At 48.8% G+C, this 115343-nt stretch carries 118 protein-coding genes, 1 tRNA gene, 4 CRISPR repeat arrays, 1 riboswitch and 1 other annotated feature (1 of these 125 running past the window's edge); of the genes, 100 read left to right on the plus strand and 19 right to left on the minus strand.

Features of this window, described 5'->3' with window-relative positions:
- Nucleotides 1–348 precede the first annotated feature (348 nt).
- The 6 genes from EDC32_RS04585 (at nt 349) to EDC32_RS04610 (ending at nt 5859) form a co-directional block, all read left to right on the plus strand.
- Nucleotides 349–684 carry a hypothetical protein gene (locus EDC32_RS04585; protein ID WP_132220164.1) on the plus strand — a complete coding sequence of 112 codons (336 nt, stop codon included), beginning with the start codon at nt 349–351 and terminating at the stop codon, nt 682–684.
- A gap of 224 nt (nt 685–908) precedes the next feature.
- A complete protein-coding gene (locus EDC32_RS16835) occupies nt 909–1022 on the plus strand; it encodes a hypothetical protein (RefSeq protein ID WP_425460165.1) in 114 nt (37 codons plus the stop codon).
- A 129-nt stretch (nt 1023–1151) separates the two neighbouring features.
- Nucleotides 1152–1518: direct repeats of the CRISPR family, unit length 31 nt.
- Between the two features lie 405 nt (nt 1519–1923).
- Complete coding sequence (locus EDC32_RS04595; RefSeq protein ID WP_132220165.1) at nt 1924–2445, plus strand: hypothetical protein; 522 nt, start codon at nt 1924–1926, stop codon at nt 2443–2445.
- Between the two features lie 689 nt (nt 2446–3134).
- On the plus strand, nt 3135–3470 hold the full coding sequence (locus tag EDC32_RS04600; protein ID WP_132220166.1) for a hypothetical protein: 336 nt from the start codon (nt 3135–3137) through the stop codon (nt 3468–3470).
- 51 nt (nt 3471–3521) lie between these two features.
- Nucleotides 3522–3875: a hypothetical protein gene (locus EDC32_RS04605; protein ID WP_132220167.1), complete on the plus strand. Its 354-nt coding sequence runs from the start codon at nt 3522–3524 to the stop codon at nt 3873–3875.
- Between the two features lie 521 nt (nt 3876–4396).
- Nucleotides 4397–4819: direct repeats of the CRISPR family, unit length 30 nt; unit sequence GTTTAGTTGTAACCATTATGGTATTGAAAT.
- Between the two features lie 518 nt (nt 4820–5337).
- Nucleotides 5338–5859: a hypothetical protein gene (locus EDC32_RS04610; protein WP_132220168.1), complete on the plus strand. Its 522-nt coding sequence runs from the start codon at nt 5338–5340 to the stop codon at nt 5857–5859.
- A gap of 219 nt (nt 5860–6078) precedes the next feature.
- Nucleotides 6079–6707: a CRISPR direct-repeat array (repeat unit 30 nt; unit sequence GTTTAGTTGTAACCATATTGGTATTGAAAT).
- A gap of 756 nt (nt 6708–7463) precedes the next feature.
- On the opposite strand, the gene EDC32_RS04615 is transcribed toward EDC32_RS04610, so the two are convergent.
- Nucleotides 7464–8648, minus strand: coding sequence for a C39 family peptidase (locus EDC32_RS04615; RefSeq protein ID WP_132220169.1), 1185 nt, complete (start codon nt 8646–8648; stop codon nt 7464–7466).
- A 619-nt stretch (nt 8649–9267) separates the two neighbouring features.
- Here EDC32_RS04615 and EDC32_RS04620 point away from each other — a divergent pair.
- The 15 genes from EDC32_RS04620 (at nt 9268) to EDC32_RS04685 (ending at nt 24850) form a co-directional block, all read left to right on the plus strand.
- A complete protein-coding gene (locus EDC32_RS04620; protein WP_281275209.1) occupies nt 9268–9708 on the plus strand; it encodes an endonuclease domain-containing protein in 441 nt (146 codons plus the stop codon).
- Nucleotides 9709–10519: 811 nt separating this feature from the next.
- Nucleotides 10520–10750 (plus strand): hypothetical protein, encoded by a 231-nt coding sequence (locus tag EDC32_RS04625; RefSeq protein WP_158283233.1) that lies wholly within the window; start codon nt 10520–10522, stop codon nt 10748–10750.
- 51 nt (nt 10751–10801) lie between these two features.
- A complete protein-coding gene (locus EDC32_RS04630) occupies nt 10802–11155 on the plus strand; it encodes a hypothetical protein (protein WP_132220172.1) in 354 nt (117 codons plus the stop codon).
- A 304-nt stretch (nt 11156–11459) separates the two neighbouring features.
- Nucleotides 11460–11981: a CNOT11 family protein gene (locus tag EDC32_RS04635; protein WP_132220173.1), complete on the plus strand. Its 522-nt coding sequence runs from the start codon at nt 11460–11462 to the stop codon at nt 11979–11981.
- Nucleotides 11982–12594: 613 nt separating this feature from the next.
- A CRISPR array of direct repeats spans nt 12595–13771; the repeat unit is 31 nt; unit sequence GTTTTAGTTGAATCCATAGTGGTATTGAAAG.
- A 133-nt stretch (nt 13772–13904) separates the two neighbouring features.
- Entirely contained in the window at nt 13905–14048 is a 144-nt protein-coding gene (locus EDC32_RS16255) for a hypothetical protein (protein WP_022738397.1), read from the plus strand.
- 91 nt (nt 14049–14139) lie between these two features.
- Nucleotides 14140–15633, plus strand: a complete 1494-nt coding sequence (locus tag EDC32_RS04640) for a recombinase family protein (RefSeq protein ID WP_132220174.1) — start codon at nt 14140–14142, stop codon at nt 15631–15633.
- A 25-nt stretch (nt 15634–15658) separates the two neighbouring features.
- Entirely contained in the window at nt 15659–16054 is a 396-nt protein-coding gene (locus EDC32_RS04645) for a spore germination protein GerW family protein (RefSeq protein ID WP_022738399.1), read from the plus strand.
- A gap of 198 nt (nt 16055–16252) precedes the next feature.
- The gene (locus tag EDC32_RS04650; RefSeq protein WP_132220175.1) at nt 16253–17404 is read left to right on the plus strand and encodes a D-alanyl-D-alanine carboxypeptidase family protein; all 1152 of its coding nucleotides are present in this window, start codon (nt 16253–16255) and stop codon (nt 17402–17404) included.
- Nucleotides 17401–18012, plus strand: a complete 612-nt coding sequence (locus tag EDC32_RS04655; protein WP_132220176.1) for a nucleoside recognition domain-containing protein — start codon at nt 17401–17403, stop codon at nt 18010–18012. Before EDC32_RS04650 ends, EDC32_RS04655 begins: the two co-directional genes overlap by 4 nt.
- Before the next feature lie 22 nt (nt 18013–18034).
- A complete protein-coding gene (locus EDC32_RS04660; protein WP_022738403.1) occupies nt 18035–18568 on the plus strand; it encodes a spore maturation protein in 534 nt (177 codons plus the stop codon).
- Between the two features lie 102 nt (nt 18569–18670).
- Nucleotides 18671–19384, plus strand: a complete 714-nt coding sequence (locus tag EDC32_RS04665; protein WP_132220963.1) for a pseudouridine synthase — start codon at nt 18671–18673, stop codon at nt 19382–19384.
- A gap of 121 nt (nt 19385–19505) precedes the next feature.
- Nucleotides 19506–21089 (plus strand): cytochrome c biogenesis protein ResB, encoded by a 1584-nt coding sequence (gene resB / locus EDC32_RS04670; protein ID WP_132220177.1) that lies wholly within the window; start codon nt 19506–19508, stop codon nt 21087–21089.
- A gap of 20 nt (nt 21090–21109) precedes the next feature.
- Nucleotides 21110–22309 (plus strand): c-type cytochrome biogenesis protein CcsB, encoded by a 1200-nt coding sequence (ccsB, locus tag EDC32_RS04675; RefSeq protein WP_132220178.1) that lies wholly within the window; start codon nt 21110–21112, stop codon nt 22307–22309.
- Between the two features lie 25 nt (nt 22310–22334).
- On the plus strand, nt 22335–23051 hold the full coding sequence (locus tag EDC32_RS04680) for a response regulator transcription factor (protein WP_022738409.1): 717 nt from the start codon (nt 22335–22337) through the stop codon (nt 23049–23051).
- Nucleotides 23048–24850, plus strand: coding sequence for an ATP-binding protein (locus EDC32_RS04685; RefSeq protein WP_132220179.1), 1803 nt, complete (start codon nt 23048–23050; stop codon nt 24848–24850). The genes EDC32_RS04680 and EDC32_RS04685 overlap by 4 nt, the downstream gene beginning before the upstream one ends.
- 85 nt (nt 24851–24935) lie before the next feature.
- Here EDC32_RS04685 and EDC32_RS04690 read toward each other — a convergent pair whose 3' ends face one another.
- The 3 genes from EDC32_RS04690 to EDC32_RS04700 all read right to left on the minus strand — a co-directional run bounded on the left by EDC32_RS04690 (nt 24936) and on the right by EDC32_RS04700 (nt 28450).
- Nucleotides 24936–25622 (minus strand): SDR family oxidoreductase, encoded by a 687-nt coding sequence (locus EDC32_RS04690; RefSeq protein WP_132220180.1) that lies wholly within the window; start codon nt 25620–25622, stop codon nt 24936–24938.
- Nucleotides 25623–25722: 100 nt separating this feature from the next.
- Nucleotides 25723–27303, minus strand: a complete 1581-nt coding sequence (gene serA / locus EDC32_RS04695; RefSeq protein ID WP_132220181.1) for a phosphoglycerate dehydrogenase — start codon at nt 27301–27303, stop codon at nt 25723–25725.
- Nucleotides 27296–28450, minus strand: a complete 1155-nt coding sequence (locus EDC32_RS04700) for a pyridoxal-phosphate-dependent aminotransferase family protein (RefSeq protein ID WP_132220182.1) — start codon at nt 28448–28450, stop codon at nt 27296–27298. Before EDC32_RS04700 ends, serA begins: the two co-directional genes overlap by 8 nt.
- 62 nt (nt 28451–28512) lie before the next feature.
- Nucleotides 28513–28759 (minus strand) — a binding site (T-box leader).
- Nucleotides 28760–28923: 164 nt separating this feature from the next.
- Between EDC32_RS04700 and EDC32_RS04710 the strand changes: the two genes are divergently transcribed.
- A complete protein-coding gene (locus EDC32_RS04710) occupies nt 28924–31065 on the plus strand; it encodes an ATP-dependent helicase (protein ID WP_246026881.1) in 2142 nt (713 codons plus the stop codon).
- A 49-nt stretch (nt 31066–31114) separates the two neighbouring features.
- Here EDC32_RS04710 and EDC32_RS04715 read toward each other — a convergent pair whose 3' ends face one another.
- Nucleotides 31115–31609 carry an inorganic diphosphatase gene (locus EDC32_RS04715; RefSeq protein ID WP_022738417.1) on the minus strand — a complete coding sequence of 165 codons (495 nt, stop codon included), beginning with the start codon at nt 31607–31609 and terminating at the stop codon, nt 31115–31117.
- A 124-nt stretch (nt 31610–31733) separates the two neighbouring features.
- Here EDC32_RS04715 and EDC32_RS04720 point away from each other — a divergent pair, with 124 nt between their 5' ends.
- The 3 genes from EDC32_RS04720 to EDC32_RS04730 all read left to right on the plus strand — a co-directional run bounded on the left by EDC32_RS04720 (nt 31734) and on the right by EDC32_RS04730 (nt 33485).
- Complete coding sequence (locus EDC32_RS04720) at nt 31734–32075, plus strand: rhodanese-like domain-containing protein (RefSeq protein ID WP_132220185.1); 342 nt, start codon at nt 31734–31736, stop codon at nt 32073–32075.
- A 192-nt stretch (nt 32076–32267) separates the two neighbouring features.
- Nucleotides 32268–32837: a C39 family peptidase gene (locus EDC32_RS04725; RefSeq protein WP_054096506.1), complete on the plus strand. Its 570-nt coding sequence runs from the start codon at nt 32268–32270 to the stop codon at nt 32835–32837.
- A 27-nt stretch (nt 32838–32864) separates the two neighbouring features.
- A complete protein-coding gene (locus EDC32_RS04730; protein WP_022738421.1) occupies nt 32865–33485 on the plus strand; it encodes a hypothetical protein in 621 nt (206 codons plus the stop codon).
- A 432-nt stretch (nt 33486–33917) separates the two neighbouring features.
- Here EDC32_RS04730 and EDC32_RS04735 read toward each other — a convergent pair whose 3' ends face one another.
- Entirely contained in the window at nt 33918–34127 is a 210-nt protein-coding gene (locus EDC32_RS04735; RefSeq protein WP_022738423.1) for a ferredoxin, read from the minus strand.
- 125 nt (nt 34128–34252) lie between these two features.
- Here EDC32_RS04735 and EDC32_RS04740 point away from each other — a divergent pair, with 125 nt between their 5' ends.
- Together EDC32_RS04740 and EDC32_RS04745 are read left to right on the plus strand one after the other, a co-directional pair.
- On the plus strand, nt 34253–34819 hold the full coding sequence (locus EDC32_RS04740) for a CPBP family intramembrane glutamic endopeptidase (protein WP_132220186.1): 567 nt from the start codon (nt 34253–34255) through the stop codon (nt 34817–34819).
- 173 nt (nt 34820–34992) lie between these two features.
- On the plus strand, nt 34993–35592 hold the full coding sequence (locus EDC32_RS04745; RefSeq protein ID WP_132220187.1) for a genetic competence negative regulator: 600 nt from the start codon (nt 34993–34995) through the stop codon (nt 35590–35592).
- A gap of 58 nt (nt 35593–35650) precedes the next feature.
- On the opposite strand, the gene EDC32_RS04750 is transcribed toward EDC32_RS04745, so the two are convergent.
- A complete protein-coding gene (locus EDC32_RS04750) occupies nt 35651–36367 on the minus strand; it encodes a PIG-L deacetylase family protein (protein ID WP_132220188.1) in 717 nt (238 codons plus the stop codon).
- Between the two features lie 132 nt (nt 36368–36499).
- On the opposite strand from EDC32_RS04750, the gene EDC32_RS04755 reads away from it, so the two are divergent.
- Together EDC32_RS04755 and EDC32_RS04760 are read left to right on the plus strand one after the other, a co-directional pair.
- Complete coding sequence (locus EDC32_RS04755; protein WP_022738428.1) at nt 36500–37783, plus strand: Glu/Leu/Phe/Val family dehydrogenase; 1284 nt, start codon at nt 36500–36502, stop codon at nt 37781–37783.
- 75 nt (nt 37784–37858) lie between these two features.
- Nucleotides 37859–38839: a YpdA family putative bacillithiol disulfide reductase gene (locus EDC32_RS04760; RefSeq protein ID WP_132220189.1), complete on the plus strand. Its 981-nt coding sequence runs from the start codon at nt 37859–37861 to the stop codon at nt 38837–38839.
- A gap of 41 nt (nt 38840–38880) precedes the next feature.
- Here the strand turns inward: EDC32_RS04760 and EDC32_RS04765 are convergent, their stop codons facing one another.
- The gene (locus EDC32_RS04765; protein WP_022738431.1) at nt 38881–40158 is read right to left on the minus strand and encodes an NCS2 family permease; all 1278 of its coding nucleotides are present in this window, start codon (nt 40156–40158) and stop codon (nt 38881–38883) included.
- Between the two features lie 62 nt (nt 40159–40220).
- Entirely contained in the window at nt 40221–41192 is a 972-nt protein-coding gene (locus tag EDC32_RS04770; protein WP_132220190.1) for an asparaginase, read from the minus strand.
- 408 nt (nt 41193–41600) lie between these two features.
- On the opposite strand from EDC32_RS04770, the gene ypeB reads away from it, so the two are divergent.
- The 10 genes from ypeB to EDC32_RS04820 all read left to right on the plus strand — a co-directional run bounded on the left by ypeB (nt 41601) and on the right by EDC32_RS04820 (nt 50679).
- Nucleotides 41601–42947, plus strand: coding sequence for a germination protein YpeB (ypeB, locus tag EDC32_RS04775; RefSeq protein ID WP_132220191.1), 1347 nt, complete (start codon nt 41601–41603; stop codon nt 42945–42947).
- Nucleotides 42948–43241: 294 nt separating this feature from the next.
- A complete protein-coding gene (cmk, locus tag EDC32_RS04780; RefSeq protein WP_022738435.1) occupies nt 43242–43910 on the plus strand; it encodes a (d)CMP kinase in 669 nt (222 codons plus the stop codon).
- A gap of 3 nt (nt 43911–43913) precedes the next feature.
- Entirely contained in the window at nt 43914–44504 is a 591-nt protein-coding gene (locus EDC32_RS04785; RefSeq protein ID WP_132220192.1) for a lysophospholipid acyltransferase family protein, read from the plus strand.
- A 113-nt stretch (nt 44505–44617) separates the two neighbouring features.
- Entirely contained in the window at nt 44618–45781 is a 1164-nt protein-coding gene (gene rpsA, locus EDC32_RS04790; protein ID WP_022738438.1) for a 30S ribosomal protein S1, read from the plus strand.
- A gap of 72 nt (nt 45782–45853) precedes the next feature.
- On the plus strand, nt 45854–46507 hold the full coding sequence (locus tag EDC32_RS04795; protein WP_132220193.1) for a hypothetical protein: 654 nt from the start codon (nt 45854–45856) through the stop codon (nt 46505–46507).
- Between the two features lie 6 nt (nt 46508–46513).
- Nucleotides 46514–47422 (plus strand): YIEGIA family protein, encoded by a 909-nt coding sequence (locus tag EDC32_RS04800; RefSeq protein ID WP_132220194.1) that lies wholly within the window; start codon nt 46514–46516, stop codon nt 47420–47422.
- Nucleotides 47419–47601 carry a capping complex subunit for YIEGIA gene (locus EDC32_RS04805; RefSeq protein WP_132220195.1) on the plus strand — a complete coding sequence of 61 codons (183 nt, stop codon included), beginning with the start codon at nt 47419–47421 and terminating at the stop codon, nt 47599–47601. The genes EDC32_RS04800 and EDC32_RS04805 overlap by 4 nt, the downstream gene beginning before the upstream one ends.
- Before the next feature lie 90 nt (nt 47602–47691).
- Nucleotides 47692–49005 carry a ribosome biogenesis GTPase Der gene (gene der / locus EDC32_RS04810; RefSeq protein WP_132220196.1) on the plus strand — a complete coding sequence of 438 codons (1314 nt, stop codon included), beginning with the start codon at nt 47692–47694 and terminating at the stop codon, nt 49003–49005.
- Between the two features lie 29 nt (nt 49006–49034).
- Entirely contained in the window at nt 49035–49631 is a 597-nt protein-coding gene (plsY, locus tag EDC32_RS04815) for a glycerol-3-phosphate 1-O-acyltransferase PlsY (protein WP_132220197.1), read from the plus strand.
- 22 nt (nt 49632–49653) lie between these two features.
- Entirely contained in the window at nt 49654–50679 is a 1026-nt protein-coding gene (locus tag EDC32_RS04820; protein WP_132220198.1) for an NAD(P)H-dependent glycerol-3-phosphate dehydrogenase, read from the plus strand.
- A 159-nt stretch (nt 50680–50838) separates the two neighbouring features.
- On the opposite strand, the gene EDC32_RS04825 is transcribed toward EDC32_RS04820, so the two are convergent.
- On the minus strand, nt 50839–51363 hold the full coding sequence (locus EDC32_RS04825) for a hypothetical protein (RefSeq protein WP_132220199.1): 525 nt from the start codon (nt 51361–51363) through the stop codon (nt 50839–50841).
- A 312-nt stretch (nt 51364–51675) separates the two neighbouring features.
- On the opposite strand from EDC32_RS04825, the gene EDC32_RS04830 reads away from it, so the two are divergent.
- The 35 genes from EDC32_RS04830 to EDC32_RS04990 all read left to right on the plus strand — a co-directional run bounded on the left by EDC32_RS04830 (nt 51676) and on the right by EDC32_RS04990 (nt 81525).
- Complete coding sequence (locus EDC32_RS04830) at nt 51676–52410, plus strand: hypothetical protein (protein WP_132220200.1); 735 nt, start codon at nt 51676–51678, stop codon at nt 52408–52410.
- Nucleotides 52411–52500: 90 nt separating this feature from the next.
- Entirely contained in the window at nt 52501–52665 is a 165-nt protein-coding gene (locus tag EDC32_RS16260) for a hypothetical protein (RefSeq protein ID WP_022738452.1), read from the plus strand.
- A 152-nt stretch (nt 52666–52817) separates the two neighbouring features.
- Nucleotides 52818–54296, plus strand: coding sequence for a stage IV sporulation protein A (gene spoIVA, locus EDC32_RS04835; RefSeq protein ID WP_132220201.1), 1479 nt, complete (start codon nt 52818–52820; stop codon nt 54294–54296).
- 173 nt (nt 54297–54469) lie between these two features.
- A complete protein-coding gene (locus EDC32_RS04840; RefSeq protein ID WP_022738455.1) occupies nt 54470–54745 on the plus strand; it encodes an HU family DNA-binding protein in 276 nt (91 codons plus the stop codon).
- Nucleotides 54746–54901: 156 nt separating this feature from the next.
- Nucleotides 54902–55465 (plus strand): GTP cyclohydrolase I FolE, encoded by a 564-nt coding sequence (gene folE / locus EDC32_RS04845; RefSeq protein WP_022738456.1) that lies wholly within the window; start codon nt 54902–54904, stop codon nt 55463–55465.
- Nucleotides 55466–55542: 77 nt separating this feature from the next.
- Nucleotides 55543–55619 (plus strand) — tRNA-Pro (locus EDC32_RS04850).
- A gap of 103 nt (nt 55620–55722) precedes the next feature.
- A complete protein-coding gene (gene mtrB, locus EDC32_RS04855; protein WP_022738457.1) occupies nt 55723–55938 on the plus strand; it encodes a trp RNA-binding attenuation protein MtrB in 216 nt (71 codons plus the stop codon).
- A 424-nt stretch (nt 55939–56362) separates the two neighbouring features.
- A complete protein-coding gene (locus EDC32_RS04860; protein WP_132220202.1) occupies nt 56363–57082 on the plus strand; it encodes a heptaprenyl diphosphate synthase component 1 in 720 nt (239 codons plus the stop codon).
- A gap of 34 nt (nt 57083–57116) precedes the next feature.
- Nucleotides 57117–57836: a demethylmenaquinone methyltransferase gene (locus EDC32_RS04865; protein ID WP_132220203.1), complete on the plus strand. Its 720-nt coding sequence runs from the start codon at nt 57117–57119 to the stop codon at nt 57834–57836.
- A 26-nt stretch (nt 57837–57862) separates the two neighbouring features.
- Nucleotides 57863–58732, plus strand: coding sequence for a UbiA-like polyprenyltransferase (locus EDC32_RS04870; RefSeq protein ID WP_132220204.1), 870 nt, complete (start codon nt 57863–57865; stop codon nt 58730–58732).
- Entirely contained in the window at nt 58729–59328 is a 600-nt protein-coding gene (locus EDC32_RS04875; RefSeq protein WP_132220205.1) for a UbiX family flavin prenyltransferase, read from the plus strand. The genes EDC32_RS04870 and EDC32_RS04875 overlap by 4 nt, the downstream gene beginning before the upstream one ends.
- Nucleotides 59325–60170, plus strand: a complete 846-nt coding sequence (locus EDC32_RS04880) for a menaquinone biosynthetic enzyme MqnA/MqnD family protein (RefSeq protein ID WP_132220206.1) — start codon at nt 59325–59327, stop codon at nt 60168–60170. Before EDC32_RS04875 ends, EDC32_RS04880 begins: the two co-directional genes overlap by 4 nt.
- Nucleotides 60171–60187: 17 nt before the next feature.
- Nucleotides 60188–61159, plus strand: a complete 972-nt coding sequence (locus tag EDC32_RS04885) for a polyprenyl synthetase family protein (RefSeq protein ID WP_132220207.1) — start codon at nt 60188–60190, stop codon at nt 61157–61159.
- A 99-nt stretch (nt 61160–61258) separates the two neighbouring features.
- Nucleotides 61259–61702, plus strand: coding sequence for a nucleoside-diphosphate kinase (ndk, locus tag EDC32_RS04890; RefSeq protein ID WP_132220208.1), 444 nt, complete (start codon nt 61259–61261; stop codon nt 61700–61702).
- 156 nt (nt 61703–61858) lie between these two features.
- On the plus strand, nt 61859–62035 hold the full coding sequence (locus EDC32_RS16265) for a hypothetical protein (protein WP_022738470.1): 177 nt from the start codon (nt 61859–61861) through the stop codon (nt 62033–62035).
- 212 nt (nt 62036–62247) lie between these two features.
- Entirely contained in the window at nt 62248–63408 is a 1161-nt protein-coding gene (gene aroC, locus EDC32_RS04895) for a chorismate synthase (RefSeq protein ID WP_132220209.1), read from the plus strand.
- Nucleotides 63408–64502, plus strand: a complete 1095-nt coding sequence (gene aroB, locus EDC32_RS04900; protein ID WP_132220210.1) for a 3-dehydroquinate synthase — start codon at nt 63408–63410, stop codon at nt 64500–64502. The genes aroC and aroB overlap by 1 nt, the downstream gene beginning before the upstream one ends.
- A 525-nt stretch (nt 64503–65027) precedes the next feature.
- A complete protein-coding gene (trpE, locus tag EDC32_RS04905; RefSeq protein ID WP_132220211.1) occupies nt 65028–66554 on the plus strand; it encodes an anthranilate synthase component I in 1527 nt (508 codons plus the stop codon).
- On the plus strand, nt 66551–67579 hold the full coding sequence (gene trpD, locus EDC32_RS04910) for an anthranilate phosphoribosyltransferase (RefSeq protein WP_132220212.1): 1029 nt from the start codon (nt 66551–66553) through the stop codon (nt 67577–67579). The genes trpE and trpD overlap by 4 nt, the downstream gene beginning before the upstream one ends.
- Entirely contained in the window at nt 67569–68351 is a 783-nt protein-coding gene (gene trpC, locus EDC32_RS04915) for an indole-3-glycerol phosphate synthase TrpC (RefSeq protein WP_132220213.1), read from the plus strand. The genes trpD and trpC overlap by 11 nt, the downstream gene beginning before the upstream one ends.
- A complete protein-coding gene (locus tag EDC32_RS04920) occupies nt 68348–69031 on the plus strand; it encodes a phosphoribosylanthranilate isomerase (RefSeq protein ID WP_132220214.1) in 684 nt (227 codons plus the stop codon). Before trpC ends, EDC32_RS04920 begins: the two co-directional genes overlap by 4 nt.
- The gene (gene trpB, locus EDC32_RS04925; protein WP_132220965.1) at nt 68982–70184 is read left to right on the plus strand and encodes a tryptophan synthase subunit beta; all 1203 of its coding nucleotides are present in this window, start codon (nt 68982–68984) and stop codon (nt 70182–70184) included. Before EDC32_RS04920 ends, trpB begins: the two co-directional genes overlap by 50 nt.
- A gap of 2 nt (nt 70185–70186) precedes the next feature.
- Complete coding sequence (gene trpA / locus EDC32_RS04930) at nt 70187–70984, plus strand: tryptophan synthase subunit alpha (RefSeq protein WP_132220215.1); 798 nt, start codon at nt 70187–70189, stop codon at nt 70982–70984.
- A 33-nt stretch (nt 70985–71017) separates the two neighbouring features.
- Nucleotides 71018–72112: a histidinol-phosphate transaminase gene (hisC, locus tag EDC32_RS04935; protein ID WP_132220216.1), complete on the plus strand. Its 1095-nt coding sequence runs from the start codon at nt 71018–71020 to the stop codon at nt 72110–72112.
- A gap of 6 nt (nt 72113–72118) precedes the next feature.
- Nucleotides 72119–73225 (plus strand): prephenate dehydrogenase, encoded by a 1107-nt coding sequence (locus EDC32_RS04940; RefSeq protein ID WP_132220217.1) that lies wholly within the window; start codon nt 72119–72121, stop codon nt 73223–73225.
- A 123-nt stretch (nt 73226–73348) separates the two neighbouring features.
- Nucleotides 73349–74626, plus strand: a complete 1278-nt coding sequence (gene aroA / locus EDC32_RS04945) for a 3-phosphoshikimate 1-carboxyvinyltransferase (RefSeq protein ID WP_132220218.1) — start codon at nt 73349–73351, stop codon at nt 74624–74626.
- Nucleotides 74627–74811: 185 nt separating this feature from the next.
- Nucleotides 74812–75309 carry a hypothetical protein gene (locus tag EDC32_RS04950; protein ID WP_132220219.1) on the plus strand — a complete coding sequence of 166 codons (498 nt, stop codon included), beginning with the start codon at nt 74812–74814 and terminating at the stop codon, nt 75307–75309.
- Between the two features lie 61 nt (nt 75310–75370).
- Nucleotides 75371–76492 carry a hypothetical protein gene (locus tag EDC32_RS04955; protein WP_132220220.1) on the plus strand — a complete coding sequence of 374 codons (1122 nt, stop codon included), beginning with the start codon at nt 75371–75373 and terminating at the stop codon, nt 76490–76492.
- Between the two features lie 123 nt (nt 76493–76615).
- Nucleotides 76616–77161 carry a ReoY family proteolytic degradation factor gene (locus EDC32_RS04960; protein WP_022738489.1) on the plus strand — a complete coding sequence of 182 codons (546 nt, stop codon included), beginning with the start codon at nt 76616–76618 and terminating at the stop codon, nt 77159–77161.
- A 64-nt stretch (nt 77162–77225) separates the two neighbouring features.
- A complete protein-coding gene (locus EDC32_RS04965) occupies nt 77226–77696 on the plus strand; it encodes a DUF2487 family protein (RefSeq protein ID WP_132220221.1) in 471 nt (156 codons plus the stop codon).
- A gap of 177 nt (nt 77697–77873) precedes the next feature.
- Complete coding sequence (locus EDC32_RS04970) at nt 77874–78371, plus strand: Rieske (2Fe-2S) protein (RefSeq protein ID WP_022738492.1); 498 nt, start codon at nt 77874–77876, stop codon at nt 78369–78371.
- Nucleotides 78372–78397: 26 nt separating this feature from the next.
- Nucleotides 78398–79069 carry a menaquinol-cytochrome c reductase cytochrome b subunit gene (gene qcrB, locus EDC32_RS04975; protein WP_022738493.1) on the plus strand — a complete coding sequence of 224 codons (672 nt, stop codon included), beginning with the start codon at nt 78398–78400 and terminating at the stop codon, nt 79067–79069.
- A gap of 25 nt (nt 79070–79094) precedes the next feature.
- Nucleotides 79095–79886, plus strand: a complete 792-nt coding sequence (locus EDC32_RS04980; RefSeq protein WP_022738495.1) for a menaquinol-cytochrome c reductase cytochrome b/c subunit — start codon at nt 79095–79097, stop codon at nt 79884–79886.
- A gap of 65 nt (nt 79887–79951) precedes the next feature.
- A complete protein-coding gene (locus EDC32_RS04985) occupies nt 79952–80602 on the plus strand; it encodes a DUF1405 domain-containing protein (protein ID WP_246026846.1) in 651 nt (216 codons plus the stop codon).
- A gap of 140 nt (nt 80603–80742) precedes the next feature.
- Complete coding sequence (locus EDC32_RS04990) at nt 80743–81525, plus strand: sporulation protein YpjB (protein ID WP_158283234.1); 783 nt, start codon at nt 80743–80745, stop codon at nt 81523–81525.
- Nucleotides 81526–81545: 20 nt separating this feature from the next.
- On the opposite strand, the gene EDC32_RS04995 is transcribed toward EDC32_RS04990, so the two are convergent.
- Nucleotides 81546–82403, minus strand: a complete 858-nt coding sequence (locus tag EDC32_RS04995; protein ID WP_054096528.1) for a YitT family protein — start codon at nt 82401–82403, stop codon at nt 81546–81548.
- A gap of 461 nt (nt 82404–82864) precedes the next feature.
- On the opposite strand from EDC32_RS04995, the gene EDC32_RS05000 reads away from it, so the two are divergent.
- The 11 genes from EDC32_RS05000 (at nt 82865) to EDC32_RS05050 (ending at nt 93079) form a co-directional block, all read left to right on the plus strand.
- Nucleotides 82865–83203 (plus strand): nucleotide pyrophosphohydrolase, encoded by a 339-nt coding sequence (locus tag EDC32_RS05000; protein WP_054096529.1) that lies wholly within the window; start codon nt 82865–82867, stop codon nt 83201–83203.
- A gap of 32 nt (nt 83204–83235) precedes the next feature.
- Nucleotides 83236–84039, plus strand: a complete 804-nt coding sequence (gene dapB / locus EDC32_RS05005; protein ID WP_132220223.1) for a 4-hydroxy-tetrahydrodipicolinate reductase — start codon at nt 83236–83238, stop codon at nt 84037–84039.
- Nucleotides 84040–84056: 17 nt separating this feature from the next.
- Nucleotides 84057–85049: a 1-aminocyclopropane-1-carboxylate deaminase/D-cysteine desulfhydrase gene (locus EDC32_RS05010; RefSeq protein ID WP_054096531.1), complete on the plus strand. Its 993-nt coding sequence runs from the start codon at nt 84057–84059 to the stop codon at nt 85047–85049.
- Between the two features lie 26 nt (nt 85050–85075).
- Nucleotides 85076–85480: a methylglyoxal synthase gene (locus tag EDC32_RS05015; protein ID WP_132220224.1), complete on the plus strand. Its 405-nt coding sequence runs from the start codon at nt 85076–85078 to the stop codon at nt 85478–85480.
- A gap of 22 nt (nt 85481–85502) precedes the next feature.
- A complete protein-coding gene (bshB1, locus tag EDC32_RS05020; RefSeq protein WP_132220225.1) occupies nt 85503–86204 on the plus strand; it encodes a bacillithiol biosynthesis deacetylase BshB1 in 702 nt (233 codons plus the stop codon).
- 25 nt (nt 86205–86229) lie between these two features.
- A complete protein-coding gene (gene bshA / locus EDC32_RS05025; RefSeq protein ID WP_054096534.1) occupies nt 86230–87348 on the plus strand; it encodes an N-acetyl-alpha-D-glucosaminyl L-malate synthase BshA in 1119 nt (372 codons plus the stop codon).
- A gap of 33 nt (nt 87349–87381) precedes the next feature.
- Nucleotides 87382–88608 carry a CCA tRNA nucleotidyltransferase gene (locus EDC32_RS05030; protein ID WP_132220226.1) on the plus strand — a complete coding sequence of 409 codons (1227 nt, stop codon included), beginning with the start codon at nt 87382–87384 and terminating at the stop codon, nt 88606–88608.
- Nucleotides 88609–88645: 37 nt separating this feature from the next.
- The gene (locus tag EDC32_RS05035) at nt 88646–89572 is read left to right on the plus strand and encodes a biotin--[acetyl-CoA-carboxylase] ligase (RefSeq protein ID WP_054096581.1); all 927 of its coding nucleotides are present in this window, start codon (nt 88646–88648) and stop codon (nt 89570–89572) included.
- 193 nt (nt 89573–89765) lie between these two features.
- Nucleotides 89766–90806, plus strand: a complete 1041-nt coding sequence (locus EDC32_RS05040) for a reverse transcriptase domain-containing protein (RefSeq protein WP_158283235.1) — start codon at nt 89766–89768, stop codon at nt 90804–90806.
- A gap of 680 nt (nt 90807–91486) precedes the next feature.
- Nucleotides 91487–91855, plus strand: a complete 369-nt coding sequence (locus EDC32_RS05045) for a YhjD family protein (protein WP_132220229.1) — start codon at nt 91487–91489, stop codon at nt 91853–91855.
- A gap of 150 nt (nt 91856–92005) precedes the next feature.
- The gene (locus EDC32_RS05050) at nt 92006–93079 is read left to right on the plus strand and encodes an ADP-ribosylglycohydrolase family protein (RefSeq protein WP_132220230.1); all 1074 of its coding nucleotides are present in this window, start codon (nt 92006–92008) and stop codon (nt 93077–93079) included.
- 147 nt (nt 93080–93226) lie between these two features.
- Here EDC32_RS05050 and EDC32_RS05055 read toward each other — a convergent pair whose 3' ends face one another.
- Nucleotides 93227–93670: a hypothetical protein gene (locus EDC32_RS05055; protein ID WP_022738517.1), complete on the minus strand. Its 444-nt coding sequence runs from the start codon at nt 93668–93670 to the stop codon at nt 93227–93229.
- A gap of 164 nt (nt 93671–93834) precedes the next feature.
- Nucleotides 93835–94002 carry a hypothetical protein gene (locus EDC32_RS16270; protein ID WP_158283237.1) on the minus strand — a complete coding sequence of 56 codons (168 nt, stop codon included), beginning with the start codon at nt 94000–94002 and terminating at the stop codon, nt 93835–93837.
- A gap of 367 nt (nt 94003–94369) precedes the next feature.
- On the opposite strand from EDC32_RS16270, the gene EDC32_RS05060 reads away from it, so the two are divergent.
- The 5 genes from EDC32_RS05060 (at nt 94370) to EDC32_RS05080 (ending at nt 99135) form a co-directional block, all read left to right on the plus strand.
- A complete protein-coding gene (locus EDC32_RS05060; RefSeq protein WP_132220231.1) occupies nt 94370–95203 on the plus strand; it encodes a hypothetical protein in 834 nt (277 codons plus the stop codon).
- Between the two features lie 337 nt (nt 95204–95540).
- A complete protein-coding gene (panB, locus tag EDC32_RS05065) occupies nt 95541–96407 on the plus strand; it encodes a 3-methyl-2-oxobutanoate hydroxymethyltransferase (protein WP_132220232.1) in 867 nt (288 codons plus the stop codon).
- A complete protein-coding gene (gene panC / locus EDC32_RS05070; RefSeq protein ID WP_132220233.1) occupies nt 96404–97279 on the plus strand; it encodes a pantoate--beta-alanine ligase in 876 nt (291 codons plus the stop codon). Before panB ends, panC begins: the two co-directional genes overlap by 4 nt.
- A complete protein-coding gene (gene panD, locus EDC32_RS05075; protein ID WP_022738146.1) occupies nt 97264–97650 on the plus strand; it encodes an aspartate 1-decarboxylase in 387 nt (128 codons plus the stop codon). Before panC ends, panD begins: the two co-directional genes overlap by 16 nt.
- Before the next feature lie 114 nt (nt 97651–97764).
- On the plus strand, nt 97765–99135 hold the full coding sequence (locus EDC32_RS05080; RefSeq protein ID WP_132220234.1) for a tetratricopeptide repeat protein: 1371 nt from the start codon (nt 97765–97767) through the stop codon (nt 99133–99135).
- Between the two features lie 37 nt (nt 99136–99172).
- On the opposite strand, the gene EDC32_RS05085 is transcribed toward EDC32_RS05080, so the two are convergent.
- The gene (locus EDC32_RS05085) at nt 99173–99526 is read right to left on the minus strand and encodes a hypothetical protein (protein ID WP_102992311.1); all 354 of its coding nucleotides are present in this window, start codon (nt 99524–99526) and stop codon (nt 99173–99175) included.
- 196 nt (nt 99527–99722) lie between these two features.
- On the opposite strand from EDC32_RS05085, the gene EDC32_RS05090 reads away from it, so the two are divergent.
- Nucleotides 99723–100244: an HXXEE domain-containing protein gene (locus tag EDC32_RS05090; protein WP_022738142.1), complete on the plus strand. Its 522-nt coding sequence runs from the start codon at nt 99723–99725 to the stop codon at nt 100242–100244.
- An 86-nt stretch (nt 100245–100330) separates the two neighbouring features.
- Here EDC32_RS05090 and EDC32_RS05095 read toward each other — a convergent pair whose 3' ends face one another.
- The 4 genes from EDC32_RS05095 to EDC32_RS05110 form a co-directional block, all read right to left on the minus strand.
- On the minus strand, nt 100331–101050 hold the full coding sequence (locus EDC32_RS05095; protein ID WP_132220235.1) for an ABC transporter ATP-binding protein: 720 nt from the start codon (nt 101048–101050) through the stop codon (nt 100331–100333).
- Complete coding sequence (locus EDC32_RS05100) at nt 101051–102154, minus strand: ABC transporter permease (RefSeq protein ID WP_106342423.1); 1104 nt, start codon at nt 102152–102154, stop codon at nt 101051–101053. It abuts the gene before it with no gap.
- 72 nt (nt 102155–102226) lie between these two features.
- On the minus strand, nt 102227–103609 hold the full coding sequence (locus EDC32_RS05105; RefSeq protein ID WP_132220236.1) for a sensor histidine kinase: 1383 nt from the start codon (nt 103607–103609) through the stop codon (nt 102227–102229).
- A complete protein-coding gene (locus EDC32_RS05110; RefSeq protein WP_211341903.1) occupies nt 103606–104289 on the minus strand; it encodes a response regulator transcription factor in 684 nt (227 codons plus the stop codon). Before EDC32_RS05110 ends, EDC32_RS05105 begins: the two co-directional genes overlap by 4 nt.
- 381 nt (nt 104290–104670) lie before the next feature.
- On the opposite strand from EDC32_RS05110, the gene EDC32_RS05115 reads away from it, so the two are divergent.
- Nucleotides 104671–105189 carry a PCYCGC motif-containing (lipo)protein gene (locus EDC32_RS05115; protein WP_106342421.1) on the plus strand — a complete coding sequence of 173 codons (519 nt, stop codon included), beginning with the start codon at nt 104671–104673 and terminating at the stop codon, nt 105187–105189.
- Nucleotides 105190–105280: 91 nt separating this feature from the next.
- On the opposite strand, the gene EDC32_RS05120 is transcribed toward EDC32_RS05115, so the two are convergent.
- Nucleotides 105281–106651 carry an MATE family efflux transporter gene (locus EDC32_RS05120; RefSeq protein WP_106342420.1) on the minus strand — a complete coding sequence of 457 codons (1371 nt, stop codon included), beginning with the start codon at nt 106649–106651 and terminating at the stop codon, nt 105281–105283.
- Nucleotides 106652–107376: 725 nt separating this feature from the next.
- On the opposite strand from EDC32_RS05120, the gene EDC32_RS05125 reads away from it, so the two are divergent.
- The 8 genes from EDC32_RS05125 to cobI form a co-directional block, all read left to right on the plus strand.
- Nucleotides 107377–107919, plus strand: coding sequence for a histidine phosphatase family protein (locus EDC32_RS05125; RefSeq protein WP_132220238.1), 543 nt, complete (start codon nt 107377–107379; stop codon nt 107917–107919).
- Nucleotides 107920–108133: 214 nt separating this feature from the next.
- Nucleotides 108134–108330, plus strand: a riboswitch (cobalamin riboswitch).
- A gap of 243 nt (nt 108331–108573) precedes the next feature.
- Entirely contained in the window at nt 108574–110145 is a 1572-nt protein-coding gene (gene cobJ, locus EDC32_RS05130) for a precorrin-3B C(17)-methyltransferase (RefSeq protein WP_132220239.1), read from the plus strand.
- Between the two features lie 82 nt (nt 110146–110227).
- Nucleotides 110228–111055: a sirohydrochlorin chelatase gene (locus EDC32_RS05135; RefSeq protein ID WP_132220240.1), complete on the plus strand. Its 828-nt coding sequence runs from the start codon at nt 110228–110230 to the stop codon at nt 111053–111055.
- Between the two features lie 13 nt (nt 111056–111068).
- Nucleotides 111069–111851, plus strand: coding sequence for a precorrin-6A reductase (cobK, locus tag EDC32_RS05140; protein WP_132220241.1), 783 nt, complete (start codon nt 111069–111071; stop codon nt 111849–111851).
- Entirely contained in the window at nt 111844–112494 is a 651-nt protein-coding gene (locus tag EDC32_RS05145) for a precorrin-8X methylmutase (protein WP_281275210.1), read from the plus strand. Before cobK ends, EDC32_RS05145 begins: the two co-directional genes overlap by 8 nt.
- Before the next feature lies 1 nt (nt 112495).
- Nucleotides 112496–113674, plus strand: coding sequence for a cobalt-precorrin-5B (C(1))-methyltransferase (locus tag EDC32_RS05150; protein WP_132220242.1), 1179 nt, complete (start codon nt 112496–112498; stop codon nt 113672–113674).
- Nucleotides 113595–114842, plus strand: a complete 1248-nt coding sequence (cbiE, locus tag EDC32_RS05155; protein ID WP_132220243.1) for a precorrin-6y C5,15-methyltransferase (decarboxylating) subunit CbiE — start codon at nt 113595–113597, stop codon at nt 114840–114842. Before EDC32_RS05150 ends, cbiE begins: the two co-directional genes overlap by 80 nt.
- Nucleotides 114835–115343 carry the 5' portion of a precorrin-2 C(20)-methyltransferase gene (cobI, locus tag EDC32_RS05160; RefSeq protein WP_132220244.1) on the plus strand. It continues 211 nt past the right edge of the window, so the window shows 509 of its 720 coding nt (coding positions 1–509); its start codon is at nt 114835–114837; its stop codon lies beyond the right edge, outside the window. The genes cbiE and cobI overlap by 8 nt, the downstream gene beginning before the upstream one ends.

Raw genomic sequence — 115343 nt, forward strand, 5'->3', positions numbered from 1 at the left:
GCGTTTAGTTGTAACCATAGTGGTATTGAAATAAAGGAGTGGAAAAATGGAATTCTAAGGAGCATGCGTTTAGTTGTAACCATAGTGGTATTGAAATTTAATCAGCTGTTTAAACGTTTCGGGTTGAGCTACGTTTAGTTGTAACCATTGTGGTATTGAAATGATCTAAGATTTGGTGCACCTCATCTACCAAAACCTGTTTTAGTTGAATCCATAGTGGTATCAAATGTGTATCATAAACGTTCATTTTTGTTACACGATTACACCATCTCATGTGATCATTTTTTACTATTTCCCACTTGACAATATTGTTATCATGAGATGATCACCGTCAAAGGAGAAAATATAATGACTAAAATCTATAAACAAATCCCATCCGCTGCACTCCAGTATCTTCAATACGCCATTCATGAGCACCGCGAGCAACTGATAACCCAATTCGACCGCTACATTAACACCTTTGAAGGTGAGTTGGAAATGATGCGCCAGACGCTTGTTAGTCAGTGGTCTAACCTTATGACAGTTTATGCATATTTCGCTCAGGAAGATCCGCTCGCAAGCTTTGCGCTCCGACAAGAAATCGACCAAGTAACTGAACTGCTTAAAAGTGATAACAAATTGCGTCCGCTGATTGAAAAAGAAGAAGCTCTTTTTGATGAGTTAAAGAAAATCGCCGCCCAATGAGTCGGTTTTTTTGCTCGTAGAAAAAGTGCCGTCCAGTAGCACCGGTGCCTTTTTAGGGATAGTGTGAAGATAAGGAATCGACGAAGCTTTAGTTGAATCCATAGTGGTATCGAAAGGATAACAAGGAATATCACAAGGAAAAATGGTGCTCATCCAATCAGCCAACTTAGAGTCCTGGGATAGCCAAAGGAGAACCTAACTCCAGTATCCCTGATCGTGATTGTATCGATTTTAAAGCGCAAAAGGAATCGCAAGCCTTTTTTGATCAGTTCGTGCCTAATAATCCCCATGGTTTAGATCGCGATGAAGGAGGAATAGTTTGTGAGAGTTTGCCGTAATTGGGTCTATCCTTTAGTGAGCTAAAAAGTCTGTGAACCTCCCAGGGTTTTCGCATCATTAACGGTTCACAGATTATTTTGGTTTTTGTTATAATGAAAATGCTTGAAATGCCTGATGTTCACAAACGGGGTTTAGTTGTAACCATGGTGGTATTGAAATGCAGTGGGGAAAAAGTCCGCTAAGCTCATTGAAGACAGGTTTAGTTGTAACCATGGTGGTATTGAAATAACTACTCCAACAGTGAGGAACAAGACAAAACATTGGTTTAGTTGTAACCATGGTGGTATTGAAATAGCCACCCCAGGAGTGAAAGGCTGTCAAGGGATTAGAGGTTTAGTTGTAACCATGGTGGTATTGAAATATCACTGGCCGGAAAACTCCTATATATCAAACCCGTGGTTTAGTTGTAACCATAATGGTATTGAAAGTTCAAGTTGGAACGAATCAGCCGTTTGAGTCACGGCGTTTAGTTGTAACCATAGTGGTATTTGAATGGTTGTATTAATGAGGAAATCGCATGCATAACATAGCAATGGTTTGCATTAGGATTTTGTATTGCACTGCGCTCGTTGGTACTACATGCGTTTCTAACTTACTTGGTGGTGATTGCCAGAATCAAATAGTAGGTAAGGATGAGCGGATGATTTAAATTGAATATTAAGAATATTTTGAATATAATTAGGTGTATAACCGCATCATTCTTGATAGTAGGGGGGATCATATGCCAAAATGCCTTGCATGTGGAGAAAAGGAAAACATCGAAGAAACACACTCCGGTAACTATGGTTGTAAGGAGTGCGGCGAGACGTTCGATAAAAACGGCAACCCCTATAAACATTAATGGTGGTACAATGGGATTACCTATAAGGGTAGTCCCTATTTTCAAAGGTGGGAAGAGTAATGGACAATAAAATGATGGTAGATCATGAGGCTTTTCTTAAAGGGATAAAACCAGCCTTGTATCGGGCCTACAATCAAGGTTTGGCGGAGTTGTTTCCAGTACTAAAAGAATATCCGCATCTTAAAGATCACACAGGTCGTTTTCTTTTTTTTCAATCAAAGGAGAAGAAACAGAAGTATGTTGACAACCTACGGCAAATTGATATAAATTCCCCTGAATACCATAAGATGCTCGGTCTGCTATTGGTCTATCCACCAAAAGCGGTTGATTTCTATGTTAGGAAGTGTACGGATCGTTCATTATCTGAGGTCAGCATTGGGCTGGGCTATTCTGGTGTTCGGTGTGTATGTGATGTTCGGGAGTTGATTGAGAATACCATATGGTTATGGGATACATACCAATTGGATGAAGAGCTGCGCTTGATGGTAGAAGGAGAATTTATTTATGTTTCGTATCGAAATATGGAAGAGTTAAAAAAAGTACAAGCTTCGATCCTTCAACGTATAGCGGTTTCTGTATAAATAATAGGGATCGGCTACTCGAGTTGAAGTCAACTAAAAGTATTTTTTTAAAGAAGTGAGGAGTAGATTGTATTGGAGGTCTACCATATCCTTTAGTGTGCTAAAAAGTCTGTGAACCTCCCGCGGTTTTTGCGTCATTAACGGTTCACAGATAATTTTGGTTTTTGATATAATGAAAGTGCTTGAAATTACTGATGTTCACATACGGGTTTTAGTTGAATCCATAGTGGTATTGAAATTCCCAATAGCCACCTATTGCCAAACTCTTATCTACACGTTTTAGTTGAATCCATAGTGGTATTGAAATCGAATGGTGGGACACCTTCTTTCAACATGGCGCGATTCGGTTTTAGTTGAATCCATAGTGGTATTGAAATATTGAATGGGCAAACGTAGCAGCGAGATCGTTTTGAGTTTTAGTTGAATCCATAGTGGTATTGAAATTTTATATTCAGCTCGAGGTTGAACCATAGTGGTATTAGAATGGGTGTATAACCCTAGGGAACAGTACTGTTTCAAACACCACAAGGTTTTTTTGGATTGGCGTGGGGGTTTCCTATGCCTTGGGAGAGATCAAAAAAATATTTCAGAAAAGTCTGATGCATTGCGGTTTAGGCTTTTATTACTTCTGAGGCGAGAGTATTCAAAACTGTATGAAAAACTGATATGATAGGCACGGAGGTGAGACTATGAGAATCAATATAACCTTTCAAGACCCATCACAGGCAAGAGAGAACGCATTTTGGTTGGCTATTTTGACATATGTGGAGCCGTTCGTCTTATGGTTTGGAATCATGAAGATGTACTCGATGCCCCCAACCGGCTTCGGCTCAGTCGCGTTGCTAACTACATTGCTGATTTTCCGTTTCATGTACACCGCCAGGACATTTACATATCCGCTGGTGTGGGGCGTATTTTTATATGCATTCACTGATGGTCAACTTCTGCCTTGGTGGATCGATGTGTTGGGGATCGCGCTGGTCGTGGGCGGCAGGTTCTGGATGCTATTTTTCCGAGGGAGATGAGCTTTATGTTATTGGAAATTGTTGCTATACTGAGAGAAAGGAGGCCGGACGATGGAAGAAATCCTAAAGCAGATCCTTGCCAAGCTGAATGACATGGAAGAAGAAAACCGATCGCTTCGCCAAGAGGTAGCCGAACGCTTCGACCGGATTGAGACGGAGCTGGAAGAGTTTAAAGCAGAAGTGGCGGAGCGTTTTGACCATGTTGATAAACGTTTTGATGGCGTGGAGAATGTAGTACGCATGTCGGCGGAGGACATTCTGGAAAATCAGGTGGAAGAAGTTGCACGGCACAATTTGCACGAAGATAAGATCCACTCGCTAGAGGCGACCACGTTTCGCATAGACAAAGCCGTGTTAGAGCTGAAACGCCGAGTAGACCGGATAGAGAAAGCGAACGAACAATAGAAGCCAGCCAATCGGATGTGATATGGCTGGCCATTTATTTAGCAGTTCAATAGGGGTAATTTCATGCGTCTACCGCTGGATATCTCTGTTTCAAACTCTACATACCTATCTTGCTTATGTGTCTTGAGATAACAATTGAGAATATCTGTAGAAAAAGGATTCTGGCCGGTGCGGAGTATGGGGCTGGAAGTGGAGTATTGTTTGATGTGGTTTAAAAAAGTTCCAGTTAAATGAGGGTGTATCTGAAGATCAGATACATTTACTAATTAGGGAGCAAATTGAAGACAAAGTAAGGTGTTTAGTTATAGAGTTGTTAAAGACTTACATTGTCAAGGCAATATCATCAATGAGCAGAGACAGATCTGGTAAGGGTGTACCTAACTTATCGTAGGTCTACAATATCCTTTAGTGTACTAAAAAGTCTGTGAACCTCCTAGGTTTTTTGCATCATTAACGGTTCACAGATTATTTTGGCTTTTGTTATAATGAAAATGCCTGAAATGACTGATGTTCACATACGGGTTTAGTTGTAACCATTATGGTATTGAAATGCACAAAATGCAAACCAAGCTGTTTCTAATGTAAATGTTTAGTTGTAACCATTATGGTATTGAAATCCGGTTTTCGTTAACCGCCAGTAGAGTTGCTAAAATAGTTTAGTTGTAACCATTATGGTATTGAAATTACCTCGGACTTACCCCTATATTCGCTCTAAAGTTTAGTTGTAACCATTATGGTATTGAAATCCACTTGTGTCTGCGCGTTTGGGAAGGCAATCTTAAGTTTAGTTGTAACCATCGTGGTATTGAAATGGTCATCGCCGGAACAATCATTGGCTTATCGTTTGGGTTTAGTTGTAACCATCTTGGTATTGAAATTACTCTTGATCATGAAAGGCGTCCTGGCATACCAGTGTTTAGTTGTAACCATAGTGGTATTGAAAGTTGTAAGCGCCCTTATCTGTCTTGTCCACTCCTTCACCGTTTTAGTTGAATCCATAGTTGATATTAGAATGGTTGTATGAATGAGAAAACCGTACAAAACATAACAACGGTTTGCATTAAGATTGTGTGTTGCCCAACACGACGATGACAAGTGCAATTGATACAAGTATTGCATTGCGGCGCTCGTTGGTACTACATGCGTTGCTGACTTACTTGGTGGTGATTGCCAGAATCAAATAATTGGTAAGGATGAGTGGATGATTTGAATCGAATATTAAGAATATTTAATATATAATTGGAAGCGTAACTAAATCATTTTTTGATAGTAGGGGGGATCATATGCCAAGATGTCCTGCATGTGGAGAAAAGGAAAACATCGAAGAAACACATTCTGGTAACTATGGTTGCAAGGAATGCGGCGAGACGTTTGATAAAAACGGCAACCCCTATAAACATTAATGGTGGTAAAATGGGATTACCTATAAAGGTAGTCCCAATTTTCAAAGGTGGGAAGAGCAATGGACAAAAAAATGATGGTAGATCATGAGGCTTTTCTTAAAGGGATAAAACCAGCTTTATATCGGGCCTACAATCAAGGCTTGGCGGAGTTGTTTCCAATACTAAAAGAATATCCGCATCTTAAAGATCACACGGGTCGTTTTCTTTTTTTTCAATCAAAGGAGAAGAAACAGGAGTATGTTGACAACCTACGGCAAATTGATTTAAATTCTCCTGAATATCACAAGATGCTAGGTCTGCTCCTGGGTTATCCACCAAAAGCGGTTGATTTTTATGTTAGGAAGTGTACGGATCGTTCATTATCTGAGGTCAGCATTGGGCTGGGCTATTCTGGTGTTCGGTGTGTATGTGATGTTCGGGAGTTGATTGAGAATACCATATGGTTGTGGGATACATACCAATTAGATGAAGAGCTGCGTTTGATGGTAGAAGGAGAATTCATTTATGTTTCGTATCGAAAAATGGAAGAGCTAAAAAAAGTACAAGCTTCGATCCTTCAACGCATTGCTGTTTCTGTATAAATAATTAGGACTTCGGAGAGTTTGTCTACTCGAGTTGAAGTCAATTAAAAGGATTTTTAGAAGAGAAGTAAGGGGTAATTGTATCAGAGGTCTACAATATCCTTTAGTGAGCTAAAAAGTCTGTGAACCTCCCGGGGTTTTTGCATTATGACCGGTTCACAGATTATTTTGGTTTTTGATATAATGAAAATGCTTGAAATGACTGATGTTCACATACGGGTTTAGTTGTAACCATATTGGTATTGAAATTCGTTTCACTGAATATGGATACTTACCACCAGGCACGGTTTAGTTGTAACCATATTGGTATTGAAATTAGCAAAATCAAATCGGTGGAAAGCGCAGCCCGGAAGTTTAGTTGTAACCATATTGGTATTGAAATATACAATTTTTTAAGCCTTAAACCCACGCCCGTTTCGGTTTAGTTGTAACCATATTGGTATTGAAATGGCTAACCAAGCGGAAGCGCCAGATGAACTGGGCGCTTGGTTTAGTTGTAACCATATTGGTATTGAAATCTTATCGCCGTCATACTGAACAGAAACAGTACCCGGGTTTAGTTGTAACCATATTGGTATTGAAATGAGGAGACAGGGGATTGGTTATAAGTATTATGAAGAAGGTTTAGTTGTAACCATATTGGTATTGAAATATACTTTTTCAAAACATGAGCACGGGTCTTCTCGAGGTTTAGTTGTAACCATATTGGTATTGAAATAAACGAAGCTGCTGGCCCATTTACCACCTTTGGGGGTTTAGTTGTAACCATATTGGTATTGAAAGGTTGTAGGTCTGTGATGTCCAATCAGCATATCTATGTTTAGTTGCAACCATACTGGTATTGAAAGATGGAGGTGGCACTTGAGTGTAAGCTGGATGACCTATATATCGTGTCAAAGAATAAAAAGCCGTCCGCATAGGATGGCTTTTAAATCGTTTTACAGGGGGCTAGAAGGCCCGTAGAGCGGCGGAAAATTGTTTCGAGTATCCTATTTCAATTTTAAGTTTTTATACGCCAAAAGTTTTCACAAGCAAGGGCCTTATATAACCGTCGAACAATCTTAACTTCCAACGAAAGAGGGATTGTTCGTGTACATCACATGGGAGCAACTTGGCGTTATCGTGGCACATCATTACCTTTTTCCGGATAAGCAAATACAGCTTTCAAGCTATACAGTTCTCGCTTGCGGTCTCGGTGCCTCTACGTCTCGGCTCATGCTCTGTTGATTTCATTTATTGCCACTATGTGTTTACATGGAAACAGGCATCCCGCTGCAACCGCTCTAGCATCCTCTCCACATCCGCAGCACGGAATGACCGCTGCCTGTCGTTGTGTCCAGCACTGTGACGGATTAAGTCTTTTGAAGATCCTTTCTAAACTTTGGTAGACCACTGGCGACCAATTTGATCAATTAGCCATGAATGGAGAAAGAGAAGTTACATAGTGAATTAAAACAGGAAATGGATGAATCCTTGCTGAAATAAAAGCAAGGTTTTTGTTTGTGTTTATACAATGATTTGTTTGTTTATAGAATTGTATTGCATTAGAGCAAAATGAATTTTATTAATTTAAAAAGGCCCGTTTATAGAACGAGCCTTTTGATTTACCAGTTATATTCAGAATAAACTAGCTCCATATCTTGATCATAATCAACCCATTTATATGAATCCCAACACCAACTTGAGGCTGTACTTCCTTGTTTTGAACACTCAGCGTCAGGGTCTCTTACGTAAAAATATGAACCACTCGTATTGTTATACCCATAACCAGCTAACCAGTGCCATTTAGCATCATCATTAAACCAATCACTATATCTCTCGTTGAACATGATAGCTACAGGTGCATTACCCTGAATGTAAGATTGGTAAGTACCGTAATATCCTTCTCCAGGAGATCTGGCCACCAACCAATTGCTGTTTACATGTCTTAAATGCTGTAATAGACCTGCTGCGAAATCATTACCAACTGTTCCATAATAAGATGAATACATTTCACCATATAGATGGTTGATAAGATCTACATCCCCTTGGGGATAATCTACACCAGCTTTGACATTATATCCTCTTGATTTATAATAATCTACAATCATAGCGGCAGTGGTTGGACCACAAGAGGAATTTGGATAGTTAATTCCACTTAATCGTTGTGAAATTGGATCAACATCCAAATATTTTTGATACTCTGCTTCTACTGTTACATCTTGTTTTGGTTCTACATCAGTTGAAAGCAATGAATTCCATAAGTCTTTACTGTCAGGATCTTTAGGGAGTGAACGTAATTCTTTATTTTTTATTACATTGTATTGTTTGCTGTTTTTTAAATTTTGGCTCTCTAATTCTGTTAACATAGTTTTTTTAGCAGTATCTATTTTCTCTTTTAAGTTTGTGCTGCTTTTTGCACCAACATAGTCTGAGGCACCCAAATAATATATTTTTTCTTGTTTAGACTTTAATTCATTTATTATTCTAACCGATTTGATATTGGTTCCATATTGCATAACGGGTCCTCGATCTTTGGTTGCTGAAACAACAAGATAACCTGCTATCTCATTATTAATTTTAACTAGCATATGGTAACCAAGTAAGCTATCATCAATATCATAGAGGTGAGAATCTATTGCAAATTCTGCATCTTCCCATATTCCGATCTTTTGAGAATATTTTTTGGCGGCTTTAAGAGCATCATTTTCATTGATCAATTCAACGTTTTCTGCATTAGCATTAGGTACAAAAACAGAAAAAATTAAAGCAACAACTAGAGAAAGGGAGAAAATTCTTTTTGGTTTCAATGATATAACCTCCTATTTTAATGAACTTTTTTATTATATTAAATTAAATGGATATAATCTATACTTATATAAATAAAATATAAAGGGGCATGGTATGAAACAGGTTATTATAAAAACAATTATCGGCATTGCTATTGTCGCTGTTTCTCTTACAATACTTGGTGTTGTAGCTTATTTGGCTTTTGGGTTAATTATTGCATTCTGGTAAAATTGAGCCTATCCCACCGCGTATACATATCCAAGCCGACCCGTGACCAGTTGCAACTCATGTTTGACCTTTGCTCGTATGAAAAAGAAGACCCCATTTTGGACGCAGATCATGAACTTTTTTCACAGCACAGTCGGGAACTTACAAAGCTGATTGAGCGAGAACACGATTTGACCGCGATCGATAAAGATATCCAAGCCTTGTCCAAGTAGCCTTGTTCTAAGACAAGGCTTTTTTGTCTGATATTTTTCATAAATCCAGATAAAATGAAAAGGGAAGGATACGAAAAGAGGGGGGATAAGCATCCCGCTGTTAAAGATACGGGTTATTCGGGTAAGAAATTTCGTTAAGGCGTGTATTCGATTTGTTCGGATTGTATTGAAGGAAAAGCGTTGGCCAGATTGGCAACTAGTGAAGGCCAGTGATCGTGACTTTTATCTTGAGAAGAGATTATATTTGGCTCTGACGAGTGCCGGATACCGTGTAAAAACCCATATCCTCTTTGGGGACTTGGAAGTGGATTTGTATATTCCAAAATACAAACTGGTGATTGAAGCGGATGGGAAGGCATATCACAGCACACCAGCACAAAAAGAGCGGGATCGTAAAAAGGAATATGTATTGAAGAAACATTACAAACTTAAGGTGAAACGATTTAATAGTGATCAAATTAAGAACTGGTTGAATTGGTGCGTGGGAAAGGTTCATGAAGTAACGGGTGGACCAAGAAAAAGTTTGTGGCAACAAGCGGGGGAGGTCATTAGTGGGCTTTATGGATTGTTTAAAGATATAGTTATTCGTAGACTATATCAGACGAGTACAATATACTTTAGTGTGGTAAGAAGTCTGTGAACCTCCCGGGGTTTTTGCATCATTAACGGTTCACAGATTATTTTGGTTTTTGATATAATGAAAATGCTTGAAATGACTGATGTTCACATACGGGGGGTTTAGTTGTAACCATATTGGTATTGAAATAGTTCATCTGTCTACATGACGTCGAGCAACTCAAAGAGTTTAGTTGTAACCATATTGGTATTGAAATATGAGCAAACAAGAACGGGAACAACATAGAAAAGCGTTTAGTTGTAACCATATTGGTATTGAAATTTCACAAAAAAACACCCCTTAAGGAGATGATGATGGTTTAGTTGTAACCATATTGGTATTGAAATGATATGGTGACAATCCAGAAAATGTCCCTAATAAGTTTAGTTGTAATCATAGTGGTATTGAAATGCATGTTGGCTCGCCCATACTCATGATAAAAACAAGGGTTTTAGTTGAATCCATAGTGGTATTAGAATGGGTGTATGACCCAAGGCAACAGTAACGTTTCAAACATCACAAGTTGTTGGGGTTGCCTATGCCTTGGGGGAGTTCCTCATTTTCTGGTACATCATTTTGATCCCGACCGTCTTATCCTTGGTCGGGCAAGCATTTGGGAAAAAATGGTTTCAGAAAAGTCTGAGATATTGCGGTATAGGCTTTTTACTCCTGGGGCGATAGTATTCGAAACTGTATGAAAAAATTGATATGATAGGCACGGAGGTGAGACTGTGAGAATCAATATAACTTTTCAGACCCATCACAGGCAAGAGAGAACGCATTTTGGCTGGCTATCCTTACATATGTGGAACCGTTCGTCTTATGGTTTGGCATTATGAAGATGTACTCGTTGTCTCCAACCGGCTTCGGCTCAGTCGCGTTGCTAACAACATTGCTGATTTTCCGTTTCATGTACACCGCCAGGGCATTTACATATCCGCTGGTGTGGGGCGTATTTTTATATGCGTTCACTGATGGTCAGCTCCTGCCTTGGTGGATCGATGTGTTGGGGATCGTGCTGGTCGTGGGCGGCAGGTTCTGGATGCTATTTTTCCGAGGGAGATGAGCTTTATGTTATTGGAAATTGTTGCTATACTGAGAGAAAGGTGGCTGGACGATGGAAGAAATCCTAAAGCAGATCCTTGCCAAGCTGAATGACATGGAAGAAGAAAATCGATCGTTTCGCCAAGAGGTAGCCGAACGCTTCGACCGGATCGAAACGGAGCTGGAAGAGTTTAAAGCAGAAGTGGCGGAGCGTTTTGACCAGGTTGATAAACGCTTTGATGGAGTGGAGAACGTGGTGCGTATGTCGACGGAGGACATTCTTGAAAATCAGGTGGAAGAAGTTGCGCGGCACAATTTGCACGAAGATAAGATCCACTCGCTAGAGGCGACCACGTTTCGCATAGACAAAGCCGTGTTAGAGCTGAAACGCCGAGTAGACCGGATAGAGAAAGCGAACGAACAATAGAAGCTGGCCAATCAGATGTGATGCGGCTGGCCTTTCATTTAGCAGTTCAATAGGGGGAATTTTATGCGTCTACCGCTATCTAAAGATCAGATACATTACTAATTAGAGAGAGCAAATTGAAGACAAGTAAGGGGGTTAGTTATAGAGTTTATTAAAGACCTACATAGTCAAGGCAATATCTTCAATGGGCAGAGATAGATCGGGTAAGGGGTCTACAATACCCTTTAGTGTACGTTTAGTTGTAACCATAATGGTATTGAAAGTTGATGTTTTCGGCTGGCCAAGGGAGATTGGTGAAATAGCAATGGACAAAAAAATGATGGTAGATCATGAGGCTTTTCTTAAAGGGATAAAACCAGCCTTATATCGGACCTACAATCAAGGCTTGGCGGAGTTGTTTCCAATACTAAAAGAATATCCACATCTTAAAGATCACACAGGTCGTTTTCTTTTTTTTCAATCAAAAGAGAAGAAACAGGAGTATGTTGACAACCTACGGCAAATTGATTTAAATTCCCCTGAATACCATAAGATGCTTGGTCTGTTATTGGGCTATCCACCAAAAGCGGTTGATTTCTATGTTAGGAAGTGTATGGATCGTTCATTATCTGAGTTCAGCATTGGGCTGGGTTATTCTGGTGTTCGGTGTGTATGTGATGTTCGGGAGTTGATTGAGAATACCATATGGTTGTGGGATACATACCAATTGGATGAAGAGTTGCGCTTGATGGTAGAAGGAGAATTCATTTATGTTTCGTATCGAAATATGGAAGAGCTAAAAAAAGTACAGGCTTCAATCCTTCAACGTATCGCGGTTACTGTATAAATAATTGGGACTTCGGAGGATTTGGCTACTGAGTTGAAGTCAACTAATAAGAAATCTAAAAAAGAAGTGCGGGGTAGATTGTATCGGAGGTCTACCATATCCTTTAGTAAAAAGTCTGTGAACCTCCCGGGGTTTTTTGCATCATTAACGGTTCACAGATTATATTGGTTTTTGATACAATGAAAATGCTTGAAATGACTGATGTTCACATACTGGTTTAGTTGTAACCAAAGTGGTATTGAAATCGCCCCCCATTGGTTTCCCCACGGGTAGCCCCTCGCGTTTAGTTGTAACCATAGTGGTATTGAAACAAGTCAATGGCATCGCCGTCTTTATATTCGGTTGAAGGTTTAGTTGTAACCATAGTGGTTGTTGAATTGTAATAGCGGGCGTTGAAAAGGAAATTGTACTGATAGACTACTTCGAGTCGAAGTCAATTATAAGGAATCTAAAAAGAAATGAGGGGGATAGATTTAATCAGAGGTCTAAACTATCCTTTAGCATGCTAAAAAGTCTGTGAACCTCCTGGGGTTTTCGCATCATTAACGGTTCACAGACAATTTTGTTTTTTGATATAATGAAAATGCTTGAAATGACTGATGTTCACATACGGGTTTTAGTTGAATCCATAGTGGTATTGAAAGGACAAATCCGGTTTTACTATTTAAACGGCCTTCGAGTTTTAGTTGAATCCATAGTGGTATTGAAAGTGTTGACTCGACGGAGAAGACGGCACTTGAAATCGGTTTTAGTTGAATCCATAGTGGTATTGAAAGAGTGGAACGCGTTGGGGAGTTATTGAAAAAGATCGCGTTTTAGTTGAATCCATAGTGGTATTGAAAGAAAGAGGCTTGGAATTATGTATTGTTCCAGCGTGACACGTTTTAGTTGAATCCATAGTGGTATTGAAAGTCGGGTACATGTAAAACTGCTCGAGTACGTCTTTCATGTTTTAGTTGAATCCATAGTGGTATTGAAAGCTGTCTGGACATTGACCAAAGGGTGATGCCGAGCCGTTTTAGTTGAATCCATAGTGGTATTGAAAGGGCATCAACATCATCGAAAATCATTTCCCGCTTCCGGTTTTAGTTGAATCCATAGTGGTATTGAAAGCTCGCCGCGTCATCATCTTCATCCGCGGCAATTCCCAGTTTTAGTTGAATCCATAGTGGTATTGAAAGGGGAGAAAAGAAAAAACGGGCGAATAGCAAGAAAACCGTTTTAGTTGAATCCATAGTGGTATTGAAAGGGATAAGGTAAAACGTTCTTTAATCCGCGAAGAAATCGTTTTAGTTGAATCCATAGTGGTATTGAAAGGGTATGTGGAGGAGAGTTCGGGTGTGTGGAAAACATGGTTTTAGTTGAATCCATAGTGGTATTGAAAGGTTGATCAAATTGAGGATCAACGGGATAAAATCGCCGAGTTTTAGTTGAATCCATAGTGGTATTGAAAGATCAAACAAAAGTCAAATCGAAGCGAAAAAGCCCTTGGTTTTAGTTGAATCCATAGTGGTATTGAAAGGATCCCATCTAAACTTAGCAATCACTTTTATTTTTTGTTTTAGTTGAATCCATAGTGGTATTGAAAGTTGACCGCCGTTATGGTCGAAGATTTATACAAGGAGTTTTAGTTGAATCCATAGTGGTATTGAAAGAATTCCGTTATCTCTTCAAACAGAGACGGAATATCCGTTTTAGTTGAATCCATACTGGTATTGAAATCCTACCATTTCAGCTAGCTTTGCGGTTTGGCCAAACGGTTTTAGTTGAATCCATAGTGACATTGTTGAAAATCGATGATCATTTAATATACTTTCAGGAGACCGATACATACATAAATAACCAAACGGCATAAATGTAACAAATGGATGTAAGTTCCCTCTCCTTTTTGGCAACAATGCACCCATAAGGGGTGGACAGTCAATGAGGGAACAACATCCAGAGCAGAAAGTGATCGAGCTGGAAGAGGTTATATTAGTCATAAATGGCAGTCCTACACCGGAAGCCTGTAAGGACTTTGTGAAGCTGGTCCAACAGATGAAAGTAGCTCAAAAGAACAGAAATTAAAAGGTTTCATCATACAATCGGGGTGCGCTTTGCATCCCGATTTTTTTGTTATATGATATGTACATAACAATGCACCGAGAGGAGTTCGCAAATGAGCCAAAGCATTTACGATGTGCACAATGTTGCTATTTATCTGCGTAAATCACGTGGCGATGAAGATGTGGACCTTGCTAAGCACAGGGATGAACTGGTGTCGATGTGCGAAAAGAATGGTTGGTCCTATGTTGAATACGCGGAGATCGGTACGGGGGATAGCATCGAAGCTCGACCCAAGATGCAAGAGCTGCTGCAAGATGTTGAGCTAGAGATGTATGATGCTGTGCTGGTTGTTCACTATGACCGGTTGGGCCGTGGTGACAAGGTAGACCAAGCGACGATCGAAAAAACGTTTGCGATTTCAGATACGCTGATTATCACGCCGCAGAAAGTCTACAATCTGAATGATGAGTCAGACATGATGCTGGCTGATTTCCAGGGGATGATTGCACGGCAGGAGTATAAATCAATTGCCAGACGGTTGCGCCAAGGGAAAGCGCGAGCCACCAAGATGGGGAATTGGTGCAATGGAAAACCGCCATTTCCATATATATATGATAGAGAATCGAAGAAGGCGGTTCCTGATCCCAAAAAGTTGGAGATTTATCGCATGATGGTAGATTGGGCGCTCAGCGGTTGGTCCTCCACGGATATTGCGTGGGAGTTGAACAAGCTGACGATCCCTTCTCCTCGTGGAGGATTATGGAGCCCGCAGGTTGTTCGTCGCTTACTGTTAGATGAGGTTCATTTGGGACATATTGTTGTGGGGAAAAAGAAGAAGATTGTCACGACGGGTGCGATCATTACCAAACCCAAGACGGAATGGGTGGTATACAAGAACTGTCATAAGCCCGTAAAGACGGAAATCGAACACAATAAGCTGCAATTTTTGTTTCAAAGGGAAAAAGTAACCCCGCACGCTAGCAGGGCAGGGAAACATGCTTTTTCGGGAATCATCAAGTGCGGTAAATGCGGACACACGTTGCAAATTCAGAAGAGATCAGACAGGCCGTATGATAACTTGAAATCCTGCACCTACCGAGATCATTTTGGAACGCGTTGCACCAATGTGGGCGGAAACATGTCGCAGATCGAGTCGGCTGTTCGCGCTGCGATTGAGCAGAAGAAAGAAGAGTTGGAAGAAGCGATTCGCAAAGGGATTGATCTTGAAGATCGGCGCGTGCTGTATGATTTGTTGGAAAAGAAATTGGCAGAGATCAAGAAGATTGAAAACCGCCTCAGCAATTTGACCGACATGAGAGCGGATGGGGAGATCAGCAAAGAGGAGTACGTGCTGAAGAAAGCGGAATATGAATCGCAATTGCGCCAATGTGAAGAGGATTACCGGGTGATTGAGAAGCAAATTGATCACACGGAACAAGCCAGAAATGAAGATATGTTGGCGACGGTGAAGGATGTCATTCATGTACTGGATCATGAAAAAGACGCCAAGGCATTAAACCGCGCATACAAATCGATTATTCACAACATTATCTGGGAGCGCGATCAAATCGACGAAAAGCCGAAGGTAACGATAAATTTTCTATAGGGGTCTAGTATGTAGAACGGCCATCGTGCCTTGCTGGCTTTTGGCTCGTTTGCAAATTACTTTTGGAACAATCATTATCCCAGTATCCAAAGTGGGTTTTGGATTTGCGGCAGGAGGAAGTGAGTTCAAGGGCGTTGCGGAAGAAGAGAAACGAAGCCGCTCGGGGGAGGAAGACAAGAAAAAAGATCAAGAAGGGAAAGGGAAAGAGCAAGAAGGCGGAAAGTTTCCTTTCGGCGGTGGAAGCGGTGGGGGAATTTCTATCACACCTGTCGGATTCATTGTTGTCGGCGACAAAGGCATCCGCTTGTTGAACATGGACGGAAACACGCATTTGATCGACCGGGTGTTGGACATGGCGCCGGGATTGGTTGAGCAGCTGAAAAATTGGGGCAAAAAGAAATCAAATGGAGGATGCGAATAGGACGAGGGTCTGCTTGACCGAGTTCTTAAAGATCCCGCTCCGGAGGGTGCTAGGCTTTGCGGGAGAAGGTTTTTCTAATGTCGATACGTGTTTATGGAAAACAACGATATGGCGGGAGTGCCGTGTCGTTGTTTTCACATATTCTTGTCCCCTTTGCATATATTGGTACAAACCCAGACGGAGCAATGGGGTGAATAAATGGTGAAGCTAAAACGATGGGGAGCGGTTCTGATCGTTGCGGTATGGGGATGGATGGTGGGAGTGCAACCGGTGGCGGCGCAGGAGACCATCGACATCGCTCCCAGTGCGCAAGCTGCGATCTGTGTCGATGTCACATCTGGCCGGGTTTTATTTGAAAAGAACGCCGACCGAGAAATGTTGATTGCCAGCCTCACGAAAATTATGACGGCGATCGTGGCGATTGAAAATGGAAAGTTGGATGAGTTGGTGACGGTTGGGCCGCGGGCGGTCGGAGTGGAGGGGTCGTCCATTTATCTCAAGTTGGGGGAAAAGATCCCATTGCGAACGTTGTTGTATGGATTAATGCTCCGCTCGGGCAATGACGCGGCAGTTGCCATTGCGGAACACGTGGGCGGTTCAATTGAAGGTTTTGTTTATATGATGAATGAAAAGGCTGAATATTTGGGGTTATCGCACACTCATTTTGTCAACCCCCATGGGCTGGATGCTGAAGGTCATTATTCGTCGGCGCGAGATTTGGCAGTATTGGCCTCATATGCCTTGCAGAATCCTGTCTTTCAAGAAATCGTGAAGACGGAAGTGAAAACTGTCCCATGGCCCGGAGAGAAATGGCATCGTAAATTTTATAACAAGAATAAAATGTTGCGCTTATACAAATGGGCTGATGGTGTAAAAACGGGATTCACCAAAAAAGCCCGCCGCACGTTGGTCTCCTCAGCCACAAAAGACGGGCACCAGTTGGTGACGGTAACGTTGAATGATGGTGATGACTGGCGCGATTCCATGAGCATGCTGGAATATGGTTTTCAGCACTATGATTTGGTGTCGATCTTGCGGAAAGGACAAGTCATTTCCAAAGAAGCACACCTGACGGCGGAGGATAAACGTTTTGATATTATCGCAGGAGCGTCGTTTTCCTATCCGCTGACAGATCAGGAAAAGGGGCAAGTGGTGGTTGAACCGGTCATCAGTTTTCCGCTCAAGATGGTGAAACATAACCATCAGCAGGTGGGAAGTGCCCGGATTTTCCTCAGGGAAGAGCAGATCGGCGCCATACCATTGGTGGTGAAGATGCATCCAGAACGATCCATTTTCCATGAAATGAAAGAATGGATCGGATTGATGGTATGGCAGGGGGCGGAGCGATGATCAACTGGATTTGGTTTTTTATGATCTTAAGCGGCGTGGTTGCCGCAGCGGCCCAAGGCCGGTTCGATCTGGTGACCAATGCGGCGTTGAACGGGGCGAAGGATGCGGTGGCTGTGTGTATCGGTCTGATCAGCATTCTTGTGTTTTGGCTAGGAATGATGCGGATTGCACAAGATGCGGGGTTGTTGGAGAAGTTGGCCCGGCTGATGAGGCCGGTCGCGCGGTTTCTATTTCCTACAGTGCCACCGGAACATCCGGCGATGGGTTACATCTTGTCCAATATGAGCGCCAATTTGTTTGGCTTGGGAAACGCCGCAACTCCGATGGGATTGAAAGCCATGGAGGAGTTGCAGAAGCTGAATCCCGATCCCAAGACGGCGACACCGGCCATGTGCACGTTGCTGGCGTTGAACACTTCCGGCTTGACGCTGATTCCGACAACGATTATTGGTATCCGGCTCAAGTACGGGTCGGTGGAGCCAACGGAGATCATTGGCCCGACGCTGCTTGCCACATTTATAGCCACATCGATGGCCGTGTTGCTGGATCGCTACTACCAGCACCGCACGTTTGACCGTTCAGGCTTGTTGAAGCCGCATTGGAAATGACAGGGGAAAGGGGGAGTGTTTGATGTTTGAAGCGGTTTCGCTCATATCCAAAATCATGTTGCCGGCCTTGCTGGTGTTCATCCCCCTGTACGCTTTGTTCCAACGCGTGCCAATCTATGAAAGCTTTATTGAAGGAGCCAAAGAAGGGTTTCCCACCGCCGTTTCCATTATTCCTCATCTTGTGGGAATGATGGTGGCAGTCGCCATCTTCCGGGATACCGGCGCAATGCAGTTTTATTTGCAGTTCCTCACTCCGGTATTATCATTTTTTCACATTCCCGAGGAAGTGGTGCCAATTGGCATTCTGCGCCCGATCTCGGGTACGGGTTCATTGGCCTTTGTCGAGAGCATCCTTCGCACGCACGGCCCTGACACTTTTTTGGGCAAATTGGCATCCACGATCCAAGGCAGCACCGACACGACACTATACGTTTTGACCGTGTATTTCGGGGCGGTCGGCATTCGTAACTCCCTGTATGCGCTGAAGGTTGGATTGTGGGCGGATTTGATCGGTTTTCTCGCATCATTGGGGATTTGTTCCATCCTATATTTATAATCTCGTCTATTGGCCTGGAACCAGGTCTTTTTTTTGTTCCGGTGCGCACACTTGTGTCCCCCAGCTGAAACGGTTAAGATGACATAGAGGTGAATCATAGTGATTGAACGTCTGCAAAAGGTGCTGGCTCATGCCGGTGTTGCGTCGAGGCGCCACTCCGAGGAGCTGATTAAAGCCGGAAAAGTGAAGGTGAACGGGAAAGTTGTCACCCAATTGGGAGTCAAAGTCGACCCGGCGCGGGACCGAATTGAAGTGAATGGGGCGTTGGTAAAACAGGAACAAAAACGAGTGTTTTTATTTTATAAACCATTGCGTGTCATCACGAGCATGTCCGATCCGCAAGGGCGGCGGGTGGTTGCGGATTATTTCCGCTCCGTACCCGAACGCGTCTATCCGGTGGGGCGGCTGGATTATGATACGGAAGGCCTGTTGTTGTTGACCAATGACGGGGAACTTGCCAACCGTTTGATTCATCCGCGATATGAAGTGGACAAGACATATGTGGCCACCGTGAAGGGTCGACCAAGCCCGGCCGATTTGGAAAAGTTGCGCAAAGGGGTGAAGCTGGAGGATGGTTGGACTGCCCCGGCTAAAGTCCGGATCTTGTCTCAAGACGATATCCAAACCAAATTGCAACTCACCATCAGGGAAGGGCGCAATCGCCAAGTGCGGAGAATGTGCGAAGCAGTTGGCCTTCCGATTACCCATTTGATCCGGACAAAGTTGGCGTTTCTTACGCTTCAGGGATTGAAGCGGGGGGAATACCGCGAGTTAACCCGCCAAGAACTGGATAGATTGCGGCAGTTACTCACATAAAAGGGTTTTCATATAATCTTCAAATTGCAGTACCGTGGTTAAAAAGACAGGCGTTATAATGTAAGTTGGAAGATTGTAGAGTTACAAAGCAAGGGGTTGAAAAACGGGGGGAGAGATAGCCTTGATTGAGAATTCAAAATGTGAATGCGGTCACAATAACCCCGTCGGCACCATATTATGCGAGAGTTGCGGGAAACCGCTTGATGAAGAAACCAAAGGGAAAGAGACCATTGTTCAGGAGATGCGATATGAAGGGAAAGCGCGGCGTTCGCAAACCTTTCAGTCCTCTCCTTTTGATATGGTATGGAACTTTTTCTCTTCGGTTAAAGTGGCCATCATTCTCATCATTATCACATTAATCGCGGCTGGCATCGGGACGATCTTCCCACAAGAGAAGTTTGTTCCATCGAGCGATCCCGCGGCTTATTATGAAAAGCAATACGGGTTGTGGGGCAAATGGTTCCACATCTTTGGCTTTTCCGATATGTACAATTCATGGTGGTTTTTCACGATGGTCTCCTTGATCGGGATTTCGCTGGTGGTATGTAGCCTTGACCGCGTGATCCCATTATACAAAGCTTTGAAAAACCAACAGGTAAGAAAAAGCGTCGATTTTTTGAAGCGGCAACGGATCACTGCCGAAACCGCTCTTACAGCGGAGGAAGCAGATGAGAAGTTGGCGAAGCTGGAGCAAGCGTTACAATCGAAGCGATACCAGGTTAAACGAGAAGGAAACGCTTTGCTTGCGGAAAAAGGGCGCATTAGCCGATGGGGGCCTTATATCAATCACATTGGCTTGATTATTTTCTTATTCGGTGTTTTGTTGCGTTATGTGCCTGGTTGGTACTTGGATGAAACGATGTGGGTGCGCGAAGGGGAAGTAAAAAAAGTCCCTGAATTGCCTTATTATGTTAAAAATGAGGGGTTTGACATCACCTTCTATGATCAAAAAAACGTGCCCAAGTCGAATCAGGATGCAGGGCCTATCGCCCAAAAATATGAAACTCGCGCCGTGCTGTACGAGAAAGAATGGGATACTGGCAAGCTGAAGCCGGTGGCCAAAGGTTCGATTCTCGTCAACCATCCGCTCGCCTATAAAGATCTCCGACTGGTGCAAGCCGACTTTCGCATCGGATTGTTGGATGCGCTCGACTTGAAGTTGGTGGACAAAGAAAGCGGGAAGGCGTTGGGAAAATTCACTGTAGATCTATATGATTTGAAGCCAAATCAAGTTTTTCGGGTGAAGGACAAAGAAGTGGTTTTGCTCGATTACTATCCGGACTTCGCGTTGGAGAATAACCGGCCGATAACCAAGTCTCCCGATCCGAACAAACCGGCGTTTGTCTTTGAAGTGAGAGAAAAAGGACAAGCTAAAGGGGAGCGTTCCTGGGTGATTTCCGGCCAAAACCTCGATGAGTTGACGAAAGAAAATAGGTATGCGATAGACTTGGCGGGCATGAAGATGGTCGATTCAACGGGTCTGATGGTTCGTGTTGACAAGAGCCTGAATGTGATTCTGTTTGGTGGGGTCATCTGCATGATCGGCTTGGTGATGGGCTTCTATTGGCATCATCGCCGAGTGTGGGCGCTTGTGGATGATGGGCGACTCTATATCGGTGCGCACACGAACAAAAACTGGTACAGTTTGGAGCGCGAACTCAAACTGATAGGTGAAATTGACGCACTCCAAGTGAAACGCAACTGAGCATGGGAGGATAGGAAACGATGGAACAGTTGATGGAAAATCTCCTTTTGTGTACCTTTTTCCTTTACCTGTTATCCACTGTCGCCTTTGTGATGGGGACCAACAAAGGATTGGAGAAAGAAAGCCGTAAGAGCCGTATGTGGGGAAACATCGGCATTGGGATGAGCATTGTCGGCGTGGTATTTCAATTCATGTTTATTATCACCCGGGTGTTGATCGGCGGGCACTGGCCGACGAGTAATATGTTTGAGTTTACGGCGTTTTTGTGCTTCACGATCGTCATCGCGTTTATCATTCTTTATTTTATGTACCGCTCGGCGGTATTGGGGGCTTTTGTGATGCCGCTTGCAGTGGTCTTGCTGGCGTATGCTTCGGTGTTCCCGCATGAGGTTCAGCCGCTGATTCCCGCGTTGCAGAGCAACTGGTTGCCGGTGCATGTATCGACTGCTGCGCTTGGCCAAGGGGCGTTCGGGGTTGGCTTTGTGGCCGGTCTGATCTATTTGGTGTTTCAGTTTGGTAGAGAGAAAGAAGGAAAAAATGCCAGATGGTTAGAAATTACTCTGGTGATCGTTTTGATGTTTGTGGGCTTTAGTGCGGTGAATATGGCATTTAAAACCATGAACTATGAAGCGAAATTTTCACATATCGTCGACGGGCAACCGGCCGTGCAGGAGTACTCCTTGCCGCCTTTGGTTGCGCCGCATGACAGTGAAGTGATCAGCATCGATCGTTTTGCGGGCTTGGGCCAACCGCTGATGGAAGCGCCGAGTTGGATGAAAGGGAAAGATGCTGCATCACAACTCAATTCTGTCTTGTGGGGTGTCATCAGCGGAGCGATTCTGTACGGGTTGATCCGGCTTATTTCCAAGAAGCCGCTTCGAGAAATTCTCCACCCCATGGTGAGCCGGGTAAATCCCGATCTGGTAGAGGAAATCAGCTATCGCGCTATTGCTATCGGCTTTCCGATCTTCACGCTGGGCGCACTGATTTTTGCCATGATTTGGGCGCATGAGGCTTGGGGCCGTTTTTGGGGATGGGATCCGAAAGAAGTGTGGGCGCTCATTACCTGGTTGTTCTACAGCGCTTATCTCCATCTCCGCCTGTCGCGCGGATGGCATGGCGCCAAGTCGGCTTGGCTGGCAGTTGGCGGTTTTGTCATAATCATGATTAACCTAATTGTGATTAATTTGGTCATCTCAGGTTTACATTCTTACGCATAAGTTTAACAGCCGGGGTGAAAGTGCAATGGAAAAACAATATCACATTCTTGTAGTTGATGATGAAGATCGTATCCGTCGTCTGCTCCGCATGTATCTGGAGCGGGAAGGTTATTTGATCGATGAGGCGGAAAACGGCGAAATCGCTTTGGAAATGGCGTTTTCTACAGATTATGATTTGATTTTGCTCGACTTGATGTTACCGGGGATGGATGGGTTGGATGTATGCGGGGAGATTCGCAAAAAGAAGGCAACCCCCATTATTATGCTGACAGCGAGAGGAGAAGAGGCCAATCGTGTGGAAGGATTTGAGGCAGGAACCGACGATTATGTGGTGAAGCCATTCAGCCCGCGCGAGTTGGTTCATCGGGTGAAGGCGGTGCTGAGACGGGCTTCGGCCACCGCTTTCCTCACTACGGATACGGAGACGCACAATGTACTCGTATTCCCCGAGCTGACCATCGACCACGATGCGCATGAGGTGAAAGCAGGGGGCAAAAAAATTCAACTTACGCCCAAAGAATACGAGCTGCTGTACTACTTGGCCAAATCCCCAGACAAAGTGTTCACACGGGAACAATTGCTCCGCGATGTGTGGCATTATGAATTTTTTGGGGATTTGAGAACGGTTGACACGCATGTGAAACGTTTGCGCGAGAAACTCAACCGTGCTTCCTCCAGAGCCGCTAAGATGATCACCACTGTTTGGGGAGTCGGTTATAAGTTAGAGGTGCCGAAAGAGTGATCTTAAGAAGTGTTGTCGGTAAATTATGGTTGACTATTATTATTCTCGTCACGTTGATCTTGGTGTTGTTGAGCCTGTTTTTGAGCGAACAAATCGAGAACAGCTATGTCGAAGGGCAAAGACAAAGTTTGGAGAAGTTGGCGACGCGTATTCAAACCCAATTGAAAGAGGCCGGCCCCAACCAGACCCAATATCTCAACAATGTGCTGATGGGGGCGTCCGAATTCGGTACATACTTGGTGGTGTTGGACGCGAGTGGCTCTGTTAGCCCCATTGGGGTTTCGCCGCACGTGCCCAACGTGCAGTGGCGGGAGATATTGACGGATGAAGAGTTAAAGAAGGTCTTAAAGGGTCAGTCAATTACCATGCGGGGGAAGGTGCGATTGCAAACCAACCCCCGTCCGGGAAATCCATTGTTAAAGAACGATATTTTGCTGGTGGCGGTGCCTTATATCAAGGATAAAAAGCCATCGGGCGCCATCGTGTTGTATCAAGTGCAGGATCAATTGAGCGAATCCGATATTAAACGGTGGATTTTCTACACGTTCCTGATCGGCATCGTCTTGACGACGATTTTCGCCTTCTTCTTGTCCTCGCGCATTTCGCAACCTTTGATCCAGATGAAGCGCGCGGTGGAGAAAATGGCCCGTGGGGAATTTTCGACACGGGTGCCGGTGCGCTACCACGAACGGGATGAAATCGCCGAGCTGGCTATGACTTTCAACCGCTTGGCCTCACAGCTGGAAGACACAATTCACCAGTTGTCGCAGGAGAAGGAGCAGTTGGCAAGCATTTTGCGAAGCATGTCCGATGGTGTGCTGACCATCAACAAGTTTGGCAAAATCATCATGACCAATCCCATCGGCGAAGGCTTTTTGTCGTTGTGGAGAGGAGAAGTGAAGAAAAATGCTCTGCCCCCTTCTTTACAAGCGCTCTTTAATAAGGTGATCGAGGATACGCAAGAACATACGGAGGACATCTCGGAACATGGGCGCACGTGGGTTGTCATGATGTCGCCACTGTATGCGGGCGATCAAGTGCGCGGAGTGGTGGCCGTGTTGCGGGATGTTACGGAAGAACGGCGCTTGGACAAGTTGCGCAAGGACTTCGTTGCCAATGTGTCGCATGAATTGAGAACGCCTTTGGCGATGTTGCAAGGCTACAGTGAAGCTTTGCTCGACGATATAGCGGAAACGCCGGAAGAGCGGAGAGAGATTGCACAAGTGATCAACGAGGAATCGCAACGGATGGGGCGCTTGGTGCGCGAACTGCTGGATTTGGCCCGCATGGAGGCGGGTCACATTCAAGTGGAGCCGGCCGAGAAGCCATTGGACAAATTCGTGCAACGGGTCATCCGCAAATTCCAAAATCTTGCGCGAGAACAAGAAGTCCGTTTGGAAGCGGATTTGGCCGACCATTTGCCGACGGTGTTTTGGGATGAAGACAAGATTGAGCAAGTGTTGACCAATCTGGTGGACAATGCGATCCGCCATACACCCACGGGCGGGTCTGTGACAGTTCATGTGTATCAGAAAGGAGAACGCATCTTTCTGGAAGTGGAAGACACAGGCTCGGGTATTCCCGAAGAGGATGTACCCTTCGTCTTTGAACGTTTTTATAAAGCGGACAAAGCACGAACCAGAGGAAAGTCCGGTGGAACAGGCTTGGGCCTGTCCATTGTGAAGCATCTGGTCACTGCCCACGGAGGCACCGTGTCGGTGAAGAGCCAACTGGGCGTAGGCACCGTCTTTATCGTAGAGTTGCCTGTACGTGTGGCTGATGAAGTGTTGTACGCATAAAAAGAAAAAGACCGTTACCCTAAGTGGGGTGACGGTCTTTTATTATTGCCCGCTACGCGTATTTTCCTGATTGGGTTGTAGCCTTTTACTTGGCGGGTACCAGCGGACGCATGATGATGGTATTGTAGATGACTCCCTTGGGTGCAGACACGATGGTCCAGACCGCTTCAGCGACTTGCTCCGCTTCCATCGCGTAGTCTTTTTGCCGACCGAATTCGGTCTTGATAGAGCCGGGGCACAAAGCGGAGACTTTCACATGGTGCGGTTTCAATTCTTGGGTCAACGCGTCGGTCAACGCCATCAATCCGAACTTGGATGCACAGTACCCGCCCCCGCGAGCAAAAGCTTCCGTCCCGGCTACACTGGAGATGTTGACGATATGTCCCTCCGTCGCCTTGAGGTGGGGAATCGCATATTTGCAAGTGAGGAAGGCTCCTTTGAGATTAACATTCATCATTTCATCCCATTGTGACTCGGTGAGTTCGTCAACGGGGGCGAAGTGGCCGAGGCCGGCATTGTTGATCAGCACATCCAACCGACCAAAACGTTGGATCGCGAATTGCACTAAGTCTTGCACTTGTTGACTGTTCGTGACGTCACAGGCAAATGGGTGAATCCGCTCAGGATGGGTTTCTGCCACTGCTTCCAGCTTGGCTTGGCTTCGGGCGCTGGCGATGACTGTCGCCCCGCCCAAGGCCAACCGTTTGGTGATGGCTTCTCCCAATCCTTTGCTGGCTCCGGTGACAATAGCAACTTTTCCGTTCAGTTCCATGGTTGGCAGTCCTCCTTGATGCCGTGACGGATCGCGTCCGGTCACGAATGAACAAACTATTGCTAGTTTATCCCATACACCAGTAGCGGACAAGAGAGGCTTACAGGTCGATTTCCATTACCGATTGGATCTCATCCATTTGTTTCAAAGCGTTCATCAAGTCGTGAGGGATCGCTTTGTCAATGCGGAGGATCATGATCGCCTGTCCTCCTGCTTGCTTTCGACCGACCTGCATGGTGGCGATGTTGATGTCCCGGCTGCCCAGCAATGTGCCAACTCGGCCGATGGCGCCCGGTTGATCCCGATGCTGGATGAACAGCAGATGCCCCTTGGGGGCAACATCCACCGGGAATTGGTCGATTTTGATGATGCGTGGCCCAAAACCGTTGAGCAAGGTGCCACTGACTTGATGCTGGTTTTTGTCCGTTTTGACTTCAATGTTTAGCCATTGAGTGAAGCCATGGCTGTGTCCCGATTTCTGTTCCAGCACATGTATGCCACGCTGTTTGGCCAAGTGGGGGGCGTTCACAAAGTTGATATCTGCTAGATGGTGTGAAAGGACTGCTTTCAGCATCATCCGCGTAAGGGGAGCCACGTCCCCTTCAGCCAGTTCCCCAGCGTACGTTATGGTGATTTCTTTGATCGCCTCGGTGGTCATTTGGCCCACGAAATGCCCCAGCTTTTCGACCAACTCATGGTAAGGAGCCAGTTTTTGTTGTAATTCCGCCGGGATGGAAGGGAGATTGACCGCATTTTTAAACGGCTCGCCACGCAGGATATGAAGCACTTCTTCGGACACATCCACCGCCACATTTTCCTGCGCTTCAATGGTGGAAGCACCCAAATGCGGCGTACATATCACCTGCGGCAAAGTAAACAACGGGTGATTGCCTGGCGGTTCAACTTCAAACACATCAAGAGCGGCCCCGGCGACTTTGCCGGAAACAATGGCGTCATAAAGAGCGGCTTCGTCGATGATGCCACCACGGGCGCAGTTGAGGATGCGGACGCCGTCTTTCATTTTGTCGAACACCTCATGGTTGATCATATGGCGTGTTTCTTTGGTAAGCGGGGTGTGCACGGTGATAAAATCACCAGCGGCAATTGCTTCGTTGAAAGATGCTTTTTGTACGCCAAATTTTTGCGCCCGCTCTTCAGTCAGATAAGGGTCGAAGGCGATTACGTTCATGCGAAACGCTTTGGCCCGCTTGGCCAATTCCGAACCGATTCGCCCAAAGCCGATGATGCTCAACGTTTTTTGGTTCAACTCCACTCCGACAAAAGCTTTTCGGTTCCATTCCCCGTTTATCACGGTACGGTGAGCCTGCGGAATGTTGCGAGCCAAGGAGATGAGCATGGCAAAAGTGTGTTCTGCGGTGGAGATCGTGTTGCCGTCGGGGGCGTTGACGACGATCACCCCTTTTCTAGTGGCTGCGGGGATATCAATGTTGTCAACACCAACGCCGGCGCGGGCGATCACTTTCAATCGGTTCCCTTGATTGATCACTTCTTCGGTCACTTTGGTCTGACTTCGTACCAATAGAGCATCAGCAGTGGCGATTTCTGACAACAATGCCTCGCCTGTCAAGCCGATTTTTCGCACCACTTCGACGTCTTCGGCCCGCAACAGTTTGTCAATGCCCTGATCGCTCAACGGGTCGGTAATCAATACTTTATACATGCAACATCACCTCTTGTGCTGCTTTGACGCCAGTTCCCAATTCTACAGGTACGCCCATTTTAAAACATGCCATCTCCAACACGCCCAAGACAGTAAGCACGTCTAGCTCATCGCAGTAACCCATGTGGCCGATTCTGGCAATTTGGCCTTTCAGATGTTGTTGGCCGCCAGCGATGGTGACGTTCATTTCGCTCATATGTTTGCGCAAGGACTCTGTATCCCATGCCGTTTGCCGTCCGTCGATGGCGGTGACCGTCGGGGAAGCGTCATCGTCGGAAGTGAGTAACGGCAATCCTAGTGCCCTAAGCCCCGCGCGGGTCATGCGCATTAAGCGTTGATGACGTGCAAAGACGTTTTCCCATCCTTCTTCTTCCAGCATGAGCAATGCTTCCTTCAAGCCGTACAACAGAGATACGGCCGGGGTGTATGGAGCGGAATGTTGTTCCATGCTTCGCTTGTACGCAGTGAGGTCGAGATAAAAACGGGGCTGTGTTTGCTGTTCAATGCGTTTCCACGCCCGCTCGCTCACTGCGACCATAGCGAGACCGGGTGGAAGCATTAACGCTTTTTGGGAACCGGTCACCATGATATCCACCTGCCAGTCATCCATGTGGCAGGGTACTGCGCCCAGACAGCTGACACCGTCGACGATGACCAACGCGTCAGAATGCTCGCGGACCACTTTGGCCAGGTCGGCAATAGGATTGAGCACGGCGGTGGAAGTTTCGCAATAAGTGAGGAATACTGCCTTGGCCCGGGGATGTTCTTGCACGAAGGCAGCCAACTGCTCAGGTGAACAAGAGGTTCCCCACGGGACATCCAATCGATGCAAGGCAATTCCGTATCGTTCCACTATTTTGGCGAAACGATCTCCGAAAGCCCCTGTCACCACAACAATCGCTTCATCCCCCGGTTGTACCGCATTGGTTACGGCTGCTTCCAAAGCGGAGGTGCCGCTTCCTGTCAAAATGAGCGGGGTATGGGTTGTGCCAAACAGAGTGCGCAACGATGTCGCACATTCCTGCAACAATCGAGAGGCCGCCTGTCCGCGGTGCCCGATCATCGGCTGGGACATCGCTTGTTGGATCCGAAGTGGGATCGGGGTTGGTCCGGGAATTCGTAAATGGGCTTTATCTTGCCAATTCATCTTGTATTTCCTCCTTCGTCTTATATAAAAAACCCCACGCCTACTCCACCCATTTGTTTGGGCAGAGGGACGTGGGGTACGTGGTGCCACCCTCATTCGCTGTCGGCTCGCGCTGACAGCCTTGGCGAGTCGATGGGCATGATCTGCCATATCGACTCTAGTGGATAACGGGTCAACCGTGCTGATCTACTTCTTAGCGGTTCAATCAGCCACTCGGGAGTGCTCCACATCAGGCAAACTGCCGATTCACAGCAACCATCGGCTCTCTGAGAGTTCACCATTGATGCTTGGCTCCTTCATCGTGTTGCTAATCTAAATTTGATACCTAATTTAGCATGTTGAATCAGTAGTGTCAACTGTGAAGAGTAAAAAAATTTTTTGCTGGGTTAAGCGTGTCGGCAGATTTGTGATAAGATATAACCTAATCGAAATGGGCGTGAACATCAAGGAAAGGAGGACGCGAGTTGCTGCAAGTGTCGGGAATGGAGATGTTGTTAAGTGGGTTGAATGACGACCAGCGGAAGGCGGTGACCGCGCCGATCGGCCCCACAGCCGTGTTTGCCGGTCCAGGTAGTGGGAAGACGACGGTGCTGACCCGGCGCGTGCTGTATTTGTTGGAACAGGGCATCCCGGCGAACCAGTTGATGTTGGTCACATTTACCCGGGCCGCCGCGCGGGAGATGCGGGAGCGATTGGAACAAGTGATGCCTACTCGCACCCGGGAGTTGGCTGTTGGCACTTTTCATTCGTTGTTTTTGCAGATGTTGCGCGAGAGCGGTTGCAACGTTCCTCCTCTTATGGGACAAGCCGAACAAACCGCTGTGATGCGGGACTTGTTAGCGGAGCGGGAATTACCGACCGATGAAGAGACGGTGTCCACTTATCTAAACCAAATCGGGCTGTGCAAAAACAACGGGATTTTGCCGGCACGGTTGCGAGTCGAGAAACAGAAGAATATTCTCTTCCGGGATTTGTATACGGCATATGAAAGCATGAAATCGGAACGCGGGATGTGGGATTATGATGACATTCTTTTGGCTGTGCATGCATGTTGTCGGCAATCGGAATGGCTCTCCTACTGGCAAACGAAGTTCCAACATATACTGGTGGACGAGTTTCAGGATATCAACCGGGTGCAGTACGAGATCTTGGTGAAATTGGCGGCGAAACACCGCCATTTGTTTGTGGTAGGGGACGACGATCAATCCATCTACGGATTCCGCGGAAGCGACCCAAAATATATGCTTGAACTAAACAAAGATTTCCCCGAGCTAACGCGGATCATTCTGTCTGTCAATTACCGTTCTACCGAAGAATTGATTCAAGCAAGTGAACAATTGATTCGCCACAACCGCCGCCGGCAGCGGAAACCGCGGGCGGGAACCGGGGTGAGGGGGCCAGATGTGAAGTGGATGGAGCCGCTTGATGAGGAAGAGGAGGCAGAACAGATCTTGACCCACCTGACTGATGGGATGGAAACAGCCATTCTCTACCGTACATCGACTCAGGCCCGCGCGGTAGTGGATGCCCTGGTGCGCAAAAGGATTCCCTTTATGGTCGCGTCGGGGGAGAGTTCGTTTTATCGGCGGTGGCAAGTTCAAGACGTGTTCGCCTACTTAAATTTGGCTTGGAATTCACAGGACTTGGACGCGCTGGTACGGATTATCAATAAGCCTAAACGCTATCTTTACAATGAGGATTGGATTGACGCTTGTTGGGCAAGGGCGAAAAAACATGGGGGATCATTGTTGGCGGCGTTGCCCGGCTTGGATGGATTGGAAGCTTACCAAGTCCGGTATTTGAGTGAGTTGCGGGATCAAGTACCGCGCTTGACGGAGATGAACGCGGAGGAGGCTGTGGCTTATATTCGCGAACGCATCGGTTATGACCGTTATCTGGAAGCGTTTGCTAAGGAAACGGGGAGTGATCAATCCAGCCTGTTTGAACCTTTGGATGAGTTGGCCTTGGCGGCTCGCCATTTCGCGAATGGACAAGAGCTCCTGGCCCATGCGCAAGAAGTTGAGCGGCAATTGCGCCATTCTGATGCGACCGCTCCTGTCAAACTGATGACCCTTCACCGTTCAAAAGGATTGGAATTTGACCGTGTCTATATCATCGGGTTACATGCGATGGTACTTCCACATCACCGAAGCCTACAGGTATCGGAACAACGGAAAGCGGCCGCGTGGGAAGAGGAGCGGCGCCTTTTGTATGTGGGGATGACTCGGGCTAAAACGGAATGCTGGCTTTCTGTCAGCCAAACCAGGCAAGGCAAAAGAGTGGCGCCATCCCCGTTTGCTAAGGAATTGGGGCATGGGGGAGAGCCCACGAGTGCCCCGCTTGAACGCAAGCGAGAGTTGGAGCGAACGGCTCGAGTGTTTACGTCTGCCCGCGCAACGAGCAAAGCCCAGCCCCAACTCCGCTTTGCAAGTGAAGAAGTGGCCCCGGGGATGTCAGTGAACCACATTCGCTTCGGTGTGGGCAGCATTGTGGAAGTGACACCGCTTGCCGGAGTGGCGCCGGGACGAAAAATTCTGGTACGCTTCCCAGGCCAAACGCAATCCCTCCACTATGAGCTGTCACGCCAATTAGGCCTGTTGTCCTGCCCGGAATGAACAAAAAACCCCTTGCTTCACGAAAACCGCAAAGCAAGGGGGTGGCTGATTATTTATTTTGTTGGTAACGGTCGAGGCATTGTTGGTAGAGTTCAGCGGCGAATGCAGCGTCTTTCCAGCCGATGATGTTGGTTTCTTTGTTTTCCAAGTCTTTGTAGACGCGGAAGAAGTGTTCGATTTCTTTCAGGACGTGCGGAGCCACATCATCCAAGCTGTTTACGCCATTGAAACGTGGGTCATCCACAGGCACGGCCAATACTTTTTCGTCTGGACCTTTGTCGTCGGACATGAGCAGCACGCCGATCACCCGGCTGGAGATTACGCAACCAGGGAAGGTTGGGAAGCTGGTCAGGACAAGGATGTCCAATGGATCTCCATCTTCAGCCAAGGTGTTTTCGAGGTAACCGTATTCGGTTGGATAATGCATGGGGGAGTAAAGCACCCGGTCAAGACGGAATACGCCTTTCTCTTTGTCAAATTCGTATTTGTTTTGGCTTCCAGTAGGGATCTCAATAAAAGCATCCACAATCAGTTGGTTAGACATGAGCTTTCCTCCTCTTTATGTACAATGAAGCTGTAAATCACTCAACCATCATTTTAGTCGGTTTTGAATAAAGAAGCAAATGAAAAGACACTGTGAAACAATAAATCAATAAAGGAGCGCAGTTATGAAAAACGATCAAAGCAAGTATCACATCTCACCTGGTGTGTTTGCACAGAAATACTTGAATGGAGAGTTGGGGGCGCACCACATTGAAGTGATCGACGTGCGCGAACCCGCAGAATGGGAAATGGTTCATTTGGAGCATTGCAAACTCATGCCACTTGGCTCGTTGCCGGAGCGGTTAACGGAGATCGATCCGAACAAAACAATTTACCTCTTGTGCGCTCATGGAGTTCGCAGTTTACACGCCGCCAATTTTTTATTGCAGCAAGGTTACGCGGATGTGGTAAATGTGGACGGCGGTTTAGCGGAAGTGTTGCTTTATTTGGAGCAGGAAGAAGAATAACAGCAGCATAGAACGGACATAATTCCTTCTGAAAATATAATAAATAAATTCTTATATAATAATAAGTTTTTAATAATGATTGACAATTCATGTTGCCTCTTCTTCTATTTCGCTTTTGAAGAAGGGGTTTTTATTTAAATAGCGAATTTAAATTTTTCAGTACGATCATCACCATAGAGAGGAAGTGCATCAGTGAATAAGATTCGACTTTTTGTGATGACAGCTCTTTTCGCTTTGCTGTCTGCGGTGAGCCTCCAGTTGACGGCACCGGATCAAGCAAAGGCGTACGGCGCTTATGTGCCCGAAATCAAGCAAGATTACAGCAACTGGTGTTGGGCGGCAAGCGGTGCCGCAGTTTCGCAATATAAAGGCAAGAATGTTTCGCAATACAATTTCGCTTATGCGGTCAAAGGTGGGTACTACAATAACCCGGCCACCAGCAGTGAGATTCAAAGAGGGTTGTCCACCTACGGCTTAAGATCCAGATGGACCAACTACTATGGCAATTGGTACTACCCCAACTATTCATTTATCCAATCGCAAATCAACAACGGCAGACCGATGATTCCCCTGATCTGGTGGACAAATGGAGCTACCATTGGACATTTTGTTGTTTTGGATGGCTACTTCACCTCAAATAATAACAACTATGTCGAATATATGGACCCCTGGTATGGAGACCATTACTACATGACTTATCAAGCCTTTAAGAGTAACAACAATTTTTATTGGCGAGAGCTTATTTATGACATTGGTTACTGATGACAACCATCGAGGAGGAGATTTCACATGCTTAAAAGCTTAAAAATCATCATTCCCGCAGTGGCCATCGTCGCCACCGTCGGCTTGGTCGGATTTATCGGCAACGGCTTCGCTTCAGACCAGCCTGAAAAGACAGCTTTTCAAGATTACTTAACAGCAGTTTCACAAAAATCCCCGAAACAGGGCAAATCATTAATGCCTCAAAATGTAACTCCTGTGGAAGGACTCCAACTCTCTTCTTTCTCCATTCCGATTTTCCGCACACCCGATGCCAACGTAATCAAATCATATAAAGGAACCAGCCTGATTGGCATGTTGCAACCAACCAAAGAGAAACTCTGGTTCATGATGAAAGGTGAGCAACCCGAAGGCTTAGTTGTCGCCGATGATGTCCAACCGATCAAAATGGGCGGGAAAAACCGCAGCAAAGATTTGATGAACATGTACAAAGTTGCGAAAAAAGCGGTGAAAAAAGAGAACCAAATCCGTTACTTTGAATTTGTAGGACAAGGCGTCTTCGTCGCTAAAACCAGCAAGGGTGAACAGGTTTATCTGAGCCAAGGCGCCGCGCAAATATTAAACCTGCCCGCTGGCAAGCAGCTTGCTTCCACCGATGTGATCACCAAGATGAAAGAGTTGCTAAAGTAAGCGTTGACGAGTCATAAAAACGGCTGAGAAGCCCGTAGTAAAACTGCAGTTTGGGTTTTAGGGCGAGTCTGATGCAAAATAGACAGCGCTCCAAGTGTACTTTAACAACCTTAGCTCGGTATTGTACCGGGCTAAGGTTCTTTTATGGAGATGTTGAAGGTCATAGATAGGATTGAGAGTGAATGGTGGGGAATGAATAACTGAGTTGACGAAGATAATGATAGTCATTATCATTATAAGGTGGGCATGTTTATAGGTCGCAATTGAGCGGCGTATGTGCGAAAAAGAACAAGCCACCTGGCATGAGGTGGCTCATCGTTGTTCTGGTATGTAAGCGATCTGGATTGACCGCTTGTTGACAGCACGTGGTGCGTGAGTGAAGCCAAACCGCTTGCTTACATGCACCGTGTGAACAACATGTTTTTTGACAAATTACTCTTCTACTTTAATGGAGTCGGTCGGGCATCCTTCTTGTGCATCGCGAACATCATCATGAAGTTCTTCTGGTACGTCTGCCGTTCCGGTGTTGTCATCGAGGATCACATATGCGATGCCATCCTCATCGTAATCGTAAACATCCGGAGCGGTTGCGCCACAAGCTCCACATGCGATACAAGTATCTTTATCTACCCATGTGCGCATAGTGAAAATCTCCTCCCGTGTATATATCCCAATAATGAGTTAAGTCCACTTCCACCCCTCATTGTAGACGGAATTGTGTCCGATTTCAAGGAGCAATCAGTAAATCAAGAAAAAGGAGGGGCGATATGAGCGACATCAACTGTGATCAGCGGAGCCAGCAGGAGCGATTAATCTTGATCAGTTTTTATTTTACGCAACTGCTGTTTATTTTATTGAGTGTTCCATATTTATGGTGGAAAAATCGACTTTATGTTGAATTGACACCGTTTGCCGAGCTTTACATGTGGCTGATGGGTGTCGGCGTCGGTGGATTCATCGTGGCCATGGAATTTGTGCTAATCCGTTTGTTGCCTGAACACCATTTTGATGACGGGGGATTAAACCAATTATTGTTTGCGCGTCGTCCTTGGTGGCATATCATGTTGATCGCCGTGATGGCTGCCATCGGGGAAGAGTTGTTGTTCCGCGGTTTGGTGCAGGGTTGGATCGGGGTATGGGGAACGGCCCTCTTATTTGCGCTTGTACACACCCGATACTTAAAAAAATGGGTATTGGTCGTCTTTGTCACCGGAGTCGGAACAGTCTTTGGGCTGATGGTCGAATGGACGGGTCATCTTGCCCCGGCAGTGATCGCTCATGCGGTTGTCGATTTCGTGATGGGATGTTACTTGCGGTATGAAGCGAAGGAATGAGGATGCGTCTTCAGGATTGGCAATGCCCAGAAAAAAATGCGATTACCCTATGCAAGGAAAGCCATTTTTGTGTATGATTGATATAAAGAAAAATAGGAGACTTGACCGCGTAACAGTGAGATTCAGTCCCTCATATTCTGAATGTGGGAGTCTCCGGCGAGGGAGGGTAGGCCATGCGTGTCGAGCGTTTAGACGGGGATAAGGTGCGCTTTTTCTTGACTCTCGACGATTTGGCTGATCGTGGGATTCAAAAAGAGGACATGTGGAGAGATATTCCGAAAGTACATGAACTCTTTAATGACATGATGGAACACGCATATCAGGAATTGGGTTTTGAAGTGGTTGGGCCAGTAGCTGTCGAAGTTTTCGCCCTTCCCGCACAAGGGATGGTGGTTGTGGTTACCCGTGGCCGGGCTCCGAAATCAGAAGTCGATGAGTTTGAACAAACGGAAGAAATGTACGAGTTAGAAGTGACGATGGAAGAGTCGGATGATATCATTTTCCGTTTTAACGACTTCGAAGACGTAGTCCAAGCGGCTGTGCGCATGAAAGCCCATGCTATGCAAGGAGGGCAGCTATTTGCCTATCAAAACCGCTATTATTTGCTGTTTGGTGGAGAAAAGCATTTGTCCAAGGGTCAGGTGGATACGTTGATTGCCATGTTGTCGGAGTATGGCGAAGTGTCCACGGTGACAGAGGCCATGCTGACCGAGTATGGTAAAGTTGTGTGTGAAAACGATGCGATCAACCAAATCAGTCAATATTTTGGATGAGATAAATAAACACACCCGTAATAACCGGGTGTGTTATTAATTTGTTGTATAAAAAATTTTATTTTTGTATAACTAGTTGATAATATTCATGTGAACGCAAGCGGCTGATATCGCCATCACGCACACCTGGAAAGACGCGATCTATTGAAAGATGTTGGGTTTGATGTTCGCGTAGCGCTTGGGCGATGTTAGCGCGGAACGGGGTGACATCTATTTTCATGGATACGTATTCATCTGGTGTCGCATGAATTTTTCCAGAATGCAAATGAGCGATTGATTCTGGTATGACGATATAGTAAAGTTTGGTAGGGAATGTAGTTTTCTTTACTGCTTCCAAGGCAGCCTGTTGGATAATCTGATGATCAAGGTGGCCAGAAATGCCAGACGGCGGGAAGGTGATAATGAGATCTGGGCGGATGCTTTCCATGATCTTAAACAAATCGTCAACGAGTTGTTGGAAAGGGAGTTGGCTCAATTGTCCGTCTCCATAATCCCGCAGGATGCACTCATCAATGCCAAGAACATCACAGGCCCGAGCCAGCTCTTGCGCACGGATATCACCTAACTCTTCTTGTGCGCAAAGCGGTGGTTGACCTGTTTTACCTGCTTCACCGCGAGTAGCGCAGTAGAGCGTTTGACGGACGCCATTTACATGGAAGCGGGCGATAGTGCCGCCGCAAGTAAATGTTTCGTCATCAGGATGGGCAAAACAATATAGAACTTGTTGGTACATTTTCGAGTCAAATCCTTTCATAGCAGTCAGGTTTTCTTGCATTATTATACCTTATTGGTGCGTCTGTTTTTAAATATACGAAAAAACAGAGACATTCTTTGGTTGTTTAGTGTATTATTGTATACTGAATACTGGTCTTTTTAGCAGTTAGTATTTAATTCTGAGGTGGTCAGGATGGAACAACAGTCTGTTGCTGCAGGTCGTCAAGAGGAACAGCGTGAAAATATGGATGTCTTGGTATCCACGCAAACTGTGATTCATCAAGCGTTGGATAAGCTGGGTTATCCAGAGGCTGTGTACGAATTGTTAAAGGAACCTATGCGTGTATTAACCGTCCGGATTCCCGTCCGCATGGATGACGGCACTGTGAAAGTGTTTACGGGATATCGCGCTCAACATAATGATGCCGTAGGTCCAACCAAGGGTGGAGTGCGCTTTCATCCAGATGTAACTGAATCAGAAGTGAAAGCGCTATCAATTTGGATGAGTTTGAAAGCGGGCATTGTCGACCTCCCTTACGGCGGAGGAAAAGGTGGTATCATCTGTGATCCGCGGAACATGTCTTTCCGTGAGCTGGAACGCTTGTCTCGCGGCTATGTGCGTGCGATCAGCCAAATTGTAGGGCCGACGAAAGACATTCCTGCTCCGGACGTGTTCACCAACTCGCAAATCATGGCGTGGATGATGGATGAATACAGCCGTATCCGCGAATTTGACTCTCCGGGATTCATCACTGGTAAACCATTGGTGTTGGGCGGTTCTCGCGGTCGTGAAACGGCTACGGCCAAAGGTGTCACCCTGATGATCCGCGAAGCAGCGAAAAAACGCGGCCTCAGCATTGAAGGTGCACGTGTCGTCATTCAAGGATTCGGTAATGCCGGTAGTTTCTTGGCGAAGTTCATGCATGATGCGGGAGCCAAAGTGATTGGTATTTCTGATGCTTACGGTGCCTTGCATGATCCGAATGGCTTGGACATTGACTACTTGCTTGATCGCAGAGATTCTTTTGGAACCGTCACCAAATTGTTTAAAGACACCATCACCAACCAAGAGTTGTTGGAACTCGATTGCGACATCCTTGTTCCGGCAGCGGTTGAAAATCAGATTACCGCTAAAAACGCTGATCGAATCAAAGCTGACATTGTTGTCGAAGCGGCTAATGGACCGACCACGTTGGAAGCGACCAAAATCCTTCATGAGCGTGACATCTTGTTGGTGCCGGACGTATTGGCCAGCGCTGGTGGCGTGACCGTTTCATATTTTGAGTGGGTGCAAAATAACCAAGGATATTACTGGTCTGACGAAGAAGTGGAACAAAAATTGGAAGACATTATGGTGCGTGCGTTTGAAAACGTATATAATACCGCTCAAACCCGCAAAGTGGACATGCGTCTTGCCGCGTATATGGTGGGTGTGAGAAAAATGGCGGAAGCATCACGTTTCCGCGGTTGGGTATAGTATAATAAGGAAGTGGTGAGGAGAACACCCTTGAGTGAAGGGGTGTTCTTCTTTTGCATCGTTGGAGGTGACAGTATGTTTGATGTAATTGTGGTGGGTGCGGGCCCTTGTGGGCTTTCAGCCGCGATTGAGTTGAAAAAAGTGGGCTTGAATCCATTGATCATTGAGAAAGGTTGTTTGGTGAATTCAATATATCATTATCCGCTGTCGATGACTTTTTTTAGCTCGGCCGACAATTTGGAAATCGGGGGTATCCCATTTACGACAGTCAATGAAAAACCGACCCGGCATGAAGCGCTGGCATACTTTCGGACCGTGGTCAAGAAGCATCACTTGGAACTGAACACATACGAAAAAGTGGTGGAGATCGAGCGGATAGAAAAAGGATTTCGCGTAATTACGTCCAAGCGGGATGGGCGTGGCATATATGAAGCGGAAAATGTCGTGTTGGCCACCGGGTATTATGACAATCCACATATGTTGAATATTCCAGGTGAAGATCTGCCTCATGTAAAGCATTATTTTCACGATGCCCATCCTTATGCGCGGGAACGGGTGGTGGTGATTGGCGGACGTAACTCAGCGATTGATGTGGCATTGGATTTACATCAAGTGGGAGCGCACGTTCATATGGTTTACCGCAAAAGCGCCTTTCACGACAGCGTCAAGGCGTGGGTGAGACCCTTGATCGAGGCGGCCATCGAAAAAGAACGCATCCATATGCATTGGGAAACGGAAGTGCGTGAAATCACTCCAGATGCGGTGGTGGTTGAAGAAAAAGGTGTACGGAAGGAAATCAAGGCGGATGCGGTGTTTGCGATGACCGGGTACAGGCCTAACCTGACTTTCGTGGAGAGATTGGGCGGACAAATCGATCAAGAGACGGGGGTACCGGTGCTGTCCGACGATATGGAAACGACGGTGCCCGGGTTGTACTTGGCCGGAGTGATTGCCACAGGGCATGATGCAACCAAGGTGTTTATCGAGAATGGACGTTACCATGGGCGTTCCATCGCGCGCCACATCCGAGACAAACGGAAGGTGGCCCGCATATAAGCGAAAAAGCGATTCCGAGAGCCGGAAATCGCTTTTTTTCTTTATCCGTGCAAGCCTAGTTGAATCATGAATAACAAGGCGATGATAAAAAATGAGATCGGCACTTCCCTCGTCCTTTTGGCCGCAATTTTTAAAATAGCGTAGGTGATGAAACCAAACGCGATGCCGGTGGGAATGCTGTAGGTGAACGGGATGAATGCAAAAGTGATGAAAGCCGGCAACCCCTCCGTAAAATCACCGAACGGAATCGCTTGCACCTCTTGCATCATCAATCCGCCAACCACAATCATGATGGCAGCCACCGCACTTTCTGGAATCCATTTCAGATAGGGAATGAGGATTAGCGAGAGCAAGAAAAGACCGCCCGCCGTAATGGTGGTCAAGCCCGTTCTCCCCCCTGATTGGGTGCCAGTTGCGCTTTCCAAGGCGCAGATGGTCGCGCTCGTTCCCAGTAGCCCAGCCATGATGTTGGATAGGGCACTGGCTTGAAAAGCGGCTGGAAACTTTTGTTTGTCAGTTAACAGTCCTTGCAACAATCCCATATTTTCAAACACGAGGATCATAGTTAGCGTGAATGTTGCCACCCAGAAAGTGAGTTTGCCCAACCCTGCCAAGGCGAAGTTGCCTAGCAAAGGAACATACTGTTCAAGTGATAGAGGAGCTGGTTCTCCCTGGGCGATTGAAGGGTCGGCGATTAACGCGACCACCGTCGCCAACACCAGTGTGATCAAAAACGCGCCTTGTACCTTGCGCACAAAGAGAATGATCAACAGTGCAAGGCTAAACAGCGTGATCCACACCTTGGGTTGATGGAGATTGCCGAAACTGACGAACGTTTGTTCATTGCTGATGATTAATCCACCTTTTTGTAATCCGATAAAGGTGATGAGCAAGCCGATGCCTACGGTCATCCCCTTTTTCAAGGCGGTTGGTACCGCTGAGCTCAACCAAGTGGCCAGCGGAGTAAAGGTGATGATGGTGAACAGCATGCCAGAGAGGGTTACCGCGGTTAGCGCCTCCTGCCAAGAGAGGCCCATCTCATGCACCATGGTAAATGTGAAAAACGCGTTCACCCCCATGCCCGGTACAATAATAATGGGGGCGTTGGCCCACAATCCCATCAGCAGGCAACTGAGGCATGAAGTGAAGATGGTTCCCAAAAGAGCTGCTTCAAATGGGATCCCCGTCTCGGAGATGATAGAGCTGTTGACGATGATGATGTAACTGATGGTGAAAAAGGTAGTTAAGCCGGCCAAAAATTCTGTGCGAATAGATGTGTTGTGTGATGCTAACCGAAAAATCGAATGTAATCCTTTCAATTTCCTTCCTTCTTTGCTAATGCTCCCTCGCCCACCCACGCTCTGATTGAGCGCACTATAAATCAATACTGAAAATAGCTTTGTAATTCGGTTGCGTCTTTTGTTTTTGACAAGGCGAGCATCAGTTTGATCCGCGCTTTTTGGCCATTGATGCCGTTGGAGAAGATCAAACCAAGCTCTTTTAGTTGTTTCCCGCCTCCTTCATATTCATACGTGTCCTGCACCGAGCCATTGAAGCAACGGGACACCAGCACGACGGGAATCTCGCTGGCCAGCGCGCGTTTTAGGCCAGGCAACATGGCGGGAGGCAAGTTTCCCTGACCCAGCGCTTCCAACACGATACCGTCAAATCCGCGCTCTACCGCCCATGCGATCAGGCTGTCATCCATGCCAGCCGCCACTTTGATCAAAGCGACTTGGTGTGAAGGCATTGCAAGAGGGAAGCGGGGCTCTTTTACCGAATCTCGGAAAAAGCGAATATCCTTTTTGGTTACCAAGCCGACCGGGCCCAACCCGGGTGATTGGAAGGTGGCCACATTGCTGGTGTGGGTTTTGGTGACATCCCGGGCAGTGTGAATTTCGTCATTGAAGACGACCATCACGCCACGTTCCAGCGATTGTTCGTGTGCGGCCACGCGAACGGAGTTGACCATATTCACAGGCCCATCTGCCCCCAGTTCATTGGAGCTACGCATGGCCCCGGTAACGATCACGGGCCTGTCAGTGTCGAGAACCAGATCCAAGAAATAAGCCGTTTCTTCCAACGTGTCGGTTCCATGCGTGATCACGATCCCCTTCGCACCTCGGTTCAGATGTTCTTTCACGCGTTCTGCAATCAGGAACATATCCGCCGGGGTGATGTGGGGGCTCGGCTTGTTGAAAAGATGATCCATTTCCACTTTTGCGTATTGGTTCAATAACGGCAGGGCGCTTTGTAAGGCTTGGGGATCCTGCGGTTTAACCCCTTGCGACTCCATGTTCTCGCTCATGGCGATCGTCCCACCAGTGGTAATGACAATCACTTTATTATTCATATATGGCAGACTGTCGGCATGATGACAATCCTTTTCCACCTTTCTATTTTAGGATGCCATTTTCTATCGTATGGAACCCATCATCCCATGTCAATAATAGGGAGAGAAGAGGGCGGTGATACATGATGAGCGAAAATGAAAAATATGTGGTGACCATCAATTGCAATCAATGCGGTGAACGTTTCATTCTAAAGGGACGAATGAAAAAAGGCAAGTTAGAAACGGGTTTTAAGCGTTGCCTGTGCAACAATAACGACGATTTTCAAATAGAAAGGGAAAGATTGTGAAAGCGGAAGTCTGAACGAGGGCTTCCGTTTTTTTGTGGCGCTTGCATATTTCGTTTGCACATCGTTCAGACTACCAAAAGAATCTTAGAAGAACGCATGACAACAAAGGAGACGTGATGTCATGTACAAACGAATGGCAGCAATCTTATTGCCGATTGTGGCTGTCGCCTTTATCGCCGCAGCCGCATGGGGTTATATGGAGCATCAAGACAAAAATTCCGTGTTGATTAAAGCGGAAAACCAATACCAACGTGCATTTCATGATTTGAATGACCGCATGGATCGATTGCAAGGAGAATTGGGGAAATCGATCGCTCTTAATTCGCGGCGTCAATTGAGCACGGCCATGACCAACGTGTGGCGTCTGGCGTATGCGGCACAAAGTGATATCGGTCAATTGCCATTGACGTTGATGCCGTTTGATTCAGCGGAAAAATTTTTGTCTCGCGTTGGAAATTTCGCCTATGAAGTAGGCATTCGGGATTTGGATAAGGAGCCGCTCAGCGACAAAGAATGGAAGACATTGAGTGATCTATACCAGCAAGCAAAACATATCCGTGATGATATGGCAGCGTTGCAGAGCAAAGTGATCAACCGGAACCTGCGCTGGATGGACGTGGAATTGGCGGTGGCTTCAGAAGATAAGAAGATGGATAATACCATCATCGACGGGTTTAAAAAAGTGAATCAAGTGGTGCAGGAATTTCCGGAAGTGGATTGGGGTCCGTCAGTCAACAATATGGAAATTCGCCAGCGGGAACGGGTGAAGCAGTTAAAAGGGAAACTGATCACGCCGGAGCAAGCCAAACAGCGAGTCGCTTATGCGTTTGGACGCGAATCCACCAAAGGGATGCATGTGACCCGAAACAAAAAAGGGGATTATCCTACTTACAGCGTCAGATATGAGGGACGCAATAAGACAGAAGTGTACACAGATCTGACGACCATTGACGGTCATATCGTATGGATGGTGTTTGACCGGCCTGTCACGAAAAAACGGTTGACCTTGGATCAAGCGTTAACCCGGGCAACTCGCTTCCTCAATCGGATTGGTTATAAAAACATGACTCCGATTTCTTATGACGAAGTATCCAACATCGCCTCGTTTAATTTTGTTCATAAAGAGGGTGACGTGTACATCTACCCCGAGTCACTGGCTGTAAAAGTGGCATTGGATAATGGAGAAGTCATGGGTTTGCAAGCAGATGAATATGTTTTCAATAAGATGGATTGGTCCAAACGCAAACCGAAATTAAGCGCAACCCAAGCGCGGAAGCAAGTAAATCCCCATCTGAAACTGACCAAAAACAATCTGGCTGTGATCTACGATCGCAACGGTCGCCAAGTTCTGTGCCATGAATTTTTGGGGACAATTAACGGAGAACAATACCGGTTGTTTATCAATGCCGATACAGGCGAAGAAGAATATGTCGATCGGATAGAGAAAGCAAATGGAAATCGAATTTAATATTTTAAATGGGCCGATATAATACAATCGGCTCATTTAATTGTTTTCATTGCATGTGTGACAAAATTATGTTATTCTTTAAACAGGATTTCTTTACTCTATGAACCATGGCACCAATTATGGGATCCTGATAGATTTGTCAAAAAGAAATACATAGTAGATAGGCTGTTGGGGTCGAAGATTTCGATAGGGATTTACTTGGCGTCGATTTAAATCGAATAAGTATCTCCAATCGAGCAGGCGCACCCTGCTCGGTTGTTTTTCATCCCGACTTAGGGAGGATTTGTTAGGTAGATGAAACAGTTGCAAGTAGCGATTGATGGACCGGCTGGAGCCGGCAAAAGTACGGTGGCTCGTCGGGTTGCAGGTCGCCTTGGGTTGTCTTATGTCGACACCGGGGCTATGTACCGAGCCATCGCTTGGAAAGCGCTCCAGGAGAATTTAAATGTGTTTGACGAAGAAGCGGTCACCCAGTTGGCGGAACAGCTTCACTTTTCCCTTCATCCTCAAGGAGTCATGGTTAACGGACAATTGCTGAAAGAAGAGATCCGAACCCAAGAAATTTCGAGCTTGGCGTCGGCCATCGCGAAAATGCCAGGGGTGCGCCGCATCCTTGTGAATAAGCAGCGGGATATTGCCGCACGTCAGAGCGTAGTGATGGATGGGCGGGATATTGGCACACATGTTTTGCCGGAAGCAGATGTGAAAGTGTTTTTAACCGCCACCATTGAAGAACGTGCCCTCCGACGGTACAAAGAGTTAAAAGCCAGAGGGGCGGACGTGGACTTGGACGGGCTGAGGGAAGAGATCCGGCGCCGCGATGAAAACGACCGCACGCGTAAGCATGCTCCGCTTAAACAGGCCAAAGATGCTGTGCTTATCGACACAACGCATCTCTCGATCGATGAAATTGTTGAAAGCATTATGCAACTTTGCCGTCACAAATTAGGCGGTGGGGAGTAAGATATGTTCTATACGAAGATCCGCAGTATCGCACAACACCTGTTGCGCATGTTGTTCCGGGTAAAAGTGATTGGAAAGGAGCATGTTCCGTCACAAGGGCCCGCCGTCATCTGCGCCAATCATATCAGTAATCTTGATCCGCCGGTGGTTGGCGGATTCATCGACACGCGCGAAATCCATTTCATGGCCAAAGAAGAGTTGTTCCGTATTCCGATCATCGGTAAAATCATTACAAAATTAAATGCTTTCCCGGTGAAGCGGGGCGGTGGCGACAGCGGAGCGGTTAAGCATGCGATCCGGCTACTTCGAAATGGACACGTGTTGGGGATTTTTCCTGAAGGAACCCGCTCCAAATCGGGTGAACTCGGAAAAGCCCACGTCGGAGCTGCGCTGATCGCCATAAAAGGCAAAGCGCCCATGATCCCTGTGGCGATCATTGGTCCATACCGTTTGTTTCGCCAGACCAAAGTGATCATCGGGGAGCCGATCGACACGGTAACGTTCTCGGAAGGCAAAGCTGGAACCGATGCTGCGAACGAACTCACTGAGTTGGTCATGTTGCGGATTAAACAAATGATTGATCATCATAGATAATTAGATCGTATGAAAAAGGTGAATTGCGCTCACCTTTTTCATCCAGATCTTTCCTTCATATAATTTGATTTAGATATTTTTATGACAGTGTGGAGAATGAGGAGGGCATGTTCATGGCAGAAGAGATGAAATCTGAATTGACTGAAGTTGCTACATTCCAAGTAGGAGATGTAGTGAAAGGGAAAGTTGTTAGCGTAGAACAAAATCAAGCGTTGGTGGACATTGGTTACAAATCGGAAGCAATCCTGCCAATTTCAGAATTATCTAGTTTGCATGTGGATAAAGTAGCTGACGTTTTGAATGTTGACGACGAGCTGGATGTGAAAGTAATCCGCATCAAGGAAGACGAAGATAAATTGATTGTTTCCAAAAAAGCCGTCGATGCTGAAAAGTCCTGGGAAGAGTTGCAACGCAAATTTGAAAGCGGCGAGGTAATCACAGCGACTGTAGCCGATATCGTCAAAGGCGGCTTGGTTGTTGATGTTGGTGTGCGTGGCTTCATTCCGGCTTCCCATGTTGAATTGCATTTCGTGGAAGATTTCAGCGACTACAAAGGCCGTGAGCTTTCATTGAAAGTAATTGAGCTGGACGCTGAGAAAAACAAATGCATCTTGTCCCACAAAGCGGTGTTGGAAGAAGAGCTGAACCGCAAAAAAGAAGCTGTGCTCGCTTCTTTGGAAGAAGGGCAAGTACTGGAAGGAACCGTTCAACGCCTGACCGATTTCGGCGCGTTTGTCGACATCGGCGGAGTGGATGGCTTGGTTCACGTATCCGAATTGGCTTGGCATCGCGTTGAACATCCGGCAGATATGTTAAAAGAAGGCGACAAGGTGAAGGTGAAAGTGCTCAAAGTAAATCGCGAACAAGAGCGCATCAGCTTGAGCATTAAAGAAACCGAGGAAGGCCCATGGGAAAAAGTGGCCAAAGAACTCTCTGCCGGCGATGTGGTTAAAGGTACTGTAAAACGCTTGGTTTCCTTCGGTGCTTTCGTAGAAGTGTTCCCAGGCGTAGAAGGGCTTGTTCACGTATCTCAAATTTCCCGTCGCCATGTGGCTACCCCAGCTGAAGTGTTGGAGGAAGGCCAAGAGGTACAAGTGAAAGTGCTTGAAATGGCTCCAGAACAAAAGCGCATCAGCTTGAGCATCAAAGATGTTGAGGTGGAAGAGGAGCGCAAAGAAGTAAAAGAAGTAATGGAGCAACAACAACAAGAACAACCGGCCAGCGGATTGAACGTAACGTTGGGTGACATGTATCCCGAGTTGCGCAATTTGAAATAATAACAATCAGCTTCCATCAGAACCAGCCAGATTTTGGCTGGTTCTTTTTTTGCTTAAAAAGGTGGTAGCAGAGTGACACTAAAAAAAACCCATGTGTCTGGAGGAAATCGGAAAATGGCTCCCGGCATTTTGGCACAATTGTGTTTGCTCATTTTGATTATCTTGTATTGGGCGGGATGGCTGGAAACGGATTGGCCCCGCAAATGGGCATACGGATTGGCCGTAACCGCTTGGTGGCTGACTTCTAGTCCGCCTCTTGCCATGAAGGAGGCGTGGTGGATTCACCCAGGGGCTGTTGTGTTGCTGATCGGACTGGCTATCACGCTTGGCCGGCTTTGCTTGTCCAGGGCAACGGTAACGATCAGTTTCGGGGTGTTTTCGGGAACAGCGCTTTTCTTGTGGCATGAATATGCCCGGGTCGCCACCGATTGGGCTGATCCTCTGTTCCGCTTATTCTGCGTTGCAGTGTTCGTGGGTATTGGCGGCTTGTTTTCCCGAAGTGTCAAAGAACATGTGGCTTGCCTCCTTTGTGGAAGTATGATGTTGCATGTGTGGATCGCGTCTTTTCACCGTGAGATGTTGATGCCGCTAATCTGGGGGTCAGGTGAATTTTTGGATACGGTATGGCTTTCGTTGCTTGTGATGTTGGGATGGCGCCGGTTAAGAGTGTTTGCCGCCAACATTCATGAGAAGTGGATGCGGATTCCTCTACGAAAGGAAGAGTGAAGTGAAATGAATTTATCTCTTTACACCTTGGCCGTGGTATGGGGGGTGGTGGCTGGTTTCGTAACAAGAATTCGGATGTTGGAGAGTGATTATCGCCAATATCCGACCTACCCGCATGGCCATGTGATCCATCTGGCCTTGGGTCTGATTGCTGCCGCCCTTGGCGCGGTGGCTGTTCCAGCTCTGATGCAAAAGGATTACACGGCGATCACATTTTTGACGGTAGCCGCGCAACAATTTCGTGATGTTCGCAACATGGAACGGCAAATGTTGACCAATTTGGATGAACTGGAATTGGTGCCCAGAGGAAAAAATTATATTGAAGGCATTGCCATGGTTTTTGAAGGAAGAAATTATATCGTCATCTTCGCTGCTTTTCTTACTTCGCTTAGTGTCGTCATTTTCCATTATTGGTGGGTTGGGGCGCTGGTCGGTTTGGCGATTCTTTTTTTGAGCGGGTTTCTTATGTCGGGTAAAGTGATTTATGACATCGCTGAAGTAGAGGTCGCACCGCTCCGGATTGAAGGGGCCAGCCTGTACGTGCAGGATATCTATTTGATGAATATTGGGTTGGAGGACAACCGTAAACGCATCTTGGAGAATGGGATCGGCATCCTGATCACACCGCGCCAGGCAAGCGGACGGGTCACGATTGGCAATGTGGGGCAAAGGCAGGCGATTTTGCATGATGTGTCCACCATTTTGGGCGTGTATCGTGACACGGGAGAGCCGGCGCTGACTCCGTTGGCCAAACGGGATTTGAAAGACGGGCGGCTGGGTATCCTCTTGTTGCCGCAAGAGAAAGACGTGGAACGAGCTGTTGAGATCGTTAAAAATGTACCTGTCTTAGAGAGTGCCATTCGCAAACCGAGCAAAATGCCCAAGGAATTGAGAAAAAGGTGGGAAAGCGCATGAGCAAAGGGAAAATATTGGCGGTCATCACCACGCAGCGCGACAAAGTGGCAGGAGGGGCTCCCATCTTTGCGGCTGACTCCTTGGAAGAGCTGGAGCAAAAAGCGTTTCTGCTAGAAAAAATTTTGGATGCGATGGTGCATGAGATTGACCAGGATACGAAGATTATCGTGAAACACTAAGATGCTGGTTGCTTAAAGAATCAATGTTCAGTTAAGATTAGGTATGTCTTATACTTATATATGGGAATATGCGAAAAGTGAGGATGTTGTATGAGCTTACCTGTAGTAGCGATAGTTGGACGACCGAATGTGGGAAAGTCGACGATTTTCAACCGCTTGGCGGGGGAACGCATCGCGATTGTGGAAGACCAGCCAGGCATTACCAGAGATCGGATTTATTCTCGCAGTGAATGGAATGGGCGTGAGTTTCACTTAATTGATACAGGCGGCATTGAGTTTGGAGACACCGATGAGATTATGGATCATATTCGCAATCAGGTGGAATTGGCCCTTGATGAAGCGGATGTGATTTTGTTTGTCGCCGATGCCCGCGATGGCGTCACTACCACAGATGAAGAGGTGGCTAGGTTTTTACACCGCACCAACAAACCAGTGATTCTGATGGTAAACAAGGTGGATGACATCAAATACACCGAGAATGTGTTTGAGTTTTACCAATTGGGTTTTGAGCATGTGATTCCGGTGTCTTCCTTGCATGGAACCGGAACAGGCGATATGCTGGATGCTGTAGTGGAACATTTTCCTGACAGGGAAGAAGAGGAGTATGAAGAAGACACCATCAAAGTGTCCCTTATCGGCCGCCCCAACGTTGGGAAATCTTCACTTGTCAATGCGTTGCTGGGAGAAGAGAGGGTCATTGTCAGCCCTGTTGCGGGAACCACGCGGGATGCTGTTGACACTCCGTTTGAATATGAAGGACAAAAATTTGTCCTCATCGATACGGCCGGGATTCGCAAACGGGGAAAAGTGTACGAATCGATTGAGAAATACAGTGTGATCCGTGCATTGCGCGCCATTGAGCGCTCGGATGTGTGCTTAATCGTGATCGACGGCGAACGGGGGATCGCGGAGCAGGATAAGAAAATTGCCGGTTATGCGCATGAGGCGGGAAGAGCTGCCATCTTCGTGGTGAACAAATGGGATGCGGTCGAAAAAGATGAAAAAACCATGGACCGCTTCAAGCGGCGGATTCGTGAAGAATTCCAGTTTATGCACTACGCGCCGATCCTGTTTGTTTCCGCTAAAACGAAACGCCGTATTCATACGGTGTTGCCTGAAGTGAATGAAGTGGCTGAACAACACGCAATGCGCGTGCCCACGTCGGTGCTCAACCAAGTGATTCAGGACGCCATGGTGACAACACCGCCTCCATCGGATCGGGGTCGCCGATTCCGGGTTCGCTATGTGACCCAGGCGACAGTGAAACCACCTACCTTCATCTTGTTTGTCAATGACCCGGAACTTTCGCATTTCAGCTACTTGCGCTATCTCGAAAACCAGTTGCGGCAAGCGTTTCCGTTTAAAGGGACGCCACTTAGAATCATGCTGCGAAAGAAAAGCTAAAGAAACTGAGAGACGGGGAGAGGGCAATAATGCTACAAACATGGGGGATACCGATTGTCATTTCTTACTTGTTGGGTTCTATAAGTTTTAGTTATTTGTTGACCAAATGGCTCAAGGGCGTTGATATTCGTGACTACGGTAGCGGCAATGCGGGAGCTACGAATACGTCGCGCGTGCTGGGGAAAGGGCCAGCCTTGATAGTCTTTTTGCTGGACGCGCTCAAAGGGATGGCCGCGGTCGGCTTTGGTTACTGGATGGCTGGCAACAGCCCGGATGTGAAATTGGTGATGATGGTGTGCGGGATTGCCGCCATCATTGGACATAACTGGCCAGTCTTTTTGGGATTCCGCGGTGGAAAAGGCATTGCCACGACGGTAGGAGTGACGTGCCTCATCGGCTTCACTGCAGCTGTCGTCGCCGGGGTCTGTGCTATCTTGTTTATCTTGTTTACACGGTATGTATCAGTCGGATCGCTGGTGTACACCTCCATCGTTCCCGTGATGATGTGGCTGTTGGATTATCCCACGGCTGTGGTGTGGTTGATGTTGATCGTGTCTGTGATGGCGCTGTGGAGACATAAACAAAATGTAATCAATCTGTTTAAGGGAAACGAACGCAAGATTTAGATTGATACAAGGGAGAAATCACATGAAAGGTAGAGTTGCTGTACTTGGAGCGGGGAGCTGGGGTACGGTTCTCGCTGCGGTGTTGGCCGACAACGGCCATGATGTGACATTGTGGGCGAGGCGTGAGGAGCAGGCGCAGGAAATCGATCAAGCGCACACCAACCGCAAATATTTGCCGGATGTGAAATTGCCAGAAAACTTGCGGGCCACCTCTTCGTTGTCCGAAGCGCTAAAGGGCAAAAAGGCGGTACTATTTGCGGTTCCTTCGCATTCCATGAGGGAGATTGCCCGTGAAGCGCGTCGTTGGATAGAGGCTGATGCGCTCGTCATCCATGCGGCCAAAGGATTTGAAATCGACTCGTTGAAACGGATGTCTGAAGTGCTGGCGGAGGAGTTGGGTGCAAGCCACGCGGAACGCATTACGGTGTTGTCCGGACCCAGCCACGCCGAAGAAGTGATTCGCCGTTGCCCCACGACTGTCGTCGTCGCCTCGCAGTCGGCACAAGCGGCCGAACAGGCGCAGATGCTGTTTATGAACTCGTATTTTCGAGTGTATACCAATCCTGATGTGATCGGGGTGGAAGTGGGGGGCGCCTTGAAAAATATCATCGCCCTGTCTGCGGGACTCGTTGACGGATTGGGCTTTGGTGACAACGCCAAAGCGGCTTTGCTGACTCGGGGATTGGCGGAGATCGCCCGGTTGGGTCACGCGATGGGCGCTGAGCCGATCACTTTTGTCGGACTGGCTGGCGTGGGCGACTTGGTGGTGACTTGCACCAGTAGCCACAGTCGTAACTGGCGAGCCGGCCACATGATCAGCCAAGGCAAAAGGTTGGATGAGGTGCTTGCTACCATGGGCATGGTCGTTGAAGGCGTCCGTACCACCAAAGCTGCGTACGTGCTCAAAGAACGGTACCAGGTGGAAATGCCGATCGCAGAGCAGTTGTATGCTGTGCTGTTCGCAGACAAAGACCCGGAACAAGCCGTAAAAGAGCTGATGGGACGGGGGCGCACGCAGGAGCTGGAAGAAATTATCGGCGGCTGGTAGCCATTTTGGGCGCTTTCCCTGTTGCAAGGTATTTGCTTGCTTCATACTCTGTAATAGCTTCAACCAATATCCATAAACTTGAGCACAAGAATCGGGGTCAGGGATGTGTGCAGGTGAAAGGGATTGGTCACGAAAGAGAGGGGTAATGCTGATTGAGCATTACCCCTCTCGTTTTTTGTAACTGGCTGCGGTCGGTTGTGACGGGCGAAAAAGGCTTGCGATAAAGCGTTGAATGAGCGGCGATTGCAATAAGCTCAAGATGTTGCCCAATTGGAAGGGGGGCTGTTGCCCTGGTGACCCGTGTGACGGATCATCGTCAAAGGGGAGATTGATCACCGGAATATCTTGGTCTAAGGTGGATGGGGGACGCTTCTCGCCAGGCAGTGCCGGAAATCCACCGCGTTGTTTGGCATGGGCCATCATTTTGGTGGCGATTTCAAACATTTGATAAGCATGATCCATCACGCTTTCTACCCGCTGGATGGATTGGCTCAAATCTTTGACGGTGGAGCGGAACTTCATAAATCCGCTCAAAATGCGGGCGATGCTTGCCGAACTCAGTTGGGGAAAGACAAGGGGAGGCATGGTTTCTTCAAGCGGTTTAACCAAGGTGTTGTTTGGTTTTGTCTGTTTCTTGGCAGTTTTTTTATGACTTTGCGGTTTCTTTTTCTTTTTGGCGCTCATAGGGAAATCCTCCATTTCAGGCTAGTGTCTATTTATCGTATGCAGGTGCCCGTCGGTGAAGCAGGGCACCTGCCCGACTGCTTGGTAGGCAGATGTGGATTTGCTATACTGTTATGATGAAGACAAGGGGTGGAAAAGAAATGGAATTGGGTGTGAGTTTATTTTTATTGGTTCTGATTAATTTATTGATGACGTTGGGCAGACAGCAAAAAAGAGTTTGGGTGAGATGGATTTTGTCGTCTGTCTCATTGATTTTATTGATTGTAGCTCTGCTGTTTATCCTGAGAATGTTCATGTGATGGAGGAATGGAAATGCGACGCTGCAGTGGCTTGGCAATCCTCTTGCTGTTTTGCACGCTGTTGACGGGGTGCCTGTATCCGCAAGAACGAAGACAAGAATGGGACAAGCTGGATCAGCATCTTGCACGCGTTCAGGCGGCGGTGGATACCTATTTGAAGCAGCAAAAAATGTTGCCGTATAAATACAGCCAAGACGATGTGAAATACTCGACGCATTACCAGGTGGACTTTATGCAGATACAAGGGTATTTGGGGGATATTCCACCGTCGGCGTTCGAGAAAGGCGGGTACTTTATTTATGTGATGACCAATGTGGATACCAAACCTTTGGTTCGCCTATTTGATCTGCGTACCCACGATGCCGTGGACAAAGTGCAATTGGTTGTTAATTCATTTAAAGCGAAAAAGGGGAAATATCCACGAGGTGAAGCCGTGAGCCCTGGTTTTTACAAGGTTGATTTGGAGCAGTTAAATCTGGATAGCGTGCAAGTGCCCAGTCCGTACACTCCGGACACAATGCTGGACTTGATCATGGATGAACAAGGGCGGGTCTATCTGGATTACCGTAGCGAAGTGATGAAAAAATGGCAACAAGCCAAAGAAAAGCCGTCAGCGGAGGAAGATCTGCGGGTATGGCTGGCACAGGACTCCTATTTTGTACCAGGATATTCACCAATGATGAAAATGAATAAAAATATGCCAGAATTAATTGTTCCAAGTGAAGGAACAGAGAAAAAATCGCCTTGAAGCCAGGGCGATTTTTTCTTTTCATGAATTTCTGACCTGTAGCCACATATTTATGGAATGACAAGTGTGTGGAAGGGGTGGAATCAAACCATGGCGAGTTTATGGTTTCATCTCATTGTCATACCAGGCATTTTCTTGTTGGGCCATCTTACAGGATCAGTCAAGGTGGCAGGCTTCCGGACGCGGACGGTGCTAGTGAAAGGCAAACCTTCTCCTGTGCGTGGGAAGGTGAAAAAAAGAACCGAAACGGGATAACTCCCTCGGCGGCTCTATTTTTTTAGGCAAAGATTCATATTGGGAAAAGGCATTCATATATTAGTAGTGTCAAAGGAAGGGTCCGGAGGGGGGATAGCCTTCGCACCGGCGACAGATCCAGAAAAGAGGGCGATTTTGAAGGAGGGACTTTCGTGGAGAAAGTAGATATCTTGAAAGATATTGCAGAACGGACAGGAGGAGACATCTACCTGGGTGTGGTCGGTGCGGTGCGCACCGGTAAATCGACATTTATCAAACGGTTCATGGAACAGGTAGTGATTCCCAACATTGAGAATGAAGCCGACCGTACGCGGGCAACAGATGAACTGCCTCACAGCGGCGCGGGGAAAACGATCACAACGATCGAACCCAAATTCGTGCCAAACCAAGCGGTCCAAATACACGTAGATGAGGGGTTGGACGTTAATATCCGGCTGGTTGATTGTGTCGGTTACGCGATTGATGGCGCCAAAGGCTATGAAGATGAAAACGGACCGCGCATGATTAGCACGCCTTGGTTTGAAGAGCCGATACCGTTTCAGGAAGCGGCAGAAGTGGGCACAAGAAAGGTGATCCAAGAACACTCCACCGTGGGGATCGTCATCACCACGGACGGCTCAATCACCGATATACCGCGCGAATCTTATCAAGAAGTGGAAGAGCGCGTGATCAATGAATTGAAAGAAGTGGGCAAACCGTTCATTTTGTTGTTGAACTCGACCCGTCCCTACGGCGAACAGGCGCAACAGCTGCGGGCAGAACTGGCGGAGAAATACGATATTCCTGTTTTGCCTGTCAGCGTGGCGACGATGAGCGAAGAAGACATCCTCAGCATCATGCGAGAAGTGTTGTATGAATTCCCGGTTCATGAAGTGAACGTCAACCTGCCCAGCTGGGTCATGGTGTTAGATGAAGAGCATTGGTTGCGGCGGGACTTCGAAAATTCCGTACGGGAGACGGTGAAAGATATCAAGCGCTTGCGTGATGTGGATCGGGTAGTCGGCCAATTTTACGATTACGAATTCATTGAAAAAGCAGCTTTATCCGGGATGGATATGGGGCAAGGGATCGCCGAAATCGATTTGTACGCGCCAGACGCTTTGTATGACCGGGTGTTGCAAGATGTGGTGGGCGTTGAAATCCGCGGCAAAGATCACTTGTTGGAATTGATGCAAGAATTCAGCATCGCCAAGCGAGAATACGACAAAGTGGCGGATGCAATTAAGATGGTGCGCACAACGGGCTATGGCGTGGCGCCGCCTGCTTTGGAAGAGATGACCCTGGATGAGCCGGAGTTGATCAAACAGGGGAGCCGGTTTGGCGTAAGGCTTAAGGCGACGGCACCGTCCATCCATATGATTCGCGTCAATGTGCATTCTGAGTTTGCGCCTATCATCGGCTCAGAAAGACAGAGCGAGGAGCTCTTAAACTACCTGATGCGCGATTTTGAACAAGATCCTAACAGCATTTGGGAAACAGATATTTTCGGCCGTTCACTCAACCAAGTCGTTCGGGAGAGCATCCAAGCTAAATTGGCGATGATGCCGGAGAACGCGCGGTATAAACTGCAAGAAACACTGGAACGGATCATCAACGAAGGATCGGGCGGATTGATCGCCATAATCTTGTAAATGTTCGACCATAAGCGCTGAAAAAGCGCTTTTTTTGTTTCCAAACAGAGAAATCGCAAAGATTCACTTGAACTTCCCATAAGTCTATATTAGTATAGGATTGTCCCGCGCAAAGAATCTTCTTTCGCGGATCGCTTAAAGCGATAGCTGTGGATGTTTTAGGAGGTGCGGTTATGAATAAGACCGAACTAATCAATAAAGTGGCAGAAGCTACTGAAATGACGAAAAAAGACGCTGCAAAATCTGTTGAAGCTGTATTTGAAGCGATCACTGAAGCTCTGCGCACAGGTGACAAAGTACAACTCATTGGCTTCGGTAACTTCGAAGTGCGTGAGCGTGCGGCTCGCAAAGGTCGCAACCCGCAAACAGGTGAAGAAATCGATATTCCTGCAACCAAAGCACCTGTATTCAAACCAGGTAAGCAGCTGAAAGAAGAAGTAAACAAATAAGCAGGACGAAGTACATAAGAATGACCTGCTAAAAAGGCCTCTAAACTGAGGCCTTTTTCCTTTTTCTTTTTTCGCTTGGGGATTGTGATATAATATAGCTGTTTACAGTTGTTGAGAATATAACTGAGCAGATGTTATTTGGATGGAGGAACAACAATGATCGATCATCGCAAAATTGAGGACGCGGTGCGCATGATTTTGGAAGCGATCGGCGAAGACCCAAACCGCGAAGGTTTATTAGATACACCGGCCCGTGTGGCACGCATGTATGCTGAAATTTTTTCGGGTTTGAACGAAGATCCCAAAGAGCATTTTTCAGTCGTGTTTGGAGAAGATCATGAAGAGCTGGTGCTTGTCAAAGACATCCCCTTCTTCTCCACTTGTGAGCACCATTTGGTTCCTTTCTTCGGCAAAGCGCATGTAGGCTACATACCGCGTGGAGGACGGGTCACAGGATTGAGCAAATTGGCGAGAGCGCTTGAAACGGTAGCCAGACGCCCGCAATTGCAAGAGCGGATTACAGCTACGGTAGCTGATTCAATCATGGAAAAATTGGACCCGCACGGGGTGATCGTCGTCGTGGAAGCGGAGCATATGTGCATGACTATGCGGGGTGTAAAAAAACCGGGATCCAAAACGATCACATCGGCGGTGCGCGGCGTGTTTGCTGAAGATTCGGCAGCCAGAGCAGAGGCGCTCAGCTTGATTGGATTAAAATAAAAAAATAAAAAAGATCCTTGACACATATGCAAGCGTGCAATATACTAATACTTGTCGATGCGCAATCACATAGTTATCGGGCTATGGCGCAGCTTGGTAGCGCGCTTGCATGGGGCGCAAGAGGTCGTCAGTTCAAATCTGGCTAGCCCGACCATATAAAGACCCTTCCTCATGGAAGGGTCTTTTTTATTGCATTAAGCGCAAAGTTCCATGTTAAACTATCATGACGGATAGAATAGGAAGAGGAGGGATAAAGGATGAATGGATCCGCTGACTATATATTGATCAAAGCGAAAGAAAACGGTGTCAACGTCATCGGTCTTACCCGAGGGAAGGACACTCGTTTTCATCATTCAGAGAAACTTGATAAAGGCGAAGTCATGGTCGCGCAATTTACCGAACATACATCGGCTGTAAAGGTGCGTGGCAAGGCGACGATTATCACGCCTTTTGGCTCCGTGGATACGGACTAAGGAGCCTCTGTCTTCTCTTCCTTTTGCAAAGATGATAAAGGGAGGGAAGAAACGTGTATGCATGTTGTGCGGATGTTGGCGCTTCCGCGTGTCGGCCACGTCGATGGTGTGCTCCACTCGCGTCTTCGCACGCCTCGTGGTTCAAACAGGACGACAATGTGCATCGACTGCGGTTGCTTGTCTACGGTCTAAACTGCACTTGGAGCACTGATCGAAGCAAAAAAACGGTCGCGTGTCGGTAAAGCCACCGCTGGGCGCCGGCGGGGCTTTGGTGCAAAAGGAGACTGGAAAAGTTGACCACAGTCAACGTTTTTTCAGCAAACAATTAGAGAATAGGGAAAACAATGGAAACATCTATCCCGATTAAAAGTATGGTATACTATTCGCAGTGCCTGAACTTTATGGTTTTTGGGGGAACGTTTGCATGTCGTCCATACATAAAGAAGAATTGAACTGGATCATCGATGCGATTGATGGTTTGTCCACGCCTTCGTATCTGAAACAAATCATTGGGAGACCCACGATCCCTGTTTTTTTTGTGCGCGTTTTGCAATTGATGTTAAAATCATTGCATGTGCCTGAAGAACGGGCGCAGATCTATGCATTTGCGGTCACCTTGCTCGATATGGGGCAAGTGATGCATGATCGTGTCACGGTCGATTCGCAGCCCGAACCTGACGCGCATCGCAAACAGCAATTATATGTTCTGGCTGGAGATTATTTCAGCAGCATCTTTTACCAACAGCTGGCCAAGCATCAAGAGACGGAGGGGTTAGCCTTTCTGTTGGAAGAGATTGGCCGAATGAACGAGAAGAAAATGACTTTTCACATGGCACAAGAAACGTTCGCTTCAAAGGTGGAAGAATGGGAGCAGATGCGGGAAATATCGGGTGGTCTTTTGATGGCGCTAGCCGATTTTTTTCATGCGGATCAGCCCGAGCCAACGCCGTGGCGTGACATTGTGAAGGAATTGATGGTGCTCCGCTACATCAAGGACAGCGGTGCCTCGTGTGATACGGAGGCCGAGATCGCGTGGGTTCAAAGCGCTTCGCAACGCCTTAACGAGGCCACTGCCAAGCTGGAGGATGATCTTGTTAAAGATGAGCTCAACATTCTTATTAGAGAGGCAATGCCTTTCACTTGAAGCAATTGAGCGGTGAAAGGGAGTGGACAAGACCATGAGGGATAAGTCAGAGAAAGCGAAATTCGTTTTGCAGGTTTTTGAAAGCATCGCCAAAGATTATGACCGCATGAACACCTTGTTGAGCTTTTATCAGCACAAGCGTTGGCGCAAGTTTGCCATGAAAAAAATGGCTGTGAAACCGGGCGACACGGCGATCGACGTCTGTTGCGGCACGGGGGATTGGACGATATCGCTGGCAATCGCTTCGCAAACGGGTCGGGTGGTCGGCTTGGATTTTAGCGACAATATGTTGCAAGTGGCGGAGCGGAAATTGTCTGAAAAAGGGCTCAGGCAACAGGTTGAATTGGTGCGGGGAGATGCGATGCAATTGCCGTTTCCGGACAACAGCTTCGACCACGCTACCATCGGGTTCGCTCTTCGCAACGTGCCAGATGTGGTGCAGGTGCTCAAAGAGATGAAACGGGTTGTCAAACCGGGGGGACAAATCGTATCGCTGGAGTTGTCCAAACCGACTTGGCCCCCGTTTCGCGCGTTGTATTACTTTTATTTCGAGCGTATCTTGCCGTGGTTGGGCAAGCTCTTCGCCAATCGGTATGAACAGTACCGCTGGCTGCCGGAATCCTTGATCCATTTCCCTGACTATGAGGAGCTGGCGCGGATCATGAGGGAAGAAGTCGGGTTGGACGAAGTCGAGGTGTACCCGCTCACAGGTGGCATCACGGCGTTGCATGTCGGGCGAAAAGCCGGCCAATGAGAGATGAAACGAAGGAAGATGGTAGGATGAACTTGGTGCATAAGTTGAAAGTTGTATTAGAAATGATTAAGTTTGAACATACCATATTTGCCCTGCCCTTCGCTTATATGGGAGCCGTTCTCGGCAGTTTGGAAGTGCGCGGGGTTCTTCCGAGTTGGGCGGAAATTGGTTGGATCACATTGGCGATGGTGGGCGCGCGCAGTGCCGCAATGGCTTTGAACCGTTTGATTGACCGACATATCGACGCGAAAAACCCCCGCACCAAAAATCGGGCCATTCCAGCAGGGTTGGTTTCTGTCCCGTTTGTATGGGGGTTTATCGTCGTTTCATTTGCTATGTTGTTTGTTGCCGCATTCCAATTAAATATGCTGGCGGTCAAATGTTTGCCGTTGGCTGTGTTTTTTCTGATGTTTTATTCATACACCAAGCGCTTCACTTGGACATGCCACTTTTTCTGCGGCCTGTCGAGTGCATTGGGAGCCATCGGTGGCTGGGTGGCGACGACGGCGCAAATCGATGTGACATCAATCGTCCTATATCTCACTGTGGCTTTGTGGATTGGGGGATTTGATGTAATTTACGCTTGTCAAGATGTGAAGTTTGACCGAGAGGAGCGGTTGTTCTCCATTCCCGCTAGATTTGGCATCGCGCCCGCGTTGTGGATTTCGGGATTGATGCACGTGTGCACTGCTGTGGGTTTGATAGCGCTCGTCTATATGACTTCACTTGGCGCGTGGTATACGGTGGGGGCGTTGATTGCTATCGCCATTTTGGTGTATGAGCATGCCATTGTGAAGCCGAATGATTTGTCTCGCTTAAATACTGCTTTTTTCACCATGAACGGTGTGTTGAGCGTGTTGATCTTTGTATTTACGATGTTGGATGTGTTTTTATGAGTCACAAACGCCTGATTTTGGGGATGACCGGAGCAAGCGGCGCCCCGTATGGATTATGCATCTTAGAGGAATGTTTAAGGCAGGGGCATACTGTGCATCTCGTCGTATCTGAAGCGGGATGGAGAGTGTTGATGGAAGAGCACGGATGGGAAGTGCAGGAGCGGGAACGTTGTTTTACCAAACTGTACGGACACCTGCCAGGCACACTCGTCTACCATCCATTGAAGGATATTGGTGCGACGATTGCTTCCGGTTCCTTTCAGACAGACGGCATGATTGTCGCTCCTTGTTCCATGGCGTCATTGGCCAAGCTGGCTCACGGCCTGTCATCCAATTTGTTGGAGCGGGCCGCCGATGTCATGATTAAGGAAAACAAGCCGCTCATCATTGTTCCGCGAGAGACGCCACTGTCTGCAATCCATTTGGAAAACATGCTCAAACTATCACGATGCGGGGTTTCCATCGTGCCAGCGATGCCCGCATTTTATCACCAGCCTTCCTCCATCGAGGATATGGTGCGGTTTGTGGCCGGAAAAGTGCTTGATCTGCTTAAGATTGACCATCAATTGTATCAACGTTGGGAGGGTGGACGATGAAACCGATTCGAATCGGAAGGATCGCATTCACCAATATCTTGCCGATCTATCAATATTTTGATGATCGGGGGCTTGATGTGGAGTGGATCCGCCAGGTGCCCAGTTTGCTTAACCGCGACATGGCGGCGGGAAACATCGACATGAGCCCTATCTCGGCATTTGCTTATGCCGAACATGCTGATGAGTATGTTTTGATGCCCGATTTGTCGATTAGTGCGATGGGCCCTGTTGGCTCCATTTTTCTGTTTACCAAAGGAGATCAACTTCATGATTTGGACGGAAAAACCATTGCATTAACCAATACGTCGGCTACTTCTGTGGCGCTTTTGAAAATCGTCCTGGAGAAATTTGCAGGGGTCCGTCCAAATTATGTCACCATGGCCCCATCGTTGGAAGAAATGATGAATGTAGCCGATGCAGCTTTGTTGATCGGTGACGATGCAGTAAAAGGCAAATGGAACGGTTCGGCATACCGAATGTATGATTTGGGTGAAGAGTGGATGAAGCAGACGGGATTGAGCATGACTTACGCCGTCTGGGCGGTAAGGCGCGCCATCGCTGAATCGCGCCGAAACGATTTGGAAGAGATTTACCTGCGTTTCATGCAAGCCAAAGCGGAAGGTCGGAAGAACTTGACTCCCGCGATTGAGGAGGCCATGCGTCAATTGGGAGGCGATGTGGCTTTCTGGAAAGCATATTTTGAGGGCCTTTGTTACGATTTTGGCGAAAAGGAAAAGCGGGGACTGCAAACCTATTTCCGCTATGCTGCAGACTTGGGACTGTTGCCATCCAATGTGGAAATCCACATGCTGGATTTACCAGCGAGTCTAGGCATGCGCTGATCAGGGTGAAGTGGATAATGAATCTACAAGAAATATATGAAGAGAAAAAAAAGGAGTTAGCACAGATCGAGCGAGCGCTGGCCTGTGCCATCCACACCGATCACGACATGTTGCGCAAGACCTCCAACCACCTGCTGGAAGCGGGGGGGAAACGGGTGCGCCCCGTCTTTGTGTTGCTGGCCGGTTCGTTCGGTTCCTATGATTTTGAGCAGTTGCAAAAAGTGGCCGTAGCATTGGAGTTGATCCACATGGCCACCCTCGTGCATGACGATGTGATCGACAATGCGGAAACCCGCCGCGGCCGTAAAACGGTCAAGGAAGAATGGGACAACCGGATTGCCATGTATACCGGTGATTACATTTTGGCCTGTGCATTAAAGGAACTGACGGCTTTGGGGGAGTATCCCGTGCAGGAAAGACTGGCAACAGCCATGATTCGCATGTGCTTGGGGGAGATTGCGCAAATCGAGGATCTATTCAGCGAAGTGTTGAGTTTGAAAAAGTATTTGCACCGGATCAAAAGAAAGACGGCTTTGCTTATGGCAACCAGCTGCCAACTGGGAGCGATGGTCTCTGATGTTCCCCCTGCTTTGGAACGGGCCGTTACTGCGTACGGTTATTACGTGGGAATGGCTTTTCAGTTGACTGATGACGTGCTTGATTTCATGGGGGATGAGAAAACATTGGGTAAGCCAGCCGGGAGCGATCTGGAGCAAGGCAATGTGACATTGCCGGTCATCTATGCGCTGAACCATGGCTCGGAGGAAATCAGGCAGGCGATTCTCACTTACCTGCGTTCCAAAGGGGAGTCAGGATCGCTTAAAGAGATTCTCGATATGATCCGGACCAGCGGTGGGATCGAATATACTATGGACTTGTCGCGCAGGTATATGGACAAAGCTTTTAGCTGTCTGGAAAAACTGCCCGCCACGGCTGAACGGGAATCTCTCCGAATGATTGCGGAATTTATTTTGCGCCGTTCCTATTGAGTCATGGGGATGGTTGCGTTTACATCCCATTCCTGTTACAATTTTCATGCACCAATCGGTGTGAACTGATACATAGCATGAAGTGGAGGAACAACGGGTATGGAGAAAACATTTATCATGGTGAAGCCTGACGGAGTGCAACGTGGGCTAATTGGTGAAATTGTTGCTCGATTTGAGAAAAAAGGTTTTCAGTTAGTCGGTGCTAAATTGATGACCGTTTCCCGTGAATTGGCTGAAGAGCATTACGCTGAACATAAAGAGAGACCGTTCTTTGGAGAACTGGTTGATTTTATCACATCCGGCCCTGTGTTCGCGATGGTGTGGCAAGGGAACAACGTGATCGCTACTGCTCGTCAAATGATGGGCAAAACCAATCCTGCTGATGCTCTGCCAGGAACCATTCGCGGTGATTTTGGCGTGAATGTTGCGATGAACATCGTGCATGGCTCCGATTCTCCGACAAGCGCAGAGCGGGAGATCGCGCTGTGGTTCAATGAAGCAGATGTGAACGAATACGAAAAAACGATCAATCGCTGGATCTAATGTTCCTCGACATGAGGCGCGGCCAATAGGCCGCGCTTTTGTTTGCCATCCGTGTGTCGCGCTCTTTTAAGTGCGGTTGAAATAATGGAAAATACCGTCTATTTCCCTCAAGTTTTGTCCAGACTGGATGTTAACTTAGCAAAGGGGGAATGCAGATTGGATATTCCACTCAGCGTAGATGAAGTGGCGGCCAAAATCAGACAAATGGCAGAAAACGGCCAGCCGCTCGGAAAAAAGAAGGTGAAGCAAGCCGATCCCGACTTGATGCAAAGCGCGCTTTATTATTACCCAAGTTGGGAGCATGCTGTTCGGCAAAGCGTGGGCGGCGAGTGAGCTATAGGTGCTCACCATGCCGCGACAAGGCACCCGCGAGCGAAGGTTAGAAAGCAGGCTCGTCGGGATTTTACAATCACCCGGTTCCATGCGGAACCGGGTGATTTTTATTAAATCTTATTTTTAACTGATCGAAACTATGGTATGATTACTAACAAATTTTTTATTGTTTGTTTCATGTGTGAGCTTAGATTAGGAGAGGACGATGAGAGATGAGGTATTTAACGGCGGGAGAGTCACACGGCCCTCAATTGACATTGATTGTGGAAGGTTTACCAAGCCATGTTCCTTTTGACAAAAAGAAAATTGACCATCAACTGGCGCGCCGCCAAAAAGGGTATGGCCGCGGGCGTCGGATGCAGATTGAGAAAGACCAAGTGCAAATTTTATCCGGCGTTCGTTTCGGTGAGACGACAGGTGCCCCGGTGGCGTTGGTGGTTGAGAATAAAGACTGGACCCATTGGAAGAAAGTGATGAGCATTGACCCCCTTCCAGAAGAAGCAGAAAAACGTCGCATCTCGCGGCCCCGTCCCGGGCATGCCGATTTAAACGGTGCGATCAAATATGATCACCGTGATATGCGCGATGTACTGGAACGTTCCAGCGCGCGAGAGACGACGATGCGAGTGGCTGCAGGTGCCGTGGCGCGATTGATCTTGGAAGCGTGCGATATCCGTGTGGGCGGCCATGTGCTACGCATTGGCAGTGTCGAAGCGAAGCGGCTGGATTTGCCGTGGGAAGAGTGGACTGCGCGTGCAGAGGAATCCCCTGTGCGCTGCTTGGATCCCCATGCTGAACAACAGATGATGGCACTCATTGACCAAGCCAAAAAAGAGGGCGACTCCCTGGGGGGCATCGTGGAAGTCATCGTGGAAGGCGTTCCGGTGGGGCTAGGTAGCCACGTACATTGGGATCGCAAATTGGACGCGCGCATTGCGCAAGCGATTGTGAGCATCAACGCCTTTAAGGGAGTTGAGTTCGGCATTGGCTTTGAAGCGGCTCACCGCCCAGGCTCCGAAGTGCATGATGAAATCGAATGGTCGGAAGCTACCGGTTTTACTCGCCGCACTAATCGATTGGGCGGCTTTGAAGGAGGGATGACCACAGGAGAGCCGATTGTCGTTCGCGGGGTGATGAAGCCCATTCCTACCCTATACAAACCGCTGAATAGTGTGGATATCGATAGCAAAGAGCCTTTCGCCGCTAGCATTGAGCGGTCGGACAGCTGTGCGGTTCCAGCGGCGTGTGTCGTGGCGGAGAATGTCGTGGCCTGGGAAATTGCCTGTGCGCTACTTGAGAAATTTCCAGCTGATACATTGGATGAGTTGAAAGAACAACTGAATCGTTACCGTGAAAGGGTGTTGAGATTCTGATGCGCACTTTGACGGTGAACACGTCTAATCAGTGTTACCCCATTCATATCGGCCGGGGCACCTACCAGATGTTGCCTCGCCTGATGAAGGAAGTGGGTGTCGAAAAGGACCGCAAGCTGATGGTGATTACTGATAGCTCTGTCGCTCCCTTGTATGGCCAGGCACTCCAAGCGTCATTGCGTGCGGAAGGATATCAGATAGGGATGACGGTTTTTCCTGCCGGCGAAGAGAGCAAAAACTTAAGCGTGGTTGAGCGAGTGATTGGTGATTGCTTGCAGTTCGGCCTTGACCGCGGTAGCGTTGTGCTGGCTTTGGGCGGCGGTGTAGTGGGGGATTTGGCCGGGTTTGTTGCTGCCACCTATATGCGGGGCATCCCTTTCATCCAGTTGCCGACCACCTTGTTGGCGCATGACAGTAGCGTGGGTGGGAAAGTAGGCGTCAATCATGCGTTGGGTAAGAATTATATCGGAGCATTTCACCAACCGCTGATGGTCGTTTTTGATGTCGATGTGTTGCGCTCGTTGCCAGCGCGCCAAGTGCATTCCGGACTGGCGGAAGTGGCGAAGCATGCGCTGATCTGGGATGTCTCGTTTGTGGAGTGGTTGGAAGCCCATGCCGAGGAATTGCTTGCGCTGTCCCCCGAGCGTCTGACGGAAGCGATTTATCGTGGTTGCAAGGTGAAATCCGCCGTGGTGTCGCAAGATGAGAAAGAATTGGGCATCCGTTCAATTCTCAATTATGGACATACCATCGGCCATGCGTTAGAGGCAGTTTCGAGGTATCGTGTGTACACTCACGGTGAAGCGGTAGCGATCGGCATGGCCGGCGCGTCGCGATTAAGTGTCCGTTTGCTGGGCGCACCGAGCGAATTGGTCGATCGGACGGAACAGTTGCTCCGCCGCTTGTGCTTGCCGATCCGGTATGCAGAAAATTGGCCGTTGCCTCAGCTGTTAGAGGCGATGAAAAAGGATAAGAAGGCGCGCGGTGGCCAGTATACTTTTGTTTTGTCGCGCAAGTTGGGACAGGTAGAGATGGTGCGTGGAATCGAGGAAGCCGAAATCGTACAAACATTGAAGGAGATTTCGACACAGTAAATGAAACAAGGGCAGTCGTGCATCAACGAGGCCTGATCTGTGAGCTTGTTGTCTAAAAAATTTTGGAGCGGATGTGTGAATTTGCGCTCCTTTGTCGCTTGTCGAGAAGTGACTCCGTCTCCAAACGCAGGAGCGGGCAAAATCACTGTCTTTTTTAGGATTGTCCGTATTTATTCTGCGATTGGCGCCCGGTTTGAGTAAATCTCCCAGTCGCTACGCGTTCAAATATCTTGCTTAAAGGACGGGCCGTTTATCAAAGAGGCCTGTCCTTTTTTTCGACGTGGGTTGACATTCTGTGGGAACTCGGATAAAGTCTTGATAAGATCAGGTTAGTTTGAGTGAATTGTTGAGTTAATTGAGAGCAGAGTTGAGTGGAGAATAGGATATAGCGTAGTTGAGCTGAGCCAAATGATGAAGAATATGATGACTTCAGTCAGAGCTCGCGTGCTTTGACTTTTTTATTTGTGTTACACCCTCTCTATATCCTTTTCTCCCTTCTCATCATCGAGAAGGAGGGAGCTATCCATGATTTACCCCACGTATGAAGAATGCCAATCTTTTTCTTCCTCTTATTCTTTTATTCCCATATGCAAGACCGTGGTAGCTGATACGGAGACGCCGATCCGGCTGTTTGAACGGGTGAAAGATGACCCTTACGCTTTTTTGTTGGAAAGTGTGGAAGGTGGCGAACGATGGGCACGTTACTCCATGATTGGAGCCGAGCCGATGTGTGTGCTGAAATGCAAAGACAATCAGGTAGTGATAGAAGATGTGCAAGGGTGTCGCACCTTGGACATCACGCATCCGATGCAGTTTTTAAAGGAGTGGTTCAGTCAATTCCAAGCTCCGAAATATGCCCATCTTCCCCCTTTTCTCGGCGGCGCGGTGGGTTATGTCGGATATGAGGCTGTTCGGTTTATTGAACCAACTCGCCCGATCACTCATCCAACCGCAGAGACGCAACATTATGATTTTCATCTTATGGTTGCGGATCGGTTGATCATTTTTGATCACCTGAAGCAGACCGTCACTTTTGTGCAACATCTGGCACTGACTGACGGTGCGTTAGCAGAGGTTCCGCTGTCGGAGAGTTACCGGCGGGCGGTCGAGGAGTTGGAAACTTGGTGTGTAGAGACGTTGCAAGGGCATGCGGGCGGGGAGTTATCTTTTAAGCATGACATATCGCCTGATTCCCAATCGAGCGAAGAATTTGCCAATATCGGCAAGGAAGAATACATGGAGCTGGTGAGGCAAGCACAAGAGCACATTCGGGAGGGAGACATTTTCCAAGTGGTGCTGTCCCGAAAATTTACCCAGCCCCACGCGCCAGATCCGTTCCGCGTTTACCGCATTCTGCGGGTGCTCAACCCCTCTCCTTATATGTACTATCTGCGGTTGGGTAAGGAACAGGTGGTAGGGACTTCTCCTGAACGCATCATCCGTGTGACCGACCGTCTGGCGGAAATCTGCCCTATCGCTGGAACACGTCCACGTGGCCAAAACGAACGTGAAGATCAGGAGATGATGGACGAGTTGCTCAACGATGAAAAAGAAATCGCCGAGCATGTAATGTTGCTTGATTTGGGCCGCAATGATTTGGGACGTGTGGCGGAATATGGTGCTGTGCGCGTCCGGGAGCGGATGGTCATCGAGAAATATTCCCATGTTATGCATCTGGTTTCTCATCTGGAGGCGACTCTGAAAGAAAGAGTACACGCACTGGAAGCTTTTCAAGCTTGTTTCCCTGCGGGGACGTTGTCTGGTGCGCCCAAAATCAGGGCCATGGAGCTGATTCGCCAGTTTGAGCCCGAACCGCGCGGCATCTATGGTGGAGCGATTTTGTACTTGAGCTTCACAGGTAATCTTGATTCGTGTATCGCTATCCGTACCATTCATTTTCAGGATCAGTGCGCCACTGTGCAAGCAGGTGCGGGCATTGTGGCCGATTCAAACCCGGTCGGCGAATACTTGGAAACGTCGCACAAAGCCAAGGGAATGTTGACGGCGTTGGCAATGGCTAAACAGAGCGAATCCATGGAGGCGTTGAGATGATCGCGAACTTGGTGAAAAAAGTCGTTGCAGGGGAGCATTTGACAACGGCAGAAGCGAGACAGGCGATGGAATGTATGATGGAGGGAAACGCAACGCCGGTTCAAATCGCCAGCTTACTCACCTCGTTGCGGATGAAAGGAGAAACGGAGAACGAACTTCTTGGATTTGCGCAAGCAATGCGTTCCTTAGCGGTGCCCCTGCCGTTGCGGTTTGCCGATGCGGTGGATACTTGCGGCACAGGAGGTTCTGGCAGAAAGGCTTTCAATATTTCAACGGCTGCAGCCTTTGTTGTAGCCGCAGGCGGGGTCCCAGTGGTAAAACACGGAAACCGGGCTGCCTCGAGTCAGAGCGGGAGCGCCGATGTACTGGAAGCGATGGGGGTGCAGATCCGACTCGCACCGGAGGAAGCCAACCGACTGCTAGAACAGACGGGATTGGCGTTTTTGTTCGCTCAATTGTATCATCCGGCGATGAAACATGTGATGCCAACCCGCAAGCAATTGGGATTTCGTACGTTTTTTAATCTTTTAGGCCCTTTGTGCAATCCAGCTGGTGTGAATGTGCAATTGGTTGGCGTGTATGATGTGGATTTGACGGAGCCAGTCGCCTATGTGTTGCAACGGTTGGGTATCAAACGCGCCATGGTTGTGGCAGGATTGGATGGCATGGATGAACTGACCAATGCAGCGGAGACGAAAGTGTCCGAATTAAAGGACGGGCACGTGACGACTTATGAGGTATCACCGGAAGCGTTGGGTTTGGAGAGAGTGGCGCGCGAAACCTTAAGCGGTGGCACACCGGACGAGAATGCGGCGTTGATACGGGGCATTTTTGATGGGCGGATTACGGGCGGACCGCGCGATATTGTGGCTTTGAACGCAGGCGCAGCTTTATACTTGGCAGGAAAAGCCCCCACACTGTCTGAGGGAGTCAAAGAAGCGTTGCGGATCATCCGTTCCGGGGCAGCTTGCCGCAAGCTGGCAGAAGTGATTCGCTTGTCAAAGGAGGTTGCCCATGTTTCTTGATAAGATTCTCACCCAAAAGCGGTTGGAAGTGACACAGTTGACCCAGCGCTATACGAAAGAGCGTTGGGAACAGGCGGAGCGGATGCCGAAAGGGATTTCCTTGGCAGAATGTTTGTGTGCCGAAAAGGAATTGGGAGTAATCGCCGAGATCAAACCGGCGTCTCCGTCAAAAGGCATTATTCGCGAACAGGTGGACCCGGTTCCGATTGCTATCGCTTATGAGGAAGGCGGAGCCAATGCCATCTCCGTGTTGACGGATGCCGTTTTTTTCAAAGGCTCTGCTTCCAACTTGGTGAAAGTAAAAAAACGCGTTGCTTTGCCCGTCTTGCGCAAAGATTTTATCATTGATCCGCTTCAAGTCTTGGAAAGCAAGTTAATCGGCGCCGACGCCATCTTGTTGATCGTGGCCGCGCTTGACAGAGAGCGGCTACAGCTACTCAGTGAAACGGCTCACCGCTTGGGAATGGAAGTGTTGGTTGAAATCCATGATGAACGGGAGATCGATGATGCACTCGCTTGCCAGGCGGATGTGATCGGCATCAATAACCGTAATTTAGTGACCTTTGAGACGGACTTGGCCGTGACAGAACGATTGCGGCCGCTCCTCCCGACCCACCTTCCCGTCATCGGCGAAAGCGGAATCCATGCGCCCAAAGATGCCAAACGGATGCGCGAAGCAGGCGTTAAAGGGATATTGGTTGGTGAATATCTGATGCGTCAAGCGGATCCAGTGCGAGCGCTCTCAGAGTTGAAGCAGGCGGGGTCGGCATGACGGGTATTAAGTTGTGCGGGTTTCAAACGGTGGAAGACGTGCGCTTGGTATCTGGGCTCCCTATCGAGTTGATCGGATTCGTCATGGTCCCCGGCCGGCGGCGGACAGTTTCCTTAGACCATTTGCCGGAAATGTTGTCAGCCGTGCCGGCAGGCATAAAAAAGGTGGCTGTGTTGAAAGATGCCCCCCTTGCGGTTGCTGTAACATGGCAAACCCGATATTCGTTTGATGTGTTGCAGTTGCATGGAACCGAGCCTCCTGCTTATTGCGAAACATTGAAAAAGATGGTGGGGATCCGTCTCTGCAAGGTGTTTGACGCTTCAGCGAGACCGGTGTCAGAAGCAGGGCTGCCGGATTATGCGCCATGGATTGACTGTATCCTGCTGGATTCGGCCCAAGGTGGCTCTGGCAAATCATTCGACTGGACAGGAATTCCCCAGTGGCAGGAAGCGGCAAAAGCGTATGGCCTCCCTGTGTGGGTGGCCGGTGGATTGCATCCTGGCAATGTAGGCGCCTTGATCGGGAGATACGGCCCAGATGGGGTAGATGTGTCCAGCGGCATTGAGACGGATGGCCGCAAAGACGGCCTGTTGATAAACCGATTTGTGGAAAGGGTGATGGCGAGTGGTGATGAGGAAGAGCGCGGCGGAGGAACGGAGGGCGTCTTGGAGATACGGTGAGTTCGGGGGGCGCTTCGTGCCGGAGACAACGATGATGGCCTTGGCGGAACTTGAGCAAGGATTTGCAGAAGCGGTGCGTGACGAGGGATTTATTATGGAATACAAGAACTTGTTGCGTCATTATTCGGGGCGGCCAACTGCCTTGACGTTTGCCTCTCGCCTGACGGAGGAGATCGGCGGAGCTAAAATCTACTTGAAACGGGAAGATTTGAACCACACGGGAGCCCACAAAATCAATAATGCCTTAGGGCAAGCTTTGTTGGCCAAGCGGATGGGCAAAAGGAAAGTGATCGCCGAAACCGGAGCGGGTCAACATGGCGTGGCATCAGCGACTGCCGCCGCTTTGTTGGGACTGGCATGTGAAGTGTATATGGGTGAGGAGGATGTGCGTCGTCAACAGCTCAACGTGTTTCGCATGGAGCTTTTGGGAGCAAAAGTGATTCCAGTCACGTCTGGTACACGCACTCTCAAAGATGCCACCAATGAAGCGTTGCGCCGTTGGGTGGCGGAGGTGGACAGCACCTTTTACTTATTGGGTTCCGCTGTGGGTCCTCACCCCTATCCGGCGATAGTGAAGTTCTTCCAACGCGTTATCGGTGATGAGGCTAGGCAACAAATGTTAGAACGGGAAGGAAAGTTGCCGGAAGATGTAGTGGCGTGCGTGGGCGGCGGTAGCAATGCGATTGGCATGTTCGCCGCTTTCTTGGATGAGTGGAAGGTGAAATTGCATGGTGTAGAGGCGGCAGGGCAAGGCATTGGAACCGATTACCATGCGGCATCTCTGACCAAAGGCCGACCGGGAGTGCTACATGGCATGTACAGTTATTTTTTGCAGGATGAAGCGGGGCGCATCTTGCCAGCCCACTCTATTTCCGCCGGATTGGATTACCCTGGTGTGGGGCCGGAACATGCATATCTGAAAAATAGCGGCCGGGTGCGATATACGTCGGCGACAGATGCTGAAGCGATTGAAGCGGTGCAGCTTCTATGCCGGACGGAAGGAATTTTGCCGGCGCTGGAATCAGCTCATGCCATTTCGGAAGGGGTCAAGCTGGCTAAAATGCGGCGCAAAGGAGACATTGTGTTGATTTGCCTGTCCGGACGCGGCGATAAAGATGTGGAAACCATACGCCAAGCGATGGAGGTGGAGTGAGGATGACGGCGCTGGATGTAAGATTGCGGAAAGCAGAGCAATATTTTATTCCTTTTATCATGGCGGGAGATCCCTCGTTGGAGGTGACCAAGCGAATTCTTCGTTTGTTACAGGAAGAAGGGGCGGCAGCGATCGAGCTGGGTGTTCCGTTTTCCGATCCGATGGCGGATGGGCCGGTAATCCAAGCAGCGTCTGAACGAGCGCTCAAAAAGGGTGTCACGCTCCAAGACGTGTTGCGATTAGGCGAAGAGTTGCATGCAGAAGGCTTTCACACTCCTTTGATCCTGTTCACTTACTTTAATCCCGTGTTGCACTATGGGGTGGAGGCCTTGGTGGAAGATGCGAAAGCAAGCGGATTTGCAGGAATGATTGTGCCTGATCTTCCCCATGAAGAAAGCGCACCGCTCAGGCGGATTGGCAATCGATGTGCTTTTCCCATCATTCCGCTTGTAACGCCGACGTCAAAGGAGCGGATCGAGCAGATTGTGGCTGATGCGGAGGGCTTTGTGTATTGCGTCTCCTCCTTGGGTACAACCGGTATGAGACAGTATTTCGCTGATGATGTAGAAGCGTTTTTGGATACGGTGCGAGCGGCGAGCCCCGTACCAACGGCGGTGGGGTTTGGTATCTCCACTGGAGAGCATGTGCAACGTTTTCGCCGTCATGCCGACGCCGTCGTGGTGGGGAGCGCGCTGGTTGGGAAAATAGAGGAATGCCGTTCCGATTTGCTTGATCCGAACCGAATCGACCATGCGCTGGCCTCTTTCTCACGATTTGTCAGACAGTTGAAATCAGAGTAAGATAAGTGGAAAAGGGATGAGAGGAGCATAGATATGCAACCAAAAGCATCGGTGAGGGGTCTTCCCTTGTACAAGCCTGGCAAGTCGCTCGAAGAGGTCAAGCGGGAGTTGGGGTTGGAAGATGTGATCAAGCTCGCTTCCAACGAGAACCCGTTTGGATGCTCTCCGCGGGTGTGGAAAGCTTTGGAGGAAATCAAAGGGGAATTTCAATATTATCCTGAAGGAGCCGCCCCAGAACTGCGGGAGAAGCTGGCGGAGCATCTGGAAGTGGATCCGCGCCGCTTGATTTTTGGCAACGGCTCTGATGAAATCGTACAAATGCTTGCCCGGACGTATCTTGAACCGGGGGCGGAGTCGGTGATGGCTGATTTCACCTTTCCCCGTTATGACACGGTGACGCGAATCGAAGGAGGAGTTCCCGTCGTTGTGCCATTGCGCGAAGGTGTGCACGATTTAGAGGGTATGCTCGCAGCGATTACCGAGAAGACACGGCTCGTCTGGATCTGCAATCCTAACAATCCGACAGGCACGATTGTCGGCCAGGATGCGTTAAGTGATTTTCTGGATCGGATTCCGCCGCATGTGTTGGTGGTCTTGGATGAAGCCTACTATGAATATGTGACGGATTCGACTTATCCCGACTCTATTTCTCTGTTGGATTACAATCCGCAGATCATCATTTTGCGCACGTTTTCCAAAATATATGGGCTTGCCGCCTTCCGGGTCGGTTATGGCATCGCCCATCCCGATGTCATCGCTGAACTCGAACGGGTGCGTGAGCCGTTTAACGTGAATCGCTTGGCGCAAAAAGCCGCGGCGGCGGCTATAGAGGATGAGGCATTTGTCTTGTACTGCCGCAACCAAAACCGGATGGGGATCAAACAGATGACTGAGAAGTTTGATGAGTGGGGCCTTTCTTATTTCCCGGCTCACGGCAACTTCATCTTGGTCGATACGGGGCACTCCGCTGACGAAGTGTTTCAGCATTTGTTGCACCAAGGTGTGATCGTCCGCTCCGGAGCACACTTGGGCTTCCCTGAACACATCCGCGTAACGGTCGGGAAAAAGGAACAGAATGAACGTTTCTTGGAAGAGTTACACGCATTTTTACAGAAGAGAGGGAAGTGACACAGCATGCCAGATCGCATAGCCGTATTGGGAACCGGATTGATAGGCGGATCGCTAGCGCTGGGATTGAAGGACCGAACAGATGCCATGGTGATCGGTTATGACCGTTCTGACGAGGACTTGGCCTTGGCCGCGACGTTAGGGGCGGTCGATGAAGCGACAACCGATTTGGCAGAAGCGGTTTGTGAAGCGGATATTATCATTATCGCGTTGCCGGTTGGAGCGATCAAAGAGACGATCGATCGGTTGACCAGCTTACCGTTGAAAGCCGCTTGTATTGTCACCGATGTGGGAAGCACCAAATCGGAAATCGTCGCACACGCCCAAAAATTAAAGCAGCAAGACGTCATCTTTATCGGTGGGCATCCGATGGCCGGTTCGCATCGCTCGGGCATGAAAGCAGCTCATTCCCTACTGTTTGAAAACGCCTATTATGTGTTGACCCCGGATCCCGATACGTCTTTGCTGGCTGTGCAAAAGCTGAGTCGCCTCTTGCATTTGGCGACCAAAGCAGAATTGGTGATCATGGATCCGGTTCACCATGACCGAGTGGTGGGAGCCATCAGTCATTTGCCGCACATCATCGCTGCGGGGCTTGTCAATATGGTCGGCGATTACAATGAGCAAAACGAGTGGTTTCATCGGCTGGCGGCGGGCGGATTCCGTAGTTTGACGCGGATCGGCGCCAGCCATCCAGTCATGTGGCGGGATATCCTGCTCTCAAACCGGGAAGAGTTGATCCACCTGCTCGATGATTGGATGTTGCAGATCAACCATATGCGCGATGCCATCCACGAGGGGGATGGGGATCGGATTGAAGCTTTTTTCGCGAGATCGAAGCGGTTACGTGCGCAATTGCCTGACCGTAAAAAGGGCTTGCTCGCGCCTGTGTATGAATGTTGGCTCGATATTCCGGACGTGCCCGGGGAGATTGCGCGCGTCACTGCGATCCTAAGTGAGCAGGGCGTCAATATCAGCAACATTGAAGTGTTGAACAATCGTGAAGAGTTGCCCGGCGTGTTGAAACTGACTTATAAAAAAGAGCATGATTTCAAGCGGGCGGTGGCTTGCCTTAAAGAGGCCGGATACGCCGTGCACGCTGACAGAACGTGATGACGGTAAAAGGCGCAACCCGCCGCATGTACTAATCGGCTTGGAAGTGTGCCGTTGACATCATGAGACGCGCCGCAGCACAAAAAAACAGAGTTGACAGATAAACAAAGGGAGGTATCATCCATGATTCGTACATCACAGCGCAAACCGTTTCGCGCTACTGTCACCGTGCCGGGAGACAAATCTATATCCCACCGCTCCATCATGTTTGGCGCGGTGGCCAATGGAACGACAGAGATTGAAGGTTTTTTGCCCGGAGCGGATTGCTTGAGCACCATCCGCTGTTTTCAGCAGATGGGCGTGGAGATCGAACGTTTGTCCGAAACGGCGGTTCGTGTGCGCGGGCGCGGTTTTGAAGGGTTGAAAGAAGCGACGTCCCCACTGGATGTAGGCAACTCCGGTACGACAATCCGATTGATGTTGGGTATCCTTTCTGGAGTGCCGATCTATTCCACTTTGATCGGTGACGAGTCCATCGCTAGGCGACCCATGAAGCGGGTTGTGGATCCGTTAAGAAAGATGGGCGCGCGCATTGACGGCCGGGAAGAAGGCCGGTTCACCCCCATTGGTGTGAGGGGTGGCGAGTTGCAGGGGATCACATATGAAAGTCCCGTGGCCAGCGCGCAGGTGAAATCTTGTCTGCTGTTGGCGGGGTTAAATGCCGAAGGGGACACGGTTGTGCGTGAACCATCCCAATCGCGGGATCATACAGAACGCATGTTGCCTGGGTTTGGAGTGGAACTAGAGGCGAAGGGGACGGAAGTGAGGCTCAAAGGAGGTCAAACGCTGACCGGAACCAAGGTGCGGGTGCCTGGTGACATTTCGTCGGCTGCTTTCATCCTGGCAGCGGCATTGATGGTACCAGGTAGCCGAGTCACAGTGGAACATGTTGGCCTCAATCCAACGCGAACAGGCATATTGGATGCTTTGCAGATGATGGGTGCCGAGGTGCATACAGAGATCACTGCTCATTGGTGCAATGAACCGGTCGGCAATGTGACGGTCTCATGTAATAACCTGCATGGAGTGGAGATCGGGGGAGCATTGATTCCGCGCTTGATTGATGAAATTCCCATTTTGGCAGTGGTTGCGACGCAAGCCCACGGCACGACGGTGATTAAGGATGCGCAAGAGTTAAAAGTCAAAGAGACCAACCGAATCGCAACCACCGCGAAGGAATTGAGAAAACTGGGGGCGTCCGTGGAAGAGACGGAAGATGGACTGATAATTGAAGGGGGAACGCAACTCAGTGGTGGACATTGCCACAGCCATGGGGACCATCGCATCGGCATGGCCATGGCGATTGCCGGATTTGCCGCGTCTGGTGATGTAGTGGTGGAAGGGACGGAAGCCATTGATGTTTCTTTCCCTGGTTTTGCGGGTCTAATTGCGCAGTTATAGAAAATATCAATCAGAAAATTGCAAAAAAAGATTGACCTTGTCCTGCTCCAGTCGTATAATTGGATATACAGTATGGTTTCTCTCCACTCCTATCCAATATTGTACGTCCTGTGCAAAGCCGCTCTCACATAGAGCGGTTCTTTTTTGTGGATTAGATTCATAAAAGTGGGGTGAGGTGGTTTCCGATGGTCAAGCACATGAGCCGGTTGGGCTGTGAAATCCTGCTAGTGGTGGGGATATTAATCGCTTTGAAAAACGGCTTCTTTCCCTGGATGATTTCCATGTGGTATCCCAATCCCTTGCTTTCGGAAAAAATGGGGGAATGGACGGCCATCATAATAGGAGTGGGCACGTGCCTGCTCTATATGGGATTGGGTTCCGCCGCCAAACATGCGCACGCCCTCACCCCGGCCCAGATGATCGGCACCTTCGGGCTGTTGCACGGGACATTCTTCCTGCCGTTTCCCCAGTGGCTCGAGCAGATCATTCGAGATTGGCAAGGCTTGTTGGATGATATGTTGGCGCTGTTTCTTCCCGGAAGGATTTTTACCTCCTTTGAATTGTTTGGCATGCTGCTAGGCATGTTCATCCTCGGGCGTTTATTTTATGTGAGGGAGGATGAACCCCGTCACCTCGGGCAGGCGCAGAGGGAAGAAAAAAAGTTGCCTTCTTCAACCACTTAAGTCTATCTCGCTCTCGTTTTGTCAAAAATAGGAATAATGACAGAAACGAGAGGATGGGAAGATGGTGAGGATTGCAGATTGGTTAACCTATGCCGATATTGAACAATTGAAACAATTGACCCGGTTTTATGGTTGTCAAACAAATAATCAGCATTCCAAAAATGATTTGATCTGCGCCTTGTTGCAACAATTCGGCAAGAAAAACCAGTTGCGTTCCCAAATCAGCACATTGTCGCAAGCTGAGCAACGGTTTTTGCAACTGCTCGTGTTTGACCAAAGCCCGGCGTACACATTTGAGGAGTTATTGGCCAAAGGGAGAGCGGCACTGGACGGAATGGATGGGGAGCCGCGGTCATTGGTTGTCGGTGCCTTAAAGCGGGGTTGGCTGTTTCCAGGGTATTCGCATCGGACGCAATACCTCTACCATTTGCCATCTGATCTGGGCAAACAGATGTGTGACATTTTTTTGGAACCTTATGTGCAACCCCATTTCCGGTTGATGTCGAAGCCGTCGTTTTATCGGGATGAGCAGGGGCAAATGATGGAGGATTTGCGACTGTTTCTCGATATTTTGGGCAAGGAGGACATTCGGCTGACAGTGGATGGGTCCATCTACAAACAACAGCAGAAGTATATTTTGCAAAAGATGGCCATTGAAGAAAAGCCGATTACTGAAAAGGGACCCAGGTTTGGCTTTGGCAGAAGATACCATCAGTATCCTGATCGTTTTTCCTTCTTGTACGATTATGCTTTTTATCAAGGTTATATTATAGAAGATCGAGAGGGTTATTTGCGTTTGAACGTAGAAAAAAGCGGGAAAACAAATCAACAAGAAGAAGTAGGCAAAGAAATGGTCAGGTTTTTCATCCGGTTGTACCGCAAACCCATTCCGCACCTTCCTATCATCCTTCGTTGGATCAGCTCTTTGTGCCATCCGGGGTGGATGATGACGGAAGTGGTTTACCAAGCGGTTGATCCATGGTTGGCTCCATACTATTATGAGACGAAAGAAAGCTTGTTTGACAAAGTGGTGCGCATGCTGGTGCATCTGGGTGTTTTGCGAGAAGGGGTGGACGGGGAAGTGCATTACCTGTCACTGACTCCGATGGGGGCCAAATGGTTGCGGGGGATCACTGCGTTTAGGGAAAAAGTCATCGAAGATCGATTTTTGAAATTAGGCTGACGAGCAGGAAAACAGGCGAAATCAGTCGAATTATATTGTTACCAGAAACTAACCGATGTTTCTGCGTAACATAACCCAGCAATAGACTAAATATTCAAATAATTTAGTAGGTGAGGGGTAAGAATGGAGAGCAGCGTTACTATTCAAGAGAAAAAAGAGTTTATTCGTTGGTTCTTGAATCGTTATGAGCTGCAAAAAAAAGAAGCTGCGTGGTTGCTTGAATTCTTGTCTTCCAATGAACGGTTGCTTTCAAGGGTGCATTTCGTTGATCATGTCCGCCATCTGCCGAAGACGATGATCATCTCGGCGAAGTGCAGTAAGATGATTCCCTTTCGATTCACTAAAAACAAACGCGTAGGTACAGATGTTGAGACGGCGTTTTATGATATCCGAACGAATCCGAACGAAGAAGTTTATATTGGGCTTCACTTTAAAGACCGAGCCGCATGTCCCGAATATGCCGCGATATTGGAGGGAAACCCCATGGAAAAACATGACTTGGTGCAAGACCATTTGCTCAGTCTGTTCGCGGAGATCATCCTAGACCAAGCGGTAAAAGAATTTCAACGCAAAGAGCTGTACAAGCGGATTGACCATGCGCTCCAAGCAAGAGACGAAGAAACATTTTTACGGCTCAGCGAACAATGGGTCAAGATACTGGAGTCCTGATATGTTTTGCTGTATAATGCTCAGCATGTAGCTGAGCATTTTTCTTTGGAAAGAAGGAACGGACATGATTTTAAAAGGAATCGACCGGGAACAATGGGGTAGCGTGGCGGCTTATGTGGACACGCTCTTGTTGCCTATATCCACGGTGCGGCTCACAGGCAAGATGTTGCAAGTGGATGAAAGTTTGTTTATCGACGAATTAGCAAACGATTTGGAGGAAAAACTAAGGGGCAGGCTTTTGTTGCTACCCGCTATTTCATACATTGGTCAAAATCCGGAGGTGTTTAAACCTTACATAAATGAAATAATAAAAGAGATGGCCAACTCTGGTTTCACCTATCTCATACTGCTTGCGGACCGGGCTCACGCGGCCATCATGGAAGATTTGCAGGAAGCGTTTGCAGAAAAAACGGGATTAGTCATCATCACACACACGGTTGAACAGGGCGAACAGGAGGGGCGCGAGGCGCATTTGGAACAGGCCAAAGACCAGCTTTACCAAAAAGTGCTGGAAGTGTGGCAAAATCATGCTTAAATTGTCATTAAAACGTCCCGATTTTGTCCGCTCAAAGTCACAGCGGTTCCTTGACTTTATCACCCACCTTTCGCTATCATGTATATGTCCTAGTAAAAGATAGTCAGTGTCCTAGCAAAACAAAGATTCCGGTCCGAGTGGACGGTTGAAGCCGTATAGAAGGAGGTCGGACAAGTCGTGAGTAAGAAAGTTTCCCGCCGCCAATTCTTAACGTATACGTTAGGTGGGACAGCCGGTTTCCTCGCTTCGGGACTGCTATTCCCGATGGTGCGTTTCGCTGTGGATCCTATGCTGAAAAAAGGAGAAGCAGGAAACTTTTTGGATGTGGGTCTCAAGGTAGATGAGATCACCGATACCCCCATCAGCGTGAAGTTCGTCATTCACCGCAAAGATGGTTGGTATGAACCACCAAAAGGGGAAACCATGACGGCATGGGTATTGAAGGAGGGCAACGAAATCCTGGCCCTTTCTCCAGTGTGCAAACACTTGGGTTGTACCGTAAGCTACAATACCAACCCACAATTCAAAAATGAATTTTTCTGTCCTTGCCACTTTGGACGATATACGAAGGACGGGACAAATGTTCCAGGTACTCCTCCAGCAAAGCCGTTGGATCGGTATGAAACCAAGATCGAAAACGGCAAGTTGCTGATCGGACCACTAAAGAAAGCTTAATGGCTCTTGAAACGGAGGTGTAGCGGATGCTGCGCGCCATCTATGATTGGGTGGACGAGCGTCTGGATATTACGCCGATTTGGCGCGATGTCGCCGACCATGAAGTACCGGAACACGTTAACCCTGCCCACCATTTCTCAGCATTTATTTATTGCTTTGGTGGACTGACATTTTTTGTTGTCGTTATTCAAATACTGTCCGGTATGTTCTTGGCGATGTATTATGTTCCAGACATTGTAAACGCTCACGCAAGTGTAAACTACCTGCAGAACGAAATCGCCATGGGCGCAATCGTTCGGGGGATGCACCATTGGGGTGCGAGTGTCGCTATTGTGATGCTGTTCCTACATACCCTGCGTGTCTTTTTCACCGGTTCTTATAAGCACCCGCGTGAATTTAACTGGGTTGTAGGTATGTTGATTTTTGCAGTTATGCTGGGTCTCGGATTTACAGGATACCTCTTGCCATGGGACAACAAAGCATACTTCGCTACCAAGGTAGGGGTCGAGATTGCCGCATCCGTACCAGTGATTGGGCCATACATCGCTATCTTCCTGCAAGGCGGAGACATCGTAGGTGCGCAAACACTTGCTCGTTTCTTCGCGTTACATGTGTTCTTCCTCCCAGCTGCGTTACTCGCATTGTTGGGCGTACACTTTATTCTCATTCGTCGTCAGGGCATTTCTGGACCGCTATAAGGTCTACGCGTGAGGAGGGATCCACTTGGCACATAATCAAGACGGAAACCATACACAAGTCCACTATGTGGGAGACTCGCGCGTTCGTGCAGACCGTCCAAAGATGTATCCCAAGGACTACTCAGAGTTTCCTGGTAGAACGGAAGCTTTCTTTCCCGACTTCCTTCTGAAAGAGTGGATGGTTGCAGCCGTCTTCCTCGTTGGTTTTATGACACTGGTCATGGCCCATGAACCTGAATTGGGAGAACTGGCGGATCCGACGAACACCGGTTTCTTGCCTGTACCAGACTGGTACTTCCTCTTCTTGTACCAGTTGTTGAAGTACAAATGGGCTGCTGGTAAATTCGTAGTGATTGGTACTGTTATCCTGCCAGGGATTGCGTTTATGGCTTTGATGCTCGCTCCATGGCTGGATGGTACGAAAGAACGTCGCCCGATCAAACGCCCGGTGCCAGTTGGCATCATGTTGGTTACGCTTGTTGCGATTTGCGCGTTGACATGGGCGGCAGAATATGAGCACGAATTGCAATTGGAATCAGCTATCGGTAAAACACCACAAAATACTAAAGTAATAGCCCAAGACGAACAAGGATATCAAATTTACGCGAAAAACGCATGCATCAAATGTCACGGTGACAACTTGGAAGGGAAAAACGGTCCTACGCTGATCGGTACAGGTAACCGTCACACCGCTGAGGAAATCACCAAGTACATTGATGAAGGTAAAGGAACAGCGATGCCTGCGGGCATGTTCCAAGGCAGTGAAGAAGAGAAGCGAATTCTTGTAGAATGGCTCATGAAGCAAAAACAACAATAATTTAGCACAAAGCCTGGTTACATCTATGTGACCAGGCTTTTGCATAATAAAAAGTGGGTGGATCCATGTCAGTGTCTGATGCTATGCACTATGTACTGTCCATGCTCAGAAAACGCACCGTCTTATGGATATTATTCATTGTTAATTTTTTGGGGTCCATTTATGGATTTTATTGGTACAAAGAGCAGTTGGCTTTGACAGAGCCCAAGGTGTTAACCCTGTTTGTCCCCGATAGCCCGACGGCGAGCACTTTTTTTACTTTTGTGTTGTTGTTGTACCTGTGCTCGCGCCGTAGTCCGCTGTTAGAGGCTTTTGCTTCGATCACCTTGTTTAAATACGGCATTTGGGCTGTGGTGATGATATTTTGGGGTGCTTACCTAGATGTGCGTCCGATGATGGATTCCCTATCGTGGCAACATTGGATGTTGGTGCTTTCCCATTTGGGGATGGCCGCGCAAGCTATTCTGTACGCTCCTTTTTACACGTATGGCCAGCGGGAGATTCTCATCGTCGCCGCGTGGACGCTGCTCAACGACGGATTGGACTATGGGTTGGATATTCATCCTTGGCTGGCAATGTCATTGGAACCGCTTGACCATGTGGTGGGTTGGTTCACGCTCTTGCTTAGCTTGACTACGTTGTTGTTGTTTTCGATTTTTGCGATGTTGCCGAGCAAATGGCGCTCGCAAGACTTACCCCTGCCGCGATCTTCATAAGCGTTTACCGAGAAACCGGGAATTTGCCCGGTTTTTCTTTTTTCCAGGGTTACAGACATATTCCGATACCTGAAGGGAATAGTCTTGTACCAAAGACTAGTGAACGGGAGGAGTGTGTCTTCAAGGTGCATTTGCGGTGGATGGGTAAGGGCCTGGCGATGATTCTGCTGTGGCTGATCGTCCATCCCGCCGTCGTGCAGGCGGAAGGGGTGGAGCAGGAAAGGGAAGAATGGACCCAGTTGGCGGGGAAAATCGAACGGGAAGTGGAATCAGCACAATGGCTGGAAGCACGTGAGGATTTAGGGGTGTTGGCAAGGCGTTTTTCCCAAGCAGATTGGCTGGCGGAAAACCTGTCGCTGGAAGCAGTACACAACTTGAGTGGAGTATTGATGGAATTGGAATGGGGCTTAAATCAAATTCGACCGAATCGGAAGGAACTTTCCCGGTCGGCTGAACGGATGCACCTGGCTTTTGATGCTCTGTCCCATCCCAATCAACCGTTGTGGCAACGTTTTTATCTGCCGATGAAAGAAGAGGTGGCCACAGCGAAGCAAGCCATTGGACGCAAAGACCGGCAACGCGCCCGCCAAGCAATCGAAGCGTTGCATCAGAAGGCGCAACTCGTCCGCCCCGCGCTGCTCGTGGCGAAGAGTCCTTTTGTTGTGCATAAAATGGACTCCTTGATCGCTTATATGCGTAAGGAAAAGCAGCTGGATCGTTTGGCCGTTGCGCTGGGGCAGTTTGAACAGTTGCTTTATCCGCTGTTTTATGGTACCGAGCGGGATGTGATGGCGACAGTCCATCGGTGGAAGGAAGGGGAAGCGATTTCGCTTACCTATTGGCTGGCGCTGATGATCGTCACCGTATTAGCTTATGTCGCTTGGCTCCGTTATCGGGCTGAATCCAATCCAGCACCAACGTAAACGGTTCTGCCAGCCAGGGGTCACTTTCCGTAAGTGAATCCTTCACCCAACACATCTTTGGCGTCGTGCACTACGACAAATGCATAAGGGTCGTGTTGGGTCACCGTATCTTTTAACTTTGGCAGTTCATTTGGGCCGACAACCACATATAAGACTTCTTTTTCGTGGCCGGTGTATCCCCCTTTGCCGTTTAAGATGGTGACGCCGCGATTCATTTTTTGCGTGATGGTGCGGGCGAGTGCTTGCGGATGGTTGGTGATGATGGTGGCCGCTTTAGAAGCGTTCAAGCCCTCCACCACAAAGTCTACCACCTGTGCGCCGATAAAGACGGTAACCAAAGTATACATGGCCATATCCAAGCCGATCAAAAAAACGGAGCTGGCAATGACAGCAAAGTCAAACAAAAACATGGTTCGGCCGATGCTCCAGCCAAAATATTTTTGCACGATCCGCGCAATAATGTCTACACCACCGGTCGTGCCTCCGACTCGAAAGATGATACCGAGTCCAGCTCCTACCAAGACGCCTGTATACAATGCGCACAAGAGCAGGTCTTTGGGAGGTGCACCCCACAGTTTGACAATGGGTACGGTCAGCTCCAACATCAAGGATGAGGCGCCAATTCCGACCAACGTATAAAAGAATGTCCGCTTGCCAAGCACGCGGTACCCGATGAACAAAAGCGGAATATTTAACACCAGAATGACCATACCGGGCGACCATCCGAAGGCGTAGTACAGCAACAAGCTTATCCCGGTGAATCCCCCCTCGGCCAATTGGCTGGGAATGGCGAAATAATTGATCCCCACAGAAAAAATGAAAGCTCCCAAAAAAATCAAAAAGATGTTCCTAGCATGTTCAATCCCCGTAAATTTCATCTTAACCGCCTCTTTGTTTATCATTTAATCCCGCTATATTATACATGTCCTATTTTGTGACATCAATGAGGGAAACATGGAGAAAAGCGCTAATGTGTTATGATTTTAACGTGGCGGCGTATCTTCTTGAAGCGCAGTCAAGAAGCGCCGGACGAAAACATAGCTTTTGGCTGTATTTGGACAAGCTTTATTTTCCCCTGAATGGGGGTTTTTTGATTAACTGCTTGTTTATTGGCTACGGCATGGTTACTATAAATAAATAAGTGGTATCGATAACCATCGGTTTGTAATGGCAAGGGTTGGTTTTGGGGTGGCGGCTGTGAGCGATTTATGGAATGATTAGAGAGATCAGGCAGGTCACCGCAGGGTCTTGACCATGAAGATGGCCCGCAACCGAACATCCGTTGGCTGTCCAAACGAAGTGAATGCGATATTGCCAGTGTGGTTGGAGGTATAAGAACATGGCGGAAAAAACATTGAAAGAGATGCAACAAGAAGTAGACGCGTATATCAGCCAGTTTAAAGAGGGCTATTTTCAGCCGTTGTCTATGCTGGCGCGGATGACGGAAGAAGTGGGGGAATTAGCCCGTGAAGTGAATCATCGCTATGGGGAAAAACCAAAAAAGCCCGGCGAAGAAGAAAACAGCCTCGAAAGCGAGCTGGGCGACATTATGTTTATCGTCACCTGTTTTGCCAATTCGCTCAATATCGACTTGGAGAAGGCCTTTGATGGGGTGATGGAAAAATATCGCACGCGTGATGCGAATCGTTGGACACGGATTGATCAGGAAGGAAAATAATGGAGACAACAGAGAAGAGGAGAAATGACACCATGGGTATTCGAGTCATCGTTGCCGGCGCCAGTGGGCGCATGGGGCAAGAGGTAATAAAAATGATGCGACAATACGATCATTTGGAGTTGGTTGCTGGCGTTTCGCGCACATACGCTGGACAAGACGTCGGTGAAGCATTGGGTTTCAATCCGATTGGGGCCCCGTTTTATGCGACGGCGCAAGAAGCATTGGAAAAGCATGAAGCAGATGTGTGGGTCGATTTCACTACTCCCCACGCAGTGAAAGAACATATGGTGTTGGCGATCAGCAAAGGTGTGCGGCCGGTGGTGGGCACAAGCGGATTGTCGGAAGCTGAAGTACAAGAGCTATCCGAGCTGTGTGCGGAAAAAGGTGTAGGGGCGATCATCGCGCCTAACTTTGCGCTGGGCGCCGTTTTGATGATGGTGTTTGCCCGGCAGGCGGCCAAATACTTGCCTCATGTCGAAATTGTGGAATACCACCATGATCAGAAATTAGACGCTCCTTCAGGCACGGCAATGAAGACGGCCGAGATGATCAGTGAGATGCGAACCGAGATCAAACAGGGGCACCCAGAAGAGAAAGAACTGCTGCACGGTGCGCGTGGAGGGTTGACTCAGGGCTTTCGCGTTCACAGCGTGCGTTTGCCAGGGTTGATCGCGCACCAAGAGGTGCTGTTTGGCGGCGAAGGGCAACTGTTGACCATCCGCCACGATTCTTTCAATCGCGAATCATTTATGCCAGGTGTGAAATTAGCGGTTGAAAAAGTGATGGAACAAGACCGGCTCGTGTACGGTTTGGAAAATGTGATTGATTTCGCTTAGAGGAGAGCGGGGATCCAATGAAAAACGCGTTTCCAAGGTATCCTTTGCTGAGCGGAGATACCCCGTTGATGCCGCTAGCCAATCTGGGGGCGGAACTGGGGGTAGCCAGCCTGTGGATCAAACGGGATGATATGACGGAATTGGCATTCGGCGGCAACAAACTGCGCAAGTTGGAGTATTTGCTGGGACAAGCATTGGATGAAGGATGTGATTTGGTGATTACGGGGGGAAGCCCCCAGTCGAATCACGCCCGCCTCACAGTGGCGGCCGCTAACAAAGCCGGCTTGGAAACTTGGTTGTGCTTTGCGGGTAACCGCTTAGGCGATGTGCAGGGGAATTTGTTGTTGGATCAATTGCTCGGCGCGAAATTGTTTGCGACTGGGGCGTACGGTTCAGATGGCTTGCTTGCGGTGATGCGGGAAAAAGCGTTTGCGGCAGAGCGTTTGGGCAGAAAGCCGTTTATCATTCCCGTGGGAGGCTCTACCGGAAGAGGAGACTACGGCTATGTCACCGCATGGTACGAGCTGGAGCGGCAACGGCAACAGCAGAAATTGCCACCGTTTGATGAAATCTATGTGGCGGTGGGGACGGGCGGAACGTTGGCCGGGCTTGCTGTCGGGCGAAACCTGACCCAAACCCCCACCCGTTTCCGCGGGATCAGTGTCTGGCAAGAGCGAGAGCAGACGGAGCAAGAGGTGAACCGTTTCATGCGCCAGCTGTGTAAAGAGATCAACCATCCGGCAGCTTCTGGATTGGCGCCGGCCGACGCGCTGTTCGATCAATACATTGGTCGCAAATACGGCTCGCCCTCACCGGCGGGGAATGAAGCGATTCGGAAGTTGGCCCGCGCGGAAGGGATTTTGGTCGATCCGATATACACAGGAAAGGCGTTGGCGGGAATGCTCGACCAATTGGCGAAAACAGCCGATAAATCAAAACGGGTATTATTTTGGCATACAGGTGGCACGCCCGCCTTGTTTACGCATGCATCATCCTTGGCGCGTATGTGACGTCATCATTGAAAAGGGGGAGCCCAATGAATATCGCTTTAATTGCGCATGATGCAAAAAAAGAGCAAATGGTGCAATTCGCTATCGCTTATGAAGAGTTGCTTAAGCCCCACCGCCTCTTTGCTACCGGAACTACCGGCAAGCGCATTGCGGAGGCGACGTCACTTCAGGTGCATCGCTTTTTATCTGGGCCGCTGGGTGGGGATCAACAAATCGGAGCGTTGGTAGCAGAAAACCGCATGGATCTGATCGTCTTTTTCCGCGATCCGCTGGCCGCGCAACCGCATGAGCCGGACATATTGGCTTTGTTGAGATTGGCCGATGTCCATAATATTCCAGTAGCTACGAATCTAGCGACGGCGGAAATCATGATTCGGGCCGTCAAAGAAGGCGAGCTGTCGTGGCGCGAGCTGGTCAATCCAACCCGGTAATGGGAGAGGAGAGGGAACATAGATGAATACCGTAGATATTTTGGCGTTTGGTGCACATCCCGATGATGTAGAAATCGGAGCGGGTGGCATTTTGGCCAAACATGTGAAACAGGGCTACCGCGTGGCCATTTGCAATCTGACCGAAGCGGAGCTGTCTTCAAACGGGACCGTGGAACGGCGACGCATGGAAGCGAAGCGGGCTGCCGCCATCTTAGGGGTCGGGCAAGTGATCGATTTGTCTTTTCCCGACCGCGGCTTGGGCGGAAGAGAGCAGATCGACAAGATGACACAAGTGATTCGCCAGTATAAGCCCAAGGTGGTTTTGGCCCCATATTTTGAAGATCGGCATCCAGATCATGTGGCATGTAGCCGCATGGTGAAAGAGGCTGTTTTTGACGCGGGGATTCGCAAAAAAAAGACACCTGGGGACGAAGAAGCCCATCGTGTTCATCGATTGTATTATTATTTCATCAATGATGTCCATCCAGCTGATGTGATTGTGGATATCAGTGATGTTTACGAACAGAAAATGGAATCGATTTTGGCTTATCAAAGCCAATTTAACCCGAAAGAGGGAGAAGTGGGCACCCCGCTAAACAGCCCAACGTATTTAGCAATGGTGCGCGGCCGTGACCAGTTATGGGGCCACCAGATCGGTTCGCTCTATGGGGAAGCGTTAAAAAGCCCGACGCCATTGAAAAAAACATCATTGATTGAGGCATAAAGCGAGAAGAGCGGGAGGATGCCAAATGCGCATTGGGATTACATGTTATCCTTCACATGGAGGATCGGGGGTTGTGGCCACCGAATTGGGGAAATTGTTGGCTGAAAGAGGCCATGACATCCATTTCATCACTTATGACATGCCGTTCCGTTTGGGGCGGTTTCATCAAAATATCCGTTATCACGGAGTGGAGGCGCACCGCTACGCAGTCTTCAAATATCCGCCGTATGATTTGTCCCTTGCCAGCCGAATGGCGCAAGTGGCCAAAGAGTACCAGTTGGATCTTTTGCATGTTCACTATGCGGTGCCGCACGCGATTGCTGCTGTGCTGGCGAAACAGATGGTGGGCGACCATCTCAAAGTGGTGACGACTTTGCACGGGACAGACATCACGGTGTTGGGAGAAGATCCCTCATTGCGCGATGTGATTCGTTTCGGAATTCAGAACAGCGATGCTGTGACGGCGGTGTCAGACGATCTGGTTAGACAGACAGAAGAGTTGTTTTGTGTGAACAAGGAAATCGAACGGATCTATAATTTCGTTGACACCCGTGTGTATTACCCTCGCGATGTGGAACCGTTGCGGGATCGTTGCTGTGAAAAAACGGAAAAACTGTTATTACATATATCCAATTTCCGGGCAGTGAAACGCCCGTTGGACGTGATTTCAATCTTCCATCGGGTGGCAAGCGAAATTCCTGCACGGTTGTTCCTTGTAGGGGAGGGGCCGGAAATGCCCAAAGTGATCCAGCGGGTGCAGGAGCTAGGCCTAGATGATAAAGTGGTTTTCCTAGGCAAACAGGATGAAGTGGCCCAATTGATTTCATTGGCCGATTTGCTGCTGTTGCCGTCCGAAAAAGAAAGCTTTGGCTTGGTTGCGCTGGAAGCAATGGCTTGTGGTGTGCCTACGATCGCCTCCAACGCCGGGGGTATCCCTGAAGTGGTGACACATGGGCAAAACGGCTTTCTGGCGCCAGTCGGCGCGATTGAAGAGATGGCTCAATACGCGTTGATGTTGCTCAGAGACGATGCGTTGCACCAAAATTTTTCGCAAGCGGGTTTGGACCGTGTTAAACAGGAGTTTTGTGGCTTGAAAATTGCGGATCAATATGAACAGTTATATGCGAAGGTGTTGTCCCGCTAATTCGTCAGAGAGGTTTTGGACGGAGGAAATGAGATGGATGAGCGCAAACAAGCGGCGTTGTGGGTGATGGAGAAGCTAGAGCAAGCGGGGTTTGCCGCGTACCTTGTGGGTGGTTGCGTCAGAGATGAGCTGATGGGACGTCAGCCGCAAGATTATGATGTAGCGACAGAGGCGCGGCCGGAGCAGGTGCAAGCGATATTCCCGCGAACGGCGCCTACCGGCTTGCAACATGGCACCGTTACGGTCGTGCATAACGACTTGCCGATCGAAGTGACGACGTTTCGCATCGAAGGGGAGTATGAGGATCGGCGGCGTCCAAGCCAAGTCGCTTTTGTATCTTCTTTGAAGCTCGATCTGGCTCGGCGCGATTTCACGGTTAATGCCATGGCCCAAGATCGGCACGGAGAATTGATTGATTATTTTTCGGGAATGTCTGATTTGGAAGCGAAAGTGATACGAGCCGTTGGAGATCCCATGGAGCGGTTTCAAGAAGATGCGCTCAGAATGTTGCGGGCCGCGCGGTTTGTGGCGCAGTTCGGGTTTTCTCTCGATGCAGAAGCAAGACAGGCGATGGTCCAGCTGAAACGGGAATGCCGGTTTTTATCTGTCGAACGGGTGGTGTCTGAGCTGGAAAAAATGTGGAAGGCAATGGCTCCATCCGCTGGGTTGGAGATTCTGGCTGACACTGGACTTTTTGCCCATCTCCCCCCGTTTTGCCAGTGGGCAGACGGGCGCCAGCTTGCCATAGAAAGGCTGGAAAGGTTTGACTGGGTGCGGGACAGGATTGTCCGCTGGAGTTACCTGCTGTCACTGTGCAAAACAGACATGGCCGGTCTGGCGGCGAGATTGAATCAGCTGAAGTTGGCCACTCGGGACAAAGAAGCGATCAGCGCTTGCATGCAGTTGGGATTGACTTGGCAGCGGCAAACGGATGAGGAATGGAAACGCCGTTTATATCGCTTTGGCCTTGATGCGCTTCAGCGAGCGGGGCAATTGGCTTGCTTGCTGGAGTTAAGGCGGCCGGAAGATCCAGATGAGATGAAGTTGGCAGCGTGGTGGCGGGCGATGCCAGTCAAACACACGCGGGAATTGGCCGTTTCCGGGACGGATCTGATTCGCCAGACAGGCCGCCAAGCAGGGCCGTGGGTGGGTCGCACGTTGGCTTACCTTGCAGAACAAGCGGCGTTGCAACGGATTCCAAATGAAAGAGAAGCATTGTTGAAGGAAGGGTGTCAATTTGGGGCAAAGTATACGCAATGAATTGATCCGCGTCTTGATTGCAAACGACGCCGTTTTTATGTCGGGTGAGGAAATCAGCCGAAAAGTGGGCGTTAGCCGGGCGGCGATTTGGAAACACATTGAAGAATTGAGACAAGAAGGCTATGAGATTGAAGCACGTCCGCGCCACGGTTACCGATTGGTACATCGGCCGGATCGGATGGCTCCTGAAGAAATATATCCGCATTTGCAGACGGACGTGTTTGGACGTGAGATAAAGTATCTGGCGCAAACGGAATCCACGCAAATCGTGGCGCACCAATGGGCGAGGGAAGGCGCTCCGGAAGGGGCAGTGGTTATCGCCGAAGAGCAGTTGCAGGGGCGCGGCAGATTGGGGCGCGCTTGGCACTCTCCTCCAGGCACAGGGATTTGGATGAGCATGATCCTGCGCCCGCCCATTCCATTGAGCCATGCACCACACTTGACATTGCTTGCTTCAGTTGCCGTGCAGGCGGCGCTGGCTGAGTCGACGGGATTGCCTGTGAAGATTAAGTGGCCTAACGATTTGCTCATCCACGGTAAGAAAGTGTGCGGTATATTAACGGAATTGCGCGGTGAACAAGATCAAATCCATTATGTGATCATGGGGATGGGGATCAATGTCAACGTGAAAACCGACGACTGGCCCGATTGGCTCAAGCATGTGGGGACCTCTTTGATGCATGAGTGTGACCGTCCAGTACATCGCGCATCTTTGGCAGCGGGGATATTGTACGAGTTGGAACGCAGGTACCAAATGTATTTGCGTCAAGGATTCGGCCCGATTCGAAAAGCATGGCAAGAAAGAGCAGGAATGCTGGGGAAACAGATCACTGCCCGTACCACGCAGGGAACGTTGACCGGCATCGCCCAAGAATTGAATGAACAAGGGGCGTTGCTGTTGCGGACACAACAAGGCGTGGTACCCGTCTATTCGGCTGAGATCGAGTGGCGGGTGAATGAGTGAACGAGAAAAAGGGAGGAAAAAAGACGCTAGTTGGTAAAAGTGAATGTTGCCGGCTGGCGTTTTTTTATGCCTTTTGCCATAGAGTTTGCCCATTTCTTCCGGCCGCACAAGCAAACGCGAGCGTTATGGCGTAAATTGTGGTATATTTCAATTTTTCGGGTATGTGAGATGCTGGGTGAAAGGAGGACACCCGTTGAGTCAAAGCGGAAAAACCAAATTCCGGATCACGAAAGAAGCGGTTCGCCATGCGTACGAAAGAGCTCGCAAGACCAAATCGGTCGGAATCGACGGGCAAACGATTCGGCAATTTGAAGCCGATTTGGAAGGAAATTTGACCCGATTATGGAAACGGCTTGCGTCAGGTGATTATGTCCCCACCCCCTTACGGAGAATCTCTATTCATAAGCCTGGAGGCGGTTGGAGAATATTAGGCATTCCTACTGTGACCGATCAAATCGCCCAATATGTGGTGATCAATCATCTGGAGCCGAGAGTGTCGACCATCTTCCATGACAATCTGTTTAACAGAAACGGAAAAAGCGCCGCAGATGCGGTGGAAGCGGCCAGCAAACGGTGCCTGCAACATGATTGGGTATTGTGCCTGGACATCAAAGATTTTTTCTATTCGATAGATCACGCCAAGCTGTTGCCAATGATTCAAAAATACACAGATCAAAAGTGGGTGTCGCTCTATATCGAACGGTGGTTGAAAAATCCGCAAAAAAACAACCGGGGTGTTTTATTCAAAAGTGCGGGAGTCTCCCCGGGAGCGGTTATTAGCCATCTGTTGGCCGACCTGTACCTCTATCATGCGTTTGACGAATGGATGCAGACCAACTATCCACATATTCCTTTCGGGCGTTTTGTTGATGACATTCTTTGTCATTGCAAAAGTGAAAACGAGGCCAAGCGGCTATTGGCAAGCATAAACCGGCGACTATCACGCTATCGTTTGCAACCCAATCCGACCAAAACAAAAATCGTCTACTGCAAAGATGATCGGCGCAAAGGAGATTATCCCCATGTTTCCTTCGACTATTTGAAGCGTCATTTCAAAGCGCGAAAAATGTCTACCAAAGACGGAAAAGAACGGTGGATTTTTTGTGCGCGACGATTGACAAGTCGGGTGTTTACTGGAGCAACCATAACTCACAGCAACAGCTTGGTTCCTAAGAGTAATAAGCATGCCAGTTCTGTCTGGATCAATCCTGAAGTCAAGGCGCACAATCCCTAGTAGCTTAATGCAAGATAACGCTTTTAATTCAAGGGCTACTATTTACGTAAAAGAATAAGATGCTTATATTGATCAGCGAGGTAGTTTTGTCATGCTCCACTGCATTCATTTTCGGTAATGTGAGGCTCAGTCACTGAAACTCAACCGCTTTAAATGTGTGACGAGGTTGGGTTTATTTGTCTGTGCCTTTTTCATTCACCGATTGGGGTGCTTTTTATGTCCAAATCTAAAAAATAATGCAAGCGAGCCTTAGGGAACCCGAACGAGGAACACAAATGGATACAAGGTATATTTACAATCGGAAAGATGACATTTGATCTCACCATCCTGTTTGGAAAAAAACAGAGATAGCACAATCAGCCGGCAAAAGCCGACCTCCTTGGAAAGGGGTCGGCTTTGTGTATTGAGATGGGCCGAAACGCTGTTTAAAAAAAGAATAGACTTATAATAATCTATTGTTATGGTGTGCCCCTTAGCAGGGCCCGGCGGAATGCCCAACCTACATAGCGATGCTGTTTACCCAAGATAGAGAAGCCCGTTTTCATAAGGGGCTTTTTCGGCATGTTCGTGTAAGGATTGGGGTTGGAGTATATGCTTATAAAAGGGAGATGGTTGCGTGATTTAAGTCCGAGAGGGCGATAATGCGGGGCCGACCGATATGATGCAAAGGGGAAATGCCAATGCTGTATGATGAAGATCAACTAACGTTTGAAGTGGAATTGAAGCGGTACGCACATTTGGAAGTGTTGCTGGGTGTGTTGGAACGGGACAAAAAGCAAATGGGTCACCTAAAGATGGGGGAGATATACCAATACCAGCTGGAGCAGATCATGGATCAATGTTTGCGTGATATGGCGGAGATTCGGAATTATTTCCGGCAATCTCAGGGAGAAATCATCCAAACGGTGCAATTGGCTGGTGAGCGGTTGGTAGAGTATAAATACAAGGGATATCGTTATCAGGTGAAGTATTTGAATGAGTTCATGCGGGTTGAGTGCGGGGAGATGTTGAAGGGCTATATGAAGTTAAAGCGAGAGGAGACCATGTGACGGTGCGTGCCGGCGCATGGCGTTTTTTATGATTGGCGATGATCTTCGTTAAAATTGGTATATTCAGATTGAGGATAAAGCGCAAAGACAACATGAGAAGGAGATAAAACAAATGAAAAATAAGAAGCGCGGAGTGATATTGGGATTGGCATGGGGAGATGTACTGGGATGCCTTGTCGAGGGATGGCGCAGTGGGAGATCGAAGAAGTTTATGGTCAATATAGCGAGTTACCAACAGCGTACCCCGTCGACAAGATCGCTGAAAAAAAACGGCGCCGCTTGCGTCCACACGGCTTGCACTCAGATGATACACAACAAGCGATGGCCTTGGTGCAGTTTTGTCTGGCTGCAGGAGGCTGGAACCGGGACGCTTGGAAAAGCATACTTGTTCAAGGAATGAAACAGGGTGCATGGCGAGGAGTTGGCCGATTTTTTACGGAGGCGTTGCATCGCATGCGCAAAGGGGAGAGGGGGGAACATGCGGGTAGCCCATCAGCCGGAATGGGAGCCGCTATGCGTATTGGACCGTTGGGTGTTTTGTATTGCCAGCCTGAACAGGCTGATCTCTTATGGCAAGTCGCGCTCGAATCCAGCCTGGCTACGCACCGCGATGCGAGGGCTGCGGGGTTTGCCGCTTTGTTGGCGCACGCCATTGCCCTGTTGTTGCAAGGAAAGTACGGGCGTGAGACGCTTGCCGCTTTACCGGAGCTTGCCCGGCAAGGGGAAGAGCGATTGCAGGAGATGTCCAAACAAGGTTGGCGAATCGATAAGGTGAACTCATCAGCCATTCGTGAAGCAATGGTTCAGGCTTGCACATGGATCGACATGCCGGTGGAAGCGATGCGACGCCGTTTGTCCGATTGGGCCCGCCCCCAGTTGAAAGAAGGGTTTACAAGAGCTCATCCCAACCAAAGTTTTGTCTTGCTCGGAGGGTTACACGCCCTGCTCATGTCTTGTCGCGACGATCTTGAACCGACCGAGGTGCTGCTGTCGATCATTCGGGAGGGATTTGATACTGACACGGTGGCGGCGATAGCGGGCGCCGTCTTGGGAGCACGGGTTGGGGATGCGTGGATCCCGAAGGAGAAATTTTATGATCAGATGCGGATCGAAGCCTATGCCGACGCCTTGGTCACTCAGGTTCGACCGGAAACGCCGGCCTCGTTTTTAAAGCAGGAAGCGGAATTGACTGATATCGAAAAGATATTTTCGTGCCGGAAATAAGGATCAGTAAAGCAATAGGCATTGCCAAACAAGGCCGTATTCTTATTCGCGCTTCATCGGGGGCTTCGCTGGTTTAAGAGGTTTTTTACCTGGTTGACGATTCCAGACAAAGACCGCGACCGGTAGCGGGTCGCGATAAATTCATGGTTAATCTATTTCGACGAAATCCACTTTTTCTATGTATACCGCATCCGCATGTAAGATGTCCCGTTTTACGATAAACCTGACCATCTCTTCAGGTAAAGAAACGACTTCGCCGCGTTGGTATTTCAGATAGAGCAGGGCCCATTCTTCATGCGGATGAAACCATTCTTTCACTTTCATTTCACATAACTGACAGGTGGTTGTTGGTTGATTTTCCTTGCTCGGAGTTTGCTTTACGAATACCTCCGCAAACACAAAATCGGCAGCTTCATTGAAGCGGGTGAGATAGTAACTCCGATTTTGTTTTAATTCGGCGGTAATGGATTGCTCAATAAAATAGTGGCGTGCTCTTTCCGCATCGGACGCCATGCAGTACAACCCTTCTTGTCCAAGCAAAGATTGGGAATGGCTAAAAACCCTGTACAATTGCTTTTCAACCAACTCCATCGTGCAGACACCCTCCTCGATATGAAGTACCGCCTCTGATTGGCATCTCTTTAGATGTTTTTTTCTTTGGCGCCATCAAGAAAAAAGCCCCCCAACCAAATCGAATCGAAGGGCTTGATTGATGAGACTCATCACTTTGCCGTGTAAGGAGTAGCCGCAGGATTTTAATTATTTTTATTTTGGAAAAACACTAAAGAGGATGAATCATCTTGCTTGTTGCTGCGGCCACTTTTTGTTTCGCGGCGAAGAATTAAGCTTGAGGCGGTTCGCCAGAGTGCAATTTGCGAATCATAAATGGTCACCTCCTCTCGGTCATTTTTGTTTTTCAACAAATTGAAGCGAATTCCTCCTTAAATCGCAGAAAAATGATAAATTTTTTAAAATATGATGCCGAATGGGTAACCTGCTTTTTGTGTAATTGTCTTTCAATCCTTTTATTCTAATGAAAATAATAGATTTTTCAGGGATGAATGGTGGGAAATGCGCTGGTTTTACGCAAAGTGGCTGCGGAATTTTTGTGCAACAATTTGTAACAAATTACGAAAATGAGCGGTTTGAGTACGACAGATTGCGGTGATGCTACTATGCGTGCCACGTGCTGCATATGGTAAAATGGTTGTGGTGATATTGAAGGGGCCTTCTCGGTGTGAATTAGCAGAAATTTGTGAATTAAATTGCCTTGGCGGAGGGGATTTTGGCATGGGAGTGGCCTTAGGGGGAATGGTGTTGGGGGTAGGTTGCATCCGCCTGCTTATTTTTGTACGTCGTTACCGGTTTTGCTTGTCTAAGCACACCGGTATGATGGTAGCCATGGCTGGCGCGACGATGGCGGGACTGCTATCGGGAACCATTTTGGGAATCTTATTCGGGGGCAACCTATTTTTGCCGACGGAATGGGCCATGCTGTTCAGCTTGTTGCTGGGGTATTGGTTGGGCAAGCCCAGTGGTTTGTTAGCCGCAGTGGATGGGATTGTGGCTGGGATTATGGGCGGGATGATGGGGGCCATGTTGGGTGTGATGGTGCTGAGAGAAGCGCCAGATCTGACAATCGTGTTAATGGCCGTTTTGTTTTTATGTGTCACGCAATTGCTTGTTCAGCTAATCAGGGAGGAGGCTGAAGTGTTACCGGGTTTGGGAGTAGGGGATTGGGTGATGTGGGGTGGAACCCTGCTCATGGTGGCTGCACTAGGGTGGCAACAAGTCGGTTTGTTTATATTGGCTGACGCGCCGTCACATCACTCCCACCATCCTAAAGCGGTGCAAGCTGAGCAGCTTACTGGGATGCAGGTGGCACAAGCCCTTGTTGATGAGTCCGGATGGTCAGGCATGATCCAAGCGAAAGCGGGCATTCCGTTGCGATTGCAGGTGGTGTCAAAGTCAGAGGCGGATTGTGGACAAGGGCTCCAAATCGACGAATTCCAGATTTCAACCCCGTTGGCGGACGGCAAGGCTACCGTCCAATTTACCCCGATCCACCCGGGGACGTACCCCATGCGTTGCGGAGGCAAGGTTGGTTGGCTGTTGGTGGAATGAAGATGAAATTTGGTAATGGTTGTGGTGATCTTGGTTTGCTGTAGAAGGACATCCTTCATTGAAATGAATCGTAAAGAAATTTATTGCATTGTGTTTTGATTTTGGTTAACCTATAGCTGGGGAAAAGGCGGCATCCACAAAAATTGGAGCTGCACTGTGTAACCTGTGTGATTTGAACAAACTAAGCAAAGAAGCCATTTTCTGCTTCGAGCCTTTGGGACGGAGACAGAGCAAGCGGTCAAGGATGCATGGCGCCCTTTTAGTCCCTTTGTGTGGCTGATAGCGGCGTTTTCTATTTTCTCTGACCCAAGGGCCCTATGAAAAAGGAGGGTTCCTTGTGAGCACAGCTAAAAAACGTGTGACAACCCGAACATTAATCAAGATGAAACAAGCAAATGAACCGATTGCCATGATCACAGCTTATGATTATCCAGCGGCGAAGATGGCTGAGGCGGCTGGAGCGGACATGATTTTGGTTGGCGATTCGCTGGGCATGGTTGTGTTGGGCTATGATTCCACCATCCCGGTAACGCTGGAAGACATGTTGCACCATACGAAAGCGGTTTCTCGCGGTGTCAACAGGGCGATGGTGATTGCCGATTTGCCATTTATGGTAGCCCACCTGTCGCGTGATGAAGTGTTGAAAGCTGCAGCGCGTCTCATGCAAGAGGGCGGAGCCTACGGAGTGAAGCTGGAAGGTGGTCGGGAGATTATAGAGAATGTCCGTGCTTTGACCCAAGCCGGCATCCCTGTGGTGGGGCACCTTGGTTTGACTCCGCAGTCAGTTAACCAATTGGGCGGTTACGTCATCCAAGGCAAAGAGTTGGCGGCAGCTGAGCGGTTGATCGAAGAAGCGCAACTTCTGGAACAAGCCGGCATTTGCGCATTGGTGCTGGAGTGCGTCCCCGAAGAGTTGGCGCGCCTGATCAGTGAGAAGTTGCGGGTGCCGACGATTGGCATTGGCGCTGGGCGCCATTGCGATGGGCAAGTGTTGGTATTTCATGATGTGCTTGCACTCGGCGGTGAGTGGCATCCCTCATTTGTCAAAGTGTATCGCCAAGCGGGCCGCATAATGACTGAGGGGATTGCAGAGTATGTACAAGAAGTGAAAAATCGCCAGTTCCCGCAAGAGGAGCATGTGACGCACTTGGCTGGCGAAACAGCGGAGCAATTGTATGGAGCGAAAGAAGGAGCAACCGCATGAAAACGATAGAAACCATTCATGAATTGAGAACGGCGTTGAAATCGCATCGTCAAGGGATCATTGGCTTTGTGCCGACGATGGGTTATCTTCATCAGGGGCATCTGAGCTTGGTCGAACGGGCCAAACAAGAATGTGACACCGTGGTGATGTCCATTTTCGTAAATCCATTGCAATTCGGTCCCGGTGAGGACTTGGATCGCTACCCGCGAGATTTAAAGCGGGATCAAGCGCTTGCCGAGGTGGCCGGTGTGGACTTTTTGTTTCACCCTTCTGTCAGTGAGATGTATCCCACAGAACCATTGACCCAGGTGCATGTGGAGAAAGTGACGGAACGCTTGTGCGGCGCTTCCCGGCCAGGCCATTTTGCGGGCGTGGCCACGGTTGTGACCAAGCTGTTTCATATCGTGGCCCCGGATCGTGCCTATTTTGGCATGAAAGACGCCCAACAAGTGGCGGTGATTGAGCAGATGGTGCATGATCTGCATTTCCCAGTGACGATTGTCCCATGTCCGACGGTGCGTGAACCAGATGGGCTGGCGCTCAGTTCCCGCAATGTTTATTTGTCTCCAGAGGAAAGGAAGCAGGCGCTTGTCATTAACCGGACTTTGCGGGAAGTAGAGCAGAAATGGACGCAAGAGCAATTCACTGGCGCCGACGAGTTGGTTCAGTTTGTGCGTGATCGGATTCAGACTGCGCCGTTGGCCGATATCGACTATGCGGAAGTGTTAACCTATCCGCGGCTGGAAAAGCCCGGCGCCGCATGGAAGGAGCAACGTTTGATCGTCGCTGTTGCTGTGCGCTTCGGGAAAACGCGTCTAATCGATAACGTACTGCTTGATGGGAGAGGGGAAAAGTCGTGTTCCGAACAATGATGAAGGCCAAAATCCACCGCGCGACGGTAACGGAAGCAAATTTGAACTATGTGGGTAGCATCACCATTGATCAAGACATTTTGGACAAAGTGGACATCTTGCCGAATGAAAAAGTGCAAATCGTCAACAACAACAATGGTGCCCGGCTTGAAACGTATGTGATTCCCGGTGAACGGGGGAGCAAAGTCATTTGCTTGAACGGAGCCGCTGCTCGTTTGGTGCAACCGGGTGACCGCGTTATTATCATGTCCTATGCGCTGATGGAAGAGCAGGCGGCCCGGTCGCATAAACCGGTTGTCGCCGTACTGGATGAAGAAAATAATATTGTAGAAATGCTGGGAGAAGAAGTACACGGCACCGTGCTGGTGTGACACGCTTTTTGCCCCTCCATGTGCATATGGGGGGGCGTTGTTGTTGTACATGGCTTTCCCCTCATTTGGGCATACTTACCACATGCAATGTCGGAATAACGAGGGGGAAGCGGGATGTATCATCAGCAATGGCTACAATTGGTCGAACAGGCGTTAGATGAAATAGAGACGCAGTATCCCAAAAGTCCGGTTGCAGAAAAAAGCAAATGGCGCAACCGATTTCGTGAAATTAAAAAATCATGTGATCAGATGCTGGAGTCTTGGGCTGCAATCATGGAACAAGTGACCAAATTGATGGAGAAGTATCCGGATTTAGACGGTGGAGATGAAGAGATCGAAGAAGAGGTGTGGCTGCACGAATCGGCGGTGCGTTCATTTCGGCAGGGGCAAGGTTACTATGGGCTGACGATGTTTAAGGAAGCCAATCAGCTGTTTCAACAAGTGGTCGAGCAGGAGCCCGACTTTCTGCTCGGGCGAATTTATCTGGGTTTGAGCCTTTTTCACGAAGGGCAATGGCATGAAGCCGAACGCCATTTTCAAATCGTAGCCAGTACGGAAGCACATGATTCTTTCGTGGGGTTCGCCCATCAAATGCTGGGTTGTATTGCCGTTAAGCGGGGGGATGATCGCAAAGCGATCAAACAGTTTTCCAAGGTTACATCGCTCTTGCCCGACCATGCGGATGCGTGGTTTAATCTGGGAGCGTGCCATTATCGATTGGGAGAGTATCATGAAGCGGTTCCGTATTTTTATCACGCTTTGTCCATCAATGAAGACGATTGGGAAGCAATGTATTATCTATCCCATTGCTATCGGCACTGTCAAGAATGGAGCAGTGTCTCTTTTTGGCGTCTGGCTTCATATGAAAAAACCAATCATCCCCGCATTTTGGAATCAATCGCACATGATTATGAAGAGATGGGAGAGCATGAACAAGCTTTAGCTTGGTATCAGCGCTTGCTTGGATTGGACCCAAAGCATGCAGGAGCTTATCACGGCGTGGCTTGGAATTTGTGGGCGTTGGGGCGAACCGAAGAAGCGATCTTGTGGCTCAAAAAAGGGCTAACTTTGTTTCGGGACAATCAATCGTTGTTATTTGCCTATGTGTGGATGGAAATGGCTAGCGGCCAGGTCGCCAAAGCAGAACGGACGCTGTCGCGGTTGCCCTTGGAACAGAGCGAGCAGCCGATGTGGTTAGCCATGCGTTCACATCTTTCTTCGCATCAAGGGAATTACCTTGAGGCCAATCGGTTGGCGGAACGATTGATCCAGCAAGATCTTCCCGCTTTAAGGGCGTTGGGCCATTATCAGCGGGGGCGTATCCAGCTGGAGCAGAAACGCGTGGATGAAGCGATGCACCATTTTAAAGAAGCGCGCCAGCTGGCCAAGGGTTGGAAAGATCCGCTTTTCTTTGAAGGAGTGTGCCACTTGATGAAAGGATGCCCTGACAGCACTCGCACATGCTGGAGTGAGATTGTCACATAAAGAAAAAGCCACTTCATCGCCGGATGAAGTGGCTTTGTTATTGCGGTTTGAAATAACGCATATAGGAGGATTGGTTGGTGGGCCGTTTAAACAGCAGACGGCCGTTCATATCATAATGGTATTCCATTTCGCGGTACTGTTCCACGACCCAATGACCCGCGCCTTTTGACATAGCGGGTGGATCATATGCTGGAACCGTAGTCGTTTTGACCCATTCCATCCCGTACTCGACCCGCTCCGCAGTGTGTTCGGGGGTTTTAGCTAGTGAAGGGACGGATTCTTCAATGGCGATGCTTTCCTTCCCGGCGATTAGTGCAAGCATCATCAGATTGATGCCAGCCAACGTGCCGATGGTGATTTGCCTCCATGATGGATGTTTCTTTTCCTGCAACGGTTCCACCTCCCCATCGACCACAGTATATGTGAAAGATAGACGGGTTAGTCCTCACAGCTGCATTTTGACCTTGTACTCAGCTGGATGAAGGAGTATGATCAAAGGTGACAATGACCGGTTCGGCGACCGAAGACAACATGGTCGAACGGGGATCACTTGACTGCGCAGTGCTGGCATAAGGAGAGATGCACCCGTGTTTGATCTGTCTTTTCTTTATTTTCAATGGTTGTTTCCCATTGTTGTCACGTTGCATAATCTGGAAGAAGCGATTTGGTTGCCTGCATGGTCGCAAACAGCGGGTAAGTGGCATGCCAAAGTGGGGAAGCGAGAATTCCGGTTTGCCGTCTTGGTTTTGACCGTTCTTGCATATGGATTAACCTATCTAAGCTGGTCAAACGGACCGGAAAGTGTGTGGTCTTATCTGAATTGTGGATATATATTGGCCATGCTCTTAAATGTGTTTCTCCCCCACGTGGCGGCAACCATTGCCTTGCGCCGGCCTTGCCCTGGGATTTGGACGGCAGTGGCCTGCAATTTGCCGATCAATTCATTGCTGTTGTATCTCGCTTTCCACGATCAATGGATCACAGGTAAGACCTTTCTGATCTTTGCACCGTTTACCGTGGCAGGGATTGCCTTATCTATCCCGCTCCTTTTTTTCATCGGCAAACAATTGCCCACCATCAAACGGAGGAATTCATCTCGTTCCTGCTGATCGGCCGCCTCTTAGCGGTGCCGTTTGCATGGCAGAGACACCCGATTTCCCTGATACGGGAAATCGGGTTTTGTGTTACCGGTAGGTTAGTGGTGGCTGTGTAGCGGTTGCGAGGCGGCTTTCATCCCGGCGGTTGCAATCAGCTTGCCGTCTTTGATTGTCAAAACCCGATCACACAGATCTAGCACTCGTTCATCATGTGTAACCATGATCGCCGCTTTTCTCCTGGTTTTAACCTCATCCGCTAACATCTCCACCACCTGCCTGCCCCGTTTGGAGTCGAGGCTGGCTGTGGGCTCGTCGGCTAGGATCAATTCAGGGCTGTTCATCCACGCGCGCGCGATGGCCACCCTTTGTCGTTCTCCGCCCGACAGATGCTCGGGATAATGGTTGCGACGATGAGCGAGTCCCAAGTGCGCCAACAATTCATCGGCTTTTTGTTCCGCCTCTATGCCGCGTTTTTTGGCGATCTCAGCGACTAACAACAACTGGTCTCGCACCGTCAAGAAAGGAACGAGGTTGGATGTTTGAAAGACAAAACCGATTTTGTCCAACCGGATCTTGGTCATTTCCTTGGCGGAAAGGTTAGTAATATCTTGGCCGTCAAGGATGAGGCGACCTGCGGATGGGGACAGCAACACCCCAGCGATCGACAACAGGGTGCTTTTTCCTGAACCAGATGGGCCGACGATAGCGACAAATTCGCCTTCGTTTACATGAAAAGAGACATGATCCAGCGCTTTTACGGCGTTGTCTCCTGTGCCATATCGTTTGCTTACATCTTCAAACGCTAGTTTTGTTTTCATTTATTCTGCCCTCCCGATTGCTTCAATCGCATCCACGTTGGCGATGCGGCGCAAAGATAACAATGACCCCAATACGGACACAACCAACAGCAATCCGGAAAAGAGGAAAAATGTTTCTACGTCCAATCTGAAAGGCACGCTTTCCGGCAGGATCGATTCTACTCCGTATGTGAATCCGACACTAATTAAGATCGCTGTGACGGTGAGCAAAATCACTTGCCCCATCAGGCTGCGCGCCAGATCGGATGTGTTGGCGCCAAGCGCTTTTAACACGCCGAATTGATTGGTTTTTTGCAGAGTGATCACATAGAAAAACACGGCTTGTACAAATGAAGCGATCACAAAAAGAAAGACAATCATCATGGAGAGTGATCCTTGCTCTTCTTTATATCCGGGAAGATTCTGCAACGCGTCCTCTTTGGTGATCACATCGATCTCACTCACATCCCGTTTCAGCTCGTCAGCTTGAGAGGGAGTCATTTGTAATGCAATTGCGCTGTAATACCTTTGTTTCAGTTGTGGATTAGCGCGGATTAGATCGTCCCAATCTTTTAAATTCATAAACACTACTGGTGAATGGCTGAAGGTGTGACCCTCCGTAAATCCAACCACTTTCCATTTTTGATTTGTTTCGGGATCTTGGAGCCAATCCCCCAATCCAATTCCTTCTTGCTTAAGGGATGCATCCACCACCACTTGGTTTTTGTCCGTATTGTTGAAGTGGCTTCCTTCGGTAATGACGGGGGCTAGAAATTGGTTCGCGTCGATAGCGAAAAGGGTGACATCCATTTTGTTTTTGGTGCCCGCCTTGGTGACGGACAGCATTTTTTGTCCTAACGGGGTTGCTCCTGTCCCGGCTGTTATTTGTTTGATTTCCGTCCATTTATCCTCAGGGATCTGCGATCGGTTTAGTTTGTTTTCAGAGTCGGGTTGGATCACGAAATGATCCGCCTTCATGTTTAATAACGCGGCGGCATTGTCGGCGGACAGTCCATTGGCTAGGCCGGAGATAATGAAGACCAGCCAGGAAATGAGAATCATGATAAACCCGATCAGGAAATAGCGCAACTTGGCAAATTTCAGCTCTCTTAGGGCCAGAAACAAGTTTATTCACTCCTTTTCTGTGGTTCTGGCCCCATTATAGAAAGCAAATATGAACGGCAAATGAATGGAAAGTTACATCTGGGGCAGGCGAACGGTGAAGGTCGTCCCTTTGTTTTCTTGACTTGCCACTTCGATGTTTCCTTGGTGCGCTTCGATGATTTTATAGACGATCGCTAGTCCCAGTCCGCTACCATGATCATTCCGTTCCCGGGCTTTGTCTACTTTGTAAAACCGGTCGAAAATTCGCGGGAGATCCTGCTCCGGGATGCCGATCCCTGTGTCTTGAACAATTACGGCGATTTCTTTTTTACGTGCTTTGTCAATTTTGATCGTGATGGTTCCCCCGCGTTCAGTGAACTTGATGCTGTTGGTAAGCAAATTGATCCACACTTGATGTAGCAATTTGGGGTCGGCTTGAATGAAGGTTTCCGGTAACTCCATCTCAATGGCCAAGTCTTTTTTTCGCCATTGCCACTCCATCATGAAAACCACTTGTTTGATCTGGTCGGCCAAATCAAAGGTTGTCTTTTCCAACGCTCCGGCTTCTTTATCCAAGGAGGCCAACGTCAGCAGCTGTTTGCTCAACAAAGACAAACGATGGCTTTCTTTCTCGATGATAGACAAATAATGTTTTTGTTGCGCAGGGGGAATCTCTTCCGACTGCAATGTTTTGGAAAAGCCTTGGATCGATGCCAGAGGGGATTGAATTTCGTGGGACACGTTGGAAACAAACTCCTGCCGCATTTCGTCAAGGCGTTGCAAGCTTTGGGCCATGTGCGTAAAATGCCTTGCCAGCTGTCCGATTTCATCTTCGCGGTCCACATTTAACGAAAGGTTGTATTTGCCTTGGGCGACGATTTTCGTGGCGCGAGTCAGGATTCTGATCGGTTTGACGATGTAATGTGTACCAGCAAACACAAAAGCCACACTCAAGCCGATGGTGAGTGCGACCAACACGGCGAAAAATACCCGCATCTCCCCGAATAAATATTCAATGTCGGGTCGGATGAAAAGAGCGTGGCGCTTCCCTTTGATATCAATGGGAACGCCGATGGTGTTGCTCAATTCGTCATCGAAAAACCCGGTCACAAATATCTGTTTGGGGTATTGCGCGATGCCGTGGTATGTTTGTCCGCGCAAGACGTGGTTAATGGCGGCCGGCGCCAAGGTCGTGCCGCTGAATGGCCTTCCGAATGTTATCAGTTTTTTGCGTTCGTCTGTCAAAGCGATTTGATAACCCAGATCAGCCACGCTGTCCAGATACTGGTGCAGGTCGACTTCGGAGTTTGCTTGGTAAAATGATGTGACATTTTTGGCCATGCGGGTGATTTTTTCGTTATTGTAAGGTTTCAATTTGATTTGATAATAAAGGTTGCTCAATAAAAAAGCGATCAATCCGCTCAGTAACATAATAAAAATGGTCGTGGCCACAAACCTCATGTATAGTGTTTTCACTGTGTGTCGGCCTCCAATTTGTATCCGATTCCCCGTACGGTTTTGATCGTGAAATCATGCGTTTTATGTTTAAATCGTTCCCTTAACCTTTTCACATGCACATCAACCGTGCGCATGTCCCCTTCGAAGTCTGGCCCCCAGATCAAATGAATAAGCTCTTCCCGCGTGAAAACGCGATGGGGATAGCTGGCTAGTTGGGACAACAATGCGAACTCCTTCAAAGGAAGGATAATCGTCTGTCCGCGGCACCGCACTTCATAGCTTTTGCGGTTAATCACTGTCTGCCCGAGTTGGATGCAATCCGCATTGACCATGCGGTAGCGCCGCAATAATGCTTTGGCCCGAAACAGCAATTCTTTTGGTTCAAACGGTTTGACCAGATAATCGTCGGTTCCAGACTGAAACCCTTTTTCTTTGTCAAGTAGCTGATCCTTGGCTGTCAGTATGATAACGGGGATGTCATAAAAATCGCGGATGTCTTGGCACAGCTCATAGCCGTCTTTGCGCGGCATCATGATGTCCACCACAGCCAAATGAATTTGCTCTTCTTCCAAAATTCGCATCGCATCTTCCCCATCTGCCGCTTCAAACACGGTAAATCCTTCTTTCTGAAAATGAAAGCGTACCAGTTCTCTGATGTTCACGTCATCATCGGCAATCAACATATGTAACATGAGCAAAAACCTCCAAGTCAAGTAAACAAAAGCTTCCAAAGTTGGTCTGATATGCCATCGCGAAAACCACAAGGAAGAAAGAAAGCCCTAATAAAGATAGGGTACCATATCCTATCAGGCAAGTGAAAAGCGCCTGCATGCAGATCACCCGCTCTCTTCTGCGGCTGTAAAGTGTCGGCAAAAAGTTCCCGGCGGCTAGGGCGTGTCTGATGAATAGGACAGCGGCTCCAAAACCATTTTCTCATTCGCTTCACTTGTGCATCGGCGCTCCTCGAGAATAGGTTTTTCCGCCGATTCTTTCCCACCAACTTGATTTGCCAGACACACCCTAGTTGCATTGTGTGTTATCATTTTTCATGTGGTTTTCCGAATTCGAGGTGAAGGGGGATGCATGTGCAACAGAAAAAATGGGCGATCGCGCTGGGTGCGTTGATGATCGTTGGCGGTTTGGCCGGTTGCGGCGTTCAGGAGGGAGCACAATCCCACGATTCTACGAGCCATGCTAACCATGGCGGACAACAGCATGTAGCCGGTGATGTTCGCGAATTGACGGCGGGAGTAACAGTGTTGCCTTCATTTGTGAAGGGGTTAGACCCCAAGGTAGGGCAGATCTACCAAATTGCCGCGGCGAACGCCGATGTGTTGAAATCGATGCCCTGCTATTGCGGTTGCGGAGAAAGTGTTGGACATAAGAGCAATCTGGATTGCTTCATCCACGAGATGAAACCGAACGGCCAGGTCGTATGGGATTCGCATGGCACCAAATGCGGCACTTGCCTAGATATTGCGGCGGAGTCGGCCATGCTGAAGCAAGAGGGGAAATCGTTGAAAGAGATTCGGCAAATCATCGACAGCAAGTACAAGGATGGCTATGCGGCGCCGACGCCGACACCTATGCCTTCATAAAAAACAGCACTCCCCAGTGTGTAGCCAAATGGTGGGGAGTGCTGTTTTTTTGTGATGGACGATATCAGCCTGCTGTATTCCGGTTTGTTGGTCATCGCAACTGTCTGGCGGGAGACGGTGCTGAGTGGCGGCGTTGGATTCGTATCAGGCGGCCCATCAGGAAGATCGCGCCGAAGGCCAAGCCGGAGATCAAGCCAATCCAGTAACCGAACGCGCCGAATGCCAGGTAGTTTGCCAACAGATAACCGATCGGCAACCCCAAGATCCAGTAAGAGATGAGGGCTACCAGAAATGCGGAGTTGACGTCCTTGTACCCGCGCAACGCCCCTTGAATGGGGGTGGCGATGGCATCTGATAATTGGAAAAAGATGGCATAGATCAAAAATTGTTTAGTCAGTTCCAATACGGTAGGGTCGGTAGTATAAAATCCGGCCACCTGCTCATTGAAGAGAATCAGCGCGATGGCGCAAATCACGGACATCAAGAGGGCGATCCCGATGCCTAGGAAGCTGTATTGGCGTGCGTCTTTGCTCCTCTTCGCCCCCACTTCAAAGCCGACGGCGATGGTCAAGGCCATGGAGATGCTCAAGGGCACCATGTAGAGGAACGATGCGAAGTTCAACGCCGCTTGGTGGGCGGCGATAGTCGCCGTGTCATAACCACTCATTAGTAGCGTGACGGCGGCGAAAATGCTGGTTTCGAAGAAGATCGCAAACCCGATGGGGACGCCAATCTTCAATTGTTCCTTCCATGCGGACAAAGACAGTCGGAACCATCGAGAGAACACGCGATAGTCGGAAAAGGGTTTGACTCGAGCGATCACTGCGAAGCTGATAAACATGATGCACCAATACGTAATCGCCGTAGCATAACCTGCTCCGACCCCACCCAACCGGGGAAAGCCCCATTTGCCAAAGATCAGCAGATAATTCAACCCGACATTGATTGGCAAGGACAGCAGGATGATGAACATGCTGACCCGTGTTTGACCCAACGCATCCATAAAACAACGCAAGACGGTATAGATAAATAGTGGCACAATGCCAAATGCCAGCGCGATTAAATAGTCGTGGGCGATCTGCCGAACCTGCGTTTCAAGGCTCATTCCGTTCAGGATGGGATCAAGGAGAAAAGTCCCGCATAGGATGACCGCGGCTGCTATGGCCACCGCCAAGTAAATGCCTTGAATCACTTTAAATGGCACTTCGTTGTTCCGCTTGGCCCCGACTAATTGGGAGACGATCGGGGACAACGATAACAAAATCCCGTTCAACCCAGTGAAGACGGGAGACCAAATGCTAGAACCGATCGCCACCCCGGCTAAGTCACGGGCGCTGGCGTGGCCTGACATCACCGTATCGAAAAAGTTCATTGAAAACAGAGTCAATTGGGTCACGAGAATAGGTAATAAAATAATCAGAAACTGGTATGTTTTTTGTTTTACAGAATGTGTTTGATTCATTGTTCTCTTCCTCTTATATTGAAAATCAACGCGCATCTTCCGTCCACGCTAGCAGATTTGAGAGGGTAATTCAATGCTTTTTTTCAAGTCAAATAGGCGTGGAATCTCGTAGCGCAGATTTAGATAATCAACACCCCAAAAAAGTCAGTTTTTTGAAAGCGGCGTTCAGCAACCATGCGCATAAGACGCAGCCATCGTTAAGGGACATGCTACCAATAAGCCGACAACCCGCGTGGGACAAATGGATGTGTCAGCCTTCTTGACGCAAGTGGCTTCAAAACCATTTTCTCATTCGCTTCACTTGTGCATCGGCCTCCTCGAGAAAAGGTTTTTCCGCCGTTTCTACCCTACCAACTTGATTTGCCAGACACACCCTAGTAGGCCACCAAACGCCGTCCAGGGTGAAGCCGTGTGATTGCCATTGAGATACACCTCGCTTTGCAATGAGCTCGCAGGTTGGCACTGAGCGGGCATGGATATGAGATTTGCCCCTTCCTGCAATTTTATTTATTAGATTATAAAAAATATTATATAATTGGATTGTTGATGGGGCAAAATGAGTAACTTCTAAGATAAAAGTGATGTACGGAGAATCTTTTCCCGATGAGTGAATGAAGCGAGAGAAAAGGAGATTGGAATACGAGCCCTTCGCTATCTCCGCGTTGTTTTCATACACTTGTTCCGCTGGTCGCTGGCGGCTGTTTCAAGCAGAAAGGATGGAATGCATGAAAATCGGTTTGGTTCGTCATTTTAAAGTGAAGAAAGATTTTCCGAAAAAATTTTTGCTGACACAACAGGAATTATCGCAATGGATTCAGGAGTATGATGTCGCTGATATAGAAGAAGGCGAAGTGGATTTAGGAAATATCGCATGGAAACGCTGTTTCACCAGCGATTTGCCGCGGGCGGAAAAAACAGCGCGCAAAATTTATCAAGGGCCGATCACCGTGACAAAAGCATTGCGTGAAATCCCGATCTGTCCGCTTTTTCGCAACCAAGAGGTGAAATTGCCGCTTTGGGCCTGGGGTTTGATTATGAGGGGAGCTTGGCTTTGCAATCACCGCTCGCAAATAGAGGTCAAACAGGATGTACAGAGGCGCTTGACGGACGTCATAGATGAAATCATGTCCCGCAACGGGGAAGACACGCTGATTGTCAGCCATGGGATACTGATGGTGTCCATACGCCAAGAACTCCTGAAAAGAGGATTTAAGGGGCCACGCTTGGGCACACCGGCAAACGGCAGGATGTATGTGTTTGAAAAATGAGCCCTGGATAGCGGCATGGAAATGGCGCAGAAATGGGTGTGTATTCTATCAGAAAGTTGACCTGATTTAAACTGTTAATCAACTATGAATAATCAAGGAATTAAAAGCATCCGATTAAAATGACGCGTCTATTCTGCGATAATGCCGGTGGAAAAATTGAAAATATGCAGGCTAGTAAGTTACAATTTCAATATAATGATTTTGTTAAAAAATGAATATCTTTGTGGGAAAAGGTGGAGCGCAAGATCTGCGCTCCCGAAGAGGGAAGATCGGTGAGAATCCGACGCGGTCCCGCCACTGTGAATGGGGAGTCTGAGTTTGGCCACTGCATTTGTCGATGATGGGAAGGCCAGATTCAAACTAAGACGATGATCCATGAGCCAGGAGACCTGCCTTTTCTGACAACACCGCTTGACCTACGCGGATGGGGAGGTGTTTATAGGGACGGCAAGAGATGCATGTGCCCATGTGGGATGTGTCTACTTGGTGTCTGCGATTCTGCGCCTATAAACACTTTCTGCCCGAGTGAGCGGAAGGTGTTTTTTCATTTTCCTGACAGATCAAAGTGTGTTGGAAGGAGCTTTTATTCGCTTTGATGGTTGAACATTTTTAATAGAATTAATATTCAATTATATCATGAGATGGGGTGATTGGATGGGCCGTCCAGTCGGCAAGATCTTGTTGGTCGGGTTTGGGCCGGGACATGCGGAGCACATAACGGCGCGTGCCCGTTCTGCGTTGATGGAGAGTGAAGTGATCGTCGGGTACAACACCTATGTAGACCTTATCCGTCCGCTTTTAACGACGCAACAGATTGTGCGCACCGGAATGACGGAAGAAGTGAGCCGGGCGCAGGAGGCGGTCAGGCTGGCGGAAGCTGGCAAAAAGGTGGCGGTGATTTCCAGCGGTGATGCTGGTGTGTACGGGATGGCCGGTTTGGTTTACGAGGTGTTGATTGAAAAAGGGTGGCGCCCGGAAACTGGCATCGATGTGGAGGTGATCCCGGGAATTTCGGCGATCAACTCGTGCGCTTCGCTGTTGGGGGCGCCGGTGATGCACGATGCTTGCACCGTCAGCTTGAGCGATCATCTGACGCCATGGGAAGTGATATCAAAGCGGATTGAAGCCGCTGCCGCTGCCGACTTCGTCATTGCCTTGTACAACCCTCGCAGCGGGCGCAGAACCAAGCAAATCATTGAAACGCAAAAAATCCTTTTGAAATACCGTTCCCCGGATACCCCGGTGGGATTGGTGAAGAGCGCTTATCGCGAACGGCAGCAGGTGGTGTTGACCACTCTTGGTCAGATGCTGGATCACGAGATTGGTATGCTCACCACCGTGCTGATCGGTAATGGGAGCACGTTTGTGCATGAAGGATTGATGATTACACCGCGTGGATATCAGCGCAAATATACATTGGACCAGACCGTGCAGGCTTTGAAACCGCACGAGCGCCTGCGTCCAGAAGCAGAGCCGTGGGCACTTGATGCTGCGGGTACGCCGGACGCGGCAGACGAAATGAGTCCCGTGCAGTTAGCTGAAGAAGCGCTGTCGATGTTGGAAAGGCGCGAGACGGGCGTCGCGTCGATTTTTGAAGTGGCGGTGTCAGCGGGCTTGGCAGAGAAAAAAATCTCACCGGAGCAGATGCGCTGTTTGGCAGAAGTGGCTGGAGCAGAGGGGGAGATCCATTATACGCCGGATCATCGGTTGTTGCTGAAAGTGCCGACGGAAAACCCGGATCGCATGGTGGAGCAGTTGAGCGCGGCGGGACTTCTTCTGGAGCCGGCAGGAAATGTAGTTCAATTGAAGGCTTGTGATTTTTGTGATGGGGACAAGGGGGAGTCGATTCCGCAGTTGGAGGAATTACAGAAACGGATTGGGGGCTTGAGCGTCCCTAAGGAGCTGAAAATCGGGTTTAACGGTTGTGCGATGGCTTGCTACGGAGCGGTGACTGAGGATATTGCCATTGTTCATCGTCGTGGCACGTATGATTTGTTTCTGGGAGGCAAGAAAATTGGGCGCAACGCCCAAGTGGCCAAGCGGGTGGCGGAAGGGCTCACCCCTGATGAGTTAATTGACGCGGTTGAACAAACAGTGCGCGCCTATAAAGAACAGGCTGAGCCCAATGAGCGCTTCCATAAATTTTTCAAACGGGTGGAAGAGATTGGTGGGTTCCGATACACCGAAGGCCAGATCACGATTGAACCGCTAGCTTGTGGCGATTAGGCGGGGGGAGGTTATCGTTCTTGCTCGGAAGAGCATGTAGTGCACAGGTCGCGTCCAATTTCAACAGATGGGAGAGAACGAGATGGAAGCGATATTGTTTGTGGGTCATGGCAGCCGTGATGCTGAAGGGAATGAAGAATTGTTGCAATTCACCGCACAGATGGCCACCAAGTTTACGGAACCGATTGTGGAGACCTGCTTCTTGGAATTTGCCCAGCCAGACATGCATGCCGGTGTGAAGCGAGCGGTTGACAGAGGGGCCACTTCGATCAAAGTGATTCCGCTGATGCTGTTCATGGCAGGGCATGCCAAAGTGCACATCCCTTTATTTTTGCAGGAGGCACAAGCGGCTTATCCCGATGTTCGGTTTGTATACGCGCGGGCGCTTGAAGTGGAGCCATTGGTATTGCCCATCTTGGAAGCGCGGCTTCAGAGCGTGCTTAAGGCTGGAGAAACGGAAGAGACGGCCGTGCTGCTGGTGGGGCGTGGATCAAGTGATGCCGACGCCAACAGCGACTTGTATAAGCTCACCCGCTTGTTGTGGGAACGATTGCCTGTACCGTGGGTGGAAGCTTGCTTCATCGGGGTGACGGACCCACGGCTTAATGAAGGATTGAACCGATGCCTTCGACTGGGTGCCAAACGGGTGGTGGTGTTGCCATATTTCTTATTTACTGGCGTGCTGATCAAGCGGATGGAGAGGATGGTGAGGGAGTTTAATGAGACCAACGTCGGTGCAGAAGCGGTGATGGTTTCTTACCTTGGGTGTGACGAAGGGTTGGTAGACATCTGGAAACGCCGCGTCGACCAGTTGGAGCAGGGACAGGCATTGGACTGGGAAACCTTGGCCAAACAGGCGGTCGCGACCGGTTGCCACCATCATCATCATGACCACCATCATGACCATTGAAGGGGGAACAGCAGTGATTTTTCTGTTGGCTGGAACAAGTGATGCCCGTGAGTTGGCTTGTTTGTTGCAACAAGAAGGGTATCCATTCGTGGCCTCGGTTGTGACCGAAAGTGCCGCCGACAGCTTGCGGGAAGCGGGCGTTTCTGTGCGGGTGGGCCGATTGACGGCGGATGAAATGGTTGCTGTTTTAAAGGAACAAGGCGCTACCATGGTGGTGGACGCCAGCCATCCGTTTGCAGAAGAAGCATCCAAAAATGCGATTCAGGCGGCTGAAAGCGCAGGTATCCCATATCTCCGCTACGAACGACCGGAATGGAAGGGTGAGCGTCATCCACTTATCGAGACCGTATCCTCTTATCAAGAGGCGGCGGAAGCGGCGGCGCGCCGAAAAGGGGTGGTCATGCTGACGACAGGGAGCAAAACGTTGGACATCTTCGCTCAGCGATTGTTGTCAGAACCGGGCGTGCGGTTGGTTGCCCGGATGTTGCCACGCAAGGATAACATGGAAAAATGCGAACGGTTGGGTTTGGAGCAGAAGAACATCATCGCTATGCAAGGGCCGTTTGGCAAAGAATTGAACAAGACCTTGTACCAACATTATCAAGTGACCACCGTCATCACCAAAGAGAGCGGGCAACTCGGTTCGGTTGATGAGAAGGTGGAAGCCGCTTTGGAGTTGGGGTTACATGTAGTGCTTATTTCCCGGCCGCAGATCGAATATGGCCGCGTTTTGGATCAGATCGATCAAGTGCTGGATCAGGTACGAGCAGAATTAGGAGGAATGTCCCGTGAGTGAGACTTTTCGCCCCGTAACTACCAAACCTCAGGAGATTGAGGATTTAAGCTTTCAAATGATTGCCGATGAATTGGGGGCGCATGATTTTACGCCGGAGCAATTTCCCGTCGTGCAGAGGGTCATTCATGCAACAGCCGACTTTGAGTTGGGCCGAAGTGTTGTGTTTCATCCTGATGCAGTGCGAACGGGCATCAAAGCGATCCAAGCCGGCAAGCCGATCGTGGCTGATGTGCAGATGGTGCAAGTTGGGATCAACAAAATGCGTTTGGGTAAATTCGGTGGAAATGTGCGGGTGTATATCTCTGACAGCGATGTGATGGCAGAAGCCAAACGGTTGGGGACGACCAGAGCGATTGTGGCGATGAGAAAAGCAGTCGCCGAGGCTGAAGGCGGCATTTTCGCGATCGGTAACGCCCCCACGGCGCTGTTGGAATTGATCCGCCTGGTTCGGGAGGGTGTAGCCAAACCGGGGCTCATCGTGGGTGTGCCTGTAGGTTTTGTATCTGCGGCGGAGTCGAAAGAGGAGCTGTTAAAGCTAAATGTGCCATTTATCACCAATTTGGGCCGCAAGGGAGGCAGTCCGACGGCGGTGGCGATTGTAAATGCCTTAGCCATGATGGCTGAACGGGAGATGGAAGCGTGACATGAAGTCAACGCAGACAGCAAGCGAAGAAAAGCCGCTCCGCACAGGATACACCACGGGGGCCTGTGCGACGGCGGCGACCAAAGCAGCTTTGCTCTCGTTGATCACCGGAGAAGCCGTCCGAGAGGTGACGATCCGCCTGCCGATCGGTCAAGAGGCGGTGTTTGCCATAGATGAAGTGCGGATGGATGAAAATCATGCGCGAGCCAGTACAGTCAAAGACGGAGGGGATGACCCCGATGCCACGCACGGGGCGACGATTGTCTCCACCGTCACCTGGTTGCGTGAACAAGGAATCGAGATTGACGGTGGAGTTGGTGTGGGTCGGGTGACCAAGCCGGGCTTGCCGATTCCAGAAGGAGAAGCGGCCATCAACCCGGTGCCCCGGCGGATGATCAGGGAGACGGTAGAAGCGGTGCTAGCTGAACATGGCGTGAATCGGGGCGTCAAAGTGGTCATCTCTGTTCCGGAAGGGGAAGCGATCGCTCAGAAAACGTTGAACGCCCGCTTAGGAATCATCGGCGGCATTTCCATCTTGGGTACGCGGGGGATTGTGGTACCGTTCTCAACTGCTGCTTACCGGGCCAGTGTGGCGCAGGCGATCCAAGTGGCCAAAGCCAATGGTTGCCGTCATCTCGTGTTGACTACGGGTGGTAGCAGTGAAAAACATGCGATGAAGTGTTTTCCGCATCTGCCAGAAGAAGCTTTTATCCAGATGGGCGATTTTGTAGGGTTTGCGTTGAAACATGCCAAACGGGCCGGAGTGGAACGAGTGAGTTTGGTGGGGATGATGGGCAAGTTTTCCAAGGTAGCCCAAGGTGTGATGATGGTCCACTCCAAAAGTGCCGCGGTCGACTTTGATTTTTTGGCGGCGGTGGCGGAGGAAGTGGGAGCCTCTCCGGATTTGGTGCAGGCGGTACGTGAGGCCAACAGTGCGACCCACGCGGGCCAGCTGATGGAAGAAGCTGGGCGGATGTCGTTTTTCACGCGGTTGAGCCAGTTGATCTGCCGTCAAGGCTTGCAGCATGTGGATGGAGGTCTGACGATTGAAACGGTGTTAGTGAAAATGAAGGGTGAACTGTTGGGGAGGGCGGAATGGAGTGGCACAGACGGTGAAACTGATTGGGATTGGTGCGGACGGAAAGGATGGACTTCCCCCGCATTGCCGGAAATGGATTGAAGAAGCAGATGTTTTGGTTGGCGGAGAGCGCCATTTGGCTTATTTTCCCGAGCATGGGGGAGAAAAGTGGGTGCTCAGAGGTGGCATCATGGGCATGATTGGTCGCATTGCCGAAGAGATGGCGGAGCGGCGCGTGGTTGTGCTCGCTTCAGGCGATCCCCTGTTTTATGGAATTGGGCGCTTGCTGGTGCGGCGTCTCGGCGGTGAGCGAGTGGAGATTCTTCCCTATGTGAGTTCGTTACAGCTGGCATTCGCCCGCATGGGAGAAAGTTGGCAAGGGGTACCGGTAGAAAGCCTCCATGGCCGCCCATTGTTCGGCTTGGCCCAACGCATCGACGGGCAGGATATGGTGGCGTTGCTGACGGATGACCAGAATACGCCTGGGGCCATTGCCAACTATTTGTTGCGGTTCGGCATGACTGAATACAAGGCGTTTGTTGCTGAGAATTTGGGTGGTAAGGATGAACGGGTGGGCTGGTGGGAATTGGAGCCATTGGCACAAGCAGAGTTTTCCTCGCTCAACATCGTGATCTTAAAACGTCGGGAGGGGGCGCATAGCCAGCGTTGGTTCATGGGTATGGATGATGATGCCTTCTCTCAGCGCAAACCGGATAAAGGGCTGATTACAAAAAAAGAGATTCGCCTGCTCAGCCTGACAGAGATGCGTTTGCAGAAAGAAAGTGTTGTCTGGGATATCGGAGCCGGTTCCGGTTCAGTAGCGATCGAGGCCGCCAAGCGTGCGACGCACGGCCAAGTGTATGCAATTGAGAAAAATGAGGCGGATATGGCCAACATCGAAACGAACTGCATCAAATTCCGCGCTGACATCCACGCCATTCACGCCAAAGCGCCCCAAGGGTTGGACAAGTTGCCTGATCCAGACGCGATATTTATCGGCGGGAGTGGTGGAGAGCTGTCCGAGCTACTTACAGTGTGCTGTTCCCGATTGCGGACAGGTGGCCGATTGGTTATCAATGCCGCCACGATTGAAACACTGTCGACGGCTTTGGCCGGCTTGGAAGAGGCGGGCATGGAGGTGCGGGTGACGCTAATGCAAGTGTCGCGGAGCAAGCCGATTTTGAAAATGACCCGGTTTGCCGCACTCAATCCGACATATGTCATCGCTGCATGGTGGCCGGATGGGAAAAAGGGGGATGTACATGAGTAATGAAGCGCGTTATGGCAAACTGATTGGCATCGGAGTAGGGCCAGGCGATCCCGAATTGCTTACCGTGAAGGCTTATCGCATGTTGAAGGAAACCCGGGTCATCGCTTATCCCAAAAAACGCAAGGGTGAAAAAAGCTATGCTTTGTCCATTGTGGAGCAGTATGTAAAAGCCCAGGAAAAAGAGATGGTTGGCTTGATTTTTCCGATGACGCGCGATCCCGACGTTTTGTCACGAGAGTGGGATCAAACAGTGGCGACGGTGTGGTTCCATCTGGCACAGGGGAAGGATGTCGCCTTCGTGACAGAGGGCGACCCCATGCTGTACAGCACCTTTATTCATCTGGGGCGCCGGATGCGGGAGCTTCATCCGCAAGTGGAAATCATGTCCATCCCCGGCATTTCGTCAGTGAATGGGGCTGCGTCCCGCTTGCACCTTCCCTTGGCGGATGGGGATGAGCAAGTGGTTATCGCACCGGCGACGGCGGATCGGGAAGCAATGCG

Origin of the sequence: Laceyella sacchari (genome assembly GCF_004343255.1) — a bacterium.
Taxonomy (GTDB): Bacteria; Bacillota; Bacilli; order Thermoactinomycetales; family Thermoactinomycetaceae; genus Laceyella; species Laceyella sacchari.

Coding starts and splice junctions, on each gene's coding strand:
- EDC32_RS04585 (WP_132220164.1), top strand. CDS start 349: ATGACTAAAATCTATAAACAAATCCCATCCGCTGCACTCCAGTATCTT.
- EDC32_RS04595 (WP_132220165.1), top strand. CDS start 1,924: ATGGACAATAAAATGATGGTAGATCATGAGGCTTTTCTTAAAGGGATA.
- EDC32_RS04600 (WP_132220166.1), top strand. CDS start 3,135: ATGAGAATCAATATAACCTTTCAAGACCCATCACAGGCAAGAGAGAAC.
- EDC32_RS04605 (WP_132220167.1), top strand. CDS start 3,522: ATGGAAGAAATCCTAAAGCAGATCCTTGCCAAGCTGAATGACATGGAA.
- EDC32_RS04610 (WP_132220168.1), top strand. CDS start 5,338: ATGGACAAAAAAATGATGGTAGATCATGAGGCTTTTCTTAAAGGGATA.
- EDC32_RS04625 (WP_158283233.1), top strand. CDS start 10,520: ATGAAGATGTACTCGTTGTCTCCAACCGGCTTCGGCTCAGTCGCGTTG.
- EDC32_RS04630 (WP_132220172.1), top strand. CDS start 10,802: ATGGAAGAAATCCTAAAGCAGATCCTTGCCAAGCTGAATGACATGGAA.
- EDC32_RS04635 (WP_132220173.1), top strand. CDS start 11,460: ATGGACAAAAAAATGATGGTAGATCATGAGGCTTTTCTTAAAGGGATA.
- EDC32_RS16255 (WP_022738397.1), top strand. CDS start 13,905: ATGAGGGAACAACATCCAGAGCAGAAAGTGATCGAGCTGGAAGAGGTT.
- EDC32_RS04640 (WP_132220174.1), top strand. CDS start 14,140: ATGAGCCAAAGCATTTACGATGTGCACAATGTTGCTATTTATCTGCGT.
- EDC32_RS04650 (WP_132220175.1), top strand. CDS start 16,253: ATGGTGAAGCTAAAACGATGGGGAGCGGTTCTGATCGTTGCGGTATGG.
- EDC32_RS04655 (WP_132220176.1), top strand. CDS start 17,401: ATGATCAACTGGATTTGGTTTTTTATGATCTTAAGCGGCGTGGTTGCC.
- EDC32_RS04660 (WP_022738403.1), top strand. CDS start 18,035: ATGTTTGAAGCGGTTTCGCTCATATCCAAAATCATGTTGCCGGCCTTG.
- ccsB (WP_132220178.1), top strand. CDS start 21,110: ATGGAACAGTTGATGGAAAATCTCCTTTTGTGTACCTTTTTCCTTTAC.
- EDC32_RS04680 (WP_022738409.1), top strand. CDS start 22,335: ATGGAAAAACAATATCACATTCTTGTAGTTGATGATGAAGATCGTATC.
- EDC32_RS04690 (WP_132220180.1), bottom strand. CDS start 25,622: ATGGAACTGAACGGAAAAGTTGCTATTGTCACCGGAGCCAGCAAAGGA.
- serA (WP_132220181.1), bottom strand. CDS start 27,303: ATGTATAAAGTATTGATTACCGACCCGTTGAGCGATCAGGGCATTGAC.
- EDC32_RS04700 (WP_132220182.1), bottom strand. CDS start 28,450: ATGAATTGGCAAGATAAAGCCCATTTACGAATTCCCGGACCAACCCCG.
- EDC32_RS04715 (WP_022738417.1), bottom strand. CDS start 31,609: ATGTCTAACCAACTGATTGTGGATGCTTTTATTGAGATCCCTACTGGA.
- EDC32_RS04720 (WP_132220185.1), top strand. CDS start 31,734: ATGAAAAACGATCAAAGCAAGTATCACATCTCACCTGGTGTGTTTGCA.
- EDC32_RS04730 (WP_022738421.1), top strand. CDS start 32,865: ATGCTTAAAAGCTTAAAAATCATCATTCCCGCAGTGGCCATCGTCGCC.
- EDC32_RS04735 (WP_022738423.1), bottom strand. CDS start 34,127: ATGCGCACATGGGTAGATAAAGATACTTGTATCGCATGTGGAGCTTGT.
- EDC32_RS04740 (WP_132220186.1), top strand. CDS start 34,253: ATGAGCGACATCAACTGTGATCAGCGGAGCCAGCAGGAGCGATTAATC.
- EDC32_RS04745 (WP_132220187.1), top strand. CDS start 34,993: ATGCGTGTCGAGCGTTTAGACGGGGATAAGGTGCGCTTTTTCTTGACT.
- EDC32_RS04750 (WP_132220188.1), bottom strand. CDS start 36,367: ATGCAAGAAAACCTGACTGCTATGAAAGGATTTGACTCGAAAATGTAC.
- EDC32_RS04755 (WP_022738428.1), top strand. CDS start 36,500: ATGGAACAACAGTCTGTTGCTGCAGGTCGTCAAGAGGAACAGCGTGAA.
- EDC32_RS04760 (WP_132220189.1), top strand. CDS start 37,859: ATGTTTGATGTAATTGTGGTGGGTGCGGGCCCTTGTGGGCTTTCAGCC.
- EDC32_RS04770 (WP_132220190.1), bottom strand. CDS start 41,192: ATGAATAATAAAGTGATTGTCATTACCACTGGTGGGACGATCGCCATG.
- ypeB (WP_132220191.1), top strand. CDS start 41,601: ATGTACAAACGAATGGCAGCAATCTTATTGCCGATTGTGGCTGTCGCC.
- cmk (WP_022738435.1), top strand. CDS start 43,242: ATGAAACAGTTGCAAGTAGCGATTGATGGACCGGCTGGAGCCGGCAAA.
- EDC32_RS04785 (WP_132220192.1), top strand. CDS start 43,914: ATGTTCTATACGAAGATCCGCAGTATCGCACAACACCTGTTGCGCATG.
- rpsA (WP_022738438.1), top strand. CDS start 44,618: ATGGCAGAAGAGATGAAATCTGAATTGACTGAAGTTGCTACATTCCAA.
- EDC32_RS04800 (WP_132220194.1), top strand. CDS start 46,514: ATGAATTTATCTCTTTACACCTTGGCCGTGGTATGGGGGGTGGTGGCT.
- EDC32_RS04805 (WP_132220195.1), top strand. CDS start 47,419: ATGAGCAAAGGGAAAATATTGGCGGTCATCACCACGCAGCGCGACAAA.
- der (WP_132220196.1), top strand. CDS start 47,692: ATGAGCTTACCTGTAGTAGCGATAGTTGGACGACCGAATGTGGGAAAG.
- plsY (WP_132220197.1), top strand. CDS start 49,035: ATGCTACAAACATGGGGGATACCGATTGTCATTTCTTACTTGTTGGGT.
- EDC32_RS04820 (WP_132220198.1), top strand. CDS start 49,654: ATGAAAGGTAGAGTTGCTGTACTTGGAGCGGGGAGCTGGGGTACGGTT.
- EDC32_RS04825 (WP_132220199.1), bottom strand. CDS start 51,363: ATGAGCGCCAAAAAGAAAAAGAAACCGCAAAGTCATAAAAAAACTGCC.
- EDC32_RS04830 (WP_132220200.1), top strand. CDS start 51,676: ATGCGACGCTGCAGTGGCTTGGCAATCCTCTTGCTGTTTTGCACGCTG.
- EDC32_RS16260 (WP_022738452.1), top strand. CDS start 52,501: ATGGCGAGTTTATGGTTTCATCTCATTGTCATACCAGGCATTTTCTTG.
- EDC32_RS04840 (WP_022738455.1), top strand. CDS start 54,470: ATGAATAAGACCGAACTAATCAATAAAGTGGCAGAAGCTACTGAAATG.
- folE (WP_022738456.1), top strand. CDS start 54,902: ATGATCGATCATCGCAAAATTGAGGACGCGGTGCGCATGATTTTGGAA.
- mtrB (WP_022738457.1), top strand. CDS start 55,723: ATGAATGGATCCGCTGACTATATATTGATCAAAGCGAAAGAAAACGGT.
- EDC32_RS04860 (WP_132220202.1), top strand. CDS start 56,363: ATGTCGTCCATACATAAAGAAGAATTGAACTGGATCATCGATGCGATT.
- EDC32_RS04865 (WP_132220203.1), top strand. CDS start 57,117: ATGAGGGATAAGTCAGAGAAAGCGAAATTCGTTTTGCAGGTTTTTGAA.
- EDC32_RS04870 (WP_132220204.1), top strand. CDS start 57,863: ATGAACTTGGTGCATAAGTTGAAAGTTGTATTAGAAATGATTAAGTTT.
- EDC32_RS04875 (WP_132220205.1), top strand. CDS start 58,729: ATGAGTCACAAACGCCTGATTTTGGGGATGACCGGAGCAAGCGGCGCC.
- EDC32_RS04880 (WP_132220206.1), top strand. CDS start 59,325: ATGAAACCGATTCGAATCGGAAGGATCGCATTCACCAATATCTTGCCG.
- EDC32_RS04885 (WP_132220207.1), top strand. CDS start 60,188: ATGAATCTACAAGAAATATATGAAGAGAAAAAAAAGGAGTTAGCACAG.
- ndk (WP_132220208.1), top strand. CDS start 61,259: ATGGAGAAAACATTTATCATGGTGAAGCCTGACGGAGTGCAACGTGGG.
- aroC (WP_132220209.1), top strand. CDS start 62,248: ATGAGGTATTTAACGGCGGGAGAGTCACACGGCCCTCAATTGACATTG.
- aroB (WP_132220210.1), top strand. CDS start 63,408: ATGCGCACTTTGACGGTGAACACGTCTAATCAGTGTTACCCCATTCAT.
- trpE (WP_132220211.1), top strand. CDS start 65,028: ATGATTTACCCCACGTATGAAGAATGCCAATCTTTTTCTTCCTCTTAT.
- trpD (WP_132220212.1), top strand. CDS start 66,551: ATGATCGCGAACTTGGTGAAAAAAGTCGTTGCAGGGGAGCATTTGACA.
- trpC (WP_132220213.1), top strand. CDS start 67,569: ATGTTTCTTGATAAGATTCTCACCCAAAAGCGGTTGGAAGTGACACAG.
- EDC32_RS04920 (WP_132220214.1), top strand. CDS start 68,348: ATGACGGGTATTAAGTTGTGCGGGTTTCAAACGGTGGAAGACGTGCGC.
- trpB (WP_132220965.1), top strand. CDS start 68,982: ATGAGGAAGAGCGCGGCGGAGGAACGGAGGGCGTCTTGGAGATACGGT.
- trpA (WP_132220215.1), top strand. CDS start 70,187: ATGACGGCGCTGGATGTAAGATTGCGGAAAGCAGAGCAATATTTTATT.
- hisC (WP_132220216.1), top strand. CDS start 71,018: ATGCAACCAAAAGCATCGGTGAGGGGTCTTCCCTTGTACAAGCCTGGC.
- EDC32_RS04940 (WP_132220217.1), top strand. CDS start 72,119: ATGCCAGATCGCATAGCCGTATTGGGAACCGGATTGATAGGCGGATCG.
- aroA (WP_132220218.1), top strand. CDS start 73,349: ATGATTCGTACATCACAGCGCAAACCGTTTCGCGCTACTGTCACCGTG.
- EDC32_RS04950 (WP_132220219.1), top strand. CDS start 74,812: ATGGTCAAGCACATGAGCCGGTTGGGCTGTGAAATCCTGCTAGTGGTG.
- EDC32_RS04955 (WP_132220220.1), top strand. CDS start 75,371: ATGGTGAGGATTGCAGATTGGTTAACCTATGCCGATATTGAACAATTG.
- EDC32_RS04960 (WP_022738489.1), top strand. CDS start 76,616: ATGGAGAGCAGCGTTACTATTCAAGAGAAAAAAGAGTTTATTCGTTGG.
- EDC32_RS04965 (WP_132220221.1), top strand. CDS start 77,226: ATGATTTTAAAAGGAATCGACCGGGAACAATGGGGTAGCGTGGCGGCT.
- qcrB (WP_022738493.1), top strand. CDS start 78,398: ATGCTGCGCGCCATCTATGATTGGGTGGACGAGCGTCTGGATATTACG.
- EDC32_RS04985 (WP_246026846.1), top strand. CDS start 79,952: ATGTCAGTGTCTGATGCTATGCACTATGTACTGTCCATGCTCAGAAAA.
- EDC32_RS04990 (WP_158283234.1), top strand. CDS start 80,743: ATGGGTAAGGGCCTGGCGATGATTCTGCTGTGGCTGATCGTCCATCCC.
- EDC32_RS04995 (WP_054096528.1), bottom strand. CDS start 82,403: ATGAAATTTACGGGGATTGAACATGCTAGGAACATCTTTTTGATTTTT.
- EDC32_RS05000 (WP_054096529.1), top strand. CDS start 82,865: ATGGCGGAAAAAACATTGAAAGAGATGCAACAAGAAGTAGACGCGTAT.
- dapB (WP_132220223.1), top strand. CDS start 83,236: ATGGGTATTCGAGTCATCGTTGCCGGCGCCAGTGGGCGCATGGGGCAA.
- EDC32_RS05010 (WP_054096531.1), top strand. CDS start 84,057: ATGAAAAACGCGTTTCCAAGGTATCCTTTGCTGAGCGGAGATACCCCG.
- EDC32_RS05015 (WP_132220224.1), top strand. CDS start 85,076: ATGAATATCGCTTTAATTGCGCATGATGCAAAAAAAGAGCAAATGGTG.
- bshB1 (WP_132220225.1), top strand. CDS start 85,503: ATGAATACCGTAGATATTTTGGCGTTTGGTGCACATCCCGATGATGTA.
- bshA (WP_054096534.1), top strand. CDS start 86,230: ATGCGCATTGGGATTACATGTTATCCTTCACATGGAGGATCGGGGGTT.
- EDC32_RS05030 (WP_132220226.1), top strand. CDS start 87,382: ATGGATGAGCGCAAACAAGCGGCGTTGTGGGTGATGGAGAAGCTAGAG.
- EDC32_RS05035 (WP_054096581.1), top strand. CDS start 88,646: ATGTCGGGTGAGGAAATCAGCCGAAAAGTGGGCGTTAGCCGGGCGGCG.
- EDC32_RS05045 (WP_132220229.1), top strand. CDS start 91,487: ATGCTGTATGATGAAGATCAACTAACGTTTGAAGTGGAATTGAAGCGG.
- EDC32_RS05050 (WP_132220230.1), top strand. CDS start 92,006: ATGGGGAGATGTACTGGGATGCCTTGTCGAGGGATGGCGCAGTGGGAG.
- EDC32_RS05055 (WP_022738517.1), bottom strand. CDS start 93,670: ATGGAGTTGGTTGAAAAGCAATTGTACAGGGTTTTTAGCCATTCCCAA.
- EDC32_RS05060 (WP_132220231.1), top strand. CDS start 94,370: ATGGGAGTGGCCTTAGGGGGAATGGTGTTGGGGGTAGGTTGCATCCGC.
- panC (WP_132220233.1), top strand. CDS start 96,404: ATGAAAACGATAGAAACCATTCATGAATTGAGAACGGCGTTGAAATCG.
- EDC32_RS05080 (WP_132220234.1), top strand. CDS start 97,765: ATGTATCATCAGCAATGGCTACAATTGGTCGAACAGGCGTTAGATGAA.
- EDC32_RS05095 (WP_132220235.1), bottom strand. CDS start 101,050: ATGAAAACAAAACTAGCGTTTGAAGATGTAAGCAAACGATATGGCACA.
- EDC32_RS05115 (WP_106342421.1), top strand. CDS start 104,671: ATGCATGTGCAACAGAAAAAATGGGCGATCGCGCTGGGTGCGTTGATG.
- EDC32_RS05120 (WP_106342420.1), bottom strand. CDS start 106,651: ATGAATCAAACACATTCTGTAAAACAAAAAACATACCAGTTTCTGATT.
- EDC32_RS05125 (WP_132220238.1), top strand. CDS start 107,377: ATGAAAATCGGTTTGGTTCGTCATTTTAAAGTGAAGAAAGATTTTCCG.
- cobJ (WP_132220239.1), top strand. CDS start 108,574: ATGGGCCGTCCAGTCGGCAAGATCTTGTTGGTCGGGTTTGGGCCGGGA.
- EDC32_RS05135 (WP_132220240.1), top strand. CDS start 110,228: ATGGAAGCGATATTGTTTGTGGGTCATGGCAGCCGTGATGCTGAAGGG.
- EDC32_RS05150 (WP_132220242.1), top strand. CDS start 112,496: ATGAAGTCAACGCAGACAGCAAGCGAAGAAAAGCCGCTCCGCACAGGA.